General features: G+C 71.6%; 100 protein-coding genes, 4 pseudogenes and 1 riboswitch (1 of these 105 cut by a window edge). Of the genes and pseudogenes, 65 read left to right on the top strand and 39 right to left on the bottom strand.

Features of this window, described 5'->3' with window-relative positions; translation table 11 throughout:
- The 3 genes in view from ACFYPS_RS29030 to ccsB are tightly spaced (each overlapping or abutting the next) and all read left to right on the top strand, a layout consistent with a single transcriptional unit that may run on beyond the window.
- On the top strand, positions 1-505 hold the 3' portion of the coding sequence (locus tag ACFYPS_RS29030; protein ID WP_354967275.1) for a cytochrome c biogenesis protein CcdA. It extends 365 nt beyond the left edge of the window; the window shows 505 of its 870 coding nt (coding positions 366-870); its start codon lies off the left edge, out of view; its stop codon occupies positions 503-505.
- Positions 505-2148 carry a cytochrome c biogenesis protein ResB gene (locus tag ACFYPS_RS29025; protein WP_354967276.1) on the top strand — a complete coding sequence of 548 codons (1644 nt, stop codon included), beginning with the start codon at positions 505-507 and terminating at the stop codon, positions 2146-2148. Before ACFYPS_RS29030 ends, ACFYPS_RS29025 begins: the two co-directional genes overlap by 1 nt.
- Entirely contained in the window at positions 2148-3122 is a 975-nt protein-coding gene (ccsB, locus tag ACFYPS_RS29020) for a c-type cytochrome biogenesis protein CcsB (protein ID WP_354967277.1), read from the top strand. The genes ACFYPS_RS29025 and ccsB overlap by 1 nt, the downstream gene beginning before the upstream one ends.
- Here ccsB and ACFYPS_RS29015 read toward each other — a convergent pair.
- Positions 3088-3297, bottom strand: coding sequence for a hypothetical protein (locus ACFYPS_RS29015; RefSeq protein ID WP_354967278.1), 210 nt, complete (start codon positions 3295-3297; stop codon positions 3088-3090). The two genes, ccsB and ACFYPS_RS29015, sit on opposite strands and share 35 nt — an antisense overlap.
- Positions 3298-3355: 58 nt before the next feature.
- Positions 3356-3832, bottom strand: coding sequence for a MarR family transcriptional regulator (locus ACFYPS_RS29010; RefSeq protein ID WP_354967279.1), 477 nt, complete (start codon positions 3830-3832; stop codon positions 3356-3358).
- Between the two features lie 89 nt (positions 3833-3921).
- Here ACFYPS_RS29010 and ACFYPS_RS29005 point away from each other — a divergent pair, with 89 nt between their 5' ends.
- From ACFYPS_RS29005 to mqnP, 3 genes are all read left to right on the top strand, one after another.
- Positions 3922-4476 (top strand): carboxymuconolactone decarboxylase family protein, encoded by a 555-nt coding sequence (locus ACFYPS_RS29005; protein WP_354967280.1) that lies wholly within the window; start codon positions 3922-3924, stop codon positions 4474-4476.
- 192 nt (positions 4477-4668) lie between these two features.
- Positions 4669-6129, top strand: coding sequence for a menaquinone biosynthesis decarboxylase (locus ACFYPS_RS29000; RefSeq protein WP_354967281.1), 1461 nt, complete (start codon positions 4669-4671; stop codon positions 6127-6129).
- Positions 6129-7040: a menaquinone biosynthesis prenyltransferase MqnP gene (gene mqnP, locus ACFYPS_RS28995; RefSeq protein ID WP_354967282.1), complete on the top strand. Its 912-nt coding sequence runs from the start codon at positions 6129-6131 to the stop codon at positions 7038-7040. Before ACFYPS_RS29000 ends, mqnP begins: the two co-directional genes overlap by 1 nt.
- On the opposite strand, the gene ACFYPS_RS28990 is transcribed toward mqnP, so the two are convergent.
- Positions 7037-7999, bottom strand: coding sequence for a terpene synthase (locus ACFYPS_RS28990; RefSeq protein ID WP_354967283.1), 963 nt, complete (start codon positions 7997-7999; stop codon positions 7037-7039). The genes mqnP and ACFYPS_RS28990 overlap by 4 nt on opposite strands.
- A gap of 162 nt (positions 8000-8161) precedes the next feature.
- Here ACFYPS_RS28990 and ACFYPS_RS28985 point away from each other — a divergent pair, with 162 nt between their 5' ends.
- Positions 8162-8791 (top strand): UbiX family flavin prenyltransferase, encoded by a 630-nt coding sequence (locus tag ACFYPS_RS28985; RefSeq protein WP_354967284.1) that lies wholly within the window; start codon positions 8162-8164, stop codon positions 8789-8791.
- A gap of 101 nt (positions 8792-8892) precedes the next feature.
- Here the strand turns inward: ACFYPS_RS28985 and ACFYPS_RS28980 are convergent, their stop codons facing one another.
- A complete protein-coding gene (locus ACFYPS_RS28980) occupies positions 8893-9159 on the bottom strand; it encodes a BldC family transcriptional regulator (protein WP_007454516.1) in 267 nt (88 codons plus the stop codon).
- Between the two features lie 269 nt (positions 9160-9428).
- Here ACFYPS_RS28980 and ACFYPS_RS28975 point away from each other — a divergent pair, with 269 nt between their 5' ends.
- From ACFYPS_RS28975 to ACFYPS_RS28965, 3 genes are all read left to right on the top strand, one after another.
- Positions 9429-9887 (top strand): Lrp/AsnC family transcriptional regulator, encoded by a 459-nt coding sequence (locus ACFYPS_RS28975; RefSeq protein ID WP_354967285.1) that lies wholly within the window; start codon positions 9429-9431, stop codon positions 9885-9887.
- A 255-nt stretch (positions 9888-10142) separates the two neighbouring features.
- On the top strand, positions 10143-10973 hold the full coding sequence (locus ACFYPS_RS28970) for an SDR family oxidoreductase (RefSeq protein WP_354967286.1): 831 nt from the start codon (positions 10143-10145) through the stop codon (positions 10971-10973).
- 31 nt (positions 10974-11004) lie between these two features.
- A complete protein-coding gene (locus tag ACFYPS_RS28965) occupies positions 11005-12096 on the top strand; it encodes a PLP-dependent cysteine synthase family protein (protein ID WP_354967287.1) in 1092 nt (363 codons plus the stop codon).
- A gap of 41 nt (positions 12097-12137) precedes the next feature.
- Here ACFYPS_RS28965 and ACFYPS_RS28960 read toward each other — a convergent pair whose 3' ends face one another.
- From ACFYPS_RS28960 to ACFYPS_RS28945, 4 genes are all read right to left on the bottom strand, one after another.
- Positions 12138-12758, bottom strand: coding sequence for a putative glycolipid-binding domain-containing protein (locus ACFYPS_RS28960; protein ID WP_354967363.1), 621 nt, complete (start codon positions 12756-12758; stop codon positions 12138-12140).
- Positions 12759-12864: 106 nt separating this feature from the next.
- Positions 12865-14895, bottom strand: a complete 2031-nt coding sequence (locus ACFYPS_RS28955) for a DEAD/DEAH box helicase (RefSeq protein WP_387328483.1) — start codon at positions 14893-14895, stop codon at positions 12865-12867.
- A gap of 196 nt (positions 14896-15091) precedes the next feature.
- Positions 15092-16636: a hypothetical protein gene (locus tag ACFYPS_RS28950; protein WP_387328480.1), complete on the bottom strand. Its 1545-nt coding sequence runs from the start codon at positions 16634-16636 to the stop codon at positions 15092-15094.
- A gap of 114 nt (positions 16637-16750) precedes the next feature.
- Positions 16751-18331, bottom strand: coding sequence for an NlpC/P60 family protein (locus tag ACFYPS_RS28945; RefSeq protein WP_354967289.1), 1581 nt, complete (start codon positions 18329-18331; stop codon positions 16751-16753).
- Between the two features lie 235 nt (positions 18332-18566).
- Here ACFYPS_RS28945 and mqnE point away from each other — a divergent pair, with 235 nt between their 5' ends.
- From mqnE to ACFYPS_RS28930, 3 genes are all read left to right on the top strand, one after another.
- Complete coding sequence (mqnE, locus tag ACFYPS_RS28940) at positions 18567-19736, top strand: aminofutalosine synthase MqnE (protein WP_354967290.1); 1170 nt, start codon at positions 18567-18569, stop codon at positions 19734-19736.
- Between the two features lie 23 nt (positions 19737-19759).
- Positions 19760-20197, top strand: coding sequence for a hypothetical protein (locus tag ACFYPS_RS28935; RefSeq protein WP_354967291.1), 438 nt, complete (start codon positions 19760-19762; stop codon positions 20195-20197).
- Positions 20198-20267: 70 nt separating this feature from the next.
- Complete coding sequence (locus ACFYPS_RS28930; RefSeq protein WP_354967365.1) at positions 20268-20558, top strand: DUF4229 domain-containing protein; 291 nt, start codon at positions 20268-20270, stop codon at positions 20556-20558.
- A gap of 62 nt (positions 20559-20620) precedes the next feature.
- On the opposite strand, the gene ACFYPS_RS28925 is transcribed toward ACFYPS_RS28930, so the two are convergent.
- A complete protein-coding gene (locus ACFYPS_RS28925; protein WP_354967292.1) occupies positions 20621-21976 on the bottom strand; it encodes a C39 family peptidase in 1356 nt (451 codons plus the stop codon).
- A 211-nt stretch (positions 21977-22187) separates the two neighbouring features.
- On the opposite strand from ACFYPS_RS28925, the gene ACFYPS_RS28920 reads away from it, so the two are divergent.
- From ACFYPS_RS28920 to ACFYPS_RS28905, 4 genes are all read left to right on the top strand, one after another.
- The gene (locus ACFYPS_RS28920) at positions 22188-24065 is read left to right on the top strand and encodes a M14 family zinc carboxypeptidase (RefSeq protein ID WP_354967293.1); all 1878 of its coding nucleotides are present in this window, start codon (positions 22188-22190) and stop codon (positions 24063-24065) included.
- A 141-nt stretch (positions 24066-24206) separates the two neighbouring features.
- A riboswitch (cobalamin riboswitch) is annotated at positions 24207-24352 on the top strand.
- Positions 24353-24440: 88 nt separating this feature from the next.
- Positions 24441-25376 carry an ABC transporter substrate-binding protein gene (locus tag ACFYPS_RS28915; protein ID WP_354967294.1) on the top strand — a complete coding sequence of 312 codons (936 nt, stop codon included), beginning with the start codon at positions 24441-24443 and terminating at the stop codon, positions 25374-25376.
- 91 nt (positions 25377-25467) lie between these two features.
- Positions 25468-26565: an iron ABC transporter permease gene (locus ACFYPS_RS28910; RefSeq protein ID WP_354967366.1), complete on the top strand. Its 1098-nt coding sequence runs from the start codon at positions 25468-25470 to the stop codon at positions 26563-26565.
- Complete coding sequence (locus ACFYPS_RS28905; protein WP_387328474.1) at positions 26562-27377, top strand: ABC transporter ATP-binding protein; 816 nt, start codon at positions 26562-26564, stop codon at positions 27375-27377. The genes ACFYPS_RS28910 and ACFYPS_RS28905 overlap by 4 nt, the downstream gene beginning before the upstream one ends.
- Positions 27378-27387: 10 nt before the next feature.
- On the opposite strand, the gene ACFYPS_RS28900 is transcribed toward ACFYPS_RS28905, so the two are convergent.
- The 5 genes from ACFYPS_RS28900 to ACFYPS_RS28880 all read right to left on the bottom strand — a co-directional run bounded on the left by ACFYPS_RS28900 (position 27388) and on the right by ACFYPS_RS28880 (position 30900).
- On the bottom strand, positions 27388-28161 hold the full coding sequence (locus ACFYPS_RS28900; RefSeq protein ID WP_354967295.1) for a VOC family protein: 774 nt from the start codon (positions 28159-28161) through the stop codon (positions 27388-27390).
- Between the two features lie 93 nt (positions 28162-28254).
- Positions 28255-28992, bottom strand: coding sequence for an ABC transporter permease (locus ACFYPS_RS28895; RefSeq protein WP_354967296.1), 738 nt, complete (start codon positions 28990-28992; stop codon positions 28255-28257).
- A 14-nt stretch (positions 28993-29006) separates the two neighbouring features.
- Positions 29007-29957, bottom strand: coding sequence for an ABC transporter ATP-binding protein (locus ACFYPS_RS28890; protein WP_354967297.1), 951 nt, complete (start codon positions 29955-29957; stop codon positions 29007-29009).
- On the bottom strand, positions 29954-30265 hold the full coding sequence (locus tag ACFYPS_RS28885; protein WP_354967298.1) for a transcriptional regulator: 312 nt from the start codon (positions 30263-30265) through the stop codon (positions 29954-29956). The genes ACFYPS_RS28890 and ACFYPS_RS28885 overlap by 4 nt, the downstream gene beginning before the upstream one ends.
- Entirely contained in the window at positions 30262-30900 is a 639-nt protein-coding gene (locus ACFYPS_RS28880) for a transporter (RefSeq protein ID WP_354967299.1), read from the bottom strand. Before ACFYPS_RS28880 ends, ACFYPS_RS28885 begins: the two co-directional genes overlap by 4 nt.
- Positions 30901-31033: 133 nt before the next feature.
- On the opposite strand from ACFYPS_RS28880, the gene ACFYPS_RS28875 reads away from it, so the two are divergent.
- The 4 genes from ACFYPS_RS28875 to ACFYPS_RS28860 are packed head-to-tail and all read left to right on the top strand — an operon-like array spanning position 31034 to position 33327.
- Entirely contained in the window at positions 31034-31435 is a 402-nt protein-coding gene (locus ACFYPS_RS28875) for a type VII secretion target (protein WP_354967300.1), read from the top strand.
- Positions 31432-32358, top strand: a complete 927-nt coding sequence (locus ACFYPS_RS28870) for a WXG100 family type VII secretion target (RefSeq protein WP_354967301.1) — start codon at positions 31432-31434, stop codon at positions 32356-32358. The genes ACFYPS_RS28875 and ACFYPS_RS28870 overlap by 4 nt, the downstream gene beginning before the upstream one ends.
- Before the next feature lie 11 nt (positions 32359-32369).
- Positions 32370-32717, top strand: coding sequence for a YbaB/EbfC family nucleoid-associated protein (locus ACFYPS_RS28865; protein WP_354967302.1), 348 nt, complete (start codon positions 32370-32372; stop codon positions 32715-32717).
- A gap of 4 nt (positions 32718-32721) precedes the next feature.
- Entirely contained in the window at positions 32722-33327 is a 606-nt protein-coding gene (locus tag ACFYPS_RS28860; RefSeq protein WP_387328467.1) for a hypothetical protein, read from the top strand.
- On the opposite strand, the gene ACFYPS_RS28855 is transcribed toward ACFYPS_RS28860, so the two are convergent.
- From ACFYPS_RS28855 to ACFYPS_RS28845, 3 genes are all read right to left on the bottom strand, one after another.
- On the bottom strand, positions 33307-35550 hold the full coding sequence (locus ACFYPS_RS28855) for an AAA family ATPase (protein WP_354967304.1): 2244 nt from the start codon (positions 35548-35550) through the stop codon (positions 33307-33309). The genes ACFYPS_RS28860 and ACFYPS_RS28855 overlap by 21 nt on opposite strands.
- A gap of 484 nt (positions 35551-36034) precedes the next feature.
- The gene (locus tag ACFYPS_RS28850; RefSeq protein WP_354967305.1) at positions 36035-36376 is read right to left on the bottom strand and encodes an HNH endonuclease signature motif containing protein; all 342 of its coding nucleotides are present in this window, start codon (positions 36374-36376) and stop codon (positions 36035-36037) included.
- Entirely contained in the window at positions 36298-37194 is an 897-nt protein-coding gene (locus tag ACFYPS_RS28845; RefSeq protein ID WP_354967306.1) for a DUF222 domain-containing protein, read from the bottom strand. The genes ACFYPS_RS28850 and ACFYPS_RS28845 overlap by 79 nt, the downstream gene beginning before the upstream one ends.
- A 167-nt stretch (positions 37195-37361) precedes the next feature.
- On the opposite strand from ACFYPS_RS28845, the gene ACFYPS_RS28840 reads away from it, so the two are divergent.
- From ACFYPS_RS28840 to ACFYPS_RS28830, 3 genes are read left to right on the top strand one after another with little or no spacing between them, the layout of a single operon-like run.
- Positions 37362-37946 (top strand): winged helix-turn-helix domain-containing protein, encoded by a 585-nt coding sequence (locus ACFYPS_RS28840; RefSeq protein WP_354967307.1) that lies wholly within the window; start codon positions 37362-37364, stop codon positions 37944-37946.
- Between the two features lie 41 nt (positions 37947-37987).
- Positions 37988-39361 carry an MFS transporter gene (locus ACFYPS_RS28835; RefSeq protein WP_354967308.1) on the top strand — a complete coding sequence of 458 codons (1374 nt, stop codon included), beginning with the start codon at positions 37988-37990 and terminating at the stop codon, positions 39359-39361.
- A complete protein-coding gene (locus ACFYPS_RS28830) occupies positions 39313-40164 on the top strand; it encodes a menaquinone biosynthesis protein (protein WP_354967309.1) in 852 nt (283 codons plus the stop codon). Before ACFYPS_RS28835 ends, ACFYPS_RS28830 begins: the two co-directional genes overlap by 49 nt.
- 84 nt (positions 40165-40248) lie before the next feature.
- Here ACFYPS_RS28830 and ACFYPS_RS28825 read toward each other — a convergent pair whose 3' ends face one another.
- Together ACFYPS_RS28825 and ACFYPS_RS28820 are read right to left on the bottom strand one after the other, a co-directional pair.
- Positions 40249-41211, bottom strand: coding sequence for a hypothetical protein (locus tag ACFYPS_RS28825; RefSeq protein ID WP_354967310.1), 963 nt, complete (start codon positions 41209-41211; stop codon positions 40249-40251).
- Positions 41211-42197 carry a serine hydrolase gene (locus tag ACFYPS_RS28820; RefSeq protein WP_354967311.1) on the bottom strand — a complete coding sequence of 329 codons (987 nt, stop codon included), beginning with the start codon at positions 42195-42197 and terminating at the stop codon, positions 41211-41213. Before ACFYPS_RS28820 ends, ACFYPS_RS28825 begins: the two co-directional genes overlap by 1 nt.
- Positions 42198-42571: 374 nt before the next feature.
- Here ACFYPS_RS28820 and paaA point away from each other — a divergent pair, with 374 nt between their 5' ends.
- The 26 genes from paaA to ACFYPS_RS28690 all read left to right on the top strand — a co-directional run bounded on the left by paaA (position 42572) and on the right by ACFYPS_RS28690 (position 69455).
- Positions 42572-43639 (top strand): 1,2-phenylacetyl-CoA epoxidase subunit PaaA, encoded by a 1068-nt coding sequence (gene paaA / locus ACFYPS_RS28815; RefSeq protein ID WP_354967312.1) that lies wholly within the window; start codon positions 42572-42574, stop codon positions 43637-43639.
- Complete coding sequence (gene paaB, locus ACFYPS_RS28810; RefSeq protein ID WP_354967313.1) at positions 43636-43923, top strand: 1,2-phenylacetyl-CoA epoxidase subunit PaaB; 288 nt, start codon at positions 43636-43638, stop codon at positions 43921-43923. Before paaA ends, paaB begins: the two co-directional genes overlap by 4 nt.
- A 73-nt stretch (positions 43924-43996) precedes the next feature.
- Positions 43997-44722: a 1,2-phenylacetyl-CoA epoxidase subunit PaaC gene (paaC, locus tag ACFYPS_RS28805; protein WP_354967314.1), complete on the top strand. Its 726-nt coding sequence runs from the start codon at positions 43997-43999 to the stop codon at positions 44720-44722.
- A complete protein-coding gene (gene paaD, locus ACFYPS_RS28800) occupies positions 44719-45195 on the top strand; it encodes a 1,2-phenylacetyl-CoA epoxidase subunit PaaD (protein ID WP_354967315.1) in 477 nt (158 codons plus the stop codon). Before paaC ends, paaD begins: the two co-directional genes overlap by 4 nt.
- Positions 45192-46301 carry a 1,2-phenylacetyl-CoA epoxidase subunit PaaE gene (paaE, locus tag ACFYPS_RS28795; RefSeq protein WP_354967316.1) on the top strand — a complete coding sequence of 370 codons (1110 nt, stop codon included), beginning with the start codon at positions 45192-45194 and terminating at the stop codon, positions 46299-46301. The genes paaD and paaE overlap by 4 nt, the downstream gene beginning before the upstream one ends.
- Positions 46298-46438, top strand: a complete 141-nt coding sequence (locus ACFYPS_RS28790; protein WP_354967317.1) for a hypothetical protein — start codon at positions 46298-46300, stop codon at positions 46436-46438. The genes paaE and ACFYPS_RS28790 overlap by 4 nt, the downstream gene beginning before the upstream one ends.
- Positions 46439-46460: 22 nt before the next feature.
- Positions 46461-47651 carry a cyclic dehypoxanthinyl futalosine synthase gene (gene mqnC, locus ACFYPS_RS28785; protein WP_354967318.1) on the top strand — a complete coding sequence of 397 codons (1191 nt, stop codon included), beginning with the start codon at positions 46461-46463 and terminating at the stop codon, positions 47649-47651.
- A gap of 475 nt (positions 47652-48126) precedes the next feature.
- The gene (locus ACFYPS_RS28780; RefSeq protein WP_354967319.1) at positions 48127-49410 is read left to right on the top strand and encodes an LPXTG cell wall anchor domain-containing protein; all 1284 of its coding nucleotides are present in this window, start codon (positions 48127-48129) and stop codon (positions 49408-49410) included.
- Positions 49411-49524: 114 nt separating this feature from the next.
- Complete coding sequence (locus ACFYPS_RS28775; protein ID WP_354967320.1) at positions 49525-50235, top strand: demethylmenaquinone methyltransferase; 711 nt, start codon at positions 49525-49527, stop codon at positions 50233-50235.
- A 94-nt stretch (positions 50236-50329) separates the two neighbouring features.
- Positions 50330-50554 carry a hypothetical protein gene (locus ACFYPS_RS28770; RefSeq protein ID WP_089018103.1) on the top strand — a complete coding sequence of 75 codons (225 nt, stop codon included), beginning with the start codon at positions 50330-50332 and terminating at the stop codon, positions 50552-50554.
- 139 nt (positions 50555-50693) lie between these two features.
- Positions 50694-51971 carry a geranylgeranyl reductase family protein gene (locus ACFYPS_RS28765; RefSeq protein ID WP_354967321.1) on the top strand — a complete coding sequence of 426 codons (1278 nt, stop codon included), beginning with the start codon at positions 50694-50696 and terminating at the stop codon, positions 51969-51971.
- Between the two features lie 134 nt (positions 51972-52105).
- Positions 52106-52471 carry an NADH-quinone oxidoreductase subunit A gene (locus ACFYPS_RS28760; RefSeq protein WP_074316036.1) on the top strand — a complete coding sequence of 122 codons (366 nt, stop codon included), beginning with the start codon at positions 52106-52108 and terminating at the stop codon, positions 52469-52471.
- A 14-nt stretch (positions 52472-52485) separates the two neighbouring features.
- Positions 52486-53163 carry an NADH-quinone oxidoreductase subunit B family protein gene (locus ACFYPS_RS28755; protein WP_145785918.1) on the top strand — a complete coding sequence of 226 codons (678 nt, stop codon included), beginning with the start codon at positions 52486-52488 and terminating at the stop codon, positions 53161-53163.
- Positions 53160-53897, top strand: coding sequence for an NADH-quinone oxidoreductase subunit C (locus ACFYPS_RS28750; protein ID WP_354967322.1), 738 nt, complete (start codon positions 53160-53162; stop codon positions 53895-53897). Before ACFYPS_RS28755 ends, ACFYPS_RS28750 begins: the two co-directional genes overlap by 4 nt.
- Positions 53894-55219 carry an NADH-quinone oxidoreductase subunit D gene (locus ACFYPS_RS28745; protein ID WP_354967323.1) on the top strand — a complete coding sequence of 442 codons (1326 nt, stop codon included), beginning with the start codon at positions 53894-53896 and terminating at the stop codon, positions 55217-55219. The genes ACFYPS_RS28750 and ACFYPS_RS28745 overlap by 4 nt, the downstream gene beginning before the upstream one ends.
- Positions 55216-56241 carry an NADH-quinone oxidoreductase subunit NuoE gene (nuoE, locus tag ACFYPS_RS28740; protein ID WP_354967324.1) on the top strand — a complete coding sequence of 342 codons (1026 nt, stop codon included), beginning with the start codon at positions 55216-55218 and terminating at the stop codon, positions 56239-56241. Before ACFYPS_RS28745 ends, nuoE begins: the two co-directional genes overlap by 4 nt.
- On the top strand, positions 56238-57554 hold the full coding sequence (gene nuoF / locus ACFYPS_RS28735; protein ID WP_354967325.1) for an NADH-quinone oxidoreductase subunit NuoF: 1317 nt from the start codon (positions 56238-56240) through the stop codon (positions 57552-57554). Before nuoE ends, nuoF begins: the two co-directional genes overlap by 4 nt.
- Positions 57554-60061: an NADH-quinone oxidoreductase subunit G gene (locus ACFYPS_RS28730; protein ID WP_354967326.1), complete on the top strand. Its 2508-nt coding sequence runs from the start codon at positions 57554-57556 to the stop codon at positions 60059-60061. Before nuoF ends, ACFYPS_RS28730 begins: the two co-directional genes overlap by 1 nt.
- Positions 60058-61410, top strand: a complete 1353-nt coding sequence (gene nuoH / locus ACFYPS_RS28725) for an NADH-quinone oxidoreductase subunit NuoH (RefSeq protein ID WP_354967327.1) — start codon at positions 60058-60060, stop codon at positions 61408-61410. The genes ACFYPS_RS28730 and nuoH overlap by 4 nt, the downstream gene beginning before the upstream one ends.
- 1 nt (position 61411) lies before the next feature.
- Positions 61412-62053, top strand: a complete 642-nt coding sequence (nuoI, locus tag ACFYPS_RS28720) for an NADH-quinone oxidoreductase subunit NuoI (protein ID WP_121655456.1) — start codon at positions 61412-61414, stop codon at positions 62051-62053.
- Positions 62050-62820: an NADH-quinone oxidoreductase subunit J gene (locus tag ACFYPS_RS28715; RefSeq protein ID WP_354967328.1), complete on the top strand. Its 771-nt coding sequence runs from the start codon at positions 62050-62052 to the stop codon at positions 62818-62820. Before nuoI ends, ACFYPS_RS28715 begins: the two co-directional genes overlap by 4 nt.
- On the top strand, positions 62820-63137 hold the full coding sequence (nuoK, locus tag ACFYPS_RS28710; RefSeq protein ID WP_354967329.1) for an NADH-quinone oxidoreductase subunit NuoK: 318 nt from the start codon (positions 62820-62822) through the stop codon (positions 63135-63137). Before ACFYPS_RS28715 ends, nuoK begins: the two co-directional genes overlap by 1 nt.
- Before the next feature lie 11 nt (positions 63138-63148).
- Positions 63149-65074: an NADH-quinone oxidoreductase subunit L gene (gene nuoL / locus ACFYPS_RS28705; RefSeq protein ID WP_354967330.1), complete on the top strand. Its 1926-nt coding sequence runs from the start codon at positions 63149-63151 to the stop codon at positions 65072-65074.
- A gap of 64 nt (positions 65075-65138) precedes the next feature.
- The gene (locus ACFYPS_RS28700) at positions 65139-66674 is read left to right on the top strand and encodes an NADH-quinone oxidoreductase subunit M (RefSeq protein WP_354967331.1); all 1536 of its coding nucleotides are present in this window, start codon (positions 65139-65141) and stop codon (positions 66672-66674) included.
- A gap of 52 nt (positions 66675-66726) precedes the next feature.
- The gene (nuoN, locus tag ACFYPS_RS28695) at positions 66727-68280 is read left to right on the top strand and encodes an NADH-quinone oxidoreductase subunit NuoN (protein ID WP_354967332.1); all 1554 of its coding nucleotides are present in this window, start codon (positions 66727-66729) and stop codon (positions 68278-68280) included.
- A 101-nt stretch (positions 68281-68381) separates the two neighbouring features.
- Entirely contained in the window at positions 68382-69455 is a 1074-nt protein-coding gene (locus tag ACFYPS_RS28690; RefSeq protein WP_354967333.1) for a polyprenyl synthetase family protein, read from the top strand.
- On the opposite strand, the gene ACFYPS_RS28685 is transcribed toward ACFYPS_RS28690, so the two are convergent.
- Positions 69431-70660 (bottom strand): MFS transporter, encoded by a 1230-nt coding sequence (locus ACFYPS_RS28685; protein ID WP_354967334.1) that lies wholly within the window; start codon positions 70658-70660, stop codon positions 69431-69433. The two genes, ACFYPS_RS28690 and ACFYPS_RS28685, sit on opposite strands and share 25 nt — an antisense overlap.
- A gap of 154 nt (positions 70661-70814) precedes the next feature.
- On the opposite strand from ACFYPS_RS28685, the gene ACFYPS_RS28680 reads away from it, so the two are divergent.
- Complete coding sequence (locus ACFYPS_RS28680) at positions 70815-71597, top strand: IclR family transcriptional regulator C-terminal domain-containing protein (protein WP_354967335.1); 783 nt, start codon at positions 70815-70817, stop codon at positions 71595-71597.
- Between the two features lie 78 nt (positions 71598-71675).
- Here the strand turns inward: ACFYPS_RS28680 and ACFYPS_RS28675 are convergent, their stop codons facing one another.
- Positions 71676-73790 carry a PhoX family phosphatase gene (locus ACFYPS_RS28675; protein WP_354967336.1) on the bottom strand — a complete coding sequence of 705 codons (2115 nt, stop codon included), beginning with the start codon at positions 73788-73790 and terminating at the stop codon, positions 71676-71678.
- Between the two features lie 240 nt (positions 73791-74030).
- Between ACFYPS_RS28675 and ACFYPS_RS28670 the strand changes: the two genes are divergently transcribed.
- The gene (locus ACFYPS_RS28670; RefSeq protein ID WP_354967368.1) at positions 74031-74546 is read left to right on the top strand and encodes a sigma-70 family RNA polymerase sigma factor; all 516 of its coding nucleotides are present in this window, start codon (positions 74031-74033) and stop codon (positions 74544-74546) included.
- Positions 74543-75241, top strand: coding sequence for a zf-HC2 domain-containing protein (locus ACFYPS_RS28665; protein ID WP_354967337.1), 699 nt, complete (start codon positions 74543-74545; stop codon positions 75239-75241). The genes ACFYPS_RS28670 and ACFYPS_RS28665 overlap by 4 nt, the downstream gene beginning before the upstream one ends.
- A 7-nt stretch (positions 75242-75248) precedes the next feature.
- Here the strand turns inward: ACFYPS_RS28665 and rarD are convergent, their stop codons facing one another.
- From rarD to eccE, 4 genes are all read right to left on the bottom strand, one after another.
- The gene (gene rarD / locus ACFYPS_RS28660; RefSeq protein ID WP_354967338.1) at positions 75249-76175 is read right to left on the bottom strand and encodes an EamA family transporter RarD; all 927 of its coding nucleotides are present in this window, start codon (positions 76173-76175) and stop codon (positions 75249-75251) included.
- Positions 76176-76192: 17 nt separating this feature from the next.
- Entirely contained in the window at positions 76193-76669 is a 477-nt protein-coding gene (locus tag ACFYPS_RS28655; RefSeq protein ID WP_354967339.1) for a GNAT family N-acetyltransferase, read from the bottom strand.
- 117 nt (positions 76670-76786) lie between these two features.
- The gene (locus ACFYPS_RS28650; protein ID WP_354967340.1) at positions 76787-77173 is read right to left on the bottom strand and encodes a phage holin family protein; all 387 of its coding nucleotides are present in this window, start codon (positions 77171-77173) and stop codon (positions 76787-76789) included.
- A 61-nt stretch (positions 77174-77234) separates the two neighbouring features.
- Entirely contained in the window at positions 77235-79175 is a 1941-nt protein-coding gene (gene eccE, locus ACFYPS_RS28645; protein ID WP_387328444.1) for a type VII secretion protein EccE, read from the bottom strand.
- Between the two features lie 288 nt (positions 79176-79463).
- Between eccE and ACFYPS_RS28640 the strand changes: the two genes are divergently transcribed.
- Both ACFYPS_RS28640 and ACFYPS_RS28635 read left to right on the top strand, forming a co-directional pair.
- Entirely contained in the window at positions 79464-79784 is a 321-nt protein-coding gene (locus ACFYPS_RS28640; protein WP_354967342.1) for a WXG100 family type VII secretion target, read from the top strand.
- Between the two features lie 23 nt (positions 79785-79807).
- Complete coding sequence (locus ACFYPS_RS28635; protein WP_354967343.1) at positions 79808-80101, top strand: WXG100 family type VII secretion target; 294 nt, start codon at positions 79808-79810, stop codon at positions 80099-80101.
- Positions 80102-80213: 112 nt separating this feature from the next.
- Here the strand turns inward: ACFYPS_RS28635 and mycP are convergent.
- Positions 80214-81433: pseudogene (mycP, locus tag ACFYPS_RS28630) on the bottom strand (type VII secretion-associated serine protease mycosin).
- A gap of 152 nt (positions 81434-81585) precedes the next feature.
- Here mycP and ACFYPS_RS28625 point away from each other — a divergent pair.
- On the top strand, positions 81586-84531 hold the full coding sequence (locus ACFYPS_RS28625; protein ID WP_387328439.1) for an SseB family protein: 2946 nt from the start codon (positions 81586-81588) through the stop codon (positions 84529-84531).
- Positions 84528-84893 (top strand): hypothetical protein, encoded by a 366-nt coding sequence (locus ACFYPS_RS28620; RefSeq protein WP_354967345.1) that lies wholly within the window; start codon positions 84528-84530, stop codon positions 84891-84893. Before ACFYPS_RS28625 ends, ACFYPS_RS28620 begins: the two co-directional genes overlap by 4 nt.
- Before the next feature lie 4 nt (positions 84894-84897).
- On the opposite strand, the gene ACFYPS_RS28615 is transcribed toward ACFYPS_RS28620, so the two are convergent.
- The 5 genes from ACFYPS_RS28615 to acs form a co-directional block, all read right to left on the bottom strand.
- Complete coding sequence (locus ACFYPS_RS28615; RefSeq protein ID WP_354967346.1) at positions 84898-85830, bottom strand: alpha/beta hydrolase; 933 nt, start codon at positions 85828-85830, stop codon at positions 84898-84900.
- Between the two features lie 202 nt (positions 85831-86032).
- On the bottom strand, positions 86033-88426 hold the full coding sequence (locus ACFYPS_RS28610) for an immune inhibitor A domain-containing protein (protein WP_354967369.1): 2394 nt from the start codon (positions 88424-88426) through the stop codon (positions 86033-86035).
- Positions 88427-88750: 324 nt separating this feature from the next.
- Positions 88751-91057: an immune inhibitor A domain-containing protein gene (locus ACFYPS_RS28605; protein WP_354967347.1), complete on the bottom strand. Its 2307-nt coding sequence runs from the start codon at positions 91055-91057 to the stop codon at positions 88751-88753.
- A gap of 372 nt (positions 91058-91429) precedes the next feature.
- A complete protein-coding gene (locus ACFYPS_RS28600; protein WP_354967348.1) occupies positions 91430-94228 on the bottom strand; it encodes an immune inhibitor A domain-containing protein in 2799 nt (932 codons plus the stop codon).
- A gap of 268 nt (positions 94229-94496) precedes the next feature.
- Positions 94497-96461, bottom strand: a complete 1965-nt coding sequence (gene acs, locus ACFYPS_RS28595; protein WP_354967349.1) for an acetate--CoA ligase — start codon at positions 96459-96461, stop codon at positions 94497-94499.
- A 224-nt stretch (positions 96462-96685) separates the two neighbouring features.
- Between acs and ACFYPS_RS28590 the strand changes: the two genes are divergently transcribed.
- On the top strand, positions 96686-97432 hold the full coding sequence (locus tag ACFYPS_RS28590; protein WP_354967350.1) for an oxidoreductase: 747 nt from the start codon (positions 96686-96688) through the stop codon (positions 97430-97432).
- A 172-nt stretch (positions 97433-97604) separates the two neighbouring features.
- Here ACFYPS_RS28590 and ACFYPS_RS28585 read toward each other — a convergent pair whose 3' ends face one another.
- On the bottom strand, positions 97605-98408 hold the full coding sequence (locus ACFYPS_RS28585; RefSeq protein WP_210911022.1) for an HAD family phosphatase: 804 nt from the start codon (positions 98406-98408) through the stop codon (positions 97605-97607).
- Between the two features lie 760 nt (positions 98409-99168).
- Positions 99169-99843, bottom strand: a complete 675-nt coding sequence (locus ACFYPS_RS28580; RefSeq protein ID WP_387328432.1) for a TMEM175 family protein — start codon at positions 99841-99843, stop codon at positions 99169-99171.
- Between the two features lie 352 nt (positions 99844-100195).
- Between ACFYPS_RS28580 and ssd the strand changes: the two genes are divergently transcribed.
- The 3 genes and pseudogenes from ssd (at position 100196) to ACFYPS_RS28565 (ending at position 102604) form a co-directional block, all read left to right on the top strand.
- Entirely contained in the window at positions 100196-101299 is a 1104-nt protein-coding gene (ssd, locus tag ACFYPS_RS28575; RefSeq protein WP_387328532.1) for a septum site-determining protein Ssd, read from the top strand.
- Positions 101296-102162 (top strand): annotated as a pseudogene (locus ACFYPS_RS28570) (TadA family conjugal transfer-associated ATPase); the annotation flags it as partial. The gene ssd and the pseudogene ACFYPS_RS28570, both read left to right, overlap by 4 nt.
- Positions 102163-102322: 160 nt before the next feature.
- Positions 102323-102604: a hypothetical protein gene (locus ACFYPS_RS28565; protein WP_354967352.1), complete on the top strand. Its 282-nt coding sequence runs from the start codon at positions 102323-102325 to the stop codon at positions 102602-102604.
- Positions 102605-102680: 76 nt separating this feature from the next.
- Here ACFYPS_RS28565 and ACFYPS_RS28560 read toward each other — a convergent pair whose 3' ends face one another.
- Genes ACFYPS_RS28560 through ACFYPS_RS28550 form a run of 3 tightly spaced genes read right to left on the bottom strand, consistent with a single transcriptional unit; the run spans position 102681 to position 104643 of the window.
- On the bottom strand, positions 102681-103874 hold the full coding sequence (locus ACFYPS_RS28560; RefSeq protein ID WP_387328428.1) for an MFS transporter: 1194 nt from the start codon (positions 103872-103874) through the stop codon (positions 102681-102683).
- A gap of 12 nt (positions 103875-103886) precedes the next feature.
- Entirely contained in the window at positions 103887-104261 is a 375-nt protein-coding gene (locus tag ACFYPS_RS28555) for a hypothetical protein (RefSeq protein WP_354967354.1), read from the bottom strand.
- Between the two features lie 16 nt (positions 104262-104277).
- Positions 104278-104643: a hypothetical protein gene (locus ACFYPS_RS28550; RefSeq protein WP_354967355.1), complete on the bottom strand. Its 366-nt coding sequence runs from the start codon at positions 104641-104643 to the stop codon at positions 104278-104280.
- Positions 104644-104769: 126 nt separating this feature from the next.
- Between ACFYPS_RS28550 and ACFYPS_RS28545 the strand changes: the two genes are divergently transcribed.
- Positions 104770-105420, top strand: coding sequence for a transposase (locus ACFYPS_RS28545; protein ID WP_387328425.1), 651 nt, complete (start codon positions 104770-104772; stop codon positions 105418-105420).
- Here the strand turns inward: ACFYPS_RS28545 and ACFYPS_RS28540 are convergent.
- Positions 105392-105880 (bottom strand): annotated as a pseudogene (locus tag ACFYPS_RS28540) (adenylate/guanylate cyclase domain-containing protein); the annotation flags it as partial. The gene ACFYPS_RS28545 and the pseudogene ACFYPS_RS28540 overlap by 29 nt on opposite strands.
- A 271-nt stretch (positions 105881-106151) precedes the next feature.
- The gene (locus tag ACFYPS_RS28535; RefSeq protein ID WP_387328423.1) at positions 106152-110576 is read right to left on the bottom strand and encodes a S8 family serine peptidase; all 4425 of its coding nucleotides are present in this window, start codon (positions 110574-110576) and stop codon (positions 106152-106154) included.
- A 336-nt stretch (positions 110577-110912) separates the two neighbouring features.
- On the opposite strand from ACFYPS_RS28535, the gene ACFYPS_RS28530 reads away from it, so the two are divergent.
- Together ACFYPS_RS28530 and ACFYPS_RS28525 are read left to right on the top strand one after the other, a co-directional pair.
- Entirely contained in the window at positions 110913-111908 is a 996-nt protein-coding gene (locus tag ACFYPS_RS28530; protein WP_354967357.1) for a helix-turn-helix transcriptional regulator, read from the top strand.
- Between the two features lie 2 nt (positions 111909-111910).
- A complete protein-coding gene (locus ACFYPS_RS28525) occupies positions 111911-112903 on the top strand; it encodes a hypothetical protein (protein WP_387328419.1) in 993 nt (330 codons plus the stop codon).
- A gap of 155 nt (positions 112904-113058) precedes the next feature.
- Here ACFYPS_RS28525 and ACFYPS_RS28520 read toward each other — a convergent pair whose 3' ends face one another.
- Positions 113059-113631 (bottom strand): hypothetical protein, encoded by a 573-nt coding sequence (locus tag ACFYPS_RS28520; RefSeq protein ID WP_354967359.1) that lies wholly within the window; start codon positions 113629-113631, stop codon positions 113059-113061.
- A gap of 35 nt (positions 113632-113666) precedes the next feature.
- Here ACFYPS_RS28520 and ACFYPS_RS28515 point away from each other — a divergent pair.
- A pseudogene (locus tag ACFYPS_RS28515) lies at positions 113667-113860 on the top strand (transposase); the annotation flags it as partial.

Below are 113860 nucleotides of genomic sequence, written 5' to 3'. Positions count from 1 at the left end.
CCTGTTCGCGAGCATCGGTCGGGTCTTCTTCGACTACGAGCGCCAGCTGGAGATCGTGATCGGCGTGCTGATCATCGTGCTCGGGCTGGGCTACCTCGGGATGATCCCGGCCCTGCAACGGGAGTTCCGGATCTCCCGGCTGCCGTCCGCAGGGCTGCTCGGCGCACCGGTCTTCGGCGCGGTCTTCGCGCTCAGCTGGGTGCCCTGCACCGGCCCCACGCTCGGCGCGGTGATGGGCATGGCCACCGCGAGCGGGCAGAGCGACCGCGCCGTGGTGCTCGCCGTGGCGTACTGCCTCGGGCTGGGGATACCGTTCGTCGTCTTCGGGCTGGGTTTCCAGCGCCTGCTCGGGGTCTTCCGCGCCGTCCGGCGCAACAGCCGCTGGGTCACCCGGGTCGGCGGCGCCCTGCTCATCCTGATCGGCCTGGCGCTGGTCACCGGCGGATGGCAGAGCTTCGTGATCTGGTTGCAGACCACCGTCGGGGTGGGCGAGGTGAGCATCTGATGACGGTCGTGGACGACCGGCCGGAGACCGCGGCCCCGGCGCCCCGGCGCCGCCCCAACCGGCTGCTGGCGCTGCTGCGCAACTCGTGGCGGCAGTTGACCAGCATGCGTACGGCGCTGATCCTGCTCTTCCTGCTCGCGGTCGCCGCCATCCCCGGCTCGGTGCTGCCGCAGCGCGGGATCAGCCCGGAGAAGGTCAACCAGTACTTTACCGACCACCCGGATCTGGCCCCCCGGCTGGACCGGATCGGCGCGTTCGAGGTCTTCGGCTCGGTCTGGTTCTCCGCGATCTACCTGCTGCTGTTCACCTCGCTGATCGGCTGCATCACGCCCCGCCTGCGCGACCACGTCCGGGCGCTGCGGTCCCGGCCGCCGGCCGTGCCGAAGCGGATGAAGCGGTTGCCGCAGCACGCGCTGCTGCCCGCCCCGGCGGGTGGCGCGGCGGCCATCGCCGAGGTGCTGCGCAAGCGGCGGTGGCGGGTGGAGGTGCGCGGCGACGAGGTCTCCGCCGAGAAGGGCTATCTCAAGGAGACCGGCAACCTGCTGTTCCACACCTCGCTGATCGCCGTGCTGATCGGCGTCGCGCTCGGCTCGTGGTACGGCTGGAGCGGCAACCGGCTGCTGGTGGCGGGCACGGACAACGCCTTCTGCAACACCCGGCAGCAGTACGCCGAGACGAAGCTCGGCCCTCGGGTCGACAGCGAGGACCTGCCCCGCTTCTGCCTGCGGCTGGACGACTTCCAGGCCCGGTTCCTGGCCTCCGGCCAGCCGGAGTTCTTCAACGCCCGGGTGACCGTCGACGGCCCCGACGAGCCGACCCGCAGCGCGGACTTCTCGGTGAACTCACCACTGCGGTTGAACGACGCGAACGTCTACCTGCTGGGCCACGGGTACGCCCCGGTCATCCGCTACACCGACCGGTTCGGCCGCTCCCAGGTCAGCGACGAGCCGTTCCTGACCACCGGCGACATGGGCCTGACCGGCGAGGGGCTGGCGGCCTTCCCGGACGCGAACGTCGACCCGCGGACCGGCCAGCGCGCGCCGGACGAGCAGATGGCGTTCACCGGCATCTACCTGCCCACGGCCCCGCAGCAGGCACCGTTCGCCCGCTCGGAGTACCCGACCGAGCGCAACCCGGCGCTCAACCTGGTCGCCTACCGGGGCAACCTCGGCCTGGACGCCGGCATCCCCGGCTCGATCTACCAGCTCGACCAGCGGCAGGTGCGGACCGGCAAGGTCAAGGAGGTCGGCACCAAGCTGCTCCGCAAGGGCGAGACCTGGACGTTGGACGACGGCAGCAAGGTCGAGTTCCTGGGCACCGAGCGGTACGTGACCCTCTCCGTGCGGCACGACCCCGGCTCGACGATGCTGCTGATCAGCTGCGGTTTCCTGCTGGTGGGGCTGATGGGGTCGCTGTTCGGGCGGCGCCGCCGGGTGTTCTTCCGGGTGATGCCGGCCGACCCCGCGGAAGGATCTCCGACGGGCGGTAGTAGTTTGATGGAGGTCGGCGGGTTGCCGCGCACCGACTATCCAGGGTTCGCCGACGAGTTCGCCCAGCTCGTCGCCGCGGTCCGCGGTGATGAGCGACCGGGCACGGGTGCTGACTCCAGTGACCGGGCCGGCGTGCGAGAAGGGACCGAGTGATGTCCGCACTCTCCGACAATCTGGTGACCTTCGCGATCCTGGCGTACCTGGTCGCGATGATCTGCCATGCCGTGGAGTACGCACTCGGCAACACTCGCGCCCGGGTCGCCGCGGCTCCCGCCCGCGAGCTGGTGGGCGCCGGCGTCGGGGGCGGCGGCGTACCCGCGTCGCCCGCGCCGGTCCCGCCGTCGGCCGTGGTGGACCGCTCGGCGCGGCGTGCCCGGATCGCCGGACTGATCGCGGTCGGGGCCACCGGGCTCGCGGCCGCGCTGCACCTGGCGGCGCTGGTCACGCGGGGCCTCGCGGCCGACCGGATGCCCTGGGGCAACATGTACGAGTTCGTGCTCACGGTGACGTTCATCGGGGTCGCGGCCTGGCTGGTGGTGCTCTGGAAGCGCCCGTCGCTGCGCAAGCTCGGGCTGTTCCTCACCCTGGTGATGGTGCTGCTGGTGGCCACCGCCGAGCTGGTGCTGTACGTGCCGATCGTGCCGCTGGTGCCGGCGCTCAACTCGTACTGGTTCGTCATCCACGTCTCGACGATCGTCTTCTCGTCGGGCATCTTCCTGCTCGGCGTGGTGCCGGCGGTCGGCTACCTGATGCGCGCCGGGTACGAGCAGGGCAAGCGGAGCTTCCCGTACACCCTGGCCAAGCGTCTGCCGGGTGCGGTCAGCCTGGAGCGGCTGACCTTCGCGCTGCATGCCTTCGCCTTCCCGATCTTCACCTTCGCGGTGATCGCCGGGGCGGTCTGGGCCGAGGCGGCCTGGGGACGGCCGTGGGGCTGGGACCCGAAGGAGACCTGGGCGTTCATCTCCTGGGTGGTGTACGCGGGCTACCTGCACGCCCGGGCCACGCCCAGCGTCAAGCGCAACGTGGCCACCTGGCTGGCGGTGCTCGGCTTCCTCACCATGCTGATGAACCTGTTCGGCGTGAACATCTTCTTCACCGGCCTGCACTCGTACGGCGGCCTCGACTGAGCAGCTCGTCGATTCGCAGGGTGACCTGGTAGGCCACCTCCGGCACGTCGGCCAGTTCGATGCGTTCCGCGCGCAGCGCGAGCTGCGCGTGCAGCTCCCGGGCGACCGCGTCGCGCAGCTCGGCCAACAGGGGTGAGAGTCCGTCCGGGTCCCCGACGATGTACGCGTCCGACATGCCCTCAGGCTCCGCCCCCGCGGGGTCGGGGCGCCAGAGCCGGTGACATTTCCCGCGGTCAGGCGCCGAACCAGCCGGGCACGTCGAGGCGGAACCAGTTCGCGGGGGTGACGCTGCGCAGGTCGTCCTCAATGGCGGTGACCCGCTCCGGGCCGAGCGTGTCCGCCCATCGCTGCCGGAGCTGGTCGAAGATGACCGCCGAGCGTCGTAACCCGTCGTGCCCGCGCTCGGTCATCCGGACCAGCTTGCGCCGGGCGTCCCGCGGGTCGTCGGCCCGCTCCAGGTAGCCGAGGGCGACCAGCCGGTCCACCGTCTTGCCGGCCGCCTGCTTCGAGACGCCCAGCCGCTGCCCCAGCTCGCTGGCGGTGGTGCCGTCGGGGCCGACGGCCTGGAGCACGAACCCATGCAGTGGTCGCAGCTCCGGATGCCCCTCGCGGGCCAACTCGGCGTGCAGGTCGTCGATGAGCGTACGGAAGCCGGCCAACAGCAGCAGGGGCAGCAGGAAGCCCGGCCGTCCCGGATCAGCCGTTGCCATCTTCGACAACCTCGTTTACTATTTCGTCAACCACGTTGACCATCCTACCGGACGCGTCGCCGACACCCACGCTGCGAGAGCAGGTAACCATGTCCGTCTTCACCGCCCACACCGTCGACACCGCGCCCGCCGCCGCCCGCCCGACCGTCGAGGGAGTACGCCGCCGCCTCGGCTGGCTGCCGACCCCGGTGGGGCTGATGGCCGGGTCGCCACAACTGCTCGCCGGCTTCTTCACCGCGAGCGCGGGCTTCGAACAGACCGCCCTCACACCCTTGGAGCGGGAGGTGGTCATCCTGACCGTCTCGACCACCCACGAGTGCCACGTCTGCGTCTCCCTGCACACCGGCAAGCTCACCCAGCTCGGCGCGAGCACCGAGCTGATCACCGCGCTGCGCGCCCGCACGGCGCTGGCCGAGCCACGGCTGGAGGCACTGCGCCGATTCACGCTGGCCGTGCTCGACCACCGGGGCGCGGTGCCCGACGACGAGTTGGACGACTTCCTCTCCGCCGGCTACCAACCACGGCACGCGTTGGACGTGGTGCTCGGCGTCGGTGCGTACACCATCTCCGCCTTCGCCAACCGGCTCACCCGCGCGCCGCTCGACCCGCCGTTGGCCGCCCATGCCTGGACGCCCGCCGCCTGAGCCGCCACCCGCCGTCCGCGCCCGTTGATCAACACGACGTCTGGGAAGTCGGTCTGTCGAACGCTGCGGGACACCCCGACTTCCCGGAAGTCGAGTGGATCTAGGCGCGCGTCGGGACCGGTCCCGGGCCATTGCGAGCGTCACAGCACCCGGCTTCGTCCGCGCGGGACGCGGTGCGGGAGACTGGCGGGCATGGCGGCTCGTGGCTTCCCGTACACCGACCTCAAGGACTTCCTCGCGGCCCTGGAGCGCGCGGGCGAACTGCGCCGGGTCGACGTCCCGGTCGACCCGACCCTGGAGATCAGCGAGGTGGTCACCCGCACGGTCCGGGCCGGCGGACCGGCGCTGCTGTTCGAGCGCCCCACCCGGGGCGAGATGCCGGTGGCGATCAACCTGTTCGGCACCGAGAAGCGGATGGCCATGGCGCTCGGCGTCGACTCGCTGGACGAGATCGGGGCCCGGATCGGCGCGCTGATCAAGCCGGAGCTGCCGGTGGGCTGGTCCGGCATCCGCGAGGGCCTGGGCAAGGTCATGCAGCTCAAGTCGGTGCCGCCGCGCAAGGTGAAGACCGCGCCCTGCCAGGAGGTCGTCTACCGGGGTGAGGACGTCGACCTGAACCGGCTGCCCGGGCTCCAGGTGTGGCCCGGCGACGGCGGGATCTTCCACAACTACGGCCTCACCCACACCAAGCACCCGGAGACCGGCAAGCGCAACCTCGGGCTGTACCGGCTCCAGCAGCACGGCCGCAACACCCTGGGCATGCACTGGCAGATCCACAAGGACTCCACCGCCCACCACGCGGTCGCCGAGCGGCTCGGGCAGCGCCTGCCGGTCGCGGTCGCGATCGGCTGCGACCCGGTCGTCTCGTACGCGGCCAGCGCGCCGCTGCCCGGCGACATCGACGAGTACCTGTTCGCCGGGTTCCTGCGCGGCGAGCGGGTGGAGATGGTCGACTGCCTCACCGTGCCGCTGCAGGTGCCGGCCCACGCGCAGATCGTGCTGGAGGGCTACCTGGAGCCGGGCGAGCGGCTGCCCGAGGGCCCGTTCGGCGACCACACCGGCTTCTACACGCCGGTCGAGCCGTTCCCGGTGCTGCACATCGAGGCGATGACCATGCAGCGCAAGCCGGTCTACCACTCGATCGTCACCTCCAAGCCGCCGCAGGAGGACCACGCCCTCGGCAAGGCCACCGAGCGGATCTTCCAGCCGCTGCTCAAGCTGCTGATCCCGGACATCGTGGACTACGACCTGCCGGCCGCCGGCGTCTTCCACAACTGCGCGATCGTGTCGATCCGCAAGCGCTACCCGAAGCACGCGCAGAAGGTGATGAACGCGATCTGGGGCGCGCACCTGATGTCGCTGACCAAGCTGATCGTGATCGTCGACGAGGACTGCGACGTGCACGACTACAACGAGGTCGCCTTCCGCGCCTTCGGCAACGTCGACTACGCGCGCGACCTGCTGCTCACCGAGGGCCCGGTCGATCACCTCGACCACTCGTCGTACCAGCAGTTCTGGGGCGGCAAGGTGGGCGTTGACGCGACCCGCAAGCTCCCCACCGAGGGTTACACCCGCGGTTGGCCGGAGGAGATGAGCATGTCGCCGGAGGTCACCGCCCTGGTCGACAAGCGCTGGAAGGAGTACGGCATCTGATGGCGGTCCTCGACGCGCCGGCCGAACGGCCGGGCCGAATCAAGTCGTTCCTCAAACTCGTCGCCATCGAACACTCGGTCTTCGCGCTGCCGTTCGCGTACCTGTCGGCGCTGACCGCGATGCAGGTCAACGGCGGCCGGGTGCGCTGGGTGGACCTGCTGCTGATCACCGTGGCGATGGTCGGGGCGCGGACGTTCGCGATGGCCGCCAACCGGATCCTCGACCGGCGGATCGACGCGCGGAACCCGCGTACCGCCGCGCGGGAGCTGGTCACCGGCGCGGTGAGCGTGCGCACGGCCTGGACCGGCGCGGTCGTCGCGCTGGTGGTCTTCCTCTCCGCCGCCGCTCTGCTCAACCCGCTCTGCCTGGTGCTGGCGCCGCTCGCCGTGGTGCCGCTGGTGGTCTACCCGTACGGCAAGCGGTTCACCAACTGGCCGCACGCGATCCTCGCGGTCGCCCAGGCGGTCGGCCCGGTCGGCGCCTGGCTGGCCGTCACCGGCACCCTGGACGGCTCCTGGCCGGCCTGGCTGCTCGGCGCGGCGGTCGGGCTGTGGATCGGTGGCTTCGACCTGATCTACGCCTGCCAGGACGACGCGGTGGACCGGCGGATCGGGGTGCACAGCGTGCCCGCCCGGTACGGCCGGCGCTTCGCGCTGCACGCCTCCACCGTGGCGCACGTGGTGACGTTCGGGCTCTTCGTCTGGTTCGGGGCGGTGGTCGGGTTCGGCTGGCTCTGGTGGGTCGGCCTGGCGCTCACCGCGGTCGCGTTCGCCTACCAGCACCTGGTGGTCACCCCGACCGACCTGAGCAAGGTCAACCGGGCGTTCTTCACCGCGAACGGCTTCGTCGGCATCGCGCTGTTCGCCTTCGCCCTGCTCGACCTGGTGATCCGGCTCGACCTTCGGCCCTAGGCGCTGGTGGGGTAGCGGGCGCTCTCCAGCGTCCAGTCGATGGTGCCGCGCACCGCGTACGCGACCCCGTCGAGGTGGTCGGTGACCGCCTCGTCCAGCGCCGGGCCGAACGACGGCACCGTGGCACGCAGCGCGACGAAGCGCCGCATCGACTCCCGCCAGCGCTCGGCCACCCGGTCCACCGCCTCCGCCGGCGACAGGCCCTGCTCGTCCTGCATGGCAAGCACCAGGTTGTGCCCGCCCGCGGTGGCCCGGTCCCGGTCCAGCGATGCGAGGTCGTTGTACCAGGAGAGCAGGTCGTTGCCGGTGCGGGCGACCCGGCGCAGCAGCGGGTGGTGGTAGACCGGGTCGGGCAGCGGCCGGCCGGTGACGAACTCCACCAGCGGGTACGACACGTCCGCCGCCGACGTGGCCCGCCGCAGCTCGACGTACTCGATGACGCCGGGTCGGCGACCCGCCTCCTTGTTGGCCGCCTCCCGCCGGGTCCCGTCGAGGTGCTGGGCCACCGCGTCGGCGAAGCGCAGCCGCCACCGGGCCGGCATCCGGCGGCGCGGCTCCCGCCAGGCCAGCACCAGCAGCCGCCGCAGCGGACCGGTCAACCCGGCGTGTCGTGCCCGGGGACCGTCGTGCAGCAGCGCCAAGGTGCCGTTGCGCAGCGCGCGGATCTGCTCCGGAGCGAGCCGGCCCGGCCCGTCGCAGGCGTCGTCGACCAGGAAGAACCAGGTGAACAGCGCGGTCAGGCTCCGCAGGTCGGCCTCGGTGGCGTCCGGGTAGAGCCGGCCGGCGTACCGGGCGAAGGCTCCCCGGCTCAGCCGGCGCAGCGCGGCGTCGTCCAGCGGCAGGCCCAGCTCGGGCAACAGGCGGAGCAGCCACTCGTGCACCCGGTCGGCGTGCGGCGAGAGCCGGGCCGGGATCGGACATTCGGCGCGCAGCGTCCAGAGGACCTCGCCGGTCGTCACCGATGCCTCCTGTGCGATCTGCTGCCGGTGCGAATGGCCACCGGCAGCATGCCAGGTCCGCGGGACACGCAGGCGCCCGCCCGGACATCTCGGGCGAGCCACCCGGAGGCCGATCCCGGGGGTGCCCACCAGCGCACGAACCCCACCAGGCAGGCTGGGGGCATGCGGGAACCATGGGTGGTCGGTGTCTCCGGGGCCTCCGGTACGCCGTACGCGGCGGCCGTGCTCGGCGGGCTGCTCGACGCGGGCGAACCGGTGGACCTGATCGTCTCCCGGGCGGCGCGGCTCACGCTGCTCGACGAGACCGGCCGGCCGTTCCGCGACGCGCACTGGGCCGAGGACCTCGCCGCCTGGCTCGGCCGGGACGTGACCGGCGCGGACGTGCGGCACTGGCCGGCGGGAGACCTGGCGGCCGGTCCGAGCAGCGGTTCCTACCGGGTACGCGGAATGGCGGTGGTGCCGGCCAGCACGGCGGCGTGCGCGGGGGTCGCCATCGGGCTCTCCAAGGACCTGTTGCAGCGTGCCGCCGAGGTCAACCTCAAGGAGCGCCGGCCGGTGGTGGTGGCACCTCGGGAGACGCCGGTGACCCGCAGTCACCTTGAGCACCTGATCGCGTTGCACGACGCCGGCGCGGTGGTGCTGCCGGCCAGCCCCGGCTTCTACGGCGCGGGTGCGGCGGCCAGCGCGCAGCAGTTGGTCGACTTCGTGGCCGGCAAAGTGCTGGACGCGCTCGGCGTCCCGCACACCCTGTTCCGACGGTGGTCCGGCCAGCTCGGGGCGGCCCGAAGCTGAGCCTGTCTGCTCAACCCCGCCCGGTCACGCGTACGACGGGTGACCGTAGCGGGACGCGGACCGGACTGCTGCCCGGTCCGCGTAGCGTTGTCCGCACCAGTTCAGTACATGCCGGCGTTGGCCGGACCCGGCCCGGTAGAGGCGGCCGGGCCCACGTTGCGTGGCTTTCCGACCTCGTCCACCTCGTCCAGCATGCCCTCCCCCTCAAGCAGGGCTCGCACCTCGGATTCCCGAAACCGGCGATGCCCGCCTGGAGTCCGGATGCTTCCTATCCGGCCGGCCGCCGCCCATCTCGTCACAGTCTTCGGGTCCACCCGAAACAGCGCGGCGACCTCACCCGGTGTCAGCAGGCGATCTCCAGTGTCCACAGCCCCCTCCTCGCGTCGACGAAGCCCCTGGCTGAACACACTGCCCCCGGCTGGTGCGAGCCCAGAGCCGTCATGAGGGACGTATGGTAATTACAGCACCAGGGACCTGGCCTGTCCGCCAAACGCGAAAAATGCACTGAGTGGGAAGTTAGTAAATGGTACTGGTGCAACCCCTGCCCTGACCGTCTGTTTGTGAACAGTTACTCACTGCTGTGTGCAACGGATACCGAAGGCGTCGCGTTACGCCCAACGGGATAAGGTCACTCTCCGTGGACGCCATCGACCTGAGCCTCGTCGACCTGCTGCGTGGAAACGCCCGCCTCTCGTACGCCGAGCTCGCCCGGCAGGTTGGCCTCTCTGCCCCGGCCGTGCACGAGCGGGTCGGCAAGCTGGAGAACAGCGGCGTGATCCGCGGCTACCGCGCGGACGTGGAGCCGGAGGCGATCGGGCTGGGTGTCACCGCGCTGATCGGCATCGTCGAGGACTCCGGCGCGGACAGCGACGACATGCTCGAGTCGCTCCGGGTGCTGCCCGAGATCGAGTCCTGCTACTTCATGGCGGGGGTGGAGTCCTTCCTGCTCAAGGCGCGGGTCGGCACGATCGCCGAGCTGGAGCAGCTGATCGTGCGGCTGAACCGGACGCCCGGGGTCGCCTCCACCCGTACCGCGATCGCACTCTCCACCAAATGGGAGAACCGCCCCCAGTCGGTCGGCCCACCGGCCGCCTGACACCGCGGCGGTGGGGCCCGGCCTCGCACCCGAGCGCCAGGGGGATCGGCGACCACTCCTCATGTGCGTCCTTTGCTCTGCTTACACCCACGCACCAGTGCGGGCCGTTCTGTGGTGCGTCCGCTGAAGCAGAGCAAAGGAGACCGCCCCCGCGCCGTACCGGCCGCTGCCGAGGGCCGATCGGCGCCGTACCCGCCGCGGCCGAGGGCCGGTCGGCCCTGGTGCCGTACCGGCGGACGGCGGTAGCGTGCGCCGATGACCCCGCTGGGACGTGGAGCGGCCGTGGTGACCGGGGCCGCCGGCGGCCTGGGCCGCGCCATTGCCGCCGCGCTGCACGCCGACGGTTGGTCGGTGCTGCTCACCGACGTCGACCCGGCTGCGGTCGCCGTCGCGGCCGCGCCGCTCGGCGGCTGGTCCGCCGCGCTGGATGTCCGGGACGAGGCAGCCTGCGCCGAGATCGCCGCGACGGCAGCCAGCCGGGGTGGCCTCGGCCTCTGGGTCAACAACGCCGGCATCCTGGTCACCGGCCCCGCCTGGGAGCACGACGGACGGACCCGCCGTCGGGTGCTCGACGTGAACGCGCTCGGCGCGATGAACGGCACCCTCGCCGCGCTCGGGGTGATGCGCGGGCAGGGGCACGGCCACGTGCTGAACGTCGTCTCGCTGGCCGGGCTGGTCGCCGCGCCCGGCGAGACGGTGTACGCGGCCAGTAAGCACGCGCTGCTGGCGTTCAGCCTCGGCACCCTGTCCGACCTGCGGATGGCCGGATATCGGCAGGTACACGTCTCCTGCCTCTGCCCGGACGGCATCTGGACCCCGATGCTGCACGACCGGCTGGACGACCCCGGTGCGCTGGCGTCGTTCACCGGTTCCATGCTGACCCCGCAGCGGGTGGCCGCCCGGGCGGCCCGACTGGCCCGCCGGCCGCGCCCGGTGGTCAGCCTGCCCCGTTGGCGGGGAGCGCAGGTCCGGCTGCTGGACGCCCTGCCTCGACTGGCCATCGGGCTGACCCCGCTGGTCCGGGCGGTCGGCCGGGCCGGCCAGCGCCGTCAGCTCCGCCGGGTCACGTCGGCGGACCGGCGCTGACCTCCTCAGGACCGCTTGCTACTTTGCCGACGTGACTCATCTCGACCGGTGCGACGAGGCCAGCCGGACCTGGGTGACCGAGGCGATCGCCGCCGTCGAGGCGGACGCGAACCGCTCGGCCGACACTCACCTGCTGCCGTTCCCGCTGCCGCGGGAGTGGGGGATCGACCTCTACCTCAAGGACGAGTCGGTGCACCCGACCGGCTCACTGAAGCACCGGCTGGCCCGCTCGCTCTTTCTCTACGGGCTCTGCAACGGCTGGATCGGGCCGCGCACCACGATCGTCGAGGCGTCGTCCGGCTCCACGGCGGTCTCCGAGGCGTACTTCGCCCGGATGCTCGGGCTGCCGTTCATCGCGGTGATGCCCGCCTCCACCTCGCCGGAGAAGATCGCGCAGATCGAGTTCCAGGGCGGCCGTTGCCACCTGGTGGACGACCCGGCGAGCGTGGTGGTCGAGGCCCGCTGGCTGGCCGAGGATTCCGGCGGTCACTTCATGGACCAGTTCACCTACGCCGAGCGGGCCACCGACTGGCGGGGCAACAACAACATCGCCGAGTCGATCTACGCACAGCTGAGACTGGAGCGGCACCCGATCCCGGCCTGGGTCGTGGTGGGCGCCGGCACCGGGGGCACCAGCGCGACAATCGGCCGGTACGTCCGGTACCGCCGGCTGGCCACCAAGCTCTGCGTGGTGGACCCGGAGAACTCCGCGTTCTATCCGGCCTGGCTGGCCGCCGACTGGTCCGTGCGTACCGGGAAGGGATCCCGGATCGAGGGGATCGGCCGTCCCACCGTGGAGGCGTCCTTCCTGCCCGCGGTGGTGGACCGGATGGTCCAGGTGCCGGACGCGGCGTCGCTGGCCGCCATGCGGGCCGGCTCGGCGGTGCTCGGTCGCCGGGTGGGTGGCTCCACCGGCACCAACCTGTGGGGGGCGTTCGGCCTCATCGCCGGGATGCTCGCCGAGGGCCGGACCGGCTCCGTGGTCACCCTGATCTGTGACGCCGGCGACCGGTACGCCGACACCTACTACTCCGACGACTGGGTGGCCGCGAAGGGCCACGACCTCGCACCGCACGCGGCCACCATCGACCGCTTCCTGACCAGTGGCGCCTGGCCCGCCTGAGCCCAGCTCGCCTGAACCCGGCCCGCCTGAGCCCGGCGCACTCAGCGCGGGTCGATCCGTTCGGCGAGCCCGGGGTAGCGCACCACGTACCCGTCGGCGTCCAGATCGATGTCGGCGGTGAAGGTGCCGCTGGCGAACCGCACCCGGCCCGGCCCGAGCCCGGTGTAGATCTGCTCGGCCGCCACCACCTCCAGACCGGGCAGCAGCACCCACGCCGCGGTGATCCGGTGCGGCAGGTCGGCCGGCTGAGCGGCCAGCCCGAGCCGATGGACCGGGAGGGTGTTGAACAGCGGGGACCCGCTCAGGTCCACGTCGAGCGCGTCGGCCAGCCGATCCGGGTCGTCGGTGCCCGGCAGACCGGCCGGGGGATGACCGGCCGCGACGAGTGCCGCGTCCAGGTTGCCCTGCTCGGCGGTCGTCACCCGCCACCGGTCCGCGGCCCGTTCCAGCGTGACTCTGCGCAGCCAGCCCGACCCCTCCGCCTCGACCTCGACCCGGCTGGTGCTCCAGTCAGGTGCGGTGGTCAGCTGGTAGCGGACGGTCCAGGGGATCGGGTCCACGGCGAGCAGGGTGCCCCGGGCCGCCAACCCGTGCCCGTCGTCGAGCACGACCTGCTCACTGCCGGCGGTGTCCGTCCGGGACCAGAAGATCGACTTCGGCATGGTCGGCATGAGCCGGACGTTACGCGACCGAGCCGACATCGGCAGGGCATGCGCGAACGCCGCCGCGGAGCGTGGGCTCCGCGGCGGCGTTCAGTGAATCAGTGGATCAGTGGGTACGGGCCGGCGGGCGCCCGCCGAAGCCACGCCGGTCATCGCGCTGCCGGTCGTCGCGCTGCCGGTCGCCCTGACCGCGGCTCTCCGGGCGGAAACCACCCCGAGCGTCCCGGTCCGCGAAGCGCCGCTCCCCGGCCGGTCGGTCCCCGAACCGGCGCTCGTCGGCGGGCCGCTCGCCCTGCTGCCGGTCGCCGAAACGGCGGTCGCCGGAGGCGCGCTCGTCCCGGTCCCCGTAGCGCCGCTCGCCCTGCGGGCGGTCGCCGTAGCGCCGCTCGCCGGTCGGGCGGTCGCCCCGGCCGTCCCGGTCGCCGAACTGCGGGCGGTCGCCGAAACGGCGCTCACCCTGCGGCCGGTCGCCGTAACCCCGGGCATCCCGATCGGCGTACCGGCGCTCGCCGGTCGGGCGGTCGCCGTACTGCCGGTCGCCCTGGGGGCGGTCGCCGAAGCGCCGCTCACCGGTCGGCCGGTCGCCGTACTGCCGGTCGCCCTGGGGGCGGTCGCTGTAGCGCCGCTCACCGGTCGGGCGGTCGCCGTACTGCCGGTCGCCTTGCGGACGGTCGCCGTAGCGCCGCTCACCCTGCGGGCGGTCGCCGAAGCGGCGCTCGCCGGTCGGGCGGTCGCCGTAGCGGCGCTCACCCTGGGGACGGTCGCCGTAGCGGCGGTCGCCGCCCGGCCGGTCACCGAACCGGCGGGGGCCGCCGGAGCGGTCACCGTAGCCCCGGGGCTCCGCCTCCACGCGGACCGGGACGCCGCTGGGCTCACGGGCGCCGATCAGCTCGGCAAGCGCCGGGTCCCCGAGGCGGACCCGGCTCTCGGCCGGCGCGACGCCAGCCTTCTCGAGCATCGCCAGGGTGGTACGGCGCTGCTTGGGCAGCACCAGCGTGGCGACCGCGCCCGACTCGCCGGCACGGGCGGTGCGCCCGGCGCGGTGCAGGTAGTCCTTGGGGTCCTTCGGCGGGTCGACGTGCAGCACCAGGGTGACCCCGTCGACGTGGATGCCCCGAGCCGCCACGTCGGTGGCGACCAGCACGTTCATCCGGCCCTCGCGGAACTCGGCCAGCGTCTTGGTGCGCATCCGCTGGGTCTTGCCGCCGTGCAGGCCACCGGCCCGTACGCCGACAGCGGCGAGCTGCTCGACCAGTCGGTCGACGCCGAGCTGGGTCCGGGCGAAGACCATGGTCCGGCCGTCCCGGGCGGCGATCGAGGCCGTCACCGGGAACTTCTCGTGCGGCGGGATCAGCAGCATGTGGTGGTCCATGGTGGACACCGAGGCGGTGGACGGCGCGGTGGAATGCGTCACCGGATCGGTCATGAACCGCTTGACCAGCGCGTCGACGTCGCCGTCCAGGGTGGCCGAGAAGAGCAGCCGCTGACCGTTCGCGGGCGTCTTCGCCAGCAGTTCGGTCACCTCGGGCAGGAAGCCCATGTCGGCCATCTGGTCGGCCTCGTCGAGCACCGTCACCTCGACGTCGTCGAGCTGGCAGATGCCCCGCTCGATCAGGTCGCCGAGCCGGCCCGGGGTCGCCACGATGATCTCCACGCCGCGCCGCAGCGCGTCGATCTGACGGTCGTACGGCACTCCGCCGACGGCGGTCTTCAGGAACACGTTGATCGCCTTGCCCAGCGGCAGCAGGGCGTCGTTGACCTGCATGGCCAACTCCCGGGTCGGGACCAGGACCAGGGCGCGCGGCCGCATCGGCCGGGCCGGCTGGCCGGCGGCGACCCGGGCCAGCAGGGGCAGGCCGAACGCGAGCGTCTTGCCCGACCCGGTCTGCCCGCGGCCGAGCACGTCCCGGCCGGCGAGCGCGTCCGGAACGGTGGCCCGCTGGATCTCGAACGGGGTGGTGATGCCCTGCCGCGCCAGTGCGCGGACCAGCGGCTCGGGCAGGCCGAGCGCGGCGAAGTCGACGGGCTCGGCGACCTCCGTCGGGGCGGCGTCGGGCGTCTCCAGGGCGGCGTCGACCGCCGCCGGGGCGGAATCGAAAACGGACGGAACGATGCTGGGGTCAGCAGAGGTGGTCAACAAATGCCTTTCGAGCGGGGCGCATCTTCGCGATGGCCTGCCGCGGCTGTGCCGCCGGATCGCCCGCAAGATCGCCCATGGGCGCGCATCACGCGCGCCGGGTCAGTGATCTCGACCAGTGTACGGCGGTCCGGCGGAGCCGCCAGCCGGTTGCCCGACCGTAGTGGGCGGACTCACCATCGACCCGATCGTCGGCTCAGCCGTTGAGCACGTTGCCCACCAGGCCGTCCAGGGCGTCGTTGGCGAGCAGGACCACCAGCACGCTGATCGCCACCAGCAGCCCCAGTGCGGCGGCCAGGACGATCACCACCCGGGCGGTGCTGGAAGACCGTTCGGCCGGGGTGTCGGCCCAGCCCTGAGCCAGGATGTGCCCGGTCAGGGAGCCGGAATTCTCCACGGCGCTGGCCGGCAGCGCGATCGTGGTGTAGCCGGGCTGCTCCCCGCCGCCGTAGACGGTGCCGGCCAGATCGGAGCCGCCGTCGTACCGCCCGCTGCGAGCGGCCGCCGCGCCCCGCCCAGCCGGCACGCCCGCCGGGTTGGACCCCCGGGAGCCGCCGGTGTCGTTTCCGCCCGACGGGACACCGCCCGCGGTGGACGGCGGCCAACTGGGCACCACCGGCGCGGGCACCACCGGCGGGGCCGAGACCGGCGCCCCGGTCCATCCACCGCCGCCCTGGGTGGGCTGCGCGGCAACCGCTGAGGCCGACCAACCGGCCGGCGACGCGGAGGCCCGCACGCCCGGGCCGGACGACGAGCCGTAGACCGCCGTGGAGCCGCGCCCGGCGGGATCGGCGGGCGACGCGGTGGCCCACCCGGTGGGGCTGGCCGGCGGCGCGGAGACCGACGCGGTGGCTCGCACGGCCGGCGGCCCGCCGGGCGTCGCGGGCGGCGGCGGGAAGGGCGGTGCCGGCATCGGGCCGGGCTGCGGGGGTGGCCCGGGCACCGGCGGGCCGGGTGGCGGTGCCGGTGGGCCCGGAACGGGTGGTGCGGGTGGGCCCGGAACCGGCGGCACCGGAGCCGGCGGCGGTGTGGGTGGGCCCGGGATGGGCGGCAGTGGCGGCGTGGGCCGGGGCCCCGGTGGCGGGGTCGGCACCGGACCGGGCGGGTACGGCCCAGGGCTCGGCGCTGGCTCGGGCTCGGGCGGCGGGGTCGGGCCCGGTGGTGCGGGGGTCGGCTCCGGGGTCGGAGGCGTGGGCGGCTGGACGGGCTCCGGAGGCTGCGCCGGTTGGGGCGGCTCGGGGCTCACCGGAGCGGAGCGGTAGACGGCGGGAGCGCTTGGCCGGGAATCCGGGGTGCCCACCGCGCCGGCCGTGACGCGGCTGTTGGCGGACACCGTGGCGCTGGCCCGGGCCGGGGCGCTCGAGCCGTCCCGCTGCCCGGGCAGAGACCCGCCGGTCGGGTTGGCCGATCCGGTCGCCCGGTAGGTGGTCGCGCTCACCGGCGCGCTGGCCGGGAGGTCATCCGGCGCCGCGGCGGCGGTGACGACACTGGCGCGGGCGCGTACCGGAGCGGCGGCCGGGTCAGCCTCATCGGGCGCCGGCTGCCCCCCGTCCGCGTCGGCGGAGCTGGCGGGAGCGTCGGTGCCGGCGGAATCGTCGGCGGCACCGACGTCACCGTCGGCGGGGGTCTCGACGGCGGCACTGACGGTGTCGGCGCTGGGTGCCGGGTCAGTTGTTCCCGGTCCCGGCTGGTCGACCGCGACGGGGGCGGCCTTCTCCGCCGGATCACTCTGCTCGGCCATCTCCGCCCTCCGTGCCACGCTCGCACCCGGACCCGTGACACCGGGCCGGATGTGCCTGGATGTCACGGTGCCACAGATCGCCCCGAGCGGACAGCCGGAGCCGATTGTGGCGCCTCAGCTTCCGGTGCTCGGGCTGCCCGTCGTGCTCGGGGTCGGGCTGTCGCTGGACACCCCGCTCCGGCTCGCCGACGGCGAGCCGGCCGGGGTCGAGGTGGCCGGCGCACTGGTCGGTGGCGGTGGCGGCGTCGTCGGCGTCTCGCTCGGCGAGGTGCTCGGCGAGGTGCTGCCGGTCGGGGTCGGGGTCGGGGTGCCGGTGGGCGTCGGGGTGGCCGATCCGGTCGGCGTCGGCTTGGTGGTCGGCGTGGGCTTGGTGGTCGGCGTGGGCTTGGTGGTCGGCGTGGGCTTGGTGGTGGGTGTCGGCTTCGTGGTGGGCGTCGGCGTCGGGCTGGTCGGCGCGCTGGGCGTCGGGACCGGCACGGTCGGGGCCGGCACCGCGCCGATCACCCGGGTGGCGGCGTACAGCCGGGACCAGCGGACGACCGAGACCTTGACGACGTCGCCGGTGGTGGGCGCCTGCACCATCTTGCCGTTGCCGATGTACATGGCGACGTGGTGGATCGTGGTCCAGCTGCTGCCGGAGGCGAAGAAGAGCAGGTCGCCGGGGAGCAGCGCGGTCTGCGGCACCGTCCGCGAGCGGGTGGCGGCGTACTGGTCCCGGGAGACCCGGGGCAGCTGGAAGTAGTCGGCGCCGGGCGACCGGTACGCCGCCCACATCAGACCGGAGCAGTCGAACGTGTCGGGCCCCTCCTCCGACCACTCGTACGGGTCGCCGAGCTGGGCGAGGGCGTACCGGACCGCGGCCAGCGCCCGCGGGTGCGCCGCCATCCCGCTGACGTTCTGGCCGACGAGGTAGCCGGCACCGAGCTGCTGCTCGGCGGCCTCCTGCTGGCGCTCGATCTCGATGAGCTGCGCGGCGTTGTCGCGGCGCAGCTTGAGGAGGCTGGCCTCGGCCGCGCGCAGCGCCTTCTCCCCGACGGCGAACTCCGCCTCGGCGGCGTCGAGCTGGGTCTTGGCCGTGGTGTGCGCCTGGTAGGCGGACTGCTCGCCGCTGCGGGCCCGGGAAAGCTCCCCGGCCACCCCGGTGGTGCCGCGCTCGACCTTCTCGCCACGGGCGATCCGCTGGAGCCGGCTCAACCCCTGGATGTCGTCGGCCAGGTCGCCGGGCGGTAGCGCGGCGGCCGCCTTGAACGCGTCCGAGGCGGCGACGTCGGCCGCCTGCTGCGCCCGGAGGAGATCGTCCTGCGCGGTCGCCAGCGCCTTGCCGGCCGCCTCGAGCTGGGCCTGCGCGTCCGCGCGTTTCTGCTGGCTCAGCAGCAGTGCCTCGCCGAGGGCGCCGACCTGGGTCTCGCCGGCGGCGATCTGGGCGGCCAGCGGGCCGTTGCCGACGTTCATCACCGGCGGGACCGGGACACCGGCGACGGGTGCGCCACCGGGCAGTTGGAGCGCGCCGACCACCGCCGGGCGCGAGCCGGTGTCCGGCACCGTGGTGGGCACCCCGGGCTCGGCGTACGCGGGGGTGGCGAGCACGGCGGCGGCGATCGCGCCGAGCAGGGCGGCCCAGAGCTTCGGACGCAGCACCGGCGAGATCACCGGGCTCCGTCGTCGCTGCCGTCGCCCGCGCCCGCTGTCGACCATTCCGCTCCCCGTCCCGCTGCCCGTCGCCGCGCTCGGTGGCGCGGCCGTCGGGACGGTACCAGTGTGTGTTCCGCCCCACCCTGTCTTACCGCACGCGGGCAGTGATGTCGATGCATCGCCGGGTTACGGGAGGCTGAGAGTCTGGTGAAGTCGGTCGCTGTCGCCGACCGTGCCGCCGGGCCGGTCGGCGTCCCGACGTACGCTCGACCGGGACCGCAGGTGGAAGGGACGTGCCATGGACGCCGGACTCAAGCGTGAGCTCGAAGCGAAGGTGTACGCCGGTGAGCGGCTGACCCGTGAGGACGGGGTCGCCCTCTACGACAGCGACGACCTGGCCTGGCTGGGGCGGCTGGCGCACCACAAGCGCACCGAGCTCAACGGCGACCGGGTGATGTTCAACGTCAACCGGCACCTCAACCTGACCAACGTCTGTTCGGCGTCCTGTGCGTACTGCTCGTTCCAGCGCAAGCCGGGCGAGAAGGACGCGTACACGATGCGCATCGACGAGGCGGTCCGCAAGGCCAAGGAGATGGAGGACGAGCAGCTCACCGAGCTGCACATCGTCAACGGCCTGCACCCGACGCTGCCCTGGCGTTACTACCCGAAGGTGCTGCGTGAGCTGAAGGCGGCGCTGCCCAACGTCAAGCTCAAGTGCTTCACGGCGACCGAGGTGCAGTGGTTCGAGAAGATCAGCGGCCTGAGCGCCGACGAGATCCTCGACGAGCTGATGGACGCCGGCCTGGAGTCGCTGACCGGTGGTGGCGCGGAGATCTTCGACTGGGAGGTCCGCCAGCACATCGTCGACCACGCCTGCCACTGGGAGGACTGGTCGCGCATCCACGCCCTGGCGCACAGCAAGGGCATGAAGACCCCGGCGACCATGTTGTACGGCCACATCGAGGAGCCCCGGCACCGGGTCGACCACGTGCTGCGGCTGCGCGAGCTGCAGGACGAGACCAACGGCTTCGCGGTCTTCATCCCGCTGCGATACCAGCACGACTTCGTGGACTCGGCGGACGGCAAGATCCGTAACAAGATCCAGGCGCGCACCACGATGGCCTCGCCGGCCGAGTCGTTGAAGACGTTCGCCGTCTCCCGGCTGCTCTTCGACAACGTGCCGCACGTGAAGAACTTCTGGGTGATGCACGGGCTCTCGGTGGCCCAGCTCTCGCTGAACTTCGGCGTGGACGACCTGGACGGCTCGGTGGTCGAATACAAGATCACCCACGACGCCGACTCGTACGGCACCCCGAACACCATGCACCGCGACGACCTGCTGCACCTGATCTGGGACGCCGGCTTCCAGCCGGTCGAGCGGGACACCCGCTACAACGTGGTCCGGGAGTACGACAAGGCCCCGTCGCTGGCCGAGCGGCGCGCCGAGCCGCAGCAGGTGTGGGCCTGAACCGCCACGTACCCTCGCAGTCGATGACTGAGCAACGAGGACCGGAGCGGCAGGGCGGCTTCCCCCGACGGGACGCCGAGGGACGCGTCCGTACCCTCGGCGATCTGCTCGGGGTGTGCCTGGCCGGCCTGGTCATCGGTGCGCTGGCGCTCGTGCTGTTCGACTGGGCGTTCGCCTCGATGGGCGCCGGCGACTTCGGGCACACCAACGGTTGGCTGGCGGTGATCCTGCCGGCGTGGCTGTTCTGGGACGATTTCCGGGCCTGGGAGTTCGGCGCGGCCCGGGTGGTGGCGGCACTGGTCGCCGCCGCCGTCGGGGTGTTCGCGGGGCTGCTGATCGCCGGTCTGGGCGCCGGGTTGCCGCCGCTGCTGTCCGGAACGTTGGCGGCGGCGGCGTTCACCGTGGCGTACGCGGCGGTCTGGTTCCCGGGCGTCCGCTGGCTGGCCCGCCGGACCGGCTGACCCCGACCGCCCGCCGGGCGGATCGACCTTCCGCCGGCACCGGCGGGTGACGGAGAACGGAGTGGTGCGGGTGAGCGCGGCGGTCAAGTACACGCTGGGTCGGATCGGGCTGTTCGTCGCCGTGCTGGCGGGCCTCTGGCTGATCGACATGAGCGTGTTCCTGAAGCTGATCCTGGCGCTGGCCTTCTCGGCCGCGCTCTCCTTCTTCCTGCTGCGCGGCTGGCGGGAGGAGATGGCCGAGGAGATGGCCGGCGCGACCGAGCGCCGCCGAGCGGAGAAGGAACGCCTCCGCTCGGCCCTGGCCGGCGACGACCAGCCCCCCTCCACCGACCAACCCCCCACCGACCAGCCCCCGCGTTGATCATGAAGTTATTGCTCCGACACGCCGATCGGCCGGGCAATAACTTCATGATCAACCACGCTCTACCAGTTGGTGGAGCCCGAGACCTTCGGCCAGGGCTTGCTCGTCGGCTTGATGAGGTATGCGACGCCGCCCGAGCCGCCGGAGACGCCGCCGGTGGCGTTGACCCGCTTGGTCCGCAGCCAGATCTGCTCGAACTGGGCACGCTTGTAGACGTTGCGCACCACGTCGTTGCTGGACGAGGCCGGGTCGTTGACGATCACGTCGCCGTCGGCGGTGAAGCCGACCACCACGAACAGGTGCCCGGAGGTGCCGTAGTTCGCCCCGTCCAGCTCGCTGGCGAGGAAGGACTGACTGGTCACCACCGGAATGCCTGCGGCGATGAAACGCTCCAGCTCGTCCAGTGAGTGCAGTCGGGTCACCCGCCCCTCCAGGCCGGGGAAGCTGGCCGCGTACGCGGTGTTGAACGGCCAGTTGCCCGCGCCGTCGTACGTGTAGTCGTAGGTCATCCGGGCGGCGTGGTTGACCGTCGGGTCGGGGTAGGTCGGGTCCACCCAGGAGGTGTCGGCCGCGGACGGCCGGCGTCCCCAGTACTCGACCACCATCTCGGTCGAGGTGGGGGAGCACCACGCCTCACCACCGCCGTCGTACTCGGGGTAGTGCCCGGAGTGCACGTTCTGCGAGTAGCGCGGCACCGGCAGCTCGCGGCCCCAGGCGATGTGCCCGGCGCTCGGCGTGACGGTGAAGCGGTCCGGCACGGTCGAGCTCATCGTGCCGAGCATCCGGACCACCGGCGCGGCGGTCTGCCCGGGCGCCCGGTAGAGGGTCAGTCGCAGCTGGTACGACCGCAGCAGCACCCCGACGGCGGCGTCGTCGATGCTGAAGGTGTCGGTCCAGATCGTCGACCAGGGGTCGCCCTGCCGGTTGACGCTGGTCCTCCTGATGTCACTGTCGCCGGACGCCCAGCGGCCCATGACGTACCACGGGGTCTGGTCACCGCTGGTGTAGCTGCCCTGCATCTCCACCTGGATCCAGGTGCCGGCGGGGGTCTCGGCGTTCCAGGACGCGATCAGCTCGGTGGCGTCGAAGCCGACCCGGGTCACCGGGGAGGTCCAGGTGCCGTACTCCCAGCTGCGGGTGACGCCGGTGTGCGGGTCGGCGTACTCGGTGGTGCCGGCCGGGCGGGCCAGCGTGACGCCCGATCGGGCGCCGGGCACCACGCGGGTGCCGGCCCGGCTGCCCCGGTGCCAGTCGGCGGGCCCGGACCAGTCCTGGAAGGTGATCTGCTCGTCGTGGGCGGTTGCGGGCGGTCGGCCGCCGGTGAGTGGTGCGGCGGCTGCCGCGGGTGCGACGGTGGTGAGCAGGGCGAGCGCGGTGACGCCGGCGAGGGCGGCCGTGCGTAAACGGGATCTGGCCATGGGGGCTCCGCGGTGTCGAGAGGGACATCGTTGCTGGTCAGTGTCGCCGCCGGAAGGAAGTTTCGCCAGATGTCGACGGATGGAAAATCATTGCCGCCGCGATGATCCGCCTGGGATGCAAGAGGCAGCGACGGATATTGATATGACCATGTGACAGGTGGTGAAGTGTCCTCCACCGAGCGGGTTCTCCCGCCCTTCGAGGAGGTAGTCCATGGCCCTCCGCACGCCCATCCCTCTCCGCCGCGTCCTGGTGCTCGCCGTCGTCACCGGGCTGGGAATCGTCACCGTCGCCACCGGGCCGGTCTTCGCGCGGCCGGCGCCGGACCGGACCGCCGAGCCGGCCGCCGCCGGCTACCGGGTGCTCGGCCCCCGGACCGTCGCCGACCGCAATGCGGTGGCCCGCACCGGGGCCGCCATCGACTACTCCGAACACGGCGTGCTGCACGTCTCGGCCACCGCGGGTGAGGCCGCCGAGATCGGCAAGCTCGGCTTCCGACTCGAACCGCTCGCCCCGCCGCCGAACGCCGAGCGCGGCGCCGGAGAGATGGGCACACTGGCCTTCCCGCCCGCCGACTCCAACTACCACGACTACGCGGAACTGACCGCCGTCGTGAACCAGGTCGTCGCCGACCATCCGGCGATCGCCCGCAAGATCAGCATTGGTTCGTCGTACGAGGGCCGCGACCTGATGGCCGTGAAGATCTCCGACAACGTGGGCACCGACGAGAGCGAGCCGGAACTCCTCTTCAACGCCCAGCAGCACGCCCGCGAGCACCTGACCGTCGAGATGGCGATCTACCTGCTCAACCTCTTCACCGACAGCTACGGCTCCGACTCCCGGATCACCAACATCGTCAACGGCCGGGAGATCTGGATCGTGCCGACGGTCAACCCGGACGGTAGCGAGTACGACATCGCCACCGGGTCGTACCGGTCCTGGCGCAAGAACCGGCAGCCCAACAGCGGCTCCTCCAACGTCGGCACCGACCTGAACCGCAACTGGTCCTACAACTGGGGTTGCTGCGGCGGCTCGTCCGGCTCCACCTCGTCCGAGACCTACCGTGGACCGTCGGCGTTCTCCGCGCCCGAGACGCAGGCACTGCGCAACTTCGTCAACAGCCGGGTCGTCGGCGGAACGCAGCAGATCAAGGCCAACATCGACTTCCACACCTACTCGCAGCTGGTGCTCTGGCCGTACGGCTACACGACCGCGAACACCGGGCCGGGGATGAGCGCCGACCAGTACAACACCTTCGCCACCATCGGCCAGCAGATGGCGGCCACCAACAACTACACCCCGGAGCAGTCCAGCGACCTCTACATCACCGACGGGGACAGCATCGACTGGATGTGGGCCACCCACGGCATCTGGGCGTACACCTTCGAGATGTATCCAGGATCGTCCGGCGGCGGTGGTTTCTACCCGCCCGACGAGGTGATCCCCGCACAGACCTCCCGCAACCGGGAGGCGGTGCTGATGCTCAGCGAGTACGCCGACTGCCCGTACCGGGCGATCGGCAAGCAGGCGCAGTACTGCGGCGGTGGTGGCGGCACCACGGTCTGGTCGGACACCTTCGAGACCGCGACCGGCTGGACCATCAACCCGTCCGGCACCGACACCGCGACCCTCGGGGCCTGGGAACGGGGTGCCGCCCAGGCGACCACCTCCTCCGGGGCCAAGCAGCTCACCCCGTACGCCGGCGCCAACGACCTGGTCACCGGTCGGCTCGCCGGTTCGGCGGCGGGTGACCACGACGTCGACGGCGGGGTGACCAGCGCCCGGTCCCCGGCGGTGACGCTGCCGTCGACCGGCACGCTGACCCTCTCGCTGGCCTGGTACCTGGCGCACGGCTCGAACGCCTCGTCGGCGGACTACCTGCGGGTGAGCGTGGTGCACAACGGTGGCACCACGGCGCTGCTCACCCAGGCCGGCGCGGCGAGCAACCGCAACGGCAGCTGGGCGGTGGCGAACCTCAACCTCACCCCGTACGCCGGCCAGTCGGTGCGCATCCTCATCGAGGTGGCGGACGCCTCCGGCGCCAGCCTCGTGGAGGCGGCTGTGGACAACGTCACCATCAGCGCCTCCTGATCGGATGGGGCCCCGTTCCGCCCCTGCGGGGCCCCACCACCCGTTTCTGACCCCCGCGATGCGCGACATATCGCCGTCGGTCGGTCATCTCGCCCCACCTTCCCGGGGCCAAGGTGATCGACACGCGGCGATTGGCCCTTGATCGATCCGGCACGTCCAGGCGGTGCGCTACCGTCTTAGCGACCACTCCGCAGCGAAGCCGGTGCGAAACCGGCGCTGTCCCGCAACTGTGATGCCCCGTCCTGACGGCGGGGACGAGCCAGGTCGCCTGCGGATCGGTCGCGACACGCGCTCTCGAGGAAGGGCGCCTCGTGGGCGGGCGTACGAAAGTCCCTGTCGGCGAAGCACCACACTCCTCGACCGACAGGAGGTCCCATGTTCAGACGTACCCCCCGGCTCTTCGCCGCGACCCTCGCGGTCGCCGCACTCGCCCTGGGCGCGTGCGCGGAGAAGACCGCCGACGAGCCGACCGCGAGCGGCAGCTCCGCGGCCGCCAGCTACCCGGTGACGGTCGGCTCGCTCACGCTCGACAAGCGCCCCGAGAAGATCCTCTCGCTCTCGCCCACCGCCACCGAGATGCTCTTCGCCATCGGCGCCGGCCCGCAGGTGAGCGCGGTCGACGACCAGTCCAACTATCCGGCCGACGCGCCCAAGAGCGACCTGTCCGGCTTCCAGCCCAACGCCGAGGCGATCGCCGGTAAGGGCCCCGACCTGGTGGTGCTCGCGAACGACACCAACAAGATCGTCGACCAGCTCGGCAAGCTGAAGATCCCGGTCTACCTCACCCCCGCGGCGGTCACCCTGGACGACTCGTACCGGCAGATCGCCGAGCTGGGCACGCTGACCGGCCACGCCGACCAGGCGACCGACGTCGCCGGCCGGATGAAGGACGACATCGCCAAGCTGGTCAAGGACCTGCCGCAGCGCGCCGAGAAGCTCACCTACTACCACGAGCTGGGCCCGGAGCTGTACAGCGTGACCAGCAAGACCTTCATGGGCTCGCTCTACAGCCAGGTCGGTCTGGCCAACATCGCGGATCCGGCCGACGCGGACGGCAAGAGCGGCGGTTACCCGCAGCTGTCCCAGGAGTTCATCGTCAAGGCCAACCCGGACTTCGTCTTCCTGGCCGACTCCAAGTGCTGCCAGCAGAACGCCGACTCGGTCCGGGCGCGCAGCGGCTGGGCCGGGCTGAGCGCGGTGAAGAACAACCAGGTGGTCGCGCTGGATGACGACATCGCCTCGCGCTGGGGCCCGCGGGTCGTGGACCTGCTCCGGGTCATCATCGACGCGGTCGCCAAGGTGCCCGCGTGACCGTCGTCCGTCGGTGAGCGCGAGGAGTGAACCGGGGTTGCGAGCCTCGCGGTCACGAACGGAAGAAGGCTCGGTGACCGGGGAGCCGCTGGTGGCCACCCCGGCGCCACCCACCCGGCCGGCCGCGACGCCACCCGCGTCGCGGCCCGCCGGGCTGCGCAAGCGCTGGCTGGCCGCCGGCGTGGTCGCGGTGCTCCTCGCGCTGGTCGCCGGGGTGTCGCTCGGCCCGATCAGCCTGCCGCCGGGCAGCGTCGCCGCCGAGCTGCTCAACCTGATACCCGGGGTGCACCTGGAGAGCGGGCTGACCGAGCGGGAGATCGCCATCGTCACCGAGCTGCGGCTTCCCCGGGTGGTGCTGGGCCTGCTCGTCGGCGGCCTGCTCGCCCTGGCCGGCGGCTGCTACCAGGGGGTGTTCCGCAACCCGCTGGCCGACCCGTACCTGCTCGGCGTGGCAGCCGGCTCGGGGCTCGCGGTCACCGCGGTGATCGCCCTCGGCGGCGTCGGCCGGCAGGGCGCGATCACCGGCCTGCCGCTGACCATCCCGCTGGCCGCGTTCGCCGGCTCGCTGCTCGCCGTGACGATGACCTACCTTCTCGGCGGCGCCGGTGGGCGGAGCCGGTCACCGGCGATGCTGATCCTGGCCGGGGTGGCGGTCTCCGCGTTCCTCTCCGCCGGGCAGACGTACCTGCTGCAACGGCACTCCGACAGCATCCAGCCGGTCTACTCCTGGCTGCTCGGCCGGCTGGCCACCGCCGGCTGGCACGATGTGCTGCTGGTGTTGCCGTACGCCGTGCTGACCACCGTGGTGGTGCTGCTGCACCGCCGCGAGCTGGACGTCCTCGCGGTCGGCGACGACGAGGCGAGGAGCCTCGGTCTGCACCCGCAGCGTTCCCGCTACCTGCTGATCGCGGCCGCCTCGCTGGGCACCGCCGCGGCGGTCTCCGCGACCGGCCTGATCGGCTTCGTCGGCATCATCGTGCCGCACACCGTCCGGTTGCTCGCCGGGGCGAGCTACCGCGTGATCCTGCCGCTGTCGTTGCTGTTCGGCGCCGCGTTCCTGGCGCTGACGGACGTGGTGGCCCGCACCGCCGCCGCTCCGGCCGAGATTCCGATCGGGGTGGTCACCGCCCTGCTCGGCGGCCCGTTCTTCGTGCTCGTGCTGCGTACCGCCCGCCGGGTGCTCACGTGATCCCCGAACCCGCCGCCGGCCCGGACGACGCGGCCCGCGCGCCGGCGGTCGAGGTGCGGGGGCTGCACGTCAGCCTGGGCGGCACACCGATCCTCACCGGCGTCGACCTCACCGTCGCCGCCGGCGAGTGGGTCACCGTGATCGGCCCGAACGGCGCCGGCAAGTCGACCTTGCTGCGCGCCGTCGGCGGGTTGCTGCCCGCGCCGGGGGCGATCTCCCTGTTCGGTACGCCGAGCGCCGCGCTGCGCCGCCGCGACCGGGCCCGGGTGGTGGCCACGGTGGCCCAGTCCCCGGTGGTGCCGCCCGGGATGTCGGTGCTGGACTACGTGCTGCTCGGGCGTACCCCCTACATCCCGCCACTGGGCCGGGAGTCCGCCGCGGACGTGGCCGCCGTGCACGACGTGCTCGACCGGTTGGACCTCACCGGCTTCCAACGCCGGGAGCTGGCCACCCTCTCCGGTGGTGAACGGCAGCGGGTCTTCCTCGCCCGGGCGCTGGCCCAGGGCGCGACGCTGCTGCTGCTCGACGAGCCGACCAGCGCGCTGGACATCGGCCACCAGCAGGAGGTGCTGGAGCTGGTCGACCATTTGCGCCGCGAGCACGGCCTGACCGTGCTCGCCACCATGCACGACCTCTCCCTGGCCGGCGAGTACGCCGACCGGATGGTGCTGATCGCCGACGGGCGGGTGGTGGCCGTCGGGAGCCCGCACGAGGTGCTGACCGAACACCTGCTCGCCACCCACTACCGGGCCAGCGTCCGGGTCGTGCCCGGCGCGCACGGGCCGCTCGTCGTCCCCGTCCGCCCCCGCTGAGCCCGGACGGTCAGTCCCCGTCCGGGCCGAGGTCGATGACGGAGAAGAGGGCCCCCTGGGGGTCGCGCAGGGCGGCGAACCGGCCCGCCGGGTTGTCCCGGGGCGGCACCAGGATGGTCCCACCGAGCTCGGCGGCGCGGGCCGCGGCGGCGTCCGCGTCGGCCACCGCGAAGTACACCGTCCAGTACGCCGGCAGGTCGGCCGGGAAGTCGTCGGCGAACGGCGGCATCATCCCGGCGACGATCTGCGTACCGAGCCGCCACCCGGTGTACGTCATCCCGCCGACGGGTTGGTCGTCCGGCTGCCAGCCGAACACCAGCTCGTAGAAGACCTTCGCGCCCTCCGGGTCCGGGGTGACCAGCTCCGTCCAGCTCATCGCGCCCGGCACGTTGAACACCTCGGCGCCAGGCATCGCCAGCGGTTGCCAGACGCTGAACGTGGCGCCCGCCGGGTCGGCGAAGACCGCCATCCGGCCCCGGTCGAAGACCTCGAACGGCGGCACCACGACCTGTCCACCCGCGCGTTCGACCCGACCGGCGACCAGTTCCGCGTCGTCCGTGGCGAGGTACGTCGACCAGATCGGCACCTGGTCCGGGATCGCCGGCGGCCCGGCTCCGGCCACCGACCGCCCGTCGAGCTGGAAGATGGTGTACCCGCCCGCCTCCGGCTCCGGTGTCACCCGGCCGGTCCACCCGAACAGCTCGGGATAGAAGCGCCGCGCGTCGGTCAGGTCCGGGGTGGCCAGGTCGGCCCAGCAGGGCGTACCCGGCGGGACGGTGCTCACGTCAAGACCCCTCTCGGCCCGGCGGCCACGACGGCCCCCTGCCGGAATCCTGGCACCGTCCGGCCGCGGCCCGGGGCGGAAACGGACGAATCGTCAGCTGAACCGGCGACCCTCGTCCCGCCGGTACGCCCAGCCCGCGAGCGTGGCGAGCAGCACCACCCAGACGCCGAGCATGATCACTGACAGCGGCTCGATCTGGTAGTCGCCCACCGCGGCCCACATCAGCTCGGCGGCCCCCCGGGTGGGCAGGAACGGCGCGATCGTCTCGATGAACCCGGGTGCTTCCCCCGGTGCGGAGAGCAGTCCGCCGCCGAACGCGAGCGGCAGGAAGACGACCTGCGCCACCACGATCGCCGCCTTGCTCGGCAGCGAGTAGCCGATGGCGAGCCCCATCAGCGTGAACGGGACCGAGATGACGGCCACGGTGACGACGGCCAGCAGGAACGCCGCCGGGGTGATCTGGGCCGCGGTTAGCGTCGCGCCGATCACCGCGACCGGGATCAGCGAGAGGTACGTCAGCGCCAGGCCGGCCAGCACCCGGCCGGCGAACCGGGGTGCCGGCCCGGCCGGCAGGGTCCGGGTGTACGGATTCCACGGCTGGTCGCGGTCCTCGGCGACACCGACGCCGTACTGGAAGATGTTGGCGCTCATCACCGAGAAGGTGACCATCGACGCGGTGGCGAAGGTGGCACCGACCGGGTCGTCGCCGGCGAACGGCACCACGAAGAAGATCATCGCGGCGGCCGGGAAGAAGGCGCTGCCGAAGACCGCCACCGGGATTCGGATGATCTCCAGGAGCTGGTAGCGGGCGTGAACCAGGGCGAGCTGCACGGTGATTCGCCTCCTCAGGCGGTGGTCGGTCGGCTGCCGGCGGCGGCGGTGGCGGGCTGCGCGGGCTTGCCGCCGGTGGGCTCTGTCCCGGTGGCGGGCTCGCTCCCGTTGGTGATGGCCAGGAACGCCTCCTCCAGCGAGGTGGGCCGGACCTCCAGGTCGGCGAAGGCGGTCCCAGCGGTGACCAGCGCCCGGACCAACTGGTCGGCGTCGGTGGTGAGCAGGTGCAGCCGGCCGTCGATCCGTTCGGTGCGGACCACGCCGGGCAGCTCGGGCAGGTCGTCGGCGACCAGGCTGACCCGGCGTACGCCGACGATGCCGCGCACCGCGTCCACGGTGTCGTCGGCGAGCACCCGGCCCTGCCCGATCACCACGACCCGGCGGGCCAGCGCCTCCACCTCCTCCAGGTAGTGGCTGCTCAACAGGACGGTCCCGCCGTCGGTGTGGAACGCCCGGATCGCGTCCCACAGGGTGTGCCGGGCGGCCACGTCCAGGCCGGTGGTCGGCTCGTCGAGCAGCACCAGTCGGGGCCGGCCGACGAACGCCAGCGCCACCGCGAGCCGGCGGCGCTGCCCACCGGAGAGGCCACCGGTCTGTCGTCGGGCGAGGTCACCCAGGCCGAAGCGGTCGAGCAGTTCTCCCCGGGGCACCGGGTCCGGGTAGTGCGCGGAGACGAAGTCGACGACCTCACCGACGCGCAGCGTCCCGGGTAGGCCGGTCTCCTGCGGGGTGACCCCGATCTGTCGCCGGGACGCCGGGTCGCGGGGGTCGCCGCCGAACAGCTCGACCCGCCCGGAGCTGGGTCGGCGCAGACCGACCAGCAGGTTCATCAGGGTGCTCTTGCCGGCGCCGTTCGGGCCGAGCAGGCCGACCAGCTCACCGGCCCGGACGTCGAGGTCGACGCGGTCGAGGGCGAGGACGTCGCCGTACCGGCGGCTGGCCTGGTCGGCGCGGGCGAGGATCATGACTGCTCCTTCGACAAGGTGGGGTCGAGCAGGGTGCGGATGGTCTCGGTGTACTCCTCGAACGCCAGCCGGCCCCGCCGGCTGAGCCGGATCAGGGTGGCCGGGGTGCGTCCGCGATGGGTCTTGCTGATCTCGACGTAGCCGGCGTCCTCGAGCTTGCGCAGGTGCACGGAGAGGTTGCCGGCGGTCATCGCGAGCAGCTCCTGCAACCGGGGGAAGGCGATCCGGTCGCCGTCACCGAGTGCGGAGAGGCTCGCGACCACACGCAGCCGGGCCTGCGCGTGGATCACCGGATCCAGCTCGGTCACTGGCGGTGCCGCTGTCGCAGCCGCCCGACCGTCCCGGCGACCAGGATTCCGCCACCGCCGGCCACCGCGATCACCAGCGCGTGCCAGCCCGGGCCCGCGAACGTGCCGATGACGTTGATCAGGCTGATCCAGACACCCAGCCGGAACAGGTTCCGGTCCAGCCAGATGGCCCCGCCGGCCATGTGCAGCGCACCGGTCAGCGCGACGGCGGTCGCCGACCAGAGCAGGGCCCCCAGGTCGTGCGGCAGGTGGTCGACGACCCGGCCGACCGCCGCGTACACGCTCAACGAACCCAGGGCCCAGGAGCAGCCGTACCAGAGCCCGCGCCGGGACGAGTCCCCGGTCACCTGCCCGTACGCCCGTGCGCCAACCACCGCCTGGATCAGCGCGGCGACCACCAACAGGAGGAAGAGCACGGTCACGGGCAGCCAGTCGGGCATCCGGACCAGCATCCGACCGTCGGGGGAGAAGCGCAGGAAGAGCAGCCCGAAGCCGACCAGCCAGGCGACGCCCCACGGCCAGTAGAGGAGCCGGGCGTCCGGTTCGAGTCGGCGTGCGGTCGCCCCCCGCTGCTCGCGGATCAGTTGAAGCGCCGCCGCGGCGGCGGGGGGTGGCAGGTCGTCGTCGGGTTCCACGCAAAGTACTTTACGCTGCAAAGTCAATGGGCCGGTTCTCGCTGCTGTCGCCCGGGGCACCGGCGCCCGCGCGGAGTGCCTATGGTGGAGAACTGTGCGGCTGACCCGTCGCACAGGACACAGGGGAGGGTCCGTGTCGAGCCCGAGTAGCGAGCTGGAGGTCCAGCCGGAGGCCTTGACCGCGTTCGCCGCGTCCTCCACCGACCGGGCGGCCCGCTTTCGCGAGCTGCACCGCTCATTCGGCGACGGGCACGTCCCGCGGCACGCCTTCGGGGTGATGCCGGCGTCGTTCGGTCTCGCGGCGACGTACGCCGAGCAGTTCGAGGCGTGCCTTCAGGGGCTGGCCGACGGCGCCGAGGTGATGGCGGACATCGCCGAAGGTCTCCGCGACACCGCCGACGCCTACACCGGCACCGACGTGGCCAACACCGACATGTTCGTGCCCGGCCGGCCGGCCGCTCCCGACGTCATCGCGCCCGGCCCGTTGTCCCCCGGCGCTGGCGCCGGCGGCCCGACCGGGCAGGTGTCCGCGTGAGCACCGAGGCGTTGCAGCGCAACAAGACCTACTTCGAGCAGATCGTGTCGGGCACCCCCGACCCGTTCAAGCCACTGTCCAACGCGGTGCTCTGGCCCTTCGAGCAACTCCTCGAACTCGTTGCCGGCGAGCCGGACGACCTGATGAACGCCGCCCAACTCTGCCTGACCACCGGTGCGGCGGTCCGCGAGATCGCCGGCGAGCAGGTCCAGGACCGGGCCCGGCTCCGCGGTGCCTGGACGGGCGACGCAGCCGAGAGTTTCCACGCCTCGATGGCCTCGGTGGAGGAGGCGATCGAGGAACTGGCCCAAGGGCTGGACGGCACCAAGGAGGTGCTGGTCGACGCGGCCAACGCGGCGGTCGACGCGTTCAACCTGCTGGTCGAGCTGATCCTGGAGTTCCTGCTCTGGTTCCTCACCGAGGTGATCATCGCGGCGGTGGCGGCGGCGCTCAGCGCCGGCATCTCGCTCGCGGCGACGGTCGTCCGGGTGCTGGCCCGGCTCGCCACCACCGTCGGCCGGATGGTCAAGATCGTGGCGCGGTTCGCCGAGATCCTGACGAAGTTGGCCACCAAGATGCAGAAGGTCGCCGAGCTGCTGATGAAGTACCGCCGGGCGGTGCTGGAGATCCGCAAGGCGAAAAAGGCGTACCGGGCGTGGAACAAGTCCGGCTGGTCGGCCGAGGCCAGGGCGTTCCAGATCGAGAAGTTCAAGACGCTCTTCCCGGGCAAGTTCCTGATCAACCACACGTCCCCGGTGAACATCCCCGGCATCGGCGGCGCCCTGCTGGACACCGGAGTCGGGCTGCACGACATCTCGGACGGCACCAAGGACCGCAACTACCTGGTGGACGGCACGTACCGCGAGGATCTGGGCCCGTACACCAAGGGCGTGCAAAATATCTTCGACTCCATCCTGACCTGAGAGGGACCGACATGACCTTTCCCGGTTTGGACCGCATCGAGGCGCTGGCCCGCAACCTGGACGGCTGGCAGCGCGAGTTGGCCAGCAAGATGACCGAGATCGAGCAGAGCAACGCCGAGGGGGTGAGCGACTCCGGTCTGGTCCGGGTCACCGCCGCCGCGGACGGCACGATCGTCTCGTCGGAGATCGACGCGCGGGCGATGCGCCTCGACTCGTACACCCTCGCCGAGGAGTTCACCGCCGCCGCCAGCCGGGCCCAGCAGGCGGCCGCCGCCCGGGTCCGCGACCTGGTGGGCGAGGTGATCGGCGACGCGCCCGGCGCCGGACGGCCGGCCGGCGACCGCCCGGACCGATACTGAGCCGATGGCGGACATCAGCTACCAGGAACGGCTGACCCAGCTGGTCGAGCCGGGCGAACAGGTGCTCGCCGTCGCGAAGACGGAGGTCGCCCACGGTGTCCTGCCGGCCGACCCGCCGACCACGGAGCAGCCGGAGCCCTCCCGCGCCGGCGGCGGGGTCTCCTCGGTGCTGCTCAACCTGATCTCGCCGCTGGTGTCCTTCCCGGCGGGGGACCGGATCGTCGACCGCATCACCCACGGGGTGGCCGGCCGGGGCGTCCCCGGCTCGTTCGCCTCGACGCTGCAACACTCGCGGCGACCGGTGCCCCCGGCGGTCATGCTCCACGACACGGTCCTCGCCGTCACCGACCGGCGGTTGCTCGTGTGCGCGTCCGGGCCGGTGAAGCTCTGGTCGAGCCGGGCCGACGACGAGCAGGCGGTGGCCGACACCCGGGTCGTCTGGTCGGCGCCCCGGGCCGCGGTGGTCGACGCCCGGGTGGGTTGGCACCGGCTCAACACGAAGCGGCTCCGGGTGGAGTTCACCGACGGCTCGTGGTTGGCCTTCACGGTGCCGATCGCCGAGCCCGGCAAGCCGCTGCGCGAGATCGCCTCAGCCCTCTCCGGTCGCTGACCAGGTCAGCAGCGGCGCGGGCAGCGGCTCGCGGTGCAACACCGCGAGCCGGGACACCGCCCGGGTCAGCACCACGTACAGCCGGTGCAGCCCGCGCGCCTCGGCCGCGACGATCGCGGCCGGCTCGACCACCACCACGTGGTCGTACTCCAGGCCCTTGACCAGCGTCGCGGGCACCACGGTGACCCGCTCCGCGTCGGCCACGTCGTCGGCTGTGGCGGTCGGGACGCCGGCGGCGGCCAGCGCCGCGCGCAGCCCGTCGACCGCGTCGTCCGCGGCGATCACACCGACCGAGCCGTCGTGCGCGAGCGCCGCGCGCACCTCGGCCACCGTCGCGGCGGTCAGGTCGGTCACCGTACGCACGTCCAGGCCGCCGTCGCGGCGCAGCGACTCGGCCGGGGGTACGTCCACCGCGAGCGCCGGCAGCAGCCGGTTGGCGAACGCGACCACCGCGGCGGGCACCCGGAAGCCGACCGTCAGCGGGACCACCACCGCGTCCGGCTTGCCCAGGTGGGCCAGCGACTCCCGCCAGTTCGTCGCCGACCACGGCGAGGTGCCCTGCGCGAGGTCGCCGAGCAGCGTGACCGAGCCGTGCTCGCTGCGCCGGGCGATGGCCCGGCACTGCATCGGCGAGAGGTCCTGCGCCTCGTCCACCACCACGTGCCCGAACCCGGAGGGCCGTTCCAGCAACCCGGTCGCCTCATCGATCAGCACCGCGTCGGCCGCGGTCCAGCGGGTCGCCTTCGCCGTACGGGCCGGCTTCGCCCAGGTCAGCAGCGCCTGCTCGGTGTCGCTGAGCAGCCCGTCCGCCGCGGTGGCGAGCCGCGCCGGGTCGGCCAGCAGGCCGTGTACGAGGCCCTCGGGGGTGAGCGCCGGCCAGACCGCGTCCAGGAGATCGGTCACCGGTCGGCATCGACCCATCCGGCGCAGCCAGGCGTCGCTGGGCGACTCCGCCCGCCGCGCCTCGGCCTGCCGTTGCAGCAGGCTCACCACCCGCGCCCGGACCCGCTCCCGGCCGGTGCCGTACGGCAGCCCCTCCCGGCGGGTCTCCTCGACGATCCGGTGCAGCGGCTCCAGCCCGATCCGCCACCGGAACGAGCCGTCCGACACGGTGATCGAGTCGGTCGGCGTGCCGATCTGTGCCTGCACCGCGCGATGCAGCACGCTGGCCATCCGAACGTCGTGCTTGAGCGCGGCGACCGCCGGCGACTCGACCGCCCGGACCGGCACCCGCGAGATCAACTCCTCCATGGTGGCCTGCTCGACCTCAACCTCGCCGAGTGCCGGCAGCACCGCCGCGATGTACGACAGGAACGCCCGGTTCGGTCCGACGATCAGCACACCCGCGCGTCGCAACCGCTCCCGGTGCACGTAGAGCAGGTACGCGGCCCGGTGCAGGCCAACCGCCGTCTTCCCGGTGCCCGGCGCGCCCTGCACGCAGATCGAGTCGGCCAGATCGGCCCGGACCAGCTCGTCCTGCTCCGGCTGGATGGTGGCGACAATGTCCCGCATCGGCCCGACGCGCGGCCGCTCGATCTCGGCGGTGAGGATCCGGCTGGTCGTGCCCAGCTCCTCGCCCCGGTCCAGTCGCTCGTCCTCGAAGCTGGTCAGCACTCCGTTGCTGAACCCGAACCGGCGCCGGACCGCCACCCCCTGCGGATCCCGCGCGCTGGCCCGGTAGAACGACCGGGAGACCGGCGCCCGCCAGTCCAGCACCAACGGCTCGCCCAGCTCGTCGCTGACATGCCGCCGCCCCACGTGGTACCGCCGCCCGTCATGATCGCCGCTGCCGCTGCTGGCCTCCCCGGCGGTGGTGTCGGCGCCGGTTGTGCCTGTGCGGCCGGCGGTGTCCGCGCGGCTCGTGCCTGCCGCGCCGGTGGTGTCCGCACCGGTTGTGCCGGTGGCCCTGGTCGTGCCCGACCCGGCGCTGGTGCCCGTGCCCGAGGCGTCGTCGCCGGTCCCGCTGTCCGTGGTTCCGGAGAAGTCGAGGCGGCCGAAGAAGAGCGGCGTTGTCGGATCGTCGGCCAGTTCGGCCACCCGACGGGACAACGTGCGGCCGAGCGTCTCTGCCGCGTAGGCGTCGCCGGCCACCTGGTCCCCGGTGGCGAAGAGGGCCTCGGCCCGCTCCCGCATCCGCCGTAGCGCCTCCCGCGAGGTGGCGAGGTGCGCGCGCTCGGCGGCGAGATCCGTGTCGAGGTGGGTGTCGAGGTCGAGTGCGGGCATGCTGACGTCCCATCGTTCACATCTGCTGCGCGCTCGCGTGTCCGGGGGCGGATGGCCGGCCGCCCGGCGCGGGGACGTCCGTTCCGGTGCAGCTCACCTCGGCCGTCAAGCGGCCTGCAACTCTACGCTTCCGCGCCCGACGCTTCTACCGAATTACCGACGCGACCACCCGATAGAGACGGCGTGGCGCCGCGGCGGCGTCGCTGAGGTCGCGGCGACGCGGTGTTGGGGGCGCGGCGACGCGGCGTTGGGGAGGTACGGCGCTGGGAGCGCGCCGCTGGGGCGCGGCGATGCGGCGTTGAGGGAGGCGCGGCGCTGGGGCGCGCCGGTCGGGGCGCCGCGACGCGGCGTGGGGGAAGTGCGGCGCTGCGGGCGCGCCGCTGCGGGCGCGCCGCTTGGGGGCGCAGCGATGCGGAGGCGCGGCGATGTGGCCCGGCGCGGCGTACTGCCGGAGCCCTCTGGCGCGAAGGCATTGCCTTTCGTGTCAGCAGCGCCGGTGGTAGAGGTTGCGGCGCGGGGTGCGGAGCGGGTCGAGCCAGCGGGGCGGGAGGAAGTCCGGCTGGCCGTCCGCCGCGATGCGGACCGTCCAGTCGCCCTGATGGAGGAGGCGGTGATGGTAGCCGCAGAGCAGGACGGCGTTGCCCAGCGCCGTCGCGCCGCCGTCGGCCCAGTGTTGGACGTGGTGGCCGTCGCACCATCGGGGTGGTCGGTCGCAGCCGGGAAAGGCGCAGCCGCCATCCCGCAGTATCAGTGCGCGGCGCAGGGGCCCGGTGAAGAGCCGCCGCTGACGCCCGACGTCCAGGACCTGGCTGTTGCCGCCCAACACGGCGGGCAGCACGGAGGCGTCGCAGGCGAGGCGACGGACCGACGCTGGCGTGAGGCACGCCCCGGTCTCCAGGTGCGCAGCGCCAACCGGCAGATCTCGCCGAGCGCGTCCGCCCGGCGTTGACCGGGGCTGCGGTCGTCGTGCGCGCCTGCCGGGGCGCACAGCGGATCGATCGCCTCGCGCAGCAGGCTCGCGGTCTCGGTGTCGAGGCTGCCGCTCAGGCGTACCTGCCCGTCCTGTTGCTCGGAGAGGGTGACGTGCCGGCCGGCCTCGGCCCGCTCGGCGGCCCTCTCGAGCGCTGCCAGCTCTGCCTGGTCGGCCAGGTCCGGCGCGACGTGGCTGAGGACACGGGCCCCGAGACGGCTCAGGATGGCCGGGTCGAACCGGTCGGCCCACGCGATGAGCAGCTGGGTGGCCTTGTCGGTTACCTCCGGCCCCGCCTCGACCGGAAGGTCCCCGATCGTCTCCGCCACCACCCGGCCCTGCTCGACGGTGATGGCACCGGTGAGCAGGGCGTCGCGCACCGCGGACGGCGCGGCGTCGACGGTGGCGGCGAGCTGGACCAGCTGGCGGGCGGATCGACCGGAGAGTCGGAGCCGCTCCCGAAGCCAGACTGCGGTGGACGAGGCGCCCTGGGCGACCGCAAGGCCGCGGGCGTCCAGCTCGCGCACCAGCCCGAGCTGGACGGTGGCCAGCCGCTGCGCGACCGTGTGCGTCGCGTCGAGCGACGCGAGCAACTCGGCGTCGGAGAGCGTCCACGGGGCGGCCTCGGCGCAGTCGTCGACGGCTCCGCCCGCCTGCGCCAACGCCCTCAACATGAAGCGAAAATGGAACAGGTGTACGACACTTTCCCTGATCTGGCGCAATGCCGCTGCGCCGCTCTGACCCGCGCTCTGGAGGCGGCAGAACGCCGACGACGCGGGCGCGCTCTGCGCGGCCTGCGGGGGTGATGGCGGCTGGCGCCTGCGGCCGGGATCATGGGGGTATGACCGAGGCCCGCCCCGAGCCGCGTTGGATGATGATCAGTGACCCGCAGGTGATGCGGGCGCTGGCCCACCCGGCCCGGATCGCGATCATGGAGTATCTGAGCAGCCGTGAGGGTGGTGGGACCGCCACCGAGTGCGCCGAGATCGCCGGGCTGTCACCGAGCGCGACCAGTTACCACCTGCGGGCGCTGGCGAAGTTCGGCCTGGTGGAGCAGGCGCCGAGCCGGGGGGACGCCCGGGAGCGGGTGTGGCGCACGCCCAGTCCGAGTTGGATGGTCGACGCGGGCCGCGAGGCCGGGCCCGAGGCGCGCGCCGCCGAACAGGCGCTGGTGGAGGCGCACGCGGTCCGGGCCATGGAGCGGACCCGGGACTGGCTGCGGCGCGCCGGGGACGAGCCCGCCGAGTGGTACGACACGGCGCTGTTCAACGACACGCTCCTGCTGCTCACCGCCGAGGAGTTGGCCGAGCTGAACGAGGCGGTCGTGGCGCTGTTCAGGCCGTACCGCCTTCGACGGGGCCGGGCCGACCCGCCGCCGGGGGCCCGCGCCGTCTCCGTGCAGTACCGGGTGGTGCCGCTGGCGTAGCGGGATTGCGTCGACCAGATGTGAAGGATTATTTTCGAAGTATGGCCTTCACATCTGACGAGTCGCGCTGGTCGGACGTGTGGCTCGCCGCCACCGCGCGCGGCACCACGATCTGCGGTGACTTCCTCGCCGCCACCGCGCTCGCGCTGGCGCTGCAGGGCGCCGGCGCCGGCGGGCTCGCCGTGTCAGGGCTGCTGCTCGCCGCCACCCTGCCCCTGGTGGTGCTCGCCCCACTCGCCGGCCGGCTCGCCGACCGGGTGGACAGCCGCACCCTGCTGGTGACCGTCGGGCTGGCCCAGGCCGCGATCTGTGCACTGCTCGCCCTCGTCGACCAACCGGTTCTGGTGGTGGGGCTCGTCGCACTGCTCGCCTGCGGGCTGGCGGTGACCCAGCCGTGCCTGGCGGCGCTGCTGCCGGCGATGGTCCGCCCGGGTGACCTGCCACGGGCGGGCGCGATCAGTCAGACCGCCGTCTCCCTCGGTGCGCTCGGCGGCCCGGTGCTGGCCGGGCTGCTGGTGGGGCAGTTCGGCACCCGCGTACCGCTGCTGCTCGACGCCGCGACCTACCTGGCACTGGTGGTCGCCGGTCTGCTGCTGCGGACGCGGCGCGGTGGTCGGCGGACCACCGCGGTGGTCACCCCGGCCAACCCACGCGGTACGGCCCCCGCCTGGCGGCTGCGCCGGGACCCGCTGATGCTCGTCATGGTGGTGAGCACCGCAGTGGTGATCGCGGCGATCGGCGGCATCAACGTGATCGAGGTTTTCTTCATCCGGGAGACCCTGAACGGGTCGCCGACCACGTACGGCCTGGTCAGCGCCGCCTGGATGGCGGGGATGCTGCCCGGTGGCTGGCTCGCCGCCCGGCTCGCCCGCCGGCTGGACGACGACGGCGCCCTGGTCCGTGGGGTGCTGCTCACGCTGGCCGGGTGCAGCCTGATGGTGCTGCTCGCCGCAGTGGTGCCGGCGGCGAGCCTGCTGGTGCCGCTCTGGCTGGTGGGGGGCGCGGCCAACGGGGGCGAGAACGTCTTCGCCAACCTGCTCACCGCTCGGCGGGTGCCGGAGGCGATGCGGGCCCGGGCGTACGCCAGTTACGGCGCGGCGGTGCAGGGAGGCTCGATGACCGGCTTTCTGGTCGGCGGCGCGCTGCTCACGGTCGTCCCGCCCCGGCCACTGATCGCCGCGGCCGGCGGGGCCGGACTGCTGGTGGTGCTGGCCTTCGTGCCGGTCGTCGCGCGGGTGGTACGCCGGCCGTCGCCGAACGACCCGGGCGGACCGCGGCACCAGCGGTGGACCGGGCCGGATGCGGGGTTGGCCACTCCGGGCGGACCCGCCGAGCCGGAGCCGCCGACCAGGGATACGGTCGGATCATGGCTGAGCGCATCGCACGTCCCCGGGTCGGGCACATCCAGTTCCTGAACTGCCTTCCGATCTACTGGGGTCTGATGCGCTCCGGTGCCCTGCTCGACGTGGATCTGCACAAGGAAACGCCGGACCAGTTGAACGCCGCCCTGGTCGCCGGTGACCTGGACATCGGCCCGATCTCGCTGGTGGAGTACCTGCGGCACGCGGACGAGCTGCTGCTCCTGCCGGGCCTGGCGGTGGGCAGCGACGGGCCGGTGCTCTCGGTCAACATGGTCTCCACCCGCCCCCTCGGTGAGCTGGACGGCGCCCGGGTGGCGCTCGGCTCCACCTCACGGACCGGGGTGCTGCTGGCCCAGCTGCTGCTCGCCGAGCGGTACAACGTCCGGCCCGACTACTTCCGCTGCCCGCCGGACCTGACCCAGATGCTGCTGGAGGCCGATGCCGGGGTGCTGATCGGTGACGTGGCGCTGCGGGCGCTCTACGAGGCGCCGAGCCGGGGGCTCACGGTGACCGACCTCGGGCAGGCTTGGCGGGAGTGGAGCGGCCTGCCGATGGTCTTCGCGGTCTGGGCGGTCCGACGCGACTTCGCCGCCGCTCACCCGGGGCTGGTCAAGGAGGTGCACGAGGCGTTCCTGCGCTCGCGTGACCTCTGCCTGGCCGAGCTGGACCAGGTTGCGGAAGCGGCGGCCCGCTGGGAGACGTTCGACGCCGCGACGCTGGCCACGTACTTCCGGACCCTGGACTTCTCGCTGGGTGACCGGCAGGTCGCCGGTCTGCGGGAGTTCGCCCGGCGGGCTGCCGCGCTCGGCGAGGTCCCGGCGCTGCCGGAAGGCGGCCCGGAGTTCTTCGCGGGCTGAGCCGCCGGATCCGCGCCGAGCGGGCTGAGCCCCCGGTTTCGCGCCGAGCGGCCTGGCCCGCCAGGCGCGGCCGTGGAGCGTGGGTCAGACGCCGGGGCGGAGCAGGGCCTCGGTGATCTTCTCGCAGTTCTTCATGCCGTAGTCGTAGCCCATGCCGATCGGGTACTTGACCATCACGCCCATCGTCCAGGTGTCGCCGATGGCCAGGCAGTTGATGTGCATCTCCTGCTCCCTGGTCCGGTCGATCCACCCGTTCTTGATGGCGATCTGCTTCCGCTCCGCCGCTGGGAACGCCTTGCGGATGCCGAAGTCACCGGCGCCGCGCACCAGCCGCATCTCGTTGAGCAGCCACTTGGTCCACTTCGGTCCGGCGGCGGTGCCGTCGGCGATGCAGTTGCCCAGCCGGGCGGTGTCCCGAGGGGAGAGCGCCGTGCGGCTCCAGCCGCCATCGGGGGCGACGCTGCTGTCGGTTAGCTTGCACATGGTGAGCAGCCGCCGGATCGAGGCGGCGCGGCCGACCGAGTTGTAGAACTGCTCGGCGCGGGTGTTGTCGCTGTCCCGGATGATCCGTGTCGCGTCGGCGAGCTTCGCGTCGCTCGGGGTGTCGCCGGCGTCGGCCGTGCGGCGCAGGTAGTCGGCGACGATCCACGACTTGATCATCGAAGCGGTGGTGCTGGTCTCGTCCATGTTCTTGGAGCCGATGATCTTTCCGGTCCGACGGTCGAGCACGCTCCAGGAGTACCAGCCCTCGATGTCGAGCTTGAGGTCCTTGGCCTGGAACGGCAGCGGCTCCAGGGACGGGCTGGGACTGGCGCTCGGCGGCATGGCCGGCTGACGGGCGCTGCGGTTGGTGGCCCCGCCGGTGGACCGGTCGCTGGTCGTTCCGGCGTCGCCCCACCGGACGGCGGCAGCCGACTCGAAGGGCGACCCGGGCAGCAGCCGCAGCGACACCAGGACCAGCCCGATCAGGACGACCGCGATCGCGATCATCCGCAGCGGGGACGCCTCGCGACCGCCGCGACGCTCGGCCCGACGGTTGCCGGCCATCAGAGCTTCCCGACCGGCTGCTGCGGCACCTTGAGCGCGGCGCCGGGCTGCGGGGTGACGAGCTGGGTGGCCACGCTGGCGCAGACCTGCGCGCCGTAGTCCAGCCCGCTCTTGATCGGGTAGCGCAGCATCACCGCGAGGCTCCACTTGCCGTTGACCGCGAGGCAGTTGACGTGCCAGTTGCCGTCGTAGTTGATCGGCGTCCAGCCGTTCTTGATGCTGACCGGACCCTGGGCGGTGATCGACTTTGGCAGGCCGTTGATGATGCCCCAGCGGCCACCGCCGTACTCGCTCTTCTGGTCCTTTTTCGCGGTGGTGCCCCGGACCTTGCTCATCTGATCCAGCACCCACTTGGTCCACTTCGGGCCGGCGGCCTTGCCGTCGGCGATGCAGTCGCCGAGCCGGACCGCGTCGCGCGGGGACATCCGGGTGAAGCTCCAGTAGCCGGTGTAGGGCTCGACGTTGCCGCGCTTGGTGTCGGTCAGCCCGCAGATCGTGATCGCACGCTGGATCACCGCGTCGGGTTTGCTGCTCTTCGACGCCTTGTACGAGCCGCCCGCAGCGGCATGGACCTTGTTGGCCGCGGTGTCGTTGCTGTCGATGATCGCGAGCCGGGCCGCCTCCTTCAGCGACGCGGTCGGCTCCTTGTCCTTGAGCTGCCGCAGATAGTCGGAGACGATCCAGGCCTTGATCATCGATTCGGTGGAGCTGGTCGCGGTCATGTTCGACGATCCGGAGATCTTGCCGGTCTGCCGGTCCAGCAACGCCCACGAGAAGAACTCGCCCTTGAAGGCCACCGACACCGGGCCAGCGGCGAGTGTGGGTGGTGGCGGTGGGGTCGGTGCGGGCGCGGCGACGCTCCCGGCGCCGCCTCCGCCTCCACCGCTGCCGTCGCCGGCGAGCCGGGCGTACGCGGCGGGGACCAGCAGGACGCCACCGAGCAGGACCGCCACGACGGCGAACACCATGATCACGCGGGATCGCATGAGTTGGGTGAGCTCCAGATGTCAGGGCCGGGGGAGACCGGCTTGTTGTCCGGGGCGACCGGTGCGATCGCCGAGGCCGGGGGAGGTGGCCTCTGTGGAGACGGCGATTCTGGGCAGCCGATCGTGTGACCGGCAGAAGTGTACGTCCGGACCGGCCGACCGCCAGAGCCCGACACCTGGCAAAGCGCGATAAAGGTGGGATGTCGCGCCGGTATGAGGCTTCTAGGCGGATTCACCTTTGCCGAGTGAGCCAAGTCATAGCCGACGCGGTCGCCCTGGGTAAAGAAGGAAGCGCCCAGGAGTGACCGAACGTGACTCGGGTTTCCTGTTACACCCCCTGGTGCATCGGGGCGCAAGCTGTAACACTTGTCCTCATGTATGGCAATGACTTCTCCGCCCCGGACGACGCAACCGGCGGCGGCCTGCTCGGCGAGGTCGAGGCGGCCGAGGCGGAGCTACGCGCCGCAGCCGCGCGGCAGCGGCGCGGCGGCCCCGCGCCGGACGAGGACCTGGCGGCGTACTTCACCGCGGTGGTCGACGCGGAGCAGAAGATCGAGCCGCGGGACTGGATGCCGGACGCGTACCGCAAGACGTTGATCCGGCAGATCGCCCAGCACGCCCACTCCGAGATCATCGGCATGCAGCCGGAGGGGAACTGGATCAGCCGGGCGCCCTCGCTCAAGCGCAAGGCGATCCTGCTGGCCAAGGTGCAGGACGAGGCGGGCCACGGCCTCTACCTCTACGCCGCCGCCGAGACCCTCGGCATCAGCCGGGACGAGCTGGTCCGGCTGCTGCTCGACGGGCGGCAGAAGTACAGCTCGATCTTCAATTACCCCACGCTGACCTGGGCTGACATGGGCGCGATCGGCTGGCTCGTGGACGGCGCGGCGATCGTCAACCAGGTGCCCCTGTGCCGCTGCTCCTACGGCCCGTACGCGCGGGCGATGATCCGGGTCTGCAAGGAGGAGTCGTTCCACCAGCGCCAGGGCTACGAGATCCTGCACACCCTGTCGCACGGCACCCCGGCCCAGCAGGCGATGGCCCAGGACGCGGTGGACCGCTGGTGGTACCCGTCGCTGGCCATGTTCGGTCCGCCGGACGGCAACTCCACGCACTCCACGCAGTCGATGGCCTGGAAGATCAAGCGCTTCTCCAACGACGATCTGCGCCAGCGCTTCGTGGACATGTGCGTCCAGCAGGCGGAGGTCCTGCGGCTCCGCATCCCCGACGCGGACCTGCGCTGGAACGAGGAGCGGCAGGCGTACGACTACACGCAGCCGGACTACGACGAGTTGATGCGGGTGATCTCCGGCGACGGGCCGTGCAACCGGGAGCGGATGACGCGCCGGCGGGCCGCGCACGCCGAGGGCGCCTGGGTGCGCGAGGCCGCCGCGGCGTACGCCGCCAAGCGGGCTGGACAGAGGGAGAAGGTGGCGGCGTGAGTACCGAGAACACCCCGTTGTGGGAGGTCTTCGTGCGGGCCCGGCGCGGGCTGTCGCACACCCACGTCGGCAGCCTGCACGCCCCCGACGCCGAGCTGGCCCTGCGCAACGCCCGGGATCTCTACACCCGGCGGCAGGAGGGCGTGTCGATCTGGGTGGTGCCGGCCAGCGCCATCACCGCGTCCAGCCCGGACGAGAAGGACGCCTTCTTCGACCCCGCCGCCGACAAGGTCTACCGCCACCCCACCTTCTACGAGGTGCCGGACGGGGTGGCCCACCTGTGAGCGGGCGGAGCGAGCGAACCAGTCAGCTCAGCGGCGCGGCGCGTTGCGCCGCCGAGCGAAGCGAGGTGGCGGCGTGAACGGCCCCGTCGACTTCACCCTCGCCCTCGGCGACGACGCGTTGATCGCCGCGCAACGGCTGGCCGAATGGACCACTCGCGCGCCGGAGATGGAAGAGGACATCGCGCTGGCGAACATCGCCCTCGACCAGCTCGGCGCAGCCCGCCTGCTGCTGTCGTACGCGGGCGAGCTGGAGGGCGCCGGCCGGGACGAGGACGCGCTGGCGTACCTGCGCGACGACCGCGAGTTCCGCAACGCGCTCCTGGTCGAGCTACCGAACGGCGACTTCGCGGTGACCATGGCGAAGCTGTTCTTCCTGGCGGCGTACCAGCTACCGCTGTACACCGCGCTGGCCGGGTGCCGGGACGAGCGGCTGGCCGCGATCGGCGCCAAGGCGCGCAAGGAGTCGGCGTACCACCTGGACCACGGCGCGTTGTGGGTGAAGCGGCTCGGCGACGGCACCGAGGAGTCGCACCGTCGGATGCAGGCGGCCGTCGACCAGGTCTGGCCGTACACCCACGAGCTGTTCGCCGCTGATCCGGAGACGCCGGTCGACCCGGCCACCTTGCGGTCGGCGTTCGACGACACCGTCGGCCCGGTGCTGGCCGAGGCGACGCTCACCCGGCCCGAGGGCCGCTGGGCGCCGGCCGGCGGGCGGACGGGCGTGCACACCGAGCACCTGTCGTACCTGCTCGCCGAGATGCAGGTGCTGCACCGGGCACACCCCGGAGCTAAGTGGTGAGCGACGCGAGGTCGGCCGCGGCGAGCGTGGTGGACCCGGAGATTCGGGTGATCACCATCGACGAGCTGGGCATCCTGCGCGCGGTCGAGAAGGATCCGGGCAGCGGGCGGGTCGTCGTCACCATCACCCCGACGTACACCGGCTGCCCGGCGATGGACGTGATCCGGGCCGACATCCGCCGCGCGTTGGCGCTCGCCGGTCACCCGGACGCCGAGGTCCGCACGGTCTACAGCCCATCGTGGAGCACCGACTGGATCTCCGACAGCGGGCGGGCGAAGCTCGCCGCCGCCGGGATCGCCCCGCCGGCCCCGGTGCCCGCCGCCGGCGTGGTGCCGCTGACCCTCGCGGTCCGCTGCCCGCACTGCGGCTCACCAGAGACCGAGCAGGTCAGCCGGTTCGGCTCCACCGCGTGCAAGGCGCTGTGGCGCTGCCGCTCCTGCTCCGAACCCTTCGACCACCTGAAGGCGCTGTGACAGTCACCATCACCCGGCCGGTCCGCCGCCGGCCGGTCTTCCACCCGCTGCCCGTCGCCGCCGTCGACCGGCTCACCGACGACGCCGTGGCGGTCACCTTCGCCGTACCAGAGGAGTTGCGGGAGACCTTCGCGTTCCGCGCGGGTCAGCACCTCACCGTGCGACGGGTGACCGAGGACGGCACGGACGTGCGCCGCTCGTACTCCATCTGCTCCACACCGGACGACCTGGCCCGGCACGGCCGGCTGCGGATCGGGGTGCGGGAGGTCCCCGGAGGCGCCTTCTCGGCGTTCGCCTGCGGCGCGCTGCGCCATGGCGACACCGTCGAGGTGCTGCCGCCGCTGGGCACCTTCACCACGGCCTTCGCACCGGACCGTGTGCGGCACTACGGCGCGGTCGTCGCCGGCTCCGGCATCACCCCGGTGCTCGCGCTGGTCGCGACCGCCCTGGCCGTCGAGCCGGCCAGCACCTTCACCCTGGTGTACGGCAACCGCACGGCGAACACGGTGATGTTCGCCGAGGAGTTGGCGGACCTGAAGGACCGGTATCCCACCCGGCTGCACCTGGTGCACGTGCTCTCCCGGGAGCAGGGCGAGTCACCGCTGCTCTCCGGGCGGATCGACACCGAGCGGTTGGGCCGGTTGCTGGGCACGATCGTGCCGGGCTACGCCATCGAGGAGTGGTTCCTCTGCGGGCCGTACGGCATGGTGGTCGACGTCCGGGCCGTGCTGGCCGAGCTCGGGCTGCCGGAGTCGTCGGTGCACACCGAGCTGTTCCACGTCGACGCGCCACCGGAGCCGGTGCGCCGCCCCACGGACCAGGCGGGCGCCGGGGCCGAGGTCACGATCGTGCTGGACGGCCGGTCGTCGAGTTTCACGATGGGCCGCGAGGAGCGGGTGCTGGACGCCGCGCTGAAGGTGCGCGGCGAGCTGCCGTACGCCTGCAAGGGCGGTGTCTGCTCGACCTGCAAGGCGAAGGTCGTCGACGGCGCGGTCACGATGGCCCGCAACTACGCCCTGGAGCCCGACGAGCTGGCCGCCGGCTACGTCCTGACCTGCCAGTCCAGCCCGACCACCGACAGGCTCACGGTCGACTACGACGCGTGAGGATGCTGTCCCGCCTGTTCCGCGTGGAGATCGACCCCAACGTCCGGGCCGCGGCCGGGGCATTCAACGACCCGCTGCTGCGCAGGCCGGCGCTGGGGCGCTCGTCACCGGAGCTGGAGGGGCGTGTCGGCCCGTGAACGGGCGACGTAGGCTCGGGGTGTGACGGTGAGCCGGGAGATCGACGACATCTTGCAGCGTGGCGCGGACGGCGGGCGGATCACGCCCGAGGAGGCGCTGCTGCTCTACACCGAGGCGCCCTTCCACCCGCTGGGCGAGGCGGCGGACGCGGTGCGCCGGCGGCGCTACCCGGACAACGTCGTCACGTACCTGATCGACCGCAACATCAACTACACGAACGTCTGCGTGACGGCGTGCAAGTTCTGCGCGTTCTACCGTGCGCCGAAGCACGCTGAGGGGTGGACGCACCCGACCGAGGAGATCCTGCGCCGCTGCGGTGAGGCGGTCGAGCTGGGCGCGACCCAGGTGATGCTCCAGGGCGGGCACCACCCGGACTACGGCGTCGAGTACTACGAGGAGCTGTTCGCCTCGGTCAAGCAGGCGTACCCGCAGCTGGTCATCCACTCCATCGGGCCGAGCGAGATCCTGCACATGGCCAAGGTCTCCGGGGTGAGCCTGGACGAGGCCATCGCCCGGATCAAGGCCGCCGGCCTCGACTCGATCGCCGGCGCCGGCGCGGAGATGCTGCCCGAGCGGCCCCGCAAGGCCATCGCGCCGCTCAAGGAGTCGGGTGAGCGCTGGCTGGAGGTCATGGAGCTGGCCCACCGGCAGGGCATCGAGTCGACCGCCACGATGATGATGGGCACCGGCGAGACGCACGCGGAGCGGATCGAGCACCTGCGCATGATCCGCGACGTGCAGGACCGCACCCGCGGGTTCCGGTCCTTCATTCCATGGACGTACCAGCCGGAGAACAACCACCTCAAGGGCCGCACCCAGGCGACCACGCTGGAATACCTGCGGTTGGTCGCGGTGGCCCGGCTCTTCTTCGAGACCGTGCCGCACCTGCAGGCGTCCTGGCTGACCACCGGCAAGGACGTCGGGCAGCTCGCGCTGCACATGGGCGTCGACGACCTCGGCTCGATCATGCTGGAGGAGAACGTCATCTCCTCGGCCGGAGCGCGGCACCGCTCCAACCTGCACGAGCTGATCGGGATGATCCGCTCGGCGGACCGGATTCCCGCGCAGCGGGACACCCTCTACAACCGGCTCGCCGTGCACCACACGCCGGCCGACGACCCGACCGACGACCGGGTGGTCTCGCACTTCTCCTCGATCGCGCTGCCCGGCGGCGGCGCCGGCCGTTCCCTGCCGCTGGTCGAGGTCAACTGATCCTGGTCGAGGCCCGGCCGTTCGGCTGAGCGTGGCTCATGCTCCCGCCCGGCCGCCTCGGCGGTCCGGGTGGTCCCGGTCGCTGCGGCGGCCAAGCTGCCGGTCAGGGGTGGTGGAGTTGATCGTGCGCGGCTAGCGTGCCGCCTCATACCCTTCGTCACCGTGCACGATCCACACCGGCGACCGCCGGCACCGTCGATGGGCGGATCAGTGGAATCGGCACGACCGTGCTGGTGGCGGGTGGTCTGATGGTGCGGGTCGAGCGACGGCGCGAGACAGTCCTCCATCGGCCCGTGCGGGCCGTTCACATAACGCACAGCGGTACGGGCGGGATGGGTGACCATTCCGCCCGTACCGTCTGCTCCCTCCCGACCGGACGGATGAAAGCGGCCCCGCCGGCTGGCGCGGAAGATCGACCTTCGATAACGTCCGCTCGTTCCGCAACCATTCTTTCTTCCCTATCCCCGGGGGACCGATGACACCGTTCCACCGCTCGGCCCTGGCCCGCGCGGGCGTCGTGGCCCTGCTCGCGGCCGGTGGCCTGGCCACCGTGGCCGCCCCGGCCCAGGCCGCCGACCAGGCCGACCTGGCCCTGGTGCCGCTCAGCTACGAGTTGGCGAAGGGCGTCAAGGAAGCCAAGGCCAAGCCGTTCAAGTTTCAGGTGGACAACACCAGGAGCACGGTCGACGCCAAGGACGTCCGGGTTACCGTTGAGACCAAGGGCCTGAAGGACCGCAAGGTCGGTGTGCTCGCCTGGGACGGCTGCGAGGTCGCCGGCACCACCTTCAGCTGCCTCCTCGGCGACCTGGCTGCCGGCACCACCGAGGACTTCGGCATCCCGCTGTTCTCGACGGGTGGTCGCGGCGCGGCCGGCACGCTGGTGGTCACCGTCAGCTCGGCCACCGCCGATCCCTTCACCGACGACAACACCGTCGAGCATGAGATCACCGTGGCCAAGCCCGGCTACGACCTGACCACCTGGGTGCAGGACGTCTACGCCGACGTGGTGGTGGACGGTGACGAGACGGGCGAGGCCGGTCGCACGTCGGTCCGGCCTGGCGAGACCGCCCCGCTGGACTGGGCGGTCTACAACGACGGGAGCCGCAAGGCCACCGGCCTGGCGTACGGCTTCACGCTGCCGGCGGGCGTCACCTTCGCTGAGCTGCCGGAGGGTTGCGTGGAGCAGCCGCTGAACGGTCTGGCGAACGCGTACTGCGAGGACTCCGGCGTGGTGCTGAAGCCGGGTCAGTTCTACACCGCCGATGTGCGGGTGCGGGTGCGGATCGGCGCGGACGTGACCGAGCCGGTGCTCCGGCCCGGGTTCCTCTTCGCCGCCGGCCTGGACGCCGCTCAGGGCAGCCCTGAGGAGCAGCCGCAGGTGGCGACCAGCGCGCAGCGCCGGGCGTTCACCGAAACTGACCACGGGGACAACATCGCGCAGTTCGACGTGTTCGTCGACCTGACCGTGCAGCCGACCCCGACCCCGACACCGACTCTCACCGCGACCTCCACGCCCACGGTGACGGCGACGCCGACCCCGGGCGGCACGACGACCCCGGGCGCGACCACGTCGCCGGGCGCGGGTGGCGGTGGCGGTGGTGGCGACGACGACGGCGGGCTGCCGGTGACCGGTGTGCAGGTCGGCCTGATCGGCGGCATCGGCGGCATGATCCTGCTCGCGGGCGGGGCGCTGCTGGTGCTCTCCCGCCGGCGCAAGGTCGTCCTGGTCGCCCCGGGTGACGAGAAGTCGACCGACTGACGCTGGCACGACGTGCGGGCGGGGTGGGTGACCACCCCGCCCTTTTCGTGTGCCGGGATCCCTGCCGCGCCACCCAGCGACCGTCGGGCGGCGGACGGCTGGCAGAGTGGAGGGGTGAGCCGTACCCCGCAGGGCCAGCGCGCCAGCCTGGACAAGCAGCCGCACGAGGTCGCCGCGATGTTCGACGGCGTAGCCGAGCGATACGACCTGACCAACACGGTGCTCTCCTTCGGCCAGGACCGCTCCTGGCGTCGGTCCACCCGGGCGGCGCTCGGGCTGCGACCGGGCGAGCGGGTGCTGGACGTGGGCGCCGGCACCGGTGTCTCGACCCGGGAGTTGGCGCAGTCCGGGGCGTACGCGGTCGGTGCGGACCTGTCCCTCGGCATGCTGCATGCCGGCAAGCGGGCCCGGCCCGAGGTGCCGTTGCTGGCGGGAGACGCGCTGCGGCTGCCGTTCGCCGACGCCAGCTTCGACGCGGTGACCATCTCCTTCGCGCTGCGCAACGTCAACGACACCGACGCGGCCCTGCGTGAGTTGGCCCGGGTGACCCGGCCCGGTGGGCGGCTGGTGGTCTGCGAGTTCAGCACCCCGGTCAACCCCGCCTTCCGGACGGTCTACCTGTCGTACCTGATGCGGTCGCTGCCGGTGGTGGCCCGCACGGTGTCCAGCAACCCCGAGGCGTACGTCTACCTCGCCGAGTCGATCCGGGCCTGGCCGGACCAGGCCGCGCTGGCCGGGCGGGTCGCGGCGGCGGGCTGGGGACGGGTGGCGTGGCGCAACCTGACCGGCGGCGTGGTCGCCCTGCACCGGGGCATCCGCGAGTAGTCCGGCCCGCGCCGTCGACCGACACCGACACCGACGATATTCCGGTTTCGTGAATATCAGTCTTTAGTCCACTTTGCGTCGTACGCTCGTCCGCATGACCCGAGCAGAGCCGGCGGACCCGGTGGCCGCCACCGACGACGACGCGGCCGAACTCATCGCGCAGTTGCGCGCGCTGGCGGGCGCTGATCCGGCGGACGTCCGGCAGGTCGTCGCCGAGGTGTTGGCCGCGCTGGACCGGGCGGCCGGCGGCGCGCTACGCGAGCACCTGCCGGAGACCATCCGGGTCGACGCGGGCCTGGACGCGCCCAGTCCGGCCTGACACCTGCCTGCTGTGGACGGTCGTTGACTGTCACATCTGCGAGTTAGGTACCCCTGATCCTGGGCAGGTATGACGCCGGTCATACACTCGTCCCGTCTGGCTTGTGAAGCATTTCACGAGCGTGCGGGAGGAGGCGCGGATGACCGCGGTGGAACACGATGCCGACGTCATCGTCGTGGGCGCCGGTCCCGGTGGATCGGCGACGGCTTACCACTTGGCGCGGCACGGCGTACGGGTGCTGCTGCTGGAGAAGACCGAGTTCCCCCGGGAGAAGGTCTGCGGCGATGGGCTGACCCCGCGCGCGGTGCGCCAGCTCGTCCGGATGGGCGTGGACACCTCGCCCGAGGCCGGCTGGCTGCACAACCGGGGCTTGCGGGTGATCGGCGGCGGGGTGCGCCTGGAACTGGACTGGCCGGAGCTGGCCAGCTTCCCCAACTACGGGCTGGTACGCACCAGACTCGACTTCGACGACCTGCTCGCCCAGCGGGCGGTGGCCGCCGGCGCCAAGCTGCGGACCAACGTCAACGTGCTCGGCCCGGTGCTCGACGGCGACGGCCGGGTGACCGGCGTCGAGGCCGAGGTGGGCCCGGGCAAGGAGCCCGCCACCTTCCACGCGCCGCTGGTCGTGGCGGCGGACGGGGTCTCCGGCCGGTTCCCGCTCGCTCTCGGGCTGGCCAAGCGGGAGGACCGGCCGATCGGCGTGGCCGTCCGGCGCTACTACCGCTCCCCGGTCAAGCACGACGACAACTACCTGGAGTCCTGGCTGGAGCTGCGCAGCAAGGACAGCGGCGACAACCTGCTGCCCGGGTACGGCTGGATCTTCGGGCTCGGTGACGGGCGGGTCAACGTCGGCCTCGGCGTGCTCAACTCGTCCTCCGCGTTCGGCAAGACCAACTACCGCCGGCTGCTCACCGACTGGCTGGCGAACACGCCCGTCGACTGGGGAATGACCGACGAGGCCAACGCCGACGGCCCGATCCTCGGCGCCGCGCTGCCGATGGGCTTCAACCGGGTGCCGCACTACACCCGTGGCGTGCTGCTGGTCGGCGACTCCGGCGGCATGGTCAACCCGTTCAACGGGGAGGGCATCGCCTACGCCATGGAGTCCGGCGAGCTGGCCGCGGAGGTCGCGTTGCAGGCCCTCGCGCGGCCCGCCGGCCCGGAGCGGGAGCGGGCGCTGATGGCGTACCCGAACGAGCTGAAGGCGCGGCTCGGTGGCTACTACCGGCTGGGCGGCATCTTCGTGAAGCTGATCGGTCGTCCGGAAATCATGCGGATCGCCACCAAGCACGGAATGCCGCATCCGACGCTGATGCGCTTCGTACTCAAGCTGCTGGCCAACCTGACCGACCCGCGTGGCGGGGACGCGATGGACCGGGTCATCAACGCGATGACGAAGGTAGCGCCAGCGGCCTAGATGGACCGTGTCGGTGCTGGTCACAGCCCCGGACCGGACAGAGATCGACCCCCGCCGGCAGCCACCGCGAGGGACGTGAATAGTGTGATTTTCGTCAAGCACCGAGGGCAGGGAAGGACGAGCAGGAGAAAACGATGACGCTCTCGCCTTACGCACCGATCATCGGGCTGTTTGCCCTCGCCGCGGCGTTTTCGCTGTTCTCCGTTGGCGCCGCCCGCTTTGCCGGTCCCCGTCGTTACAACAAGGCCAAACTCGAGGCTTACGAGTGCGGCATCGAGCCCAGCCCCCAGCCGGTCGGCGGCGGGCGGTTCCCGATCAAGTTCTACCTGACGGCGATGCTCTTCATCGTCTTCGACATCGAGATCATCTTCCTCTACCCCTGGGCGGTCTCGTTCGACGCTCTGCCGATCTTCGGCTTCGTGGAGATGGTCCTGTTCATCGTCGCGGTCTTCGTCGCGTACGCCTATGTGTGGCGGCGCGGCGGCCTGGACTGGGACTGAGGAAGGAACGTCAGATGGGCATCGAGGAGAAGCTTCCCGCCGGCGTCCTGCTCACCTCGGTGGAGAAGCTGGTCAACTGGTCCCGGAAGTCGTCCGTGTGGGGCGCCACCTTCGGCCTGGCCTGCTGCGCCATCGAGATGATGGCCGCCGGTGGTCCGCACTACGACATGGGCCGCTGGGGTATGGAGGTCTTCCGGGCCTCGCCCCGGCAGGCCGACCTGATGATCGTGGCCGGCCGGGTGAGTCAGAAGATGGCGCCGGTGCTGCGCCAGATCTACGACCAGATGGCCGAGCCCCGCTGGGTGCTCTCCATGGGCGTCTGCGCCAGCAGCGGCGGCATGTTCAACAACTACGCGATCGTGCAGGGCGTCGACCACGTCGTACCGGTCGACATGTACCTGCCCGGCTGCCCGCCCCGGCCGGAGATGCTGATCGACGCGATCCTCAAGCTCCGCGAGAAGATCATGTACGAGCCGCTGGGCCCGAACGGCCGCAAGATGCTGGCGGCCCGCCAGGAGCGTGGCGACGTCCCGGTCGTGCCCTACGGCTCCATGCCGTCCTCGTACCGCAACGACAAGGCCCGGCGTGCCGAGTGGACCCGGGCGGTCCGCGAGGGGCGCGAGGAGCAGCTGCGAATCGAGAACTGGATGAACGCGCAGAACCACCTCCACCCGCAGGTAGGCCCCAAATGACGTCACCCACCGACAAGCCCAACGACGGCGGCGTGCCGGTACCGGTCACCCCGGCCGGTGCCAGCAGCACCGCCCCCGCCGAATACCCGCCAGCCAGCCCGGCGGGCCGCGGGATGTTCGGCAACCAGGGCACCGGCGACGTGTCCGGCTACGGCGGCCTGGTCCGCCAGCGCGAGCCGATCGAGGAGGCCGCCCGGCCGTACGGTGGCTATTTCGACGAGGTCCGCGACGCGCTGGAGGAGGCCTACCCGGCCTTCGGCGACGCGATCGAGAAGGTCGTGGTCGACCGGGGTGAGCTGACCCTGCACGTACGCCCGGAGCGCATCGCCGAGGTCTGCCAGGTGATGCGGGACGATCTGGCGCTGCGCTTCGAGCTGTGCTCCTCGGTGTCCGGCGTGGACTACCTCGGCGCCGACGAGCGCCGGCTGCACGTGGTCTACCTGCTCACCTCGATGACCTACCGGCGTCGGGTCCGCCTGGAGGCCGCCGTCTCCGTGGAGAGCCCGCACCTGCCCAGCGTGACGGCGATCTACCCGACCGCCGACTGGCAGGAGCGGGAGGCGTACGACATGTTCGGCATCGTCTTCGACGGCCACCCCAACCTGACCCGCATCCTCATGCCGGACGACTGGGAGGGCCACCCGCAGCGCAAGGACTACCCGCTCGGTGGCGTGGCGGTCGAGTACAAGGGCGCTGAGATCCCGCCGCCGGACCGGAGGAGGTCCTACCAGTGACCACGTCGAACTACGCGACCGAACGCGAGACCACCGAGGGCAGGGTCTTCACCGTCACCGGTGGGGACTGGGACTCGGTCGTCTCGAGCACCGACCCGATCAACGACGAGCGGATCATCGTCAACATGGGTCCGCAGCACCCGTCCACGCACGGGGTGCTGCGGCTGATCCTGGAGCTGGAGGGCGAGACGGTCCGCGAGGCCCGCTCGGTCGTCGGCTACCTGCACACCGGCATCGAGAAGAACCTCGAATACCGCAACTGGGTCCAGGGCTCGACGTTCGTGACCCGGATGGACTACCTCGCGCCGATCTTCAACGAGACGGGTTACGCGCTGGCGGTCGAGAAGCTGCTCGGCATCACCGACGACATCACCGAGCGCGCCACCACCATCCGCGTGCTGATGATGGAGCTCAACCGGATCTCGTCGCACCTGGTCTGGCTGGCGACGACCGGCATGGAGCTGGGCGCGATCTCGATCATGCTCTACGGCTTCCGCGAGCGGGAGTACATCCTCGACATCTTCGAGACCATCACCGGCCTGCGGATGAACCACGCGTACGTCCGTCCGGGCGGCGTGGCGCAGGACGTGCCGGACGAGGCGATCGTCAAGATCCGCGAGTTCCTGAAGATGATGCCGAAGAAGCTCAAGGAGTACGAGGACCTCCTCTCCGGCCAGCCGATCTGGACCGAGCGGACGCAGAACGTCGCGGTGCTGGACGTGACCGGCTGCGTGGCGCTCGGCATCACCGGGCCTGTGCTGCGTTCCGCCGGGTTGGCCTGGGACCTGCGTAAGACCATGCCGTACTGCGGTTACGAGACGTACGAGTTCGACGTGCCGACCCACCCCGACGGCGACGTGTGGGGCCGCTACCTGGTCCGGCTCGCCGAGATCCGGGAGTCGATGAAGCTGGTCGAGCAGGCGCTGGACCGGCTCCGGCCGGGCCCGGTGATGGTCGCCGACCGCAAGATCGCCTGGCCGGCGCAGTTGGCCATCGGCGTCGACGGCATGGGCAACTCGCTGGAGCACGTCGCGAAGATCATGGGTCAGTCGATGGAGTCGCTGATCCACCACTTCAAGCTGGTCACCGAGGGCTTCCGGGTCCCGCCGGGCCAGGTGTACGTCGGCATCGAGTCGCCCCGCGGCGAGTTGGGCGTGCACGCGGTCTCCGACGGTGGCACCCGGCCGTACCGGGTGCACTACCGGGAACCGAGCTTCGTCAACCTCCAGGCCCTCCCGGCGATGGCCGAGGGCGGCCTGATCGCCGACGTGATCGCCGGCGGCGCCTCGCTGGACCCCGTGATGGGTGGTTGTGACCGATGACTTTCACTGACACGACGCGCGAGCGGGCGCGCGAGATCATCGCCCGCTACCCGGCGGACCGGTCCCGCTCAGCGCTGCTGCCGCTGCTGCACCTGGTCCAGTCGGAGGAGGGGTACGTCTCTCCGGCCGGTGTCGCGTTCTGCGCCGAGGTGCTCGGGCTGAACAAGGCCCAGGTCGGCGCGGTAGCCACCTTCTACACCATGTACAAGCGCAAGCCGACCGGCGACTTCCTGGTCAGCGTCTGCACCAACACGATGTGCAACGTGCTCGGCGGCCAGGAGGTCTACGACACCCTCGCCGAGCACCTCGGTGTCGGGCACGACGAGACCACCGCCGACGGGAAGATCACCCTGGAGCACGCCGAGTGCCTGGCGGCCTGCGATTACGGCCCGGTGATGACCGTCAACTACGACTTCTTCGACGGCGTGGACTCGTCCACCGCGGTCGGCGTGGTCGATGAGCTGCGCGCCGGCGGCCGGCCGATGCCGACCCGCGGCGCCCGGCTCTGCACGCTCAAGGAGATGGCGGTCCAGCTCGCCGGTTTCGCCGACGAGCGGGACGGCGCGGTCGCCGACGGCGGGCCGGGCGAGCCCACCCTGCGCGGGTTGCGGCTGGCGCAGCAGCACGGCGTCTCGGTGCCGGGCTTCGACCCGAACACCCCGATCCGCAGCAAGGCGGAGGCGGACAATGCGGCCGCCAAGGCGAAGGCGGCCGAGGCCGCCGCGACGCCGGTTGAGGCGCCCGCCCCGCAGGTCAGCCCGGTGAAGGGTGGCGACGGGGCGTCCGCTCCGACGGGTACGCCCGGCAACGCCGGCGCCGGCCAGCCGGCGGAGACCTCCCCGCCGACCCCGCGCGACGCGCAGGAGGCGGAGGCCGCCGGTGTGGCGACCAACGCGCCGGCCGGTGACGGCAAGCCCGCCGGTGACTCCACCGGCGCGCAGGAGCGCAACCTCAACGAAGCGTCGGCGAGCGCCGATGGCGCGACCTCCACCGTCGCGAGCGAAACGGGGGCCCAGAAGTGACCACTCCCCGCCCGGAGACGCTGGCCAAGCTGACGCCGGTGCTGACCAAGCGCTGGCTGTCGCCGGACGCCTGGCGGATCGGCACGTACGAGCAGCTGGACGGCTACGCTGCGCTGCGCAAGGCGCTCAAGGCCCACCCGGACGACCTGATCCAGCTCATCAAGGACTCCGGGCTGCGTGGCCGGGGCGGCGCGGGCTTCCCCACCGGTCTCAAGTGGGGCTTCATCCCGCAGGGCGACGGCAAGCCGCACTACCTGGTGGTCAACGCCGACGAGGGCGAGCCGGGCACCTGCAAGGACCTGCCGCTGATGACCCACGACCCGCACTCCCTGGTCGAGGGCGTGATCATCGCTTCGTACGCGATCCGGGCCAACCGCGCCTACATCTACATCCGGGGCGAGGCGGTGCACGCCGCGCGCCGGCTGCGCAACGCGGTCCAGGAGGCGTACGACAAGGGCTACCTCGGCCGCAACATCCTGGGCAGCGGCTACGACCTGGAGCTGGTGGTGCACTCGGGCGCCGGGGCGTACATCTGCGGCGAGGAGACGGCGCTGCTGGACTCGCTGGAGGGGTTCCGGGGCCAGCCCCGGCTGCGCCCGCCGTTCCCGGCCACCCACGGCCTGTACGCCAGCCCGACGGTGGTGAACAACGTCGGCACCATCGCCAGCGTGCCGCCGATCGTGCTCGGCGGGGCCGACTGGTGGAAGACCATGGGCACCGAGAAGTCGTCCGGGCCGATGATCTACTCGCTCTCCGGCCGGATCGCCAACCCCGGCCAGTACGAGTGCTCGATGGGCGTCACGCTGCGCGAGCTGCTGGAGCTGGCCGGCGGGATGCAGCCCGGGCACAACCTGAGGTTCTGGACCCCGGGCGGTTCGTCCACCCCGCTGCTCGCCGCCGAGCATCTGGACGTGCCGCTGGACTTCGAGGGGGTGGCGGCGGCCGGGTCGATCCTCGGCACCACGGCCACCCAGATCTTCTCCGACCAGGACTGCCCGGTCTACGCGACCTACCGGTGGCTGGAGTTCTACCACCACGAGTCGTGCGGCAAGTGCACCCCGTGCCGGGAGGGCAACTACTGGATGGTCCGGGTCTACCGGCGGATCCTCGCCGGCCAGGGCACCCACGAGGACCTGGACACCCTGCTGGACACCTGCGACAACATCCTCGGCCGCTCGTTCTGCGGCCTGGGTGACGGCGCGACCAGCCCGGTGACCTCGTCACTGAAGTACTTCAAGCAGGACTACCTCGACTACATCGAGGGACGGACCGCGCCGAAGCTCTCCGACAAGCAGCTGGTTGGAGCTCACTGATGACGGACGTAGCCAAGCAGACCGACACGGTCACCCTCACCATCGACGGCGTCGAGGTCACCGCCCCCAAGGGGACACTGCTGATCCGGGTCGCCGAGCAGATGGGCACCGAGATCCCCCGGTTCTGCGACCACCCGCTGCTGGCACCGGCCGGCGCGTGTCGGCAGTGCCTGGTCGAGGTGGAGGGGCAGCGCAAGCCGGTCGCCTCCTGCACACAGGCCGTCGCCGACGGCATGGTGGTCCGCACCCAGCTCACCTCCCCGGTGGCCAAGAAGGCGCAGGAGGGGGTGATGGAGCTGCTGCTCCTCAACCACCCCCTGGACTGCCCGATGTGTGACAAGGGCGGCGAGTGCCCCCTGCAGAACCAGGCGATGTCCACCGGCCGCACCGACTCCCGCTTCCACGAGCACAAGCGGGAGTACGAGAAGCCGATGGCGATCAGCAGCCAGGTGCTGCTGGACCGCGAGCGTTGCGTGCTCTGCCAGCGCTGCACCCGGTTCTCCGAGGAGATCGCCGGCGACAAGTTCATCGACCTGATGGGCCGGTCGTCCACCGAGGAGATCAACATCTACCGGGACGACGCGTACGGCGAGGAGGGCGACGCGGGTGACGTGCCGTTCAACTCCTACTTCTCCGGCAACACCGTGCAGATCTGCCCGGTGGGCGCGCTGACCGGTGCCCAGTACCGGTTCCGTGCCCGGCCGTTCGACCTGGTCTCCAGCCCGAGCGTCTGCGAGCACTGCTCGGCGGGCTGCGGGCAGCGCACCGACTGGCGGCGCGGCAAGGTGCTGCGCCGGCTGGCGGGCGACGAGCCGGCGGTGAACGAGGAGTGGAACTGCGACAAGGGCCGGTGGGGCTTCCAGTACGCCCGGGCCACCGACCGGCTGACCACCCCGCTGGTCCGCGACGAGCGCACCGGCGAGCTGCGCGAGGCCTCCTGGAGTGAGGCGCTCACGGTGGCCGCCGAGGGGCTGCACGCGGCCCGCGAGAGCGGGCAGGGCACGGCGGTGCTCACCGGCGGTCGGCTGACCGTCGAGGACGCCTACGCGTACGCGAAGTTCGCCCGGGTCGCGCTGAACACCAACGACATCGACTTCCGGGCCCGACCGGTCTCCCGCGAGGAGTCCGACTTCCTGGCCAGCTCGGTCGCCGGGGTCACCGACGTCACCTACACCGACGTGGATAACGCGCCGGCGGTGGTGCTGGTCGGCCTGGAGCCGGAGGAGGAGTGCCCGATCCTCTTCCTGCGGCTGCGCAAGGCGTACCTGAAGAAGACCCTGACGGTGTACGCGCTGGCGCCGTTCGCCACCCGCGGCCTGGAGAAGCTTGGTGCCAAGCTGGCCCGGGTGGTGCCGGGCGAGGAGGCGAGCGTGCTCGCCGAGCACGCCACGGTCGCCGAGGCGCTGAGCGCGCCGGGCGCGATCCTGATCGTCGGCGAGCGGCTGGCCACTGTGCCGGGCGGGCTCTCCGCCGCGGCGGACGTGGCTCGGCGTACCGGCGCGAAGTTGGTCTGGGTGCCGCGGCGCGCGGGTGACCGCGGCGCGGTCGACGCGGGCTGCCTGCCCAACCTGCTCCCCGGTGGACGGCTGGTCACCGAGCCGGCCGCCCGCGCCGAGCTGGGCGAGGCGTGGGACATCCCGGCCGGGGTGATCCCGAGCCAGGCCGGTCGGGACACCGATCAGATCCTGGCGGCTGCGGCGAACGGGCAGCTGGGCGCGCTGGTGGTCGGCGGGGTCGACCCGGCCGACCTGGCCGACCCGCGGCTCGCCGAGACCGCCCTGGACGCGGTGCCGTTCCTGGTCAGCCTGGAACTGCGCGGCAGCGCGGTGACCCGGCGGGCCAACGTGGTGCTCCCGATCGCCCCGGTGGTCGAGAAGGCCGGCAGCTTCCTGGACTGGGAGGGTCGGCTTCGTCCGTTCGAGGCGGTGCTGCAGACCGCGGCGATGACCGACGGCCGGGTGCTCGACGCGCTGGCCGCGCTGCTCGACGTGCGGCTCGGCACCGCGGACGTGCCGAGCGTGCGCCGCGAGCTGGGCACGCTGCCGGCGACCCGCACCCAGCGGCCGGCGCCGCCGTCGGTGGCGCCGGGTACGGCGCCGCGCCCGGGCGCCGGGGAGGCCGTGCTGGCCACCTGGCACCAGCTTGTCGACCTGGGCACCCTGACCGACGGCGACGAGCACCTCGCCGGCACCGCCCGCCCGCCGGTGGTCCGGCTGGGCAAGGGCACCGCCGAGGCGCTCGGGGTCGCCGATGGCGACCCGGTCACGGTGGGCACCGACCGGGGGGCGCTGACCCTGCCGGCGGAGCTCACCGAGATGCCGGACGACGTGGTCTGGCTGCCGACCAACTCACCGGGTTCGACCGTGCGACGCAGCCTTGGGGCGACGTCCGGCGCGGTCGTGCGGATCTCCGTCCCCGCACCGAGCGCGGCCGTCCCGGCCGGGCGGGTGGCGGCGGACGAGGCCGGTCTCCCGGGTCCGCTCCTCAACGCTGGGGGTAACCAGTGAGCCCGTCTTACCTGGCCCAGGACCCGACGCTGGCCGACTTCGGTCGGGATCCGTGGTGGCTGGTTCTCATCAAGATCGTCTTCGCGTTCGCCTTCGGTCTGGTGGCCACCCTGCTCGGCGTCTGGTTCGAGCGGCGCGTGGTGGGCTACATGCAGGTGCGGCCCGGCCCCAACCAGGTCGGCCCGTTCGGCCTGCTGCAGACCCTCGCCGACGGTTTGAAGATGGCCTTCAAGGAGGACATCCTGCCGAAGGCGGCCGACAAGGTCGTCTACTTTTTCGCCCCGACCATCTCGGTGATCTGCGCGGTCACCGCGCTGGCGGTGGTGCCGTTCGGCCCGATGGTGAGCATCTTCGGCCACCACACGCCGCTGCAGGTCACCGACGTGCCGGTGGCGGTGCTGTTGCTGCTGGCCTGCTCCTCGATGGGCGTCTACGGCATCGTGCTGGGCGGGTGGGCCTCCGGCTCGACGTACCCGCTCCTCGGCGGCCTGCGGTCGAGCGCCCAGATGATCTCCTACGAGGTCGCCATGGGGCTCTCCATCGTGGCGGTGTTCATGACCGCCGGCACGATGAGCACCAGTGGGATCGTCGCCGCCCAGGGCCACGGCACCCAGCTGTCCATCTTCGGCCAGCAGATCCCGGCGCCGGGCTGGTACGCGATCCTGCTGCTGCCCAGCTTCATCATCTTCTTCATCGCCACCGTGGGTGAGACCAACCGGGCGCCGTTCGACCTGCCCGAGGCCGAGTCGGAGCTGGTCGCCGGCTTCATGACGGAATACAGCTCGCTGAAGTTCGCGCTCTTCATGCTCAGCGAGTACGTCGCGATGGTGACCATGTCCGCGGTCACCACCACGCTGTTCCTCGGCGGTTGGCGTGCGCCGTGGCCGATCACCATCTGGGAGGGCGCCAACTCCGGTTGGTGGCCGATGCTCTGGTTCTTCGGCAAGGTGATCGCGCTGGTCTTCGTCTTCGTGTGGCTGCGCGGCACGCTGCCTCGGCTGCGGTACGACCAGTTCATGCGCTTCGGCTGGAAGGTGCTGCTGCCGATCAACCTGGTCTGGATCCTGGTCCTGTCGGGCCTGCGTTCCATCGAGGACTGGGACGCGCGCGGCAAGATGATCGCGGTCGGCATCCCGGCCGGCATCCTGCTGATCGCCACGCTGTTCTGGCCCAGCCGCCGACCGCAGCCGAAGCCGACGACTCAGGAACAGGTGGACAGCCGCCCGTACGGGAGCTTCCCGCTGCCACCGATGGATCTTCAGGTACCACCGAGCCCGCGTATCACGCGCGTGGTCGCCGAGCGGGAGCCGGCCAACATCGCCACCGGCTCGGACTCCAGGGAGGTGTGACGTGGGCACGATCACCGGAACGTTCAAGGGCTTCGGGGTCACCTTCTCGCACATGTTCAGGAAGGTCGTCACCACCGACTACCCGTTCAAGCCGCCGGTGTCGGCGCCGCGCTATCACGGGCGGCACATCCTCAACCGGCACCCGGACGGGCTGGAGAAGTGCATCGGCTGTGAGCTGTGCGCCTGGGCCTGCCCGGCGGACGCGATCTTCGTCGAGGGTGGCGACAACACCGACGAGCAGCGTTTCTCGCCGGGCGAGCGGTACGCCAGCGTCTACCAGATCAACTACGCCCGGTGCATCTTCTGCGGGCTGTGCATCGAGGCCTGCCCGACCCGTTCGCTCACCATGAGCAACGAGTACGAGCTGGCCCGGGACAACCGGCAGGATCTGATCTTCACCAAGGAGCAGCTGCTCGCGCCGCTGCTCGAAGGCATGGAGCAGCCGCCGCACCCGATGCGTCTGGGCGACAGCGAGAAGGACTACTACGTGGGCGCGTTGGACAACCCGGGCACCTCCGCCGGGGCCGAGACGTCCCCGATGGGCCCCGGCCGCTACCAGGTCGAGGAGCACCCCGGCGTGACGTTCCCGGGCGCCGAGCAGGCGGCCCAGCGAGCCGGCGCGGGCAAGGGAGACGGAGCATGACAACGGAGACGGTGCTCGCCGCGGCGGGTTCGGTGCCCGGCGGCGAGGCGGTCACCTTCTGGATCCTCGCCCCGCTGGCGCTGATCGGGGCGATCGGCATGGTGGCGGCGCGCAACGCCGTGCACTCGGCGCTCTGGCTGGTGCTGACCATGCTCTGTCTGGGCGTGTTCTACGTGCTCCAGGCCGGTCCGTTCATCGGCATGGTGCAGATCATCGTCTACACCGGCGCGATCATGATGCTCTTCCTGTTCGTGCTGATGCTGGTCGGGCGGGACTCCTCGGACTCACTGATCGAGACGCTGCGCGGCCAGCGGGTCGCCGCGATCGTGCTTGGGCTGGGCTTCGCCGGCCTGATCGGCAGCGGCCTCTACCAGGCGCTGGACCAGACCACCGCGGTCGGCCTGGAGCAGGCCAACGCGGAGGGGAACGTGCAAGGCATCGCCCGGCTGCTGTTCACCAAGTACGTCTTCGCGTTCGAGCTGACCTCGGCGCTGCTGATCACCGCCGCGGTCGGCGCCATGGTGCTGGCGCACGTCGAGCGACGTAAGCAGGACAAGATGGACCAGCCGGCCACCATGCGGGCGCGCTTCGCTCCGGGCAGCTATCCCGGTCCCAAGCCGGGCCCCGGAATCTTCGCGACCTCCTCCTCGGTGGCCACCCCGGCCCGGCTGCCCGACGGCCGCCTGACCGACCGCAGCACCCCGGCGATCCTTCCGCAGCGTGAGCTGACCGCCGAGGAGACCACGCTGAAGGGGACGGACAAGTAATGGACGGGTTCTTCTCGGTCGAGCCGAACTACTACCTGGTACTCGCCGCGGTGCTGTTCACCATCGGCGCCGCCGGGGTGCTCGTACGGCGCAACGCGCTCGTGCTGTTCATGTGCGTGGAGCTGATGCTCAACGCGGCCAACCTGACGCTGGTCACCTTCAGCCGGATCAACGGTGACCTCAACGGTCAGATCATGGCGTTCTTCGTGATGGTGGTGGCGGCGGCTGAGGTCGTGGTCGGTCTCGCGATCATCATGTCGATCTTCCGGACTCGACGCTCCGCGAGCGTCGACGACGCCAACCTGCTCAAGTACTAAGGGGCAAGCAAGTGGAAGAGACTGTGCAGTACGCCGGTGCCACGGGCTTGCTCAGCAGCGTCTGGCTGCTCGTGGCGATCCCGCTGGTCAGCGCGGCCATCCTGCTGCTGCTCGGCCGGCGGGCCGACCGCTGGGGGCACTGGTTGGGCGTCGCCGCCATCGGTGCCGCGTTTGTGCTCGGCCTGGCCTCCTTCTTCCAGCTGCGTGGCCTGGAGAACAAGTCGGTCGAGCTGAGCCTCTGGGACTTCATCGCCGTCGGTGATCTGCGGGTCGACTTCGGCCTGCTGTTCGACCCGCTGGCCGCCGTCTTCGTGCTGCTGATCACCGGCGTGGGCTTCCTGATCCACCTGTACGCCGTGGAGTACATGGCGCACGACGCCGGCCGCCGCCGGTTCTTCGCGTACTTCAACCTGTTCGTCGCGGCCATGCTGCTGCTGGTGCTCGGCAACAACTACGTGATGCTGTACTTCGGCTGGGAGGGCGTCGGTCTGGCGTCGTACCTGCTGATCTCCTTCTGGTACGAGCGGCCGAGCGCCGCCACCGCCGGCAAGAAGGCCTTCCTGATGAACCGGGTCGGCGACGCCGGCCTGGCCATCGGCATCTTCATCATGTTCGCCACCCTGGGCACCACCCAGTACGACGAGGTGTTCAACGGCGTCGGCGCGCTGGCCGGTTCGACCGTGCTGGTGCTCGGCCTGCTGCTGCTGCTCGGCGCGACCGGCAAGTCCGGCCAGTTCCCGCTCCAGGCGTGGCTGCCGGACGCGATGGAGGGCCCCACCCCGGTGTCGGCGCTCATCCACGCCGCCACCATGGTCACCGCGGGCGTCTACCTGATCGCCCGGTCCAACCCGATCTTCTCCGCCAACTCGACGCTCCAGCTCGTGGTGGTCAGCGTCGGCGCGCTCACCCTGCTGATCGGCTGCATCATCGGCGCGGCCAAGGACGACATCAAGCGGGTGCTCGCCTGGTCGACGGTGAGCCAGATCGGCTACATGTTCCTCGGCGTCGGCCTGGGCGGCGCGGCGTACGCGCTGGCCATCGTGCACCTGCTGGCGCACGGCTTCTTCAAGGCCAACATGTTCCTGGGCGCCGGCTCGGTCATGCACGGGATGAACGACCAGGTGGACATCCGCCGCTTCGGCGGGCTGTCGAAGTACATGAAGATCACCTGGCTGACCTTCATGATGGGCTGGCTGGCCATCATCGGCATGTTCCCGTTCTCCGGCTTCTTCTCCAAGGAGCCGATCATCGTGGCCGCCTTCGAGCGGTCGGACTGGACCGCCTGGCTCTTCGGCGGGGCTGCTCTGCTGGGCGCCGGGCTGACCGCGTTCTACATGACGCGGCTCTTCGTGCTCACCTTCCACGGCCCGAAGCGCTGGACCGAGGACATCGAACACCCGCACGAGTCACCCGCGCTGATGACCATCCCGCTGGTCCTGCTGGCGGTCGGCTCGGTCGGTGCCGGCTTCCTGCTCGCCACCTCGGTCCCGGACTGGCTGACGGCGACCGCCGGGCTGGGCGCCCACGAGGAGGCGCACGAACCGGTCCTCTCGCACACGGTGATCACGGTGCTCTCACTGCTGGTCACCGTGCTGGGCGCCGGGCTCGCCTGGTTCCTGTTCCGGGCCGGTACGGCCACCGCGCCGCAGCCGGCCGGCGTACTGGTCACCGCCGCCCGGCGCAACCTCTACACCGACACGGTCAACGAGGCGGTCTTCGAGAAGCCGGGCATCTTCCTCACCCGGGCGCTGGTCTTCCTCGACAACCGGGGCGTCGACGGACTGGTCAACGGGCTCGCCGCCGCGGTCGGCGGTGGCTCGGCCCGGCTCCGGCGGCTGCAGACCGGCTTCGTCCGCTCGTACGCCACCTCGATCCTGGCCGGTGCGCTGCTGGTGATGGCGGCGTTCCTGGCGGTGCAGGCCGGGTGGTTGGCGTGATCGACCTCTTTCCGGCCGCCCCCGCCGGCGGACCACGCAGTGACGACGGAGGTAAGGCCGAATAATGTCCAACTTCCCGTTCCTCTCGGTGCTCACCGTGGCGCCGCTGGTCGGCGCCCTGGTGGTGGCGTTCCTGCCGCGCCACCGGCCGGAGCTGGCCAAGCAGGTGGCGTTCGCCTGGTCGCTGCTGGTGCTGGTGCTCTCGGTGGTGATGTGGGTCAGCTTCAACGCCGGCGGTGACCGGTTCCAGTTCCGCGAGTCGTACTCGTGGATCCCGAACTGGGGCGTCAGCTTCACCTTCGCCGCCGACGGCATCGCGCTGGTGATGCTGATGCTGATCGCGGTGCTGGTTCCGCTGGTGATCCTGGCGTCCTGGCACGACGCGGAGTCGTCGAAGCGGTCGGTGCCCGTCTACTTCGCGCTGCTGCTGGTCCTCGAATGCACGATGATCGGCGTCTTCGCCGCCGCCGACGTCTTCCTGTTCTACGTGTTCTTCGAGGTCATGCTGGTGCCGATGTACTTCCTGATCGGCAGCTACGGCGGCCACCAGCGGCAGTACGCGGCGGTGAAGTTCTTCCTCTACTCGCTCGTCGGCGGCCTGTTCATGCTGGCCGCGGTGATCGGGCTGTGGGTGGTCGGCGGGAAGACCTTCGACTGGCAGGCGCTGTCGCAGGTCGACATCAGCACCGGCACCGAGCGTTGGCTGTTCCTCGGCTTCTTCCTCGCGTTCGCCATCAAGGCGCCGTTCTTCCCGTTCCACACGTGGCTGCCGGACGCCGGTGGCGCCGCACCGGCGGGCGCCGCGGCGCTGCTGGTCGGCGTGCTGGACAAGGTCGGCACGTTCGGCATTCTGCGCTACTGCCTGCCGCTGTTCCCCGAGGCGTCGAAGTGGTTCGCGCCGTGGGCGCTGGCGCTGGGCGTGATCGGCATCGTCTACGCCGCGCTGCTGGCGGTCGGCCAGAACGACCTCAAGCGGCTGGTGTCGTACACCTCGATCGCGCACTTCGGGTTCATCGGGGTGGGCATCTTCGCCTTCACCACCCAGGCCGGCACCGGCGCGGTGCTCTACATGCTCAACCACGGTCTGGCCACCGGCCTGCTCTTCCTGGTGGTGGGCATGCTGATTACCCGGCGCGGCTCGGCCCTGATCAGTGACTTCGGTGGTGCCGGCAAGCTGGTTCCGTTGCTCGCCGGGGTGCTCTTCTTCGCCGGTCTCGCCTCGCTCGCGCTGCCCGGCACCGCGCCGTTCATCTCCGAGTTCCTGGTGCTGATCGGCACCTTCACGGTGAACAAGCCGGTCGCGGTCATTGCCACGCTCGGCATCATCCTCGCGGCCGCGTACGTGCTGTGGATGATCCAGCGCACCACCCAGGGCACGCTCAACCCGGCACTGACCGAGGTCGACGGCATGCGTAAGGACCTCAACCTGCGCGAGAAGGTCGTGGTCGCCCCGCTGATCGCGCTGATCGTGCTGCTCGGCTTCTACCCCAAGCCGGTCACTGACGTGATCAACCCCGCCGTCCAGGCGACCATGGACGACATCGGCAGGACCGACCCCGCCCCGTCGGTGGGCGGCACCGTCCAGGAGGCAGGCCGGTGAACGCGAGGAGTGAGCTTGCGAGCCCCGCAGTCGTGAACGAAAGGTCGGCCCAGTGACCGAGTTGAAACTGCCGTCGCTCAACTACGCGGCGCTCGCCCCGATCATGATCATGCTGGGCGTCGCCCTGCTCGGCGTGCTGGTCGAGGCCTTCGTTCCCCGGCGCCTGCGGCACGTCGTGCAGCTGACGCTGGCCCTGCTGGCCGTCCTCGCCGCGCTGACGATGGTCGTCCTCAACGCCGACGACCGGATCATCACCGCCGGTCAGGCCCTCGCGGTGGACGGTCCGACGCTCTTCCTCCAGGGCGCGATCCTGGTGCTGGCTGCGATGGCGCTGCTGCTGATCGGTGACCGCTCGGTGGAGCGCGGCGGGGCGTTCGTCGCCCAGGCCGCGGTGACCGCCGAGTCGGCCGACGACCGGCGGCAGGCCGAGGGGCGCAACGGGCTCACCGAGGTCTACCCGCTCACCACGTTCGCGATCGGCGGCATGCTGATCTTCGTGGCGGCGAACGACCTGCTGACGATGTTCATCGCGCTGGAGGTCTTCTCGCTGCCGCTGTACCTGCTCTGCGCGCTGGCTCGTCGCCGGCGGCTGCTGAGCCAGGAGGCGGCGATGAAGTACTTCCTGCTCGGCGCGTACGCCTCGGCGTTCTTCCTGTTCGGCGTGGCGCTGATCTACGGCTTCACCGCCGGCATCCCGGGTCGGGTGGCCGGGGTCGACTTCGCCACCATCAACGCGGCGGTGACCGAGTCGCCGGCCAGCCCGGTGCTGCTCTTCGCCGGCATGGCGCTGCTCGCCATCGGCCTGCTCTTCAAGGCCGGGGCGGCCCCGTTCCACGTGTGGACGCCGGACGTCTACCAGGGCGCGCCGACCCCGGTCACCGGTTTGATGGCCGCCTGCACCAAGGTCGCCGCGTTCGGCGCGCTGCTGCGTGTCTTCCACGTCGCGTTCGCCGGCGCCGCCTGGGACTTCACTCCGGTGCTCGGCACGGTGGCGGTGCTGACCATGCTGGTCGGCGCGGTGCTCGCGGTCACCCAGACCGACATCAAGCGGCTGCTCGCGTACTCCTCGATCGCCAACGCCGGCTACCTGCTGGTCGGCGTGCTGGCGCCGAGCCGCGAAGGGCTCGCCGGCACCATGTTCTACCTGGTCGCGTACGGCTTCTCGGTGCTGGCCGCGTTCGCGGTGGTGACCCTGGTCCGGGACGACGACGGGGAGGCCACCCACCTGTCCCGCTGGGCCGGGCTGGGACGACGCTCGCCGTTCTTCGCCGGGCTGTTCACGTTCATCCTGCTGGCCTTCGCCGGCATCCCGCTGACCAGCGGCTTCATGAGCAAGTTCGCGGTCTTCGGGGCGGCGCTGGACAGCGGTCACGCCTGGCTGGTGATCGCCGGTGTGCTGACCAGCATGGTGCTGGCCTTCCCGTACCTGCGGGTCGTGGTGATGATGTGGCTGTCCGAGCCGGGCGAGTCCACGCCGACCGTCACCGTGCCCGGCGGCCTCACCTCCGCCGCGCTGATGATCGGCGTGCTGGCCACCCTGGTGCTGGGCATCGCCCCGGCGCCGCTGCTCGACCTGGCCACCGGAGCCGCCGACTTCGTGCGCTGACCAGAGCCTCGGCAATCCGGGGGCCGGCACGCGTTCGCGTGCCGGCCCCCGTGCGTATCCCCCGCCCGGAGCAGGTAGAAGGGGTGTGGCATGGTTGATGCGTGGTGATTCCGGCTGGCCAGCGTTCAGGTGCCACCGGTTCCGGCGGTCGCCGGGGTCGGGCGAGCACGAGTCAGTTCGGCGCGCTCGGCCTCCATCTCGCCGATCCCCGCGTCGAGGCGTCCGTGCTGGGTCTGCTGGACGGGGTCGAGGTCGAGTTGCGGGCCAGTGTGGCCAGCGCCGACCCGTTCGTCACCGAGGCCGCCCGGCACCTCGTCGAGGCCGGCGGGAAGCGGTTCCGGCCGTTGCTGGTGGCGCTGGGCGCCCAGTTCGGCGACCCCACCAGCCCGCGGGTGGTTCCGGCGGCCGTGGTGATGGAGCTCACCCACCTGGCCACGCTCTACCACGACGACGTGATGGACGAGGCGGCCGTGCGCCGGGGCGCGCCGAGCGCGAACTCCCGCTGGACCAACTCGGTGGCCATCCTGGTCGGTGACTACCTCTTCGCCCGGGCCGCGGACATCGCGGCCGACCTGGGCCCGGAAGCGGTCAGGTTGCAGGCGCGGACCTTCGCCCGACTCGTGCACGGCCAGATCGCGGAGACCGTCGGGCCGCGCGCCGGCGACGACCCGGTCGCGCACTACCTGCACGTGATCGCCGAGAAGACGGGCTCCCTGATCGCCACGTCGGCCCGGTTCGGCGGCATGTTCAGCGGTGCCGCCCCGGAGCACGTGGAAGCCCTCGCCGGTTACGGCGAGACGATCGGCGTCGCCTTCCAGCTCTCCGACGACCTGCTGGACATCGCCTCCGAGTCGGTGCAGTCGGGCAAGACGCCCGGCACGGACCTGCGCGAGGGTGTCCCCACACTGCCGGTGCTCTACGCCCGCGCGGCGGACGACTTCGACGCGTCCTCGGTGCGGCTGCGGGAGATCCTGGCCACCGGCCCGCTGACCGACGACGCGCTGCACGCTGAGGCGCTGGGGCTGCTCCGGGAGAGCCCGGCGCTCAAGCGTGCCCGGGAGACCGTGCGCAGCTACGCCGAGGACGCTCGCGCGCGCCTGGCCCCGCTCCCGGCCGGCCCGTCCCGCCGTGCCCTCGAATCGCTCTGCGACTACATCGCCGACCGCACCAGCTGATCTCCGGCTCCGTTCGCCCCGGCGGCGATGCGGCTCAGCAGGCGGCTGCCGACGAGCATCAGAGCGGCGGCGAGCAGCATGGACACCGCCGCCGTGGTCCACATCGTCGGGTAGCCGAGGTGGGCGGCGAGCGGGCCGAGACTCAGTGGGCCGAGACAGCCGCCCGCGTACACCCCGGTCTGGGTGATCGAGGTGGCGGCGGCCGGGGCCTGCGGGTGGAGCCGGACCACCGCGAAGTTCACCAGACCGGGCCAGGCCCAGCCCAGGCCGAAGCCGAGCACCACGCCGGCCACCAGCGGCACCGTGCCGGTCAACGCGAGCAGGCCCAGCCCACCGGCACCGACCACCAGCATCGCGGCGATGAGCGCGATGTGACCGCCGGTGCGGCGGTCGGCCAACCAGCCGGCACCCACCCGGGCCACCACGCAGACCGCGCTGCCCAGGGTCAGCGTGAGACCGGCGAGGGCCGGTGAGAGCCCCCGGGCGGCCGCTGAGTCCACCAGGAAGGTGCCCAGCGCGTTGGCCGCGGCCGCGGCCAGCGCCGCCGCCACACCGATCACCACCAGCGCCACCGTGGCCCGGCCAGCACGTGTGGCGCCTGCCCGCCGGGCGCGGCCGGGCACGTGCCGGGGTACGGCGGGCAGCGTCGTCAGCGCCGCACCGGCGGCGGCCACGAACGCCCAGCGCCAGCCGGCGGTGAGGGCGATGGTGGGCACCGCCGCGCCGGCCAGCAGGGTGGAGACCGGAATGGCCGCCTGCTTGACGCCGAACGACAGCCCCTGCCGGCGGGTCGGGACGTGCTGCGCCAGCACGGCGTTGCTGGCCAACTGACCGAGGGCGTTCGCGGCGGCGCTGAGCGCCAACAGCCCGACCAGCGCCGCATACGACCGGGCGAACACCGCCACGGCGAGCATCGACGCGGCGGCCAGCACGATGCCACAGCGGGCCACCATTGCCGGCCCGTACCGCTCGACCAGGCGACCGGAGGGCACCGAGGCCAGCGCGCTGACCCCGAAGTAGACGGCCACGGCCAGGCCCAGACCGGCCGGCGAGAACCCGAGGTCCGCGCCCATCTGCACGGCGAGGCCGCCGAGCAGGAAGACGGGCAGCACGCAGGCCACGGTGGTGAGGACAGCACCGGCGCCGGCCCGGATCGGGCGGGTGCGGGCGGTGTCGGGATCGGGGGTGAGGGCGGTGTCGGTCATCGTCCGGCAAACCTACGCGAGTCGCGCTCGGACCACTCCCGGTGACCGCCGGTGCACAAGGCGTGGATGGTGATCTGGCATCCTCGACCCGAACAGGCATTTCGCACCGGGCCTGTTTTTCATATGGTGTAAGTCCCCGGCGGCGGAGGTGGTTGTGCGCGACCCCTTGGCAGAACCTTCGGACCTGATCCGCAGCGTGTCCCGAGCGCTGCGGGTGCTGGAGTCGGTCGGTCGCGCCCCGAAGGGCCTGACCGTCAAGCAGATCGCCCGGCGCTGCGAGCTGACCGTGGCCACTACGTACCACCTGGTCCGCACCCTGGCCTACGAGGGCTACGTGATCCGTCGGGAGGACGGCACGTACATCGTGGGGTTGGAGGTGGCCGACCGCTACCGGGAGCTGGTGACCGCGTTCCGGGGGCCGCCGGCGGTCGGTGAGACGCTGCGGCGGGCCGCCGCGGACACCGGCTACAGCCACTACCTGGGCCGTTTCGTCGGTGGCCAGGTCGCCCTCACGGCGGTCGCCGAGGGCCCCCGGTCGCCCTACCTGGAGGACCTGGTCCCCGGCTTCGACGAGGGGGCGCACGCCACCGCCCTCGGCAAGTCCCTGCTCGCCACCCTCACCGCCGAACAGCGCTTCCGCTACCTGCGGGAGTACGGCATGCGTCCGTTCACCACCGCGACGTTGACCAGCACCGAGACGTTCGAGGCCGACCTGGCCGCCGGCGACCGGCGGGGGATGCAGTTGGAGCTGGGCCAGTTCCGCCAGGGGGTGGCCTGCGCGTCCGTGCTGGTCACGCCGGACAAGGACATGGAACGCCGGGTCGTGCTGGCCTGCGCGCTGCCCGCCAGCGAGATGATGACCTCCGCCCGCGTGGTCCGGGCCAAGCTGCTCACGGTGGCCCGCGCCGTCGCCGACGGCATCGCCGCCGACCACTGACCCGGACGCCGAGAGGCCCTCTCCCCGGCTGGGAGAGGGCCTCTCGTGGCGGTCCAGCGCCGGACCGCCGGAGCAACGTCAGCTGCCCACCGGGCCGCCGTCCAGGCGCCAGGTGACCACCACGCCGGGCTTGGCGTAGTCGCCGTCCGGCCAGTTGGAGGCCGGGTTCTCCACCGAGGCCCCGGTGATCTCACCCGGGTGCTGCACGGCGACGAAGACCGAGCGGTTGTCGCCGGTGATGAACGGGCCGCAGGTCTCCGCGCCGAGCGGCACGGTCAGGAACTGCTTGAGGTGCCCACGCTCCGGGCCCTCCACCGCGGTGGCGAAGAGACCGTCGTTGCTGCCCAGCGCGTTGCCGTCCGTGGAGACCCACAGGTTTCCGGTGGCGTCGAAGGCGATGTTGTCCGGGCAGGAGATCGGGGAGACCCTGGTCTTGTCGTACCCGGCGAAGAACGTCGACGGGTCGGTGGGGTCGCCGCAGACGATCGGCAGCGACCAGGCGAACGTCTCGGCGGTGTTGTCGCCGCGGTCCTCCACCAGCTCCAGGATCTGCCCGTGCTTGTTGGCGTTCCGCGGGTTGGCCTCGTCGGCCTTCGGGCTGCTGCCGACGCCCCGGTTGGTGTTGTTCGTCAACGCCACGTACACCTTGCCGGTGAGCAGGCTCGGCTCGACGTCCTCGGGGCGGTCCATCTTGGTCGCGCCGACCCTGTCGCCGGCGAGCCGGGTGAAGGTGAGAACGTCCGCGGCGGTCATCCCGTCGACGAACGAACGGTTGCCGCTGACCAGCTTGATCCAGCGGCCCCGGCCGTTGAACGCGCCGTCGGCGGGGAGCTTGCCGGAGCCGTCGATCTCGGCCGCGCTGGTCTGGTCCAGCTGCGCCACGTACAGGGTTCCGGACTCCAGCAGCGTCAGGTTGTGCTTGCGGGCAGCCCAGGAGTTGCCCTTCATGAACCTGTTGTCCGAGACGAACTTGTACAGGTAGTCGAACCGCTCGTCGTCGCCCATGTACGCGACCACGTGGCCGTCCCCGGCCACGATCACGTTCGCGCCCTCGTGCTTGAACCGGCCCATCGCGGTGTGCTTGCGCGGGCGGCTCTCCGGGTCGAACGGGTCGATCTCGACGATCCAGCCGAACCGGTGCGCCTCGTTGGGGTGCTTGGCCAGGTCGAAGCGCTCGTCGGCGCGCTCCCATTTGCGGCTGCCGCTGGGGTAGCGGGACGCCGTGCTGATGCCGTAGCGGTCCAGCTTCGGCTTCAGCTCCGCCGGCGCCCCGTCGGCGCCGACGAAGTACTGGTTGAAGTTCTCCTCACCGGAGAGCACGGTGCCCCACGGGGTCACGCCGCCGGCGCAGTTGTTCAGCGTGCCGACAACCGTACGGCCCTTCGGGTCGGCGGCGGTCTTCAGCCAGGCCGAGCCGGCCGCCGGGCCGGTCAGGTCGAACCTGGTGCCGAGCGCGGTGATCCGGCGGTTGTACGGCCGACGGCCGTTGTCGACCGGCTTCCACTGCCCGGTGCCGGCGACCCGCTCGATCTCCAGCACGGACATGCCGTGTGCGGCCATCGCGGTGCGCAGCTGCTCCACCGAGAGCCCGTCCAAACCCGGGAAGCCCGGGAACATGAGGTCCTCGTTGGTGTACTCGTGGTTGACCACGAGCAGCGCCCGGTTGCCGCGCTTGTCCAGCGGCAACACGCCCACGAAGTCGTTGTTGTAGCCGAACTGCCGGGACTGCGCCGCGGCGGTCTGCCGGTGCACGTCGAACTCGGGCGCGCCCGGCACCACCGGGTCACCCCACTTGATGACCACGGCGTGGTCGTACCCGTTCGGCACGACCAGCGTGTCCAACTTGTTCGGCGGGATCGGCTTGAACGTCAGCGCGCCGCTGCCGACACCGGTGCTGGGGCGTCCGAAACCGAACGCCTCCGGGACGTCCGGGATCGCGGGGGCGGCCATGGCGGGCGCCGCGCCGGCCGCCGCACCACCGAAGCCGAGGACCAGCGCGCCGACCGCGCCGGCCCGGACCACGCCGCGCCGTGAGACCTCGGCGTTCACCACATCACCGAAGTACGCGTTGTCGGAGGTGTTCGGGACCGGGTGGTCACAGGCGTTTCCGCAGCGGTAGAGACAGGTCATGGCGTCACGGCTGCCGTGGCGAGTGGCACCCAACAGCGGGAGCAGCCGGGGACGGTCGCTCATGGAAGGAGCCTCCTGGGAAGGTCGGTGGCACGCGGGATCAGTCGATGGCCGGGCGTACCAGCCGGACGCTAGGAGGACGCGGTGAGCGGTCGTCGGCCGCGATGTGAACCAGGCGTGAACACCTCCGCGGGCGCCAACCGCACGTAACCGGTCTGACCTCGGGCTGAACCGATCGGCGTGACCGCACGTATTCACGAGCGGACGCACCGCCCGACGCGCGCCGGGAGTGAGGAGACCGCCATCAGCGACCACGACGCCCAACTGCTGCGCGCGCTGCACGACGAGCACGCGGAGGCGCTGTACGCCCACGCCCTCCGGCTGGTCAACGGGGATCGGCAGCGGGCTGAGGACCTGGTGCAGGAGACGCTGCTGCGGGCCTGGCGGCACCCGGAGTCGCTCGATCCGCGACGCGGCTCGGTGCGGGCCTGGCTCTTCACCACCGCCCGCAACCTCGCCATCGACGCCTGGCGTCGGCGGTCCACCCGGGTCGGTGAGGTGTACACCGACGAGATACCGGAACCGCCGGAGGTGATCGACGAGGCTGAGCGCGCCGTGGAGGCGTGGACCGTCGCCGAGGCGCTGAACCGGCTCAGCCCGACCCACCGTGAGGTCCTGGTCGAGTGCTTCTACCAGGGGCGGTCGGTGGCCGAGGCGGCGTCCCGGCTCGGTGTGCCGCCGGGCACCGTGAAGTCCCGCACCCACTACGCGCTGCGGTCATTACGGTTGGTCCTGGCTGAGATGGGAGTGACGGGATGACCCGGTGCGAGTTCGCGCACGACGACGGCGCGTACGTGCTGGGCGCCCTGGCCCCCGCCGAGCGGGCGGCGTACGAGCGGCACCTTGCCGGCTGTGCCTCCTGCCGGGACGCGGTCGCCGAGATCGCCGTCCTGCCCGGGCTGCTCGGTCGTCTCGACCCGGCGGGTCTGGAGCAGTTCCTGCCGCCACCCGCCCCGCCCCGGGTGCCCGCGCTGATCGAGGAGGCCAGGGCCCGTCGGCGGCGTGAGCGGTGGGCAACCCGCCGGCGGTACGCGCTGACCGGGCTGGTCGCCGCCGCGTTCGCGCTGGTGGTCGGCGTGGGCGCCGCGACGGTGCTGCGTGGCACCCCGGGTTCTCCGGGGAATCCCGGGCCGCAGGTGTCGATGGTCGCCATGCGGCCGGTGGCCGCCGCCGGGCCGGTGCACGCCGAGATCGGGCTGACCGGCACCGACTGGGGCACCGAGGTGACCATGCGCTGCGGGTACGACCCGCGGACCGGCTACGGCAAGGCGTACACCTTCCGGTTGGTGGCGCGTGGGCCCGACGGTGCCACCGAGCAGATCGGCTCCTGGCTGGCCGCGCCGGGCGACGCCCTGCAGTTCACCGGCGCCACCCGGTTCACAGACGCCGAGCTGGTCAGCGTCGAACTTCAACGTGCCGACGGCACCCCGGTCCTGTCCTACGCCGTCCCCTGACCCCGGATCAGGGTGCGGGAACGGGGGTGCGAGGGGTGGCGGCGCGGGCGTGGGCGCGGGTGCGGTGGGACTGGCGGACGGCGTCGGCGGTGAAGACGACGAGGGCGAGCCAGACGAGCGCGAAGCCGGCGAGGCGGGCCGGTGGCATCGGCTCGTGGAAGATCAGCACACCGCAGCCGAGCTGGAGGATAGGCGCCAGGTATTGGATCATGCCGAGGCTGGTCAGCGGCAGCCGGTTGGCGGCCCCGGCGAAGAGCAGCAGTGGGATTGCGGTGGCCGCGCCGGCCAGCACCAGCAGCGCGGTGTGCCCGGCCGAGACCTGCCCGAAGGTCGACTCGGCACGCCGGGTCAGCCAGGCCAGGTAGCCCAGCGCGGGCAGCGCCAGCACCGCCGACTCGACGAAGAGCCCCTCCGCGGCGGGCAGCCCGAGCCGCTTCTTGATCAGGCCGTAGCCGCCGAAGCTGAACGCCAGGGTCAGGGCCAGCCAGGGCAGCCGGCCGTAGTCCACGGCGAGCACCGCGACCGCCGACGCGCCGATGCCCAGCGCCACCCACTGCGCCAGGCGCAGCCGCTCCCGCAGCACCGTCACCCCGAGCAGCACCACCACCAGCGGGTTGATGAAGTAGCCGAGCGCGGTCTCCACCACCCGGTCCGAGTTGACCCCGTAGATGTAGGTGCCCCAGTTGATCGCGATCAGGGCTGCGGCGACGACGATTCCGGCCAGTGCCCAGGGCCGGCGCAGCAACGCCCGCAGGAAGCCGACGTTGCGCAGCGCGGCCAGCAGCAGGGCCACGAAGACCACCGACCAGACGATCCGGTGGGCGAGAATCTCCAGCGGACCGGCCGGTCGCAGCAGCTTGAGGTAGAGCGGGAAGAAGCCCCAGAGCAGGTACGCGCCGAGGCCGTAGAGGTATCCCAGGCGGAGTGACGTCACGCCTTCACCGTAAGGGGTCAAACCGCGCTTTGTTCCTTTCCGGTGACCGGGGTCACCGGTGGACGCCGGTCGAGCTGCATCCATCGCGTGGGCTCGTCCAGGGGAGCGAAACCGACCCGTGCGTACACCTCGTGCGCGTCGTTGGTGCAGAGCAGGATCCGGCGTACGCCCAGCTCGGCCAGGTGGTCGCGGACGCCGGCGGCCAGCCAGCCGCCCAACCCGTGACCCCGGGCGGGGCGGTCCACGTACACGTCGCAGAGCCAGGCGAACGTGGCGCCGTCGGTGACCACCCGGGCCACCGCCACCTGGCGGCCGTCCCCGGGCCGGTAGACGCCGAACGGCAGCGAGCCGGCGAACGCCCGGACGACCGTCTCCCGGTCCCGGCCCAGTGCCCAGTACGCGTCGGTGGACAGCCACCGGTGCAACCGATCCAGATCGAGCCGGGCGGGATCGGTGCTGAGCAGGTGGCCGTCGGAGCGGGTCAGCGAGAACACCGCATGACGCTAGCCGCCAGGGCCGGCCCCCGCGCCGGCCAATTCCCGGACTCTGGTCACCGGACCGCCCGGGCTCCGGCCACGGCCGGGGCCCCGGGCGGTCCGGGTCGATCCTGGTCAGTCCCGGTCGAGGATGGCGCCGAGGATCCAGGTCACGATGCTCACGAAGAGCGCGCCCAGCACGGCGGCAGGCCAGAAGCCGTCCACCGAGAACGGCAGCCCGGCCTGGTCGGCGATCCAGCTGGTGAGCAGGAACAGCAGCCCGTTCACCACCAGCGCGATGAGACCCAGGGTCAGGAGGTAGAAGCCACAACCGACGGTCTTGATGATCGGTTGGAGCACCGCGTTGACCACGCCGAAGATCGCCGCCACCAGGAGCAGCGTGGTGACCGTCTCGACGGTGGAGTTCGACTCCAGAGTGATGCCCGGAATGAGGAGTGTGGCCAGCCAGAAGGCCAGCGCCGTGGTGGCCAGCCGAATCAGCAGCCCTTTCAGAAAACCCATGGCGGGGATCGTGCCACGGACCGGGCAGCGGCGTAACCCGCCGATCGACGATCGGATCGGTTCAGCGTCGCGCGGGCCGTCCGATGAGCTGCGCCTCGATCGGGGTGGGGGAGAGCAGCGCCCAGCGCAGCGCACGCCGGTTCACCACGGCCACCATGTCGTCCCGGATCCGTGTCAACCACTCGGCCGAGCCGCCCAGCCCCAGCGCGGTGCCGGCCAGCGCGGCCTCGGTGGCGTCCAGCGGTTGCAGCACCGCCAGGTCGGCCCGGGTCAGCGCGTCCACGTCCGCCGGGGTCAGCTCGTCCCGGACCACCAGGGTCGCCCGCCAGGGCGGACCCGGCTCGGCGTCGGCCGGCACCGGCCCGGCGTCGACCACCAGCAGCAACGGCCGCAGCGCCGTGCCCACCCCGTCGGCGACCGGCGGACCCGGCGGAATCAGCGGGATCGTCCCGCCCGGCGCGCCCACGCCCCGGACGAACGGCTCCCAGGCGCGGGGGCGTCCGGTCTGGACAACCACCAGGGCGCCCAGCGCCATCGCGCGCAGTGCCACCAACTGGGCGGCACGCACCCCGCCGACCAGCAGCACCCGGGTGCTCTCCGGCCGGAACAGCCGAACGGTGACCGCCCCACCGTGCCGGTTCGTGCCGACCATCATTCCCGCCCCGCCGAGGGTCAGCTCCCAGTCGTCCAGCGCGGGCCGCGACTGCGCACCGGGCGTCGCGAGAGCCAGCGGCAGCGTGCGGGCCAGCCCGGCCAGGTGCGCGCCGTCCAGCCGACTCAGCTCCCCACCAAGGCCGGTCACCAGCCGGTCCAGCGCCTCCGCGGCGGCGGTCAGCTCCGTCGCCGTTCCGGCGGCCAGGCGTACGGTCAGCTCGGTCGGCACCCCCGTCGTGCCGCTGACCGGCGGCGGGCCCGCGCAGAGCGAGACCGTCGTCGCGGTCGCCGGCAGCGCCAGCAGCCGTGGCACCAGCCGGGTCGCGCCCGCACCGTCGGCGCGCGGCCAGCGGCTCAGGCGGAAGGTGGCCTGGAGGAGAGCGCCGGACCGGAGCGCCGGCCAGGACTCCCGCACCGGATGGCCGTCGTGGTGGGCCAGCTCGACCAGGACGCGCAGCGCCGCCGGCACACCGAGCGGCCGGGCGGTCAACGGCCGGAGCCGGCGGACGATCCGGCGTACCGTGCCGGCGAGCACCCGGCGCAGGTCCTCCTCGGACCAGCCGTCCACCCGCAGCACCCGGACCGCGAGCACCGCCCTCTCCCGCCCGGCGAGCCGCCCGTCGGTGAGCTGCCGGTACGACGTGCCGACCGTGCCGCCCGCCGCCGGCACCGGGGCCGGCGTCCCGGCGAGCAGCAGTTGAATCCGCAGCGGCGGCACGTCCGGCCCAACGGGCGGAAGCAGCGCGGACGGTGTGGGGACGGCCCGGGACGCGTCGCCGAGCAGGTCGCCGGAATCGCCGAGCTCCAGCAGCGCCACCATGCCGCCGGTGTCCTCCAGCACCGCGGCCGGCCCGCCGGAGAACTCCGTCGAGCGGACCACGGTGCCGGGGGCGATCAGGCCGAGCAGCTCCGCCGGGCCCGCCGGCCCGGCCAGCGCGCGCCGGCGGGTCAGGTGCCCGGCGGCGATGGCCAGCCATTCGAAGAGCCACCGACCGCGGACCCGGACCCAGGCGGTCGCCACCAGCAGCACCGCCGCCAGCAGGGCCGCGACCGTGACCGGCACGCCCCGGCCCAGGGCGGCGAGGACGAGCGCCACCGCGACCTGCCCGGTGACCAGCTGACCGGCGCGTACCCCGGTGCCCCCGCGCCGACCCACGGAGGCCCAGCGGGCGATCGGCGGCCGGCGGTGGGGGCTGCCCCGCTCGGCGACTCCGGCATCGGTGCCGCTGGACCCGCCCGCCCCGGCCCCCGGCGGGCCAATTCCCTGCCCGATCGCTGGCGCGACAACACCCGGCCCGGGCCCGACCGCAGTCGCCGATTGCGACCCTCCGGTGGTTGTCGCCGGCACCGCGCCTCCTCAGGGAGTGTGGACCGCGCCGGCCGGTCGGCCGCTCCCGCGGCTCGTCACACGCCGCTACGTGGCTGCGGCACATCGTAAGCGACCGATGTCCGTCGTGGTTGTCCACAGGGGAGAGGCGAGGGGTAGCAGAACCGCAACCGGGCCGCTACCGTCAGCCACGAAGTTCGTCGCTGACCCGCGTCCACCGTGCTCGACGACCGGGCCACGCGAGCGGCGCACCCCCAGGGTGGGCGCGTCGACGGCCAGTCACGACCGAGGAAACGAGGTGACGTCCGGGTGTCCCAGACTCAGGCAGAATCCGCGGTGATGCAGCAGACCGCCGCGAAGTTCGAGCAGGTGGATCAGTCGTTGCAGTCCATGCTGACCGGCCTGCTGGCCGAGCTGGAGGTGTTGCAGCAGGCTTGGCGCGGCGCCGGCGGGCGGTCGTTCGAGCAGGTCAAGCAGCAGTGGTCACAGGACCAGGCCGCGCTGCACCGGGCGCTGCGCGAAACCGCCGGAGCGATCCGCACCGCCGGCCGGAAGTACGACGTCTCGGACGACGAGGCGGCCAGCCGGGTGGCCGGCACCAACCGCGGCGGCATCCAGCTGCCGCTCTGACCCCCGCTCGGGAGGGAGATCCGATGGACCACGGTGTGCTGGTCGTCAACTTCGCCGCGCTTCAGCAGGCAGGCGTGGACATCCAGAAGGCGCTGAACACGCGCGACTCGCAGCTCGGCCAGCTCGAACGGGACGCCGCGCCGCTGGTGGCGAGCTGGGCCGGCGAGGCCCGGCAGGCGTATGAGCAGCGCCAGGCGCGGTGGCGGTCCGCCTCGCACGACCTTCAGGCGATGCTGCGCGACATCAGGCTGGCGGTGAACGACTCGGCCGCCGACTATCTGGACACCGAGAAGACGAACACCGGGCTGTTCCAGTGACCTAGATGTGCTGTCCAGGGAGGTTGGTCGAGGCGGGCCGCGAGCGCTGACCGTGTGTGGGTCGGCGCTCCGGCCGCGCCTGATCGGGGAGCGGGGCGGTCGGGTGCGAGGGTCAGGCCGGGTCGGCGGGCCGCCAGCGTCGGCGGGCACCCCGGGGCAGCGTCAGGGCGAGCAGCACCACCGTGACCGCCGTCGTGCCGATCACCGCGCCGACCAGCAGGGCCCGGTCCCGGGCCGTCGCCCGACGAGCCTGGCGCGCGACCAGCGCCGGATCGGCCCGGTCGTCGGCGAGCGCGGCGACCGTCCGAGGGCCGGCCGGTCGCCCGCCACCGGTCTCGGTGACCGCCCGGTACGGGTTCAGCACACCGGCGCCGTACCCGCCGCCCGCCCCGGGTGCCGGATCGGTGGTGGCGACGATCCGCTCCGCCACCTGGGCGGCGGTCAGTTCGGGTCGGTACTGGCGCAGCAGCGCCGCGGTGGCGGCCACGAACGGCGTCGCGTAGCTGGTGCCCTCGACCCGGTGGTGGCCCTGGCCGGGCGCGGCGGTCAGCACCTCGCTGCCCGGTGCCACCAAATCGACATAGGGGCCGGTCTGCGAGAAGCCTGCCCGCCCGCCGTCCGCCCCGATCGCACCCACACCGAGCACCCCGTCGTACGCGGCGGGGAACGGACGCGGGTTCCCGCTGTCGTGCAGGTTGCCGGCGGCGGCCACCAGCACCACGTCCCGGTCGACCGCGTACCGCACGGCGGAGCGGACCTCCGGGTCGTCGACGTACAGCACCACGGAGAGGTTCACCACGTCGGCGTCATGGTCCACGGCCCAGCGGATGGCCCGGGCGAACTCGCGGGCGCTGACCGTACGCCCCGACTCGCGCCCCTGCACCACCTGCTGCTCACTCACCCGCACCGGCAGAATCCGGGCGCCCGGCGCCAGGCCGTGGAAGGCGACGCCGGGTCGTGTGGTGCCGCGGCGATGATGCTCGCCACGCCGGTGCCGTGACCGGCGCAGTCCCTGCGGCCGTCTCCGCCGGAATCGAGGAGGTCGGTGCCGGCCAGCACCCGCCCGACCAGGTGGGGGTGCGCCCGGTCGACCCCGGAGTCGACCACCGCCACCGTCACCCCGGCGCCGGTGGCCAGCGGCGCGAGCCGTGCGGGGTCGTACCGCTGCTGCGGCCAGGGCAGGGCCGTGACCGGCCGTACGGGGGCGAGTGGGGTGGCGCAGGCCGGAGCCGCTCGAAGTGCGGCACCGGCGGCGACGGCCGGGGCGGCCGCGCCGGTCAGCAGGGTGGCCGCCAACCCTGCCAGGACCGGGCGCGCAATCGACCGGGACATCGACGGCCTCCGTATGGTGTCGGCTCCGGGACGGGATGTTATCGCCTCACGGGCGTCCCGGCAGACCGCCGACGGCCAGCCATTGTGATCTTGATACCACCTTGTAGGTTGTACGCGATACCTGTGGCCTGTTCTCGGAAGGAGAGGTGGCCGTGACCGAATGGGAGCCGGCCACGGAGGCCGAGGTGGCGATGCGGGACGCGCTGCGCGCCAACGACCAGGAGCTGTACTTCCGGCTCCTGTCCCGCACCGATCTGCTGTTGCCGGTCTCCGCGCCAGCACCGCCCGGTCAGGCACCCCCCGGCTGGGGCACCTGGACCACCGGTGGCCGGACCCACGTGCTGGCGTTCACCTCCGCCGCCGCGCTGCGGACCTGCCTCGGCGAGCACCCCGGCAGCAACCGGCGCATCCCCTTCACGGAACTCGCGGTCGGCTGGCCCAACCACGAGTGGTGGCTCGCGGTCAACCCAGGGCTGCCCGTCGAGGGATACCTGCCGGCCTGGTTCGTCGCCCAGCTCTCCCGGGGTGACGTCCGGCTGCCCGGCCGCGCCATGGGTGCCCGCGCCCGGCTGGAGCGCGCGGAGACCCTGGCCCGGTCCAGGACGGGTGTGACCGGTCGCGACGTTCCGACCGCCCCGGGATCCACGTCGCCCGGGCCCGACCCGGTGGCGACCCCGCCCGGGCGGCCCGCGCCGACGCGTGGCGCGGTGCCCCGAATGGGCGCTCCGGCGGCCCCCGGCACGTCGTCCCGAACGCCGGGCCCGGGTGAGCTGTCGCGGCGCGGAGAGGACATGCCCGCCGCCGGTCAGCGGTACCCGACCGGCCCGCCCCGACCCGGCGGTCCGGGCGCCGAATCCATACCCACGAGCCGGCCCGCCGCGTCCCGGTTCGCGCCGTTGAAGCCCGCCGACCACCCCGGTGTCGTCCCGGCTGACCAGCCGGCTCCCGGCCCGGCCTGGCCGCCTCCGAGTCGGCCGGGCGCCGACGTCGACGGCCCGGCCGTCGGCAACGGCAGCGCCCAGAGCGGCGGGCGTTCCTTCTTCGAACCTGCGTCCGGCCGGGATCGGGCGGCCGGTCCGACCTCGGGTGGGGGCCGACCCGGCGACCGCGCGGTGCCGCCGTCCCGGTTCGGGCGGGGCAGCCAGCCCTTTCCGCGTCGCCGTCCCGCCGACGCACCGGCCGGCGATGGCGCGACCGTGGCCTTTCCGATGCCGGATCCGGACGCCACCCGGCCGCTGCGGCCGCCAGCCGGTGACCCGGGCGTCTCCAGAGGAGTACGCGCACCGGCGCCGGACGACGAGCCCACCCAGCCCCTGCCGCCCCACCGGCCGGCCCCGCTCGCCGAGGAGCCGACCCGCGCCTTCCGGTCGCCCGGTCGGGCCACCGGCGAGCCGCCGCTGACCCGGCCCGCTCCCTCGGCCGACGAGACGCAGGCGATCCCGCGCGGCCGGCCCGGCGACCCGGGCCGGTTCGAGCCGGTGGAGGAGCTGCCTCCGTCCATCGCGGAACCGGTCTCCGGCCCGCCCGCGCCGCGCCGCGGCTTCACGCCCATCGTCATCGAGGGCACCATCATCGAGTCCCGCGACCTCACCGAACCGGTCGAGGCGAGCAGCGTGGCCGACGCGACCGCGCGGCCAAGCCCGAAGTCCGCCGCCCCGTCGTCGTTCGGCTCGTCCCCTTCCGGCCCGGACTCCGCGGCGTCGCCGTCGTTCGGCCCACCGCCTTCCAGCCCGCCCCCGTTCGGCCCGCGTCCGTACGGCCCGGTGCCCTCCGGTCCGCGTCCGTTCGACCCGGCGGAGGCCGGTTCGGGCGTGGGTGGTCCGGGTGAGGGTGGTCCGGCGGACGCGGCGCTGGGTGGTGTGCGCGTCGACGACCCGGTCGGTGTCCGTCCGGGCGGGGTGGATCCCGCCGACCTCGGCGGAACACCCGTCGGCATGAACGGCACGGATCGGGCCGGCCGCGACGTCGGCGGCGAGCAGGTCGGCCCGGACCTCGGCAGCCAACCGCCGCGACCTCACGTGGAGAGCGGTCCGGAGTCGGCGCGGCCCGACGCCGACGACATCGGGCACCGCCCGGTCCCGGTCGGCGACGGGCAGCCCGCGCCGGCGGAGGCCTCGGCCCCGGTCGAGTTCCTGCCCGCCAACACGGTGGAGGAGGACCTGCTCGGCGCTGCCGGCGCCGGCAGCACGGATACCTTCCTGTCCACCCTGCTGCTGGCCCGCGTGCTCCTGCCGGCGGCACCGGACTCGGTGCGCGGCAGCCGTCCGGGCGACCCGGGTTTCGTATGGCGTACCGGGCAGTTGGACGGCGAGACGTACGTCGTGGTCTACACGTCCCCGGAGCGTCTCGCCGACCACGTTGACGGTGATGTCGACATCGTCCGGGTGAAGTTCGCCCAGCTGATCCGGCGCTGGCCGGACGAGGACTGGTCGTTCGCCGTCAACCCCGGCACCCCGGTCGGTGCGAAGCTGCCCGGCGAGCAGATCGTCGCGCTGGCGAACTGGGCCGCGGAGGTGGGGCTCGGCGACGACCTGGAGGTGGACCCGGAGGAGCAGCCGGTCGAGGCGGAGCCCGCAGCCCGCCCCCGGTACGCCCCGGCGGCGGTCGACCCCGCCCGGCCGACCGTGATGCAGAAGGCGATCGCACCGAGCCAGCTCGCGTACTACCTGGATCGGGGGTACGACCGGGTCTCCGGCTTCGTGCACCGGGCCGGGGAGCTGGCGCACCTGACCACGCCGGCCCAGTTGTACGACGCGCTGGGCCTCAGCTACCCGGGCTCGCCGTTCGCGCGGGACGCCGAGGAGATCTACGTGCTGCGCTGGCCGGCGCACCGGCCGAGCCTCTACCGGATTCCGTACGGGGGTCAGAACGAGCCGGCGATGCGGGCGATGGAGGGCTGGGTCATTGAGCGTTCGCCGTTCCGAGGCAACGGCTTCGCGCCGGGCGAGAGCAGCGACGTGGTGGCCGAGTTCAAGGTGGACAGCGCTCGGCTGCCGTACGGCGCGCAACTCTGGCGGGTCGGCGCGGACGGCACCGAACGGGTGGTCGCGGTGCTCGACACGGACGCGGTGCTGTGGCGACGGGTCGGTGAGGCATGATGCGGGACGGCTACGTGGCCCGTTGGCAGGGCCGGGAATACCAGGCCAGCCCGGACGGCGATGACATCCGGCTCTACCAGCCGGAGCCGGGTGAGGGCTTCGAGGAGGTCCGCGCCGGCCGGTACGTGCGGGTGCTGCCGGCGAGCGAGATCGACGACCTGGCGTACGTGCGGACCACCTGCACCTGGCAGGGGCAGCCGTTCATCGTGCTCGGCGAACACGACGCCTGGCTGCGTGTGGAATACACCGGTGGCCGCTGGCCGGTGGCCGAGGCGATGCGGCTGGAGGTGTTCGACTTCGGCGTCTACCAGGGCTGGGCGCCGGCCGCCGAGGTCACCGACCTGCGGGAGCAGAGGGTCTGACCGGTCAGGACTTGGCCCAACGCAGGATCTCGCCGAGCACCAGCTCCGGTGCCTCCAGGTGCGGGAAGTGCCCGACCCCGTCGAGCAGTCGCCACTCGTACGGCGCCACGACGTACCGACCGGAGCCCAGGGCGGTACGTGGCAGGGCGGCGACATCCAACGCGCCGTGCAGCTGGAGCGTCGGAGTGACCAGCGGCTTCTGCATGAGGCGGACGAACCGGTAGCCGTGCAGGCGCAGCAGCGAGCGGAACGCCCAGCGGTATCCCTCCAGTGCGCAGAACGCGGCCTGCGGGATGCGCATCGCCTCCCGGCAACGCTCGGCGTACGCCTCGAAGTCCGGCCCGGCCACCCAACGTGGTCCGCCCCACCGGTGCAGGATCTCCTCCACGGCGGCCGCGCCGTCCCGGGTCAGCACGTGCTCGTAGCGGGGGAGTTGGAACTTCAGCGCCGGGGTGGAGGCGGCGAACTGGCCGCGCGGGTCGGCGAAGATGGCGGCGCGCAGCCGCAGCGGGTGTGGTGCGCCGAGTACCACCAGCCGGCGAACCAACGACGGGTGGAATGAGGCCACCGTCCAGGCGACCATGCCGCCGACGCCGCTGCCGACCAGGGTCGCCGACCGCTCGCCGAGCGCGCGGATCAGCCCGGCCATGTCGGCGGCGAGGGTGTAGCCGTCGTACCCCCGGGGTGGCTTGTCGCTGGCGCCGTAGCCGCGCAGGTCCACCGCGACCGCGCGGAAGCCGGCGTCGGCGACCGCCGGCAGCATCTGGTGCCACGCCCACCAGTGCTCCGGAAAGCCGTGCAGGAACAGCACCATTGGCCCGGTCCCGGCCTCGACCACGTGGAAACGGGTGCCGTTGGCGCCGACGAAGCGGTGCGTCCACGGCCCCTCGGTGAGGACACAGGACTCGTCGACGGCTCCGCCGCGCTGGTCGGTCATGGCAGACAGCCTAGGACTCGGTCGCCTTCGACGGCCCTGGTGGTCGCCTTGAACAGGGGGAAGCCCGGGTTGTCCCCTACCGACACGAGTGGCCGGGGGCGGGTCAACGAGTGATGATGCTGGCGCGTGCGGCAGGTCACCCAAAGGGCGACGCCCGGGCAGGTGACCTGCCCGGGCGTCGCTGGTTGGTGCGGGATCAGTGTCAGCTGATCCGGATCTTCATCGAGGTGCCGTCCTGCTCCAGAACCTTGATCTTGGTTCCGGTGGCGGGGAGCTTGACGCCGTGGTTCGGCAGCTCCGCGTACCAGTACTTCTGGGTGTCGTCGAACTGCGGCTCCGCGGCCTGACCGCGGATGTACTGCGCCTGGCTGTTCAGGTGCAGCGTGAACGAGTCCGCCTTCTTCAGGCTGAACGGCGCGTCGTAGACCTGGACGCGGGCCCGCCACGCGGCCCCGGTCAGGTTGTAGATCGGCCGCGGGTGCGCGTCGATGATCATGTTCCGACCCTCACCCGGGTGCGCGAACGTGTCGTTGTCCGCGAACCGCAGGTTCCAGTAGGAGATCAGCAGACCCTCCTGGTACGCGTAGTGGTCCACCCAGTCGGGCCGGGTGTTCGCGTAGCCGAAGAAGTACGGGCCGGTCTTCAGGTACTTGTCGTACGAGGTGTACGACCGGGTGCCCGCGATGTAGTAGTTGTCGAACTCGCGGGTGTAGGTGGCCGCGACGACCTCGAAGCCACCGGCGAGGGCCCAGCCGGCCGCGCCGGTCTCGGCGCCGTCGGAGAGCACGGTCTGGCCGTCAGCGGTCACGGTGATGGCGTCACCGTAGAAGCCACCCTCGGACACACCGCCGTCGGTCTGGTAGCGCAGCCGGAACTGCGCGACCTTGCCCGCCGCCACGTTCATCGGGATGTTGATGTCGACCCACTGGCCGTTGCTGCTGCCGTCCAGCGCGTACCGCCCGGCGGAGATCTCCTGCAGCGGCTGGCCGTTGGCGGTGCCGGGCAGCGTCGTCCAGGTCTGGCCCCCGTCGAGGGATGCCTCGAAGAACATGTAGTCGAACCCGGCCTCGATGCTGTAGCGGCCCTTCATGGACAGCGAGGCCGACGACTTCCCGGTGAAGTCCAGCGTCCGGGTCATCGAGCTGTTGAGGTCATCCTCGTTGCCGGAGAAGAACTGCTGGGTCCCCTCGAACGGCGCGCCGTTCTCGAAGGTGTACTCACGATCCGGCAGGACGACCACGACGCCCTGAGCCTCCGGCGAGTTGTACTCCTGCGGGCCGAGCGTCAGCGTGCGCTTCTGCCCCGCGACGACCGTCTCGTGGTCGAGCCAGCCGAGCTGGAGCTTGTTCCACGCACCGAGGTCGCCGCCGCGCTCGCCGATGCCGTCGTCGTTCTTGGCACCGAGCCGGCTCTGGGCCATCAGGGTCCAGTGCTCGTTGTTGTTGTCCCCACCACTGACGACGTTGTAGTCGTCCGGCAGACCGAGGTCGTGGCCGAACTCGTGGTAGAAGACGCTACGGCCGCCGTTCTCCGGCTGGATCGTGTAGTCGCCGATCCAGACGCCGGTGTTGCCGATCTGGGTGCCGCCGGCCGGGAAGTTGACCGGACCGGTGTTGCCCTGGTCGGAGGCGAAGGCGTACCAGCGGTGGCTCCAGACGGCGTCCTCACCCTGGTGCGGGTCACCGTCGGCCTCGTCACCGCCGGAGTGGACGATCTGGAAGTGGTCGATGTAGCCGTCCGACTCGTTGAAGTTGCCGTCGGAGTCGAAGTCGTACCGGTCCCACTCGTCCATCGACTTGACGTCGGCGGCGATCTGGGCGTCGGTGCGACCCGAGGCCTTCTGGTCGGCGACCCACTGGTTGGCGGCGTCCCGGACCAGGGCCCAGGTGTTGGTGCAGACGTTCGAGGCGCACGGGTAGCCGCCGGAACGACCGTAGCGGGCCTCGTTGTACCGGACCTTGACCCAGTCGGTGACCTCACCGTCGACGCTGTAGCGACCCGAGGACTGGGCCTCGTAGTACTGCTTCAGCGACTCGTCACCTGGGTTGGTGCCGAAGTACACCTGCCGGTAGTGGTCCGCGTTGAAGTCCGGCTGCCAGACGGTGGAGTTGTCCACCGCCCGGTTGGGAGCCGGGATCTCGTTGTGGAGCGGCCCATCGAAGCGGGTCGGACCAGCGGTGTTCGGGTCAGTGTCCTGATCCGGGTAACTCGGGTGCCGCTCGTTGCCGAACTCGGCGAGGATCACGAAGATCTTGTCGGTCCGCTCCCGGGAGAGCTCGACGTACTGATCCTTCGTCTTGGCCGCACCCGCCTTGGCCGCGCGGGCGGTGACCCCGTCGGCCTGGGTCTTGCCTACCTTGACGACCGTGCTGCCGTTGACCTTCTCCGCCTTGGACTTGCCGGACAGGACCTCGCTGAGGCCCTCCTGGCGCAGCGCGCGCCGCTTGTCCTCCAACGGGTTCGGCAGGTCGTGGTCCGCATAGGCGGGCTCGGCGACCGACGGAGCGGCCGTCGGCAACTTCGGCTGCGGCGCGGCACTGGCGGACGGTCCGAACGCCAGGCCTGTCGCCGTCAGTGAGAGCCCGAGCAGACCCACTGCGACTTTGCGCACGTGGTACCTCCGGTGTGAGGGAACCCGGCCCAAACAGGGGTACGGGCCGGTGATAGATCGATCCCACTAGTGGGACCAATGGTGAACATAGACACTGCCGGGACGGGTGGGAAGACGGGCGCGTCGATTTATTGCAAGATTTTGTTGGGAATGCTTTTCACCGTCACACCCCTGCGCTTCATCAGCGACGCTGACCAGCATGGATCGGCCGAAGGCGCTTTTAGTGACGTATTTCGATCAATGCGATCGGGCATACGACAGTGGGGCCGGCGGCGTCTCCGCCACCGGCCCCACCCACCCACCTGAAGATCAGTTTCTGATCCGCACGACCATCTCATCGGTCGGCTTCTTACCCTGCTTGACGATCTCGATCTGAGTGCCGCTGCCGGCCACCTTCACCGAGTTCTGCTCGTTGCCCGCCGTCCAGTAGCGGTTCACCGCGCTGTCGTCGAAGACCGGGTTGGCCTTCAGCTTCGGCAGGGTGACCGGCACTCCGTTGAGGTGGAAGGTCTGGGCGGGCTTGTCGTACCGGCTGAACGTCGCGTCGAAGCCGTTACGGCGGTTGGTGATGGTGCCCTGGCCCTTGACCGTGATCGCGCCCGGGCGGACGTCGACCGGCAGGTCCAGGCCGTACCCCGGGTGCTCCGAGGTGTTGTTGTCGCCGTACGCGTAGTTCACGTACCAGACCAGCATGCCGGGCTGGTTCGCGTACCGCTCCACCCAGTTCGGCCGGGTGTTGGTGAAGCCGTAGTTGTACCCACCGGTCCGCAGGGCGTCGTCGTACCCGAAGTAGGTCCGGTTCTCCGCGATGTAGAAGCGGGGGTACGAGTCGGTCACCGAGCCGCCCATCCGGGTGAAGCCCCGGGCGGTCCACTCGGCGGCCAGCGTCTCGGCGTCGTCGGTCCACGCCGCCGTGCCGTTCTTGACCAGCGAAATGTTGTCCAGGAACACGCCGGCCAGGTGCTTGCCGCCGTCGCTCTGGTAGCGGTAGCGCAACTGGATGGCCTTTCCGGCGTACGCCGCGAGGTCGTAGTCCAGGTCCACCCACTTGCCGCCGGACGACCCGTCGAGACCGGTCTCCCCGACGTCATTGAGCGGGCTGCTCAGCGACGCCCAGGTGGCGCCGTTGTCGGTCGACACCTCGGCGTAGAAGAAGTCGTAGTCTTCCTCGGTGTCGTACCAGGCCTTGGCGTTGATCGAGGCCGAGCTGGCGCCGGTCAGGTCGAGTTGGCGGGTCAGGCTGTTGTTCAGGTTGTCCGCGCTGCCGCCCCACCACTCGTTCGACCCACCGAACGGCGTGTTGTAGGTGCTGGTCTGCTCCTGCGGCGGCAGGTTGACGACGACCGCCTGGGCCTTCGGCCCATCGCTGTCACCGGCCGGCCCGAGCGTCACCTGGGAGGTGCCCTTGCCGTACTCCACCGTGGAGTGGTTCAGCCAGCCGAGGAAGAGCTTCGACCACGGGTCCATGTAGCCCGGGGTCGTCCCGATGTCGTCCTTGCCGTGGCTCAGCCACGAACCGGAGGACATCAGGCTCCAGAACCCCACGCCGTTGTCGCCGCCGGCCGTGTCGTACAGGTCCGGCAGGCCGAGGTCGTGGCCGTACTCGTGGGCGAACACGCCCAGGCCGCCGTTCTCCGGCTCCGTGGTGTAGTCGCGGATCCAGAGGCCGGTGTCGCCGATCTGCACGCCACCAGCCAGGTTGCCGGCCGGCCCGGCCTTGCCCATGAGGTCGGTGAAGGCACCCCAGCGGTGCGACCAGATGGCGTCCTCGCCCTCGGCGCCACCGCCGGCCTCCTCGCCCTCACCGGCGTGCACCGCCTGGAAGTGGTCGATGTAGCCGTCGGGCTCGTTGAAGTCGCCGTCGCCGTCGAAGTCGTACCTGTCCCAGATGTCGAACTGGGAGAGGTACTCCTTGATCTGGGCCGGGGTCTTGCCGGCCTTGACCTGGGCGTCGTACCAGGACGTGGCGCTGTCCTTGACGAAGTTCCACGAGCCGTCGCTCTCGGGGATGGCGTTGGAGCCGTACCGCGCCTCGTTGAACGGCACGGTGACCCAGTCGCTGACGTCGCCGCCGACGGTGTAGCGGCCGCCGGACTGCTTCAGGTAGAAGTCCCGCATCGACTCGCCGCTACTACCGTAGAACATGTCCAGGTAGTGCTGGCGGTCGTAGTTCGACGACCACGAGGTGCTGTTGTCGTCGGTGGTACCGCCGTCCCAGTTCCGGTCCGGCTCCTGGATTTGGCCGACCACCGGGCCGGCTGCCCCGCCGGTGCGCGGGTCGGTCTTGTCGCCGAAGTTCACCAGCATGGTGAAGATCGGGTCGACCTTCGGCGGCTGCTGGTACTCGACGAACCGGTCCTTGATCTTGATGACCTTCGAGCCGTTGCGGGTTTCCAGCTTGGCCTTGCCGGAGAGCAGGTCGGCGATGGCCTGCTTGCGGATCTCCCGCTGCTGATCCGCCTTCGGGTCGGGGAGGTTGTCCCGGCCGTGCTCCGCCTTGTCGGATGAGGGGGTCGGGTTCGCCGCCGGGGCGCCGGAGGCCGGCGTCGCCACGACTCCCGCCGCCAGCAGCGCGGCCGTGGCGGTGGCCAGACCGGCTGTGACTCGTCTCCTCAAAGGTCTCCTCCTTTGTGGACCTGTGTTACATGACAGTGAACGTCGAAGCAATCACTGTCATGATGTGCGCCACACACCTTTACAGAGAGTCCGGCCGGTTGTCACGAGTCGATCAAGCGGGCCGAAGGTGGTTTTGGAGGGTTCTGGGGCGACAAATCATGACCAGATAGTCGTGGCCTCAGGCAACTATTTACATCACGGTTCTATCAAGATCATCAATTCTGCACGGGATTATGAGGTTCCCGATCTCCAGCGCCCGAGCCGACGAGAACGTCACGCCGTGCGGTGGGACCGAATGCGGAACGGCCCGCCCGGAGCGTGGTGCTCCGAGCGGGCCGCCCGTTGATCCGTCGGACGACAGACCTGTTGCGGTCAGTTCCTTGCCGGGGTGACGTACACCGTGGCGGACGAGTTGTCCCGTGCCGCCTTCTTGATGGTGAGCGAGACGCCGTAGTTGACGCCCTGGTCGCCGGGGTTACCGGTGCCCAGCACGATCGCGCCGCCGCCCAGGGTCACGCCGTAGAACTCCGGCGCCGGGCTGCCGTCCGGGTGGGTCACCCGGGTGGTGTACGGCGCGTTGTTCCGCGACGGCAGCACCACCGAGGCGTCGTTGTCCCGGGCGTACGCCGCCCCGTCCCGCATCTCGATGCCCGGGTACCAGCCCTTGGCGTCGGTGAACGCCTTCACGCCCGGCTGGGACTTGAACTTCGTGCAGTAGGCGCTGTACGGCTCGTCCGCCGCCTCCAGGCACTCCGTGAAGGGGTACGTCTTCTGCAGCGTGAACGCCGCGTTCGCCGACTGCGGACGGCTGGGCAGGTTGTCCGTCACCGACGGGTCCTTCACGGCCGCCTCGCCCTTACGCCGGTACGGGTCGAAGTGCGAGTCGACGATGAGCAAACCACCCTTCGCGCCGTAGCTGGGCAGCGCGGTCATCTGCCCGGTGACGTGGTTGACGTCGCCGAGCGCGGTGTCGCGGTACCAGACCAGCATGCCCGGGGCGTTGTACGAGATGCGGTCGACCTTCCACGCGTCGTGCGAGTAGATCGTGTCGTAGGCGTACTTCAGGCCCTTGTCGAAGCCGTCGAAGTTGCGCCACTCTGCCAGGTAGAACTGGGCGTGGATCTCGGTGCCGCTGGAGACCTTCCAGCCGGCGCCGGTGGTGTCGACGAAGGTGCCGCCGGTGGCCGTCCAGCCGTTGGCGCCGCCCTCGACGTCGTCACTCCAGGTGGTGGCACCGCCGCCGGTGACCGAGAAGTCGTCGACGAACCAGTTGCGCTCCTGGAACGCCTCGTCGGTCGCCTGGCGCAACCGCAGCTGCACGGTCGCCCCGGCGTGCGCCGACAGGTCGACGTAGTCATGACGCCAGCCGTTGGTGCTGCCGGTCAGGCCGTACTTCTTGCCGCCGAAGTCGTTCATCCGGCCGTTCGGGTCCGGGTAGCCGTCCGGCGTGGTGACCACCGTGCCGCCCTCGTCGTACACCTTCTGCTCAGTCCAGGTCGTACCGCCGTCGGTCGAGAGTTCGACGAAGCCGTAGTCCCAGTCCTGCTCGATGATGTAGTTGTTCCACATCCAGAACTTGGCGTCCGCAGCCGCCGGCACGTCGACCGAACGGCTTAGCTTGACGTCGGCCCACTCCTGGTCATTGTTGCTGTGCCACATCTTCGTGCCGCTGTGCGGCGTGGCCAGCGTCGTCACCTTGTCCGGCAGGTCGACCTTGATGCCGTCCTCGGAGTCGATCGGCGTACGCGAGCTCTGTCCGAGCTTCACCTCGCGCGGGTTAGACCCGGGGCGGATGGTCAGCGGATCGGCCCAGCCGAGCACCCACTTGTCCCAGATGCCCATGTGGGTCGGCAGCGCCTGGAAGATCTCCCCGGAGTGCGAGCCCGAGGCCATCAGGTCCCAGAAGTCCACGTCGGAGTCGGCGTTGCCGGAGGTGTCATAGAGGTCCGGCAGGCCCAGGTCGTGGCCGAACTCGTGCGCGAAGACGCCGACACCGGCGTCCTCCGGCTGCACGATGTAGTTCGACACCTTGATGTTCGTGCCCGGGATGGTGTAGCCACCGGCGACCGTGGAGGAGTGCGCCCAGACGGCGTAGACACCCTCTGCGCCGCCACCGCGGGACTTGCCCTGCCCGGCGTGCACCAGCACCAGGTGGTCGATCACGCCGTCCGGCTCGAAGACGTTGCCGTCCCCGTCCCGGTCGGCCTGGTCCTCGATGTCGTAGTCGGCCCAGGGGAAGTTCGGGTCCGTCGCGGCGAGCGCGTCGATCGCGTCGGTCGCCAGACGACCGGCGCCGGCCGGGTTCTCCGGGTGGCCGTTCATCGACTGCTCACGGCCCGGTACCCAGTTGCCGTTCTCGTCCTGGAAGCAGCGGTTGGCGGCGTACCATCCCTCCGAGTGCGGCACAGTGACCCACGGGCTGGCCTGCCCGGCAACCGTGTACGCGTTCTTGGACATTTCCAGGTACATGTTGTGCATGGTGCGACCGGACAGGTCGATGCCCCGCTTGCCGTCCGGCCCCTTCAGGTCCTTGCGCACCCGCTCGGTGATGCCCGTCTTGCTGTAGAGCATCTTGTCGAAGTGGGCCGGCGAGAAGTCCGGCACCCACATCGAGTTGTTGTCCTCGTGCGGCAGGGTCGCCGGGTTCGGGATGTTGTTGTGCTTCGGGCCGTTCTGCACCGTGCCGGGGACGCAGGTCCGGTCCTCGAACACCGTCTTCGGGACCATCACCCCGGTGAAGTCGTCGTTCGCCTGGTCGTTGAACTCCACCAGCAGCGTCAGCAGCTTCGCCGTCTGGGTGGTCGGCGACTGCTTGATCTTCCGGGGGCTCTTGCCGGTTTTGATCGACTTCGCTTCGATCTTGGCCAGCTGCCGGGCGGTCACCGGGTTGCCCCGAGCGTGCTTCTTGTCGAATGCACGCGCATCGTCGACGGCGGGGGTGTAGACGCCACCCTTGCCCTTGACCTCGCGGCCGGAAGTGTCCGGCTGCACCTCGGGCTCGGCGTAGTTGATGTAGTGCTCGTCGGCCCCGATCACCGCCCGGGGGGTGGCGGCGGACGACGTCTGGGCTGCCGCGCTGCCGGTCACGGTCAGTGACGTGGCCGCGAGGGCGATAGCGGGCAGCGCGACGAGTAGTCGTCGTCGCGCCCCGGACTGCGGTTTGTGGTTCATGCCGCTCCATTTCTCGGGCACGGGGAGGAGGACGTTGAGGTAGCCGACCATCGATCTGATGTCTGTCGAACTCTCCCAACCTGCGTGAACCTAAATCACAACCGGCCCAAAGCACAGAGGCGGCCCGCCGCGTATGTCCGTTCAGCTTCTCCGGACTCCTCCGACTGACCGATGTGACAGTGCTGAGGCGGTGTGGGTCGTACCCGTAAGAAATGACGGAGGGTGGCGGTCCGCACGGACCGCCACCCTCCGATATGTACGCCTGCCGTCAGTCCTCGTCGGCCTTCGCGCCGCTCATCCCCGAGGAGATCAGCTCCATCACGGACGAGTCCTGCAACGTCGTCACGTCACCGAGCGACCGGTTCTCCGCCACGTCGCGCAGCAACCGGCGCATGATCTTGCCCGAGCGGGTCTTCGGCAGCTCCGGCACCAGCATGATCTGCCGCGGCTTGGCGATCGGGCCGAGCGTCTTCGACACGTGGTTGCGCAGATCGGCGATCAGCTGCTCACCCGCCGCACCGGCGATGTCGGTGCTGCCGCGCGGAATCGCGAAGGCGACGATCGCCTGCCCGGTGGTCGGGTCGGTCGCGCCCACCACGGCCGCCTCGGCCACCGACGGGTGCGACACCAGCGCCGACTCGACCTCGGTGGTGGAGATGTTGTGCCCGGACACCAGCATCACGTCGTCCACCCGACCCAGCAGCCAGATGTTCCCGTCGTCGTCCTTCTTCGCCCCGTCACCAGCGAAGTACATGCCCTCGAACCGGCTCCAGTAGGTCTCCAGGAACCGGTTGTCGTCACCCCAGATGGTGCGCAGCATCGACGGCCACGGCTCACGCAGCACCAGATACCCGCCACCGCCGTTCGGCACCGACTGGCCCTGGTCGTCCACCACGTCGGCCGCGATGCCCGGCAGCGGGGTCATCGCCGAGCCCGGCTTGGCCGCGGTCACCCCGGGTAGCGGCGAGATCATGATGGCGCCCGTCTCGGTCTGCCACCAGGTGTCCACGACAGGCAGCTCGCCCCGGCCGATGTTCTGCCGGTACCAGATCCACGCCTCCGGGTTGATCGGCTCACCGACGCTGCCGAGCAGCCGCAGCGAGGACAGGTCGAAGCCGGCCGGGATCTCGTCGCCCCACTTCATCATCGTCCGGATCAGGGTGGGAGCGGTGTAGAGGATGGTCACCCCGTACCTGTCGACGATCTCCCAGAACCGGCCCTTGTTCGGGGTGTCCGGAGTGCCCTCGTACATCACCTGGGTGGCGCCGTTGGAGAGCGGCCCGTAGACGATGTAGGAGTGACCGGTCACCCAGCCGATGTCGGCGGTGCACCAGTAGACGTCCGTCTCCGGCTTCAGGTCGAAGACCGCGTGCGTGGTGTACGACGTCTGCGTCAGGTAGCCACCGGTGGTGTGCAGGATGCCCTTCGGCCGCGCCGTGGTGCCGCTGGTGTAGAGGATGAACAGCGGGTGCTCGGCGTCGAACGGCTGCGCGGTGTGCTCGGCCGACGCGGTCTCCACCGTCTCGTGCCACCAGAGGTCCTTCGACGACCAGGCCACCTCCCCGCCGGTGCGGCGGACCACCAGCACGTGCTCCACGGATGGGCAGTTCGCCACCGCCTCGTCCACGGTCGGCTTCAGCGCCGACGGCTTGCCCCGCCGGTAACCACCGTCCGCGGTGATCACCACTTTGGCGCTCGCGTCCTGGATGCGGTTGCTCAGCGAGTCGGCGGAGAAGCCGCCGAAGACGACGCTGTGCGCGGCGCCGATCCGGGCGCAGGCCAGCATCGCGACCGCCGCCTCCGGGATCATCGGCAGGTAGATCGCCACCCGGTCGCCGGCGGTGACCCCCAGCTCGGTCAGTGCGTTCGCCGCCCGGCAGGTCAGCTCGTGCAGGTCGGCGTAGGTGATGGTGCGGGTGTCGCCCGGCTCGCCCTCCCAGTGGATGGCGACCTTGTCGCCCCGGCCCGCCTCGACGTGCCGGTCCAGGCAGTTGTACGCCACGTTGAGCTGCCCACCGACGAACCACTTGGCGAACGGCGGGTTCGACCAGTCGAGCACCTCGTCCCACTTCTTCGACCAGGCCAGCCGGTCCGCCTGCTTCGCCCAGAAGGCGAGCGGGTCGGCGGCGGCCTCGGTGTACGCGTCGGCGGTGACGTTGGCGTTGGCGGCAAGCTCGGCCGGCGGGGGGAACTGGCGCGTCTCGTTCAGCAGATTGGCCAATGCCTCGCTCATGCCGTGACTCCTCGTCCTCGGGTGACCTGCGTCTCGCTAGGGTAGTCGTGGGGCTTCCGGCAGGCGACCGCTGCCCGCTTCCCTCGCGCCGAGCGGCCTCCGCCGCGCGCCCGACGGCCCGCGCAGTCGTGCCCGCGTCGGGCGCGCTGCGGCGGGCGGTGGCCCGGGTCGCGTTGCGGGCGGGTGCGGCCCCGGAGGCCGGGCCGGGTCGCTAGCGTGGCGGGGTGACCACGGACCCGCTCGCCCCGCTGCTCGCGCTCGCCGACATCGCCGCCGCCGTCGAGCAGGCCCGCGAGCGGTTCGACCAGGCGCTCGGGCACCGCGCGCTGCGCCGGCACGGCGGCCAGGTCGCGGCCGAGGTCAGCCTCCGGTCCGCGGTGGCCAGCGCCGCCCTCGAGGGGTACGCACACGAGCGCGAGGCGGTTCGCGCCGGCACCGTCACCGACCCGGTGCTCCAGGGGGCGCTGCGGGTAGCCGGTGCCCTGCCCGGGCTGAGCGAGCTCTGGCCGAAGGCGCCCCGGCAGGCCCTCGCGAAGCTGCACGTACTCGCCGCCCGGGACATGGTGCCGGAGGACGAGCTGGGCCGACCGGTCGCCGACCCGGTGGTCGCCGCCAGGCTGGACGGTCTCGCCGGGCTGGTCGCCGGTGGCACGAAGGTCTCCCCGCTGGTGCTCGCCGCCGTGGTGCACGGGGAACTGCTGAACCTGCGCCCGTTCGCCGGCCCGTCCGGCGTGGTGGCCCGCGGCGCCGCGCGGCTGGTGCTGCTCGCCAGCGGCTTCGACCCGCGCGGCCTGCTCGCCGTCGACGTCGGCCACCGCGAGCGGGAACCCGAGTACGTCGGCTCGGCCGGCGCCTTCGCCACCGGCACCCCGGACGGTCTGCGCTCCTGGCTACGCCACTACATGGCGGCCGTAGAGGTCGGCGCCGACCAGCTCACCGCCATCGGCGACGAAATCCTCGCCGCCACCTGACCCCGCGCTCCCGCTCCTGTCGATCATGGAGTTGTGGTGGCTCACAAGAAACGCGAAGAGCGCCAATACGCCCACCACAGGTCCATGAGCCCTTTGCTCTGCTTACACCCACGCAACAGGCACTGTCCGGATAGCGGGCACCAGGTGTTGCGCGGGAGGGTGGGTGTGGAGGTCAGGCGGTGGCGGCGGAGCGGGTGCGACGGTGCCGGCCGTACCAGGCGATGCCGATGGCCACACCCACGCCGACCCCCAGTGCCGCAGCGGCCACCGGGACGGCGGGACGCTCCCGCAATCGACGGCCCAGCGGGATCGGGTGGCGGAACTCCAGCACCGGCCAGGCGTTCTCCGAGGCCAGCTTGCGCAGCTGCCGGTCCGGGTTGACCACACTCGGGTGGCCGACGCACTCCAGCAGCGGTCGGTCGCTGTACGAGTCGGAGTAGGCGTACGAGTCGGCCAGGTCGTAGCCCCGGGCGGTGGCCAGCTCGCTGACCGCCTCGACCTTGCTCGGGCCGGCCGCGTAGAACTCGACCTCGCCGCTGTACCGGCCGTCCCGCACCGTCATCCGGGTGGCGATCACATCGGTCACCCCGAGCAGTTCACCGATCGGCCGGACCATCTCCTCGCCAGAGGCGGAGACCAGCACCACGTCCCGGCCGGCCGCCTGGTGCTCCACGATCAGCGCGGCGGCCTCGGCGTACACGTAGGGGTTGATCAGCTCGTGGAGCGTCTCCGCGACGATCTGGCGGACCTGCTCCACCGGCCAGCCCTTGCAGAGCGCAGCCAGGTAGTCCCGTGTTCGGGCCATGGTCTGCTCGTCGGTGCCGCCCAGCCGGAACATCAGCTGCGCGTACGCCGACTTGACCACGTCACGCCGGGTGATCAGCCCGTCCCGGTAGAACGGCCGACCGAACGCCAGGGCGCTCGACTTGGCGATGACGGTCTTGTCCAGATCGAAGAAAGCGGCACTTCGGCCCACGGCGCGAAAGTCTAGCCGGATGGTCTATGGTCGGCGGGTGCCCGGGGTCAGGCCACCCCTCGGACCTGCGGGCCGGCGCCACCACCTCCGCTCAGCGTGATCACGCTCACACTCCGCAAGGAGATTTTCGCAGTGAGTGGAGTGGACACCACTCGACGTGACGGGCCCGCTCAGGCAGACTTGTCCGCACGACGAGCTTTCATATCTCGGAAAACAGACAGACCCTCGGCGGTTGCACCCCCCGTGACCGCTGAGTGGTTCGGCTCGACCCCCCCGGAGCCGAACCTTCGACGACCCCCGTCTCCCCCCGACGGGGGTCGTCCCTTTGTCCTGGGAGCGCTCCGTAGCAGGTCACAGGTCGTCCTCCTGCCCGTCCAGGTCGTCCAGGGACGGCGTTTCCCCGACCGGAGGCAGCAGGGAGGCGGCAGAGCGGTCGAACGCCTCCAGGACACGTGCGGCGTAGTCGTCCGTGGTGTGTGCGTATAACGATTGAGCGTCGTGCCCGGAGCGTGAGCCGAGTCAGTGAGTCCGGTCCGTCGATGTTCCTGGCGGTCACGGAGCTTCACCGCGCGCTGTGGCCAACATTGGCGGAGTGTCACGCAAGTCCTGATACCGATCTGTCACGCAGGTCCCGAGACCGGACACCGGCCTGCCGGCGTGTGATCCGACATTTGATGTGTGACTGGGATGCGATCGCTGCGAGCGCGCCACACCAGGTCACAGGTCGCCTCGGTCCTCCAAAACGCCCTCCCGGGAGGGGTCACTCCCGACCTCCGCCGCCGCGCCGCCGCTTCGGCCGGGCGATCTCGCCCGCGATCGGCAACCAGTAGAAGGGGATCAACGCGGTGATCACGGCCACGCCGAGGACGGGGACCAGGGCACCCAGCACAACTCCGGCGGCGATCCAGAACGGTGCGATCCGGAACCGCCTGCTGATGGCTCTCGCGCCGGCGGGATCAACGGTTCCCAGCAGCCGACGATCACGGCGCGCGTACGCCCAGATCGCGTTGAACAGAGTGGCTGCCACTCCGAGCGAGATGCCGTAGAAGACCACGGCGGTCCGCTGCCCATGTCCGTCGCGGAACGCGGCGGCCAGCACGGACGCGGCGAATGGCAGGAACGCGATGGTCATCAGCAGAAGAGTGTTGAGCAGCAGGACCACCCGGTCGGCGGCGCGCAGGTGGTCGAACATGACGTGGTGGTTGGCCCACACCTGCCCGATGAGAAGGAAGGTGAGGGCGTAGGCCAGGTAGGACGGCCACAACGCAGCGAGACCGTGGGTCAGGTGCCGGGTGTCCTGCGGTGGATGGATCTCCAGTACGAGCAGGGTGATGGAGATCGCGAAGACGGCATCGCTGAAGGCGACGAGCCGCGCGGGTTGGCGCTCCATCCCGAAGGCCATCGACTTTGCTGGTTCGCGAACAGGTTCTGCCACCGCCCAAGCCTGAGATACAGGACCTGCCTATACGTGCAGGCGGGCGGGCGTGTCACCCACCATCCCGCCCCGCCGGCCGCCCGGGGTCGGTGCTCGTGCCGGTCGCGTACCAGTTCCGACCGACTCGGCTGACCGAGGGCAGCGGGGCCGCTCCTATGTGTGCGGCCCCGCTGCGCGTTCCATCGAGGCGGAGCGTCGGTCGGACAGGCCGCGCACATAGCAGATCAACTGTCACGCCGGGCGTTGTCCACAGCCCGCGGCGTTGTCCACAGACAGCGTCGCCGGGGCGGTCTGCGGGGCGGATTCCGAGCAGGGTCGGCGGCACAACCGAGCCCGACCGCTGGAGGCCGCGATGCCACCCCGTACCTCCGTTCCGCCGATCCGCCGGCTACCGCTGGTCGTCACGGAGGACGGCGACTTGCTCGACGACCTGCTCCGGCTCGCCGCCGCCGGCGGCACCGAGGTCGAGCTCGCCGCCGACCCGGCCGCCGCCCGCACCCGTTGGCTTCCCGCGCCGCTGGTGCTGCTCGGTGCCGATCAGGCGCAGTCGTGTCTGCGTGCCCGATTGCCGCAGCGGCCCCGGCTGGTGCTGGTCGGTCGGGCCGGCCAGCTCGACCCCGGCTGGCAGATCGCCGAGCTGATCGGGGCCGAGCACGTCGCCATGCTGCCCGCCGCGGAGCCGTGGCTGGTCGATCGGTTCGCCGAGCAGGGCCCGGACCGGCCGGACGGTTCCGGCGCCCGGATCGTCGCGCTGCTCGGTGGCCGGGGCGGCGCCGGGGCGAGCGTGCTGGCCGGCGGGCTCGCCGTGACCGCCGCCCGGGCGCGGCTGCGTACCCTGCTCGTCGACGCCGACCCGCTCGGCGGCGGTCTCGACCTCGTGCTGGGCTGGGAGCAGCTGGACGGGCTGCGCTGGCCGTCGCTCACCGGCGCGGACGGGCGGGTCGACGCCCCCGCGCTGGTCCGGGCTCTGCCCAGCCGGGGCGACCTGGTGGTGCTCTCCTGGGACCGCGGCGACCTGCTGGCCCTGCCCGCGGCGGCGATGGCCGCCACCGTCGACGCTGCCCGGCGCGGCCGGGACTTCGTGGTCGTCGACCTCCCTCGGCAGTTGGACGACGCCGCCATGATCGCCTTGCAGGCGGCCGATCAGGCGTTCGTCGTCGTCCCGGCCGAGTTGCGTGCCACGGCGGCCGCCGCGCGAGTGGTGGCCGCCGCCGCCCCGCACTGCGCCGCGCTCTCGGTGGTGGTACGCGGCCCCGCACCGGGCCACCTGCGGGCGACCGAGGTGGCACGGGCGCTCGGGCTTCCCCTCGCCGGCACGCTGCGCCCCGAGCCGGGGCTCTGCCGCGGTCTTGAACGGGGCGAGGCGCCGGCCGCCGCCGGCAAGGGACCGCTGGCCACGCTCTGCCAGCGGATCGTCTCCGACCTCACCGGCGTGCCCGCTACGGGTGCGGCATGACCGGCCGGCCGGAGGAGCACACACTCGCCGCCCGGGTGCGGCAACGGATCGCCGCCGACACCACCCCGGTCACCCCGGCGGCGATCGTCTCCGCGGTGCGGGCCGAGCCCACCACCGCGGTGCTCGGTGACACCGCCGTCCTGCGGATCGCCGACCGGGTCCACGACGACCTCGTCGGCGCCGGGCCACTGGCGTCGCTGTTGGCCGACCCGGAGGTGACCGACGTCCTCGTCAACGGGACTCGGGTATGGGTCGACCGTGGGTCGGGGCTGCACCAGGTCGCCGTGCCGGTTGGCTCGGTGGAGGACGTCCGGCGGTTGGCGCAGCGACTGATCGGCAGCGCCGGGCGGCGGCTCGACGACGGCTCCCCGTACGCGGACGCGCGGCTGCCCGACGGCACCCGGCTGCACGCCGTGCTGCCGCCGGTGGCGACCGAGGGCCCCTACCTGTCCCTGCGGACCTTCCGGCACCGCCCGTTCACCCTCGATGAGTTGGTGCGCCAGGGGACGGTGCCGCGACCGGTGGCACCGCTGCTCGCCGCCGTCGTCGCGGCCCGGCTGGCGTACCTGGTCACCGGCGGTACGGGGTCGGGCAAGACGACCCTGCTCAACACGCTGCTGGGAATGGTGCCGGCCACCGAGCGGATCGTGCTGGTGGAGGACGCCGCCGAACTGCACCCGGGGCATCCGCACGTGGTGGGGCTCCAGGCGCGAACCGCCAACGTCGAGGGAACGGGTGTGGTCAGCCTCGCCGACCTGGTCCGGCAGGCGTTGCGGATGCGCCCGGACCGGCTGGTGGTCGGGGAGTGCCGGGGCGGTGAGGTGGTCGACCTGCTGGCTGCGTTGAACACCGGCCATGACGGGTGTCGGTTCTCACCGGAGATTTCAGTACGCCAAGATTCTTTTCCGTACAAATTTCAGCGACGTCCCGATATTTCAGCCGGCTCTCCTGCCTTGGCCAAGCGCCCGGGACGAACGCGGCCCGCGCTGCCGCACCGGCGCAATCCGTGACGAGCGGTACCACGTGCCCATCACCCTGCAGAGGCAGCCGGGCACCTGGCGCATCGATCTGTCCGTGTGGCTGCGCGATCCGCACGCCACCGCCCGGCACGAGGCGCTGCGGGAGTCCATCACCGACGAGCAGTGGGACGCGGTCCTGCCGATCAAAGACGTGTGGCACCGGCTACCGGGCTACCCAGACCAGATCGGTGGCCTGGTGATCTACGCCGCCGTCCTGGACCACGGCGTTCGTACCCCCCAGCAGTTCGCCGCCTGGCTGGTCGAACACCGGCCCGCCCAGCCCTAGGCGGCACCCGCCCGCCTGTGAATGGCTGAGGCTATCCGTAGATAGGCCTGCCGGGCCCAGTTCTTCCCCCGCCCTCCTACTCTGCGCCTTCGCGTATGGCGCGCCAGGTGATGCCTGCTGACGTCCACAACAGGGCACCTGTCACGACAAAGACCGACGCGGCGCCTGCGGCACCGGCCACCACGCCGGCCCCTAGCGGCACGAGAACCTGACCCAGTCGATTCCCGGTGAGTCTGAGCGACAGGGCGGATGCGCGGTTCGGTTGTGACACCAGTCCGACGACCCAGGTCATGGTCAATGGTTGCCCAATGCCCCAGAAGAAGCCGGCAATCGCCAGCAGAAGCGCCATTGCCATGGGCTCGCGAAGGAGCGGCACCGCGGCCATCGGCAACGCCGAGCACAACGTGGCGGAGACCAGGAGCCAGGGGCGTGGCAAGGACTTCAGCAGGCGCGGCAGGACGGCGCGAGACACGACTGACGCCGTCGTCCTCACGGTCAGCAGCAGCGAGACAAGGATCACGCTGAAGCCAAATTGCTCTCCGAGAACCGGCAGGTAGGCCGAGAGCAGGTCCATCGAGGTCAGGACCACCAGGCTGCTGAATAGCGCAGGCCGCATGCCTGGGATCGCCAGCATTCTGAACACGGACTGCTGCACGTCCCTGGCGGACGTTCCGGCGGGAGAAGAGCGTTCACTTAGGACGAAAGCGAACGGTGCCGCGGGCACTGCGCCAGCGATCATCGTCAGGAGCGCCGGGGTGGTGGCCACAGAGCGCTCGTCGCTGCTCGCGGCGGCAACGAGCCCGGCCAGGGGCAAGCCGACCGACTGGCCAATCGACACGCTCAATGTCCAGCCGGCGAACCGGCGGTCGAGTTCGTGGGGCTTCGAGAGGATGGGTACGAGACCTTGCCCGGAGACCGTGGTCAGGATCTGGCCGAATCCCAGGAGCACATTGCCGAGGGCGAGGACGACCAGGTCACCACTGACCGCGACCACCAGTACGGAGACCGCAGTAAGCACCACCCCTGTGCGAAGTACGGCAGCCGCGTGCCGCCGGTCGACAGCCCGCCCCACCTGGACGGCCACGATCAACGGCACAAGCGAGAACAGTGCCGTTATGATCCCGATGGCCAGGGCGTCGCCGCCCAGTGCGAGGGCCCGATACGACACGAGTACGCGGACAGCGTTGTAGACGGCCTGGAGCAGTGCTGTGGAGACGCATAAATGGAAGAACCAACGCTTCGCCGTCGGCCTTTCCCAGAGTTGAGGCACGGCCGGTCCTTCTCAGGCGAGCTCGAAGAGCGCGGCCATGCCCTGACCACCGCCGATGCACGTTGTCTCCAGTCCGTACCGGGCGTCGCGGCGTCGCATCTCGTGCGCGAGGGTAGTGAGGATTCGAACGCCGGTGGCGCCGACGGGGTGGCCCAGCGAGATTCCCGAGCCGTTGACGTTGACGCGGTCCAGGTCGTCGTCCTTGATGCCCCACTCGTCGAAGCAGGCCAGGACCTGGGCGGCGAACGCCTCGTTCACTTCGATCAGGTCGACGTCGTGGAGGGTCAGCCCGGCGCGGCCCAGTACGGCTGCTGTCGCTGGTACGGGGCCGATTCCCATGGTCGCGGCAGGAACACCCGCTACTGCCCAGCCCACCAGCCTGACCATCGGGTCGAGCCCGAGATCACGAGCGCGGTCCGGCGTGGTGACCACGCACGCCGCGGCACCGTCGTTCTGGCCGCTGGACCATGGACACGGACTGCAGCGCGCCACGGCCGCGAGCCTTGGTGCGGTGCAGCACGTAGGCGACGAGGAAGGAGAGCACCGTGCCGGCGGCGGCGGCGAGCAGAGCCACCACCACGCTGTTGCCGGCCGCACTGAGGAAGAGGTCGGAGTGGAGAACGGTGCCGAACGAGCTGAAGTCCACCGAACCCGGCTTGGTGAGATCGCGGAACGACATCATGTACGGGGAGGTGCGCACCGCGCTCAGCACCAGCGCGGCGATCGGGAGCACGATCGACAGCGTGAAGTACAGCAGGGCGAACGCCACGGCTGGCCATCGCAACCTGCCCAGGTGGATGCGTCGCAGTAGCGTTGCCCTCCCGGCTCGACAACCCAGGTGGATCGAGCATCGGAGGACGCGGTGAGTGGCACGTCAGATCGTGTGGTCATCGGGATGGACCCGCACAAGCGCTCTGCCACGATCGAGGTCATGGCCGGCGATGAGACCGTCGTCGGCGGCGGCCGGTTCGACACCGACCGCGACGGCTACATGGCGATGAGGAAGTACGCCAGCCGATGGCCGCACCGGGTCTGGGCGATCGAGGGCTGCCAGGGCATCGGTCGGCACATTGCCAACCGGCTACTGGCCGATGGCGAGCAGGTCCTCGACGTCCCGCCGAAGTTGTCGGCCAGGGTGCGGGTGTTCGCCACCGAGCAGGGCCGCAAGACTGATGCCACCGACGCTCACTCCATCGCGTTGGTCGGCACCCGCATGGCCGGGCTGCGCCCGGTGGTCAATGATGAGCAGCTCGCTCTGCTGCGGATTCTGGTCGACCGGCGCCGCTCCCTCGGTGAGGACCACACCCGGATGGTGTCCCAGCTGCACCAACTGCTGCTGGAACTGATTCCGGGTGGGGCGAAGAAGAGTCTGTCCGCCGCCCAGGCCAAGGCACTGCTGGCCACGGTCCGGCCCCGTGACGCGGTCGGCAAGGCTCGACGGCGGGTCGCCGCGGAGCTGATCGGTGACCTCGAACGGGTCTACCGGCGCTCCAAGGAGGCAGACAAGGAACTGAAGGACCTGGTCGCCTCCACCGGCACCACGTGAGCAGGGAGGCGCCGGCGGGCAGCGGGTCGGCCCGGCGGGCGGTGGACGCCGAGCAGAGCACCTGGCCGCCGTGCGCGGCGGCGGCGATCCGGGCCGCACGGTGCACATCGGGGCTGGCGTACTCGCCGTCGCGTGGTTCGGCGTAGCCGGTGTGCAGGCCCATCCGCACCCTCGGCGCGGCCTCGGGGGTGGGCCAGTCGTGGCTGGTCAGGGCCCGCTGGGCGGTGAGGCAGGCGGTCAACGCGGCGGTCGCGTCCGCGAACGCGAGGAAGAACGAGTCGCCCTCGGTGAACAGCTCCGCGCCGCCGGTGCCGGCCAGTGTCCGGCGCAGCAACCGGCGGTGCTCGCGCAGCACCGGTCGGTAGTCCGGGCCGAGCAGTTGGGCGAGCCGGGTCGAGCCCTCGATGTCGGTGAACACGAAGGTCACCCACCCGGTCGGGAGCTGGATCCGTTCCGCCATGCGTCGAACCTCCGCCCGTGACGTCGGGTTCATGCTGCCCGAAGCCGAGCGGTCACGCATCGTGAGAACGGCCCGGCCGGGCTCGGACTCAAGGTGCCACTCGGCCACGCCCAGGGCAAGGTCGGCCCTCCGCTCGGTGGTTGTCCGGCGCTCCCGGGGCTCGGGCCGGCAGGCCTCGGCCCACGATCGTGCCCGCTCACGGGGCGGGCCAGCCCCGCCGGGGACCGGCTGACCGGTTCCGGCGGGACTGGCCCTAGGAGTGGTGCCGGCCTCAGCCGGTACGCAGGGCGATGTTCACGGTGTTCTTCGCCCCCCGGACCGTGGTCACCGTCGACGCCGGCTGGAATCCGGGCGCGGCCGCGGTGACCTGGACCTTCTGGTTCTTCGCCAGCCGCAGCTGGTAGCGGCCGTGGGCGTCGGTCACCACGGTGTAGCTGACCGGCCCGCAGCCCTGTTGACCGTGACCGTCGGCCTGGTAGTCGCCGCAGACGGTCACGGTCGCACCTCCGACCGCGCCACCGGTGGCGGCGTCGGTCACCGTCCCGCTCAGCGTCGCCCAGTTCGGCGGCGCCTCGAAGTGACCGGTCACCGCCACGTTGCTCCCCGGGTACGGGGCGTCGGTGAGCACGACCAGCCGCGCGGCCAGGTCACCCGGCTGGGTGACCTCGTCACCGTCGACCCGGACGGTCACCCGGACCGAACGGCCCGGCGCCACGTCCAACTCCCGCTTGTCCACCGACAGCCACGGCACGTCCGCCGTACCGCCGCAGTAGTCGTACCCCGGCAGCATCTCGGCGCTGAGCTGCGGGTTCCACAGGCCCACCGAACCACCGACCCGGTACACGCCGCAGGCGGTGGCGGCGTCGGAGGTCGGGAGGTTCACGTTGGGCAGGCGGCCCCAACTGTCCGAGACCGGGTCGTACTCGATTGCCTCGTTGGTCAACATGGAGCCGTTCTGCAGGCCGCTGAAGAGCTGCAACTTGTCGTAGGCGCCGCTGGCGCCCATGGCGAAGACGCCGTACGGCGCGTCCGCGCCCCGGGTCCATTCGCCGCTGGCCGGGTCGAACACGAAGGTCGACGCGACCATGTTGTCACCGTCGTACCCGCCCGCGCAGACGACCCGCTCGGCGACCCCGGCGCAGCCGGGAGCGTTCACCCCGACCGGGTAGTCGGTGAGACGGGTCCACGAGTCCTGGATCGGGTCGTACCGGTAGACCGTCGCGGCGTGCGCCGGGCAGGACTCGAAGCAGCCTCCGACGACGTAGAGCCGCCCATCGAGCGCCGCGATCGCGGCGTCGCTGACGGGCTGCGGCAGGTCCGCCGCCCGTCCCCAGGAGTCCTGGGCGGGATCGTAGACGTACACCGTCTTGAGCACGGTGCCCTGCATGCTCGTGCCACCGACGACGTACATCTTGTCGTCGAGGAAGATGCCGGACCCGTTCGCGACCGCCTCCGGGGAGTCGGCGATCGGGCTCCACGTGAGAGTCACCGGGTCGTAGACGTACCCGCCGCGGGTCATTCCCTCCAGGAAGCCGTTGGTGGTCCCACCCACGGAGTAGAGCTTGCCCGCGTGGTAGCCCGCGGCGTTGTACAGGATCCGGGTCGGGTAGTTGGCGATCCGGACCCACGGCTCGACGGCCGGGGTCGCGTCCTCCGGACTGGCCAGCTCCGCCGGCTGGACCGGCTGGCCCGCCGGCGCCTTCGGCAACGGTCCCGTCCTCGGCGGATCCACCTTGACGCGCCGCAGCGGCGCGCCGGGCTGCTCGGCGACCCGTTGACCGGCCGGGCCGGTGGGGGTGACGACCTGCTCGCCCAGCTTGACGTGCACCGGACTAGTGCCGTCGTTGGTGAGGGTGAGGGTACGGGTGGCCGACTTCCCGAGCCGCGTGGTGAGGTCGAGGCTCTCTGCGCTGACCTTCAGGTGCCCGGCGCGCAGGCGCCAGTCCTTGGTGGTGACGCGGTCCGGCGACACGGTGGTGCGTGCCTCGCCGGTGGCGTACCGGGGGTAGCTGACCGTGAACGTCGGCTTGGCCTGCGAGCTGAACAGCCAGTAGAAGCCGTCCGGCAGGTTCGGGTCGAGCGGCGTCGCGGCGCTCACCGCGAGCTCGCTCCGGCTCGCCTTGTCGACCAGCTTCGCGCCGTCGACGGGGTCACCGGTGTTGTCGTCGCGCACCACGCCGGTGACCAAGCCACCGGGGGTCGGACCGCAGGCGCCGACGGTGACCTCGTCCACCTGCCACAGGGCGATACCGCTGCCGGCGTAGTGGAAACGCAGCCGGGTCCGCGCCTGACCGGCGGCCTGCGGCAGCGGAACGCTCACCGGCCCGAGCGCGTTCTCGGTGTTCTTCTGCCAGACGGTAGTCCAGGTCGAGCCGCCGTCGACGCTCAGGTCGATGCCCACCCGCGCGGTCCCGCCCTCACCCAGGTAGAGCGTCTTGAACGCGAGTTGCGGTGCGCTCTGACCCGACAGGTCGACCACCGGCGAGACGAGGTTGGTGTCCTCCTCCGTCAGGTCGTTGTGCCAGGAGTCGGCGGTGGCGAACCCGGCAGTGCCCCCGGTGACGTTGTCCAGACCGCCAGGCTCGTCGAACTGCCAGGCGTGCCCGCCACCGAGGTTGTCCTCGACCGTCCAGCCCGCCCGCTCGGCCGGGTCCGTCCAACCCTCGAAGTTCGCCCGCAGCGGGTACGCGTAGCCGGGCGCCAGGCACGACGTCTCGTCGATCCCCGCCCGGACGTCCCGGACCACGGCCCCCTCACCGACCGGTACGTCGACCGCGCTGGTCCGGTAGCCCGGGTAGAGCGGGGTGACGATCAGGTGGTAGGTCGAGTCGGCCGGCAGGGTCAGCTCGTAACGGCCGGTCTTCGGGTCCGTGAACCACGGTTCGACCGGCAGGCCGGGCGCGTTGATCCGCGCGTACAGCGGCCAGCCGTGTCCGGAGTCGTCGGTGACCGTTCCGCTGACCTCGACCTCGGCGCTGCGCTGGAGGCGGATGTCCCGGGTGGCGTTGGCGCCGGCGGTGACGGTCGCCGACGCGGTGCCGTCGCCGTAACCGTAGGCGGAGGCGGTGACGCCGTACTCGCCGGCCGAGAGCGTGGCGGCGTAGCTGCCGTCGGCGCCGGTGGTGACCGTACGGTGGATCGGGCCGCTGATCCGGACCTCGGCACCGCTGATCGGCTCGCCGGTCTTCGCGTCGGTGACCTTGCCGGCCAACTGGCCCGTCTCGCCACGCGGGGCCTCCGCGATCGCGGTGTAGGCGTCCAGCTTGCCCTGGCCCCAGACGTTGTTGTTGGTCGGCGTACCGCCGCAACTGGTGTCGCTGACGTCGACGGCGACCTGGTCGAGCACGGCCGTGGTGCCGGCGATGTCCCCGATGAGTCCGGGCGCGGCCGACCACAGCAGGGCGATCGCGCCGGCCACGTGTGGGCTCGCCATCGACGTGCCACTCAGTACGCCGTAGCCGCCGCCCGGAACGCTGGAGCGGACGTCCACTCCGGGGGCGGCGATGTTCGGCTTGGTGATGCCGCCCGCGCCGGGGCCCCGGCTGGAGAAGTACCCGATCTTGCCGTTCACGTCGAAGGCGCCGGCGCTGTAGGTGGACGCGTAGTCCCCCGGGGTGCCGGAGGTGTCGCAGCCTCCCTCGCCCGCGTTGCCGTTGGAGAACATCGGGAAGATGCCGGCGGCCCGCCAGTCCTCGACGATGTCGGCGAACCACGGGTCACTGGCGGCGCCGTTGTCGGTGCCCCACGAGTTGTTCACGATATGCGGGCGCAGATCCGGCCGCGGGTCCTGGCCGGCCAGGTTCGTCGGCGCGAGCATCCACTCCGCCGAGGCGAGCAGCGCGAAGTCGGAGCAGCCCCGCTCCTCGCAGCCCTTGGCGGCGATCCAGCGGGCACCGGGCGCGACACCGATGTGGTTGCCGGGACCGCCGTCGCCGACCATCGTGCCCATCGTGTGCGTGCCGTGCTGGTTGTTGTCGCAGGGCGCGAGCGACGGCGAGCCGCAGACCTGGGACGGATCGAACCAGTTGTAGTCGTGCGAGAAGCCGGCCTCGCCCGTGTTGCCCCGGTACGACTTCACCAGGGCGGGGTGGTCGAACTGCACGCCACTGTCGATGCTGCCCACGACGATGCCCTCGCCGCGCGTGCCGTCCGCCCACACCCGGTCGGCACCGATCGCGTGGACGCCCCACTCCACCTCGTCGACGTCGGCGACCTGCTGCGCCTTCAGCGGCTCCGGCAGCTCGTACATGCGGTGCACCTGAATGGCGCTGACCTCGGTCTCCTTGGCGAGGGTCTCGGCCAGGTCGAGGGTGCCGCGGGGGACGTAGACGGTGTTGGAGGCGTAGAAGGTGTGGTACTCCACGCCCTCCGCCTTCAGCCGGCGGACGACGTCGGCCTGGCTCTTCTCGGCCGTCTTTCGCAGCGCCTCGACGACCGCCGCGCCGCGCGCGTTCCAGTCCTTGACGGCCGACGCCGCGGACAGGTCGGCGCGGTCTTCCAGGCGTACCCAGAACGGCTGCACCGGAAGGGTCCGCATGCTCGCCCGCAGCTCCGGCTGGAGCTTCTCCGGGGCTGCTGCGGCGGGCTGGCCGGGCCCACCGGTCACGGCCGTCACGCCGGCCACCAGGCCGAGCGCAGCGACTAGGCTGACGAGCTGGGACCAACGTGCACGCCGGGCGGTTCGGACGGTGCTCATCGGGCACCTCCCGCCCGTGGCGCGACGGTGACAGGGCCGGCGCACGGGAGCGCCGGTTCGGGCGGTGTCGCGCTCCGCCAGGTCGGATCCAGGGGTACTGCTTCGGTTGGCACGCTGCGCACTCTCCTTCGGCGAGTCGACTCACGACTGCGCCCGCCGGCTGAGCCGATCGGCCATGGTCGCGAGCGCACCCGGCACCGGCACAGGTTTCCTGGCGAGCGCGCCTGCCGACGATGCCACCACTGCCGATTCGGCAGAAGGCGGTTGTGACGTCCGGTTCACGCCACCGGCGGGAACAGGATGGACATCAACCCGGGGTTGCCGCACGATGAACGGGTGCTGCGGATCTTGGGGGTCACGGCGGCCGAGCAGGCGCTCTACGAGTGGTTGCTCGAACGCCCGGTGGTTCCCCTTGAGACGCTCGACCGGTCGGCCGCCGACCAGCCGTGGCGAGGGCAGGCCCGTGCGCTGCTCGCCCGGCTCGAGGAGTTGGGGCTGGCGCTGCGACTGCCCGGGGCGCCGGCGCGATTCCAGGCGGTGGCACCGGACGAGGTCTCCGATGTACTGACCCTCGCCGGTGAACGCGCTCTGTCCCGCGCCCGGGCCCGGCGCGCCCGGCTGGCGGCGGTCTTCCACGCCGGTCAGCACCCGCACGACGCGGGAGGCCTCGTCGAGATCCTGCACGGAAAGCAGGCGATCAAGCAAGCGTTCATCGACGTCCAGCTCAGCGCCCGTCATGAGGTACGGGTCTTCGACGCTCCGCCCTACGTGGACGTCCCGCCCCTGAACGAGCCGGTGGAGTTGGAGCTGCTGCGCCAAGGCATCCACTATCGGGTGATCTACGACCGGCGGGGGCTCGACGATCCCGGCCGGCTCGCCGACTTCGCACAGGGGCTCTCCGTCGGCGAGGAGATCCGCGTCTCCACCGTGCCGATCAAGCTGGTGCTCAGTGACCACCCGCTGGCGCTGCTCCCGGTCCACCCCGAGAACGTCGAGTCCGCCATGCTCGTCCGCGACCCGACCCTGATCGAGATGCTCGGCGCGCTGTTCGAGATCACCTGGGAGCAGGGCGTCCCGTTGCAGGTACGCGACGGCCACCCGCAGCTCGTGGAGGTCGGCGACGCACCGTCGCCGGTCGAGGGCGAACTGCTACCCCTGCTCGCGGCCGGGCTGACCGACGCGGCGATCGCCGCCCAGCAGGGCTGCACCGAACGCACGGTGCGTCGCCGGATCAGCGCGATGCTGCGGCGGTTGGGGGCGGCCAGCCGGTTCCAGGCCGGCTACCAGGCCATCCGCCGCGGCTGGATCACCACGTCCGGAGGCGTGGTCTGACAGTGCCGACGCATCCGGAGGGCGACCTCGACGCGACCGGCCTGACCGCGGTCGAGTCCGCGGCGTACGAACTGGTCGTCGCGCAGCCGGGTGCCACGGCGGTCGACCTCGACCGGTCCTGGATCCGTTCCGAGCCGCTGCGTGACGCGCTCGGCGCGCTCGCCGCCGCCGGGCTCGTCGTGGCGGGCGACGACGACCCGACCACCTACACGGCCGTCGACCCCGAGGTCGCCCTCGACGCACCGATCCGGGCGTACGAGCGGCGGTTGCAGGCCGCCCGCGAGAACCTCCACCGCCTGGCCGCGGTCCACCGCACGGACCCCAGCCTCACCGACTCGACCGCCGTGCTGGAGGTGGTCAGCGGGCGCGAGGCGGTGCTGGAACGGCTCCACCGCCTCCGGCGTACGGCCGAGACGGAGATCCTCTGCCTGGACAAGCCCCCGTACCTCGACGGGGCCGGCACGACGAGCGGTGGGGTCGAGCTGCTCCGGCGAGGCGTGCGCTCCCGCACCATCTACGAGCGCTCGTCCCTCGAACAGCCGGGCGCCCTGCACGGGCTCGAACAGCTCGTTGCCGCCGGCCAGCAGGCCCGGGTACTGCCGACCCTGCCACTCAAGCTCTACCTCGCCGACGGCCGGTACGGCCTGCTCATCCGCCGGCCCGACGACGAGGGTGGGAGCGCCGTGCTGCTCCGGCCCTGCGCGCTCCTCGACGCCCTGGGGCACCTCTTCGAAGGGCTGTGGCGGTCCGCCCTGCCACTGCAACCCTCTCCGGCCGCGCCACCGAACCACCGCCCTCCGGTCGAGCACCGACGGCTCATCGCGCTCCTGCTCTCCGGGCTCACCGACGAGGCGATCGCGCGCCAGCTCGGCGTCGGCTACCGCACCGCGCAGCGACACATCGCAGCGCTGATGGCCTCACTCGGCGCCCGTACCCGGTTTCAGGCCGGTGTGCAGGCCGCCCGCCGGGAAGAGCGGGAAGAGCACGAACCGTAGGAGCCGCTGTCGCCCGGCTCAGCAGCCGCAGATTTCGGCTTTGCCGACTCGGGTGGCGGACACGCTATCCTCATCCGCCGCCTTGCTCCGACCTCGCCGGGGCGAAGTGTGGCCCAGAACCCAGCTCTCCACCAGCGGGCGAGCTCAGCGAGAGTTCAGCAGCGCCGTTCCCGCTGAGCTTGCGCGGTCTGGATCAGCCAGCGGCCGTCGTCGTAAAGGACCGCCTTGGCCACGACCGGGTAGCGGGTGCTCTGGCCGGGCGCGGAAACCGCCTCACCGGTGCTCTTGCGGACCACACGCCAGTTGCCGTGGTCGAAGCAGTCCTCGATCTGCACCGTGAAGGGCCGAGAGCTGACATTCACCTGCGTCGCCTGCGGCGACCAGGACGGCGTGCCCGCGTTGATCAGTCCCTGCTGCTGGTGCTGCTGCAGAGTCAGCCGGATCTGCGTCAGCAGCGGGTCAGCCGTGTACCGCCGCAAATCCCCGCCCGAGACGTCACTGGTCGCCATCGCGGCCAGCTGCGCCTCCCGATAGCTGTTGTAGGCGGCCAGGGCGTCGGCCCGGGCCTCGGCGGCCTCCGCATCCTCGGTCGAGGACGGGGCGGCGGCGGTCGCTGACGGGGTGCTGGTGGGAGCCTCGGTGAAGGAGGAGCACCCGGCGCCGGCGACGGCCAGCACCGCGGTGGCCGCACGTACGCGTCGGCGGGGCCCCGTCGTAGTGATGATCAACGCCTCTTCCTTCCCGGTGCAGGGTTAAGCGGTTGATGGACCTGCACGGCATCGGACCGTCCGGCGCCGCCCGGCTGCTGGTCGAAATCAGCGACATCACCCGGTTCCCGAACCGAGCCCACTTCGCCTCCTGAAACGGCACCGCCCCCATCGACGCGTCATCCGGCGAGCAAGTACGCCACCGCCTCTCCCGCGCCGGGAACCGACAGATCAACCGGGTACTGCACAT

It is taken from the genome of Micromonospora sp. NPDC005087 (assembly GCF_042872965.1).
GTDB lineage: Bacteria > Actinomycetota > Actinomycetes > Mycobacteriales > Micromonosporaceae > Micromonospora.
This window is presented reverse-complemented; position numbering and strand designations above follow the sequence as displayed.

What these genes read in the sequence shown, in the direction of transcription:
- ACFYPS_RS29025 (WP_354967276.1), top strand. Translation starts at nt 505, where the DNA reads ATGACGGTCGTGGACGACCGGCCGGAGACCGCGGCCCCGGCGCCCCGG.
- ccsB (WP_354967277.1), top strand. Translation starts at nt 2,148, where the DNA reads ATGTCCGCACTCTCCGACAATCTGGTGACCTTCGCGATCCTGGCGTAC.
- ACFYPS_RS29015 (WP_354967278.1), bottom strand. Translation starts at nt 3,297, where the DNA reads ATGTCGGACGCGTACATCGTCGGGGACCCGGACGGACTCTCACCCCTG.
- ACFYPS_RS29010 (WP_354967279.1), bottom strand. Translation starts at nt 3,832, where the DNA reads ATGGCAACGGCTGATCCGGGACGGCCGGGCTTCCTGCTGCCCCTGCTG.
- ACFYPS_RS29005 (WP_354967280.1), top strand. Translation starts at nt 3,922, where the DNA reads ATGTCCGTCTTCACCGCCCACACCGTCGACACCGCGCCCGCCGCCGCC.
- ACFYPS_RS29000 (WP_354967281.1), top strand. Translation starts at nt 4,669, where the DNA reads ATGGCGGCTCGTGGCTTCCCGTACACCGACCTCAAGGACTTCCTCGCG.
- mqnP (WP_354967282.1), top strand. Translation starts at nt 6,129, where the DNA reads ATGGCGGTCCTCGACGCGCCGGCCGAACGGCCGGGCCGAATCAAGTCG.
- ACFYPS_RS28985 (WP_354967284.1), top strand. Translation starts at nt 8,162, where the DNA reads ATGCGGGAACCATGGGTGGTCGGTGTCTCCGGGGCCTCCGGTACGCCG.
- ACFYPS_RS28970 (WP_354967286.1), top strand. Translation starts at nt 10,143, where the DNA reads ATGACCCCGCTGGGACGTGGAGCGGCCGTGGTGACCGGGGCCGCCGGC.
- ACFYPS_RS28960 (WP_354967363.1), bottom strand. Translation starts at nt 12,758, where the DNA reads ATGCCGAAGTCGATCTTCTGGTCCCGGACGGACACCGCCGGCAGTGAG.
- ACFYPS_RS28950 (WP_387328480.1), bottom strand. Translation starts at nt 16,636, where the DNA reads ATGGCCGAGCAGAGTGATCCGGCGGAGAAGGCCGCCCCCGTCGCGGTC.
- ACFYPS_RS28945 (WP_354967289.1), bottom strand. Translation starts at nt 18,331, where the DNA reads ATGGTCGACAGCGGGCGCGGGCGACGGCAGCGACGACGGAGCCCGGTG.
- mqnE (WP_354967290.1), top strand. Translation starts at nt 18,567, where the DNA reads ATGGACGCCGGACTCAAGCGTGAGCTCGAAGCGAAGGTGTACGCCGGT.
- ACFYPS_RS28935 (WP_354967291.1), top strand. Translation starts at nt 19,760, where the DNA reads ATGACTGAGCAACGAGGACCGGAGCGGCAGGGCGGCTTCCCCCGACGG.
- ACFYPS_RS28925 (WP_354967292.1), bottom strand. Translation starts at nt 21,976, where the DNA reads ATGGCCAGATCCCGTTTACGCACGGCCGCCCTCGCCGGCGTCACCGCG.
- ACFYPS_RS28920 (WP_354967293.1), top strand. Translation starts at nt 22,188, where the DNA reads ATGGCCCTCCGCACGCCCATCCCTCTCCGCCGCGTCCTGGTGCTCGCC.
- ACFYPS_RS28915 (WP_354967294.1), top strand. Translation starts at nt 24,441, where the DNA reads ATGTTCAGACGTACCCCCCGGCTCTTCGCCGCGACCCTCGCGGTCGCC.
- ACFYPS_RS28890 (WP_354967297.1), bottom strand. Translation starts at nt 29,957, where the DNA reads ATGATCCTCGCCCGCGCCGACCAGGCCAGCCGCCGGTACGGCGACGTC.
- ACFYPS_RS28865 (WP_354967302.1), top strand. Translation starts at nt 32,370, where the DNA reads ATGACCTTTCCCGGTTTGGACCGCATCGAGGCGCTGGCCCGCAACCTG.
- ACFYPS_RS28860 (WP_387328467.1), top strand. Translation starts at nt 32,722, where the DNA reads ATGGCGGACATCAGCTACCAGGAACGGCTGACCCAGCTGGTCGAGCCG.
- ACFYPS_RS28855 (WP_354967304.1), bottom strand. Translation starts at nt 35,550, where the DNA reads ATGCCCGCACTCGACCTCGACACCCACCTCGACACGGATCTCGCCGCC.
- ACFYPS_RS28845 (WP_354967306.1), bottom strand. Translation starts at nt 37,194, where the DNA reads ATGTTGAGGGCGTTGGCGCAGGCGGGCGGAGCCGTCGACGACTGCGCC.
- ACFYPS_RS28840 (WP_354967307.1), top strand. Translation starts at nt 37,362, where the DNA reads ATGACCGAGGCCCGCCCCGAGCCGCGTTGGATGATGATCAGTGACCCG.
- ACFYPS_RS28835 (WP_354967308.1), top strand. Translation starts at nt 37,988, where the DNA reads ATGGCCTTCACATCTGACGAGTCGCGCTGGTCGGACGTGTGGCTCGCC.
- ACFYPS_RS28830 (WP_354967309.1), top strand. Translation starts at nt 39,313, where the DNA reads ATGGCTGAGCGCATCGCACGTCCCCGGGTCGGGCACATCCAGTTCCTG.
- ACFYPS_RS28825 (WP_354967310.1), bottom strand. Translation starts at nt 41,211, where the DNA reads ATGGCCGGCAACCGTCGGGCCGAGCGTCGCGGCGGTCGCGAGGCGTCC.
- ACFYPS_RS28820 (WP_354967311.1), bottom strand. Translation starts at nt 42,197, where the DNA reads ATGCGATCCCGCGTGATCATGGTGTTCGCCGTCGTGGCGGTCCTGCTC.
- paaA (WP_354967312.1), top strand. Translation starts at nt 42,572, where the DNA reads ATGTATGGCAATGACTTCTCCGCCCCGGACGACGCAACCGGCGGCGGC.
- ACFYPS_RS28780 (WP_354967319.1), top strand. Translation starts at nt 48,127, where the DNA reads ATGACACCGTTCCACCGCTCGGCCCTGGCCCGCGCGGGCGTCGTGGCC.
- ACFYPS_RS28770 (WP_089018103.1), top strand. Translation starts at nt 50,330, where the DNA reads ATGACCCGAGCAGAGCCGGCGGACCCGGTGGCCGCCACCGACGACGAC.
- ACFYPS_RS28765 (WP_354967321.1), top strand. Translation starts at nt 50,694, where the DNA reads ATGACCGCGGTGGAACACGATGCCGACGTCATCGTCGTGGGCGCCGGT.
- ACFYPS_RS28760 (WP_074316036.1), top strand. Translation starts at nt 52,106, where the DNA reads ATGACGCTCTCGCCTTACGCACCGATCATCGGGCTGTTTGCCCTCGCC.
- ACFYPS_RS28755 (WP_145785918.1), top strand. Translation starts at nt 52,486, where the DNA reads ATGGGCATCGAGGAGAAGCTTCCCGCCGGCGTCCTGCTCACCTCGGTG.
- ACFYPS_RS28750 (WP_354967322.1), top strand. Translation starts at nt 53,160, where the DNA reads ATGACGTCACCCACCGACAAGCCCAACGACGGCGGCGTGCCGGTACCG.
- nuoE (WP_354967324.1), top strand. Translation starts at nt 55,216, where the DNA reads ATGACTTTCACTGACACGACGCGCGAGCGGGCGCGCGAGATCATCGCC.
- ACFYPS_RS28730 (WP_354967326.1), top strand. Translation starts at nt 57,554, where the DNA reads ATGACGGACGTAGCCAAGCAGACCGACACGGTCACCCTCACCATCGAC.
- ACFYPS_RS28715 (WP_354967328.1), top strand. Translation starts at nt 62,050, where the DNA reads ATGACAACGGAGACGGTGCTCGCCGCGGCGGGTTCGGTGCCCGGCGGC.
- nuoK (WP_354967329.1), top strand. Translation starts at nt 62,820, where the DNA reads ATGGACGGGTTCTTCTCGGTCGAGCCGAACTACTACCTGGTACTCGCC.
- ACFYPS_RS28700 (WP_354967331.1), top strand. Translation starts at nt 65,139, where the DNA reads ATGTCCAACTTCCCGTTCCTCTCGGTGCTCACCGTGGCGCCGCTGGTC.
- ACFYPS_RS28685 (WP_354967334.1), bottom strand. Translation starts at nt 70,660, where the DNA reads ATGACCGACACCGCCCTCACCCCCGATCCCGACACCGCCCGCACCCGC.
- ACFYPS_RS28675 (WP_354967336.1), bottom strand. Translation starts at nt 73,790, where the DNA reads ATGAGCGACCGTCCCCGGCTGCTCCCGCTGTTGGGTGCCACTCGCCAC.
- ACFYPS_RS28665 (WP_354967337.1), top strand. Translation starts at nt 74,543, where the DNA reads ATGACCCGGTGCGAGTTCGCGCACGACGACGGCGCGTACGTGCTGGGC.
- ACFYPS_RS28650 (WP_354967340.1), bottom strand. Translation starts at nt 77,173, where the DNA reads ATGGGTTTTCTGAAAGGGCTGCTGATTCGGCTGGCCACCACGGCGCTG.
- ACFYPS_RS28635 (WP_354967343.1), top strand. Translation starts at nt 79,808, where the DNA reads ATGGACCACGGTGTGCTGGTCGTCAACTTCGCCGCGCTTCAGCAGGCA.
- ACFYPS_RS28620 (WP_354967345.1), top strand. Translation starts at nt 84,528, where the DNA reads ATGATGCGGGACGGCTACGTGGCCCGTTGGCAGGGCCGGGAATACCAG.
- ACFYPS_RS28615 (WP_354967346.1), bottom strand. Translation starts at nt 85,830, where the DNA reads ATGACCGACCAGCGCGGCGGAGCCGTCGACGAGTCCTGTGTCCTCACC.
- ACFYPS_RS28600 (WP_354967348.1), bottom strand. Translation starts at nt 94,228, where the DNA reads ATGAACCACAAACCGCAGTCCGGGGCGCGACGACGACTACTCGTCGCG.
- acs (WP_354967349.1), bottom strand. Translation starts at nt 96,461, where the DNA reads ATGAGCGAGGCATTGGCCAATCTGCTGAACGAGACGCGCCAGTTCCCC.
- ssd (WP_387328532.1), top strand. Translation starts at nt 100,196, where the DNA reads ATGCCACCCCGTACCTCCGTTCCGCCGATCCGCCGGCTACCGCTGGTC.
- ACFYPS_RS28555 (WP_354967354.1), bottom strand. Translation starts at nt 104,261, where the DNA reads ATGGTCAGGCTGGTGGGCTGGGCAGTAGCGGGTGTTCCTGCCGCGACC.
- ACFYPS_RS28545 (WP_387328425.1), top strand. Translation starts at nt 104,770, where the DNA reads ATGGACCCGCACAAGCGCTCTGCCACGATCGAGGTCATGGCCGGCGAT.
- ACFYPS_RS28535 (WP_387328423.1), bottom strand. Translation starts at nt 110,576, where the DNA reads ATGAGCACCGTCCGAACCGCCCGGCGTGCACGTTGGTCCCAGCTCGTC.